General features: G+C 62.1%; 92 protein-coding genes and 3 pseudogenes. 49 read left to right on the top strand and 46 right to left on the bottom strand.

Going from position 1 to position 105,399, the window contains the following annotated elements:
• Positions 1-44: 44 nt before the first annotated feature.
• The 4 genes from scpB to ACLEJP_RS21385 form a co-directional block, all read right to left on the bottom strand.
• Positions 45-815, bottom strand: a complete 771-nt coding sequence (gene scpB, locus ACLEJP_RS21400) for an SMC-Scp complex subunit ScpB (protein ID WP_440809620.1) — start codon at positions 813-815, stop codon at positions 45-47.
• Entirely contained in the window at positions 802-1,527 is a 726-nt protein-coding gene (locus ACLEJP_RS21395) for a segregation and condensation protein A (RefSeq protein WP_440809628.1), read from the bottom strand. The genes scpB and ACLEJP_RS21395 overlap by 14 nt, the downstream gene beginning before the upstream one ends.
• 125 nt (positions 1,528-1,652) lie before the next feature.
• Positions 1,653-2,282, bottom strand: a complete 630-nt coding sequence (locus ACLEJP_RS21390) for an L-threonylcarbamoyladenylate synthase (RefSeq protein WP_440809617.1) — start codon at positions 2,280-2,282, stop codon at positions 1,653-1,655.
• A gap of 13 nt (positions 2,283-2,295) precedes the next feature.
• On the bottom strand, positions 2,296-3,156 hold the full coding sequence (locus ACLEJP_RS21385) for a PHP domain-containing protein (protein WP_440809615.1): 861 nt from the start codon (positions 3,154-3,156) through the stop codon (positions 2,296-2,298).
• A 67-nt stretch (positions 3,157-3,223) separates the two neighbouring features.
• Here ACLEJP_RS21385 and ACLEJP_RS21380 point away from each other — a divergent pair, with 67 nt between their 5' ends.
• The 5 genes from ACLEJP_RS21380 to ACLEJP_RS21360 all read left to right on the top strand — a co-directional run bounded on the left by ACLEJP_RS21380 (position 3,224) and on the right by ACLEJP_RS21360 (position 6,917).
• Entirely contained in the window at positions 3,224-3,817 is a 594-nt protein-coding gene (locus ACLEJP_RS21380; RefSeq protein WP_440809613.1) for a septation protein A, read from the top strand.
• A gap of 1 nt (position 3,818) precedes the next feature.
• Complete coding sequence (locus ACLEJP_RS21375) at positions 3,819-4,118, top strand: YciI family protein (protein WP_280044910.1); 300 nt, start codon at positions 3,819-3,821, stop codon at positions 4,116-4,118.
• 205 nt (positions 4,119-4,323) lie between these two features.
• Positions 4,324-5,001 (top strand): response regulator transcription factor, encoded by a 678-nt coding sequence (locus ACLEJP_RS21370; RefSeq protein ID WP_225778741.1) that lies wholly within the window; start codon positions 4,324-4,326, stop codon positions 4,999-5,001.
• Positions 5,002-5,102: 101 nt separating this feature from the next.
• Complete coding sequence (locus tag ACLEJP_RS21365) at positions 5,103-5,519, top strand: Spy/CpxP family protein refolding chaperone (protein ID WP_440809610.1); 417 nt, start codon at positions 5,103-5,105, stop codon at positions 5,517-5,519.
• Positions 5,520-5,576: 57 nt separating this feature from the next.
• Positions 5,577-6,917: an ATP-binding protein gene (locus tag ACLEJP_RS21360; RefSeq protein ID WP_440809608.1), complete on the top strand. Its 1,341-nt coding sequence runs from the start codon at positions 5,577-5,579 to the stop codon at positions 6,915-6,917.
• A gap of 146 nt (positions 6,918-7,063) precedes the next feature.
• Here ACLEJP_RS21360 and ACLEJP_RS21355 read toward each other — a convergent pair whose 3' ends face one another.
• Positions 7,064-7,621, bottom strand: coding sequence for an NAD(P)H nitroreductase (locus ACLEJP_RS21355; RefSeq protein WP_440809605.1), 558 nt, complete (start codon positions 7,619-7,621; stop codon positions 7,064-7,066).
• A 102-nt stretch (positions 7,622-7,723) separates the two neighbouring features.
• Between ACLEJP_RS21355 and ACLEJP_RS21350 the strand changes: the two genes are divergently transcribed.
• Entirely contained in the window at positions 7,724-9,178 is a 1,455-nt protein-coding gene (locus tag ACLEJP_RS21350) for a TrkH family potassium uptake protein (protein WP_440809602.1), read from the top strand.
• Here ACLEJP_RS21350 and ACLEJP_RS21345 read toward each other — a convergent pair.
• A complete protein-coding gene (locus tag ACLEJP_RS21345; RefSeq protein ID WP_440809600.1) occupies positions 9,135-10,196 on the bottom strand; it encodes an AraC family transcriptional regulator in 1,062 nt (353 codons plus the stop codon). The two genes, ACLEJP_RS21350 and ACLEJP_RS21345, sit on opposite strands and share 44 nt — an antisense overlap.
• A 143-nt stretch (positions 10,197-10,339) precedes the next feature.
• On the opposite strand from ACLEJP_RS21345, the gene ACLEJP_RS21340 reads away from it, so the two are divergent.
• Complete coding sequence (locus ACLEJP_RS21340; RefSeq protein WP_440809597.1) at positions 10,340-10,651, top strand: Mpo1-like protein; 312 nt, start codon at positions 10,340-10,342, stop codon at positions 10,649-10,651.
• Between the two features lie 19 nt (positions 10,652-10,670).
• Here ACLEJP_RS21340 and ACLEJP_RS21335 read toward each other — a convergent pair whose 3' ends face one another.
• Positions 10,671-11,483, bottom strand: coding sequence for a UDP-2,3-diacylglucosamine diphosphatase (locus ACLEJP_RS21335; RefSeq protein WP_440809596.1), 813 nt, complete (start codon positions 11,481-11,483; stop codon positions 10,671-10,673).
• A gap of 128 nt (positions 11,484-11,611) precedes the next feature.
• On the opposite strand from ACLEJP_RS21335, the gene ACLEJP_RS21330 reads away from it, so the two are divergent.
• Together ACLEJP_RS21330 and ACLEJP_RS21325 are read left to right on the top strand one after the other, a co-directional pair.
• Positions 11,612-12,382, top strand: coding sequence for an AraC family transcriptional regulator (locus ACLEJP_RS21330; RefSeq protein ID WP_440809595.1), 771 nt, complete (start codon positions 11,612-11,614; stop codon positions 12,380-12,382).
• A gap of 116 nt (positions 12,383-12,498) precedes the next feature.
• Complete coding sequence (locus tag ACLEJP_RS21325; protein WP_440809592.1) at positions 12,499-13,389, top strand: DMT family transporter; 891 nt, start codon at positions 12,499-12,501, stop codon at positions 13,387-13,389.
• Here the strand turns inward: ACLEJP_RS21325 and ACLEJP_RS21320 are convergent, their stop codons facing one another.
• Entirely contained in the window at positions 13,390-13,671 is a 282-nt protein-coding gene (locus ACLEJP_RS21320) for a SelT/SelW/SelH family protein (protein WP_003259082.1), read from the bottom strand.
• Positions 13,672-13,738: 67 nt separating this feature from the next.
• On the opposite strand from ACLEJP_RS21320, the gene ACLEJP_RS21315 reads away from it, so the two are divergent.
• Positions 13,739-15,925: a patatin-like phospholipase family protein gene (locus ACLEJP_RS21315; protein WP_440809588.1), complete on the top strand. Its 2,187-nt coding sequence runs from the start codon at positions 13,739-13,741 to the stop codon at positions 15,923-15,925.
• 33 nt (positions 15,926-15,958) lie between these two features.
• Here the strand turns inward: ACLEJP_RS21315 and ACLEJP_RS21310 are convergent, their stop codons facing one another.
• Positions 15,959-16,396: a MarR family transcriptional regulator gene (locus ACLEJP_RS21310; protein WP_087502739.1), complete on the bottom strand. Its 438-nt coding sequence runs from the start codon at positions 16,394-16,396 to the stop codon at positions 15,959-15,961.
• Positions 16,397-16,546: 150 nt separating this feature from the next.
• A complete protein-coding gene (gene recQ / locus ACLEJP_RS21305; protein ID WP_440809585.1) occupies positions 16,547-18,694 on the bottom strand; it encodes a DNA helicase RecQ in 2,148 nt (715 codons plus the stop codon).
• A 245-nt stretch (positions 18,695-18,939) separates the two neighbouring features.
• Between recQ and ACLEJP_RS21300 the strand changes: the two genes are divergently transcribed.
• The 3 genes from ACLEJP_RS21300 (at position 18,940) to ACLEJP_RS21290 (ending at position 21,569) form a co-directional block, all read left to right on the top strand.
• Entirely contained in the window at positions 18,940-19,527 is a 588-nt protein-coding gene (locus ACLEJP_RS21300; RefSeq protein ID WP_296232412.1) for a YecA/YgfB family protein, read from the top strand.
• A 7-nt stretch (positions 19,528-19,534) separates the two neighbouring features.
• On the top strand, positions 19,535-19,900 hold the full coding sequence (locus tag ACLEJP_RS21295; protein WP_440809582.1) for a YbaN family protein: 366 nt from the start codon (positions 19,535-19,537) through the stop codon (positions 19,898-19,900).
• 310 nt (positions 19,901-20,210) lie between these two features.
• Complete coding sequence (locus ACLEJP_RS21290) at positions 20,211-21,569, top strand: TolC family outer membrane protein (RefSeq protein ID WP_440809580.1); 1,359 nt, start codon at positions 20,211-20,213, stop codon at positions 21,567-21,569.
• 41 nt (positions 21,570-21,610) lie between these two features.
• Here ACLEJP_RS21290 and ACLEJP_RS21285 read toward each other — a convergent pair whose 3' ends face one another.
• The 3 genes from ACLEJP_RS21285 to ACLEJP_RS21275 all read right to left on the bottom strand — a co-directional run bounded on the left by ACLEJP_RS21285 (position 21,611) and on the right by ACLEJP_RS21275 (position 24,872).
• The gene (locus ACLEJP_RS21285; protein ID WP_440809578.1) at positions 21,611-22,210 is read right to left on the bottom strand and encodes a tRNA-uridine aminocarboxypropyltransferase; all 600 of its coding nucleotides are present in this window, start codon (positions 22,208-22,210) and stop codon (positions 21,611-21,613) included.
• Between the two features lie 64 nt (positions 22,211-22,274).
• Positions 22,275-23,840, bottom strand: a complete 1,566-nt coding sequence (locus ACLEJP_RS21280) for a methyl-accepting chemotaxis protein (RefSeq protein WP_440809575.1) — start codon at positions 23,838-23,840, stop codon at positions 22,275-22,277.
• 138 nt (positions 23,841-23,978) lie between these two features.
• Positions 23,979-24,872: a LysR family transcriptional regulator gene (locus ACLEJP_RS21275; protein ID WP_051099419.1), complete on the bottom strand. Its 894-nt coding sequence runs from the start codon at positions 24,870-24,872 to the stop codon at positions 23,979-23,981.
• 217 nt (positions 24,873-25,089) lie between these two features.
• Between ACLEJP_RS21275 and speB the strand changes: the two genes are divergently transcribed.
• Both speB and ACLEJP_RS21265 read left to right on the top strand, forming a co-directional pair.
• Positions 25,090-26,040 (top strand): agmatinase, encoded by a 951-nt coding sequence (speB, locus tag ACLEJP_RS21270; protein WP_170031293.1) that lies wholly within the window; start codon positions 25,090-25,092, stop codon positions 26,038-26,040.
• Positions 26,041-26,208: 168 nt separating this feature from the next.
• Positions 26,209-27,588 carry a sodium:solute symporter gene (locus ACLEJP_RS21265; protein ID WP_225778756.1) on the top strand — a complete coding sequence of 460 codons (1,380 nt, stop codon included), beginning with the start codon at positions 26,209-26,211 and terminating at the stop codon, positions 27,586-27,588.
• Positions 27,589-27,689: 101 nt separating this feature from the next.
• Here ACLEJP_RS21265 and ACLEJP_RS21260 read toward each other — a convergent pair whose 3' ends face one another.
• Complete coding sequence (locus tag ACLEJP_RS21260; RefSeq protein WP_009683677.1) at positions 27,690-27,818, bottom strand: PA1414 family protein; 129 nt, start codon at positions 27,816-27,818, stop codon at positions 27,690-27,692.
• A 124-nt stretch (positions 27,819-27,942) separates the two neighbouring features.
• Positions 27,943-28,836: a putrescine utilization regulator PtrR gene (gene ptrR, locus ACLEJP_RS21255; RefSeq protein ID WP_440809571.1), complete on the bottom strand. Its 894-nt coding sequence runs from the start codon at positions 28,834-28,836 to the stop codon at positions 27,943-27,945.
• A 105-nt stretch (positions 28,837-28,941) separates the two neighbouring features.
• On the opposite strand from ptrR, the gene ACLEJP_RS21250 reads away from it, so the two are divergent.
• Positions 28,942-30,111 (top strand): MFS transporter, encoded by a 1,170-nt coding sequence (locus ACLEJP_RS21250; protein ID WP_440809569.1) that lies wholly within the window; start codon positions 28,942-28,944, stop codon positions 30,109-30,111.
• Between the two features lie 66 nt (positions 30,112-30,177).
• On the opposite strand, the gene ACLEJP_RS21245 is transcribed toward ACLEJP_RS21250, so the two are convergent.
• The gene (locus ACLEJP_RS21245) at positions 30,178-31,104 is read right to left on the bottom strand and encodes a DMT family transporter (RefSeq protein ID WP_289131008.1); all 927 of its coding nucleotides are present in this window, start codon (positions 31,102-31,104) and stop codon (positions 30,178-30,180) included.
• 106 nt (positions 31,105-31,210) lie between these two features.
• Positions 31,211-31,606, bottom strand: coding sequence for a transcriptional regulator (locus ACLEJP_RS21240; protein WP_225778760.1), 396 nt, complete (start codon positions 31,604-31,606; stop codon positions 31,211-31,213).
• A 167-nt stretch (positions 31,607-31,773) separates the two neighbouring features.
• On the opposite strand from ACLEJP_RS21240, the gene ACLEJP_RS21235 reads away from it, so the two are divergent.
• The 3 genes from ACLEJP_RS21235 to ACLEJP_RS21225 are packed head-to-tail and all read left to right on the top strand — an operon-like array spanning position 31,774 to position 32,706.
• Entirely contained in the window at positions 31,774-32,076 is a 303-nt protein-coding gene (locus tag ACLEJP_RS21235; protein WP_440809566.1) for a type II toxin-antitoxin system RelE/ParE family toxin, read from the top strand.
• The gene (locus ACLEJP_RS21230) at positions 32,069-32,377 is read left to right on the top strand and encodes an addiction module antidote protein (protein WP_440809565.1); all 309 of its coding nucleotides are present in this window, start codon (positions 32,069-32,071) and stop codon (positions 32,375-32,377) included. The genes ACLEJP_RS21235 and ACLEJP_RS21230 overlap by 8 nt, the downstream gene beginning before the upstream one ends.
• Before the next feature lie 56 nt (positions 32,378-32,433).
• Positions 32,434-32,706 carry a hypothetical protein gene (locus ACLEJP_RS21225; protein WP_440809564.1) on the top strand — a complete coding sequence of 91 codons (273 nt, stop codon included), beginning with the start codon at positions 32,434-32,436 and terminating at the stop codon, positions 32,704-32,706.
• A 153-nt stretch (positions 32,707-32,859) separates the two neighbouring features.
• Here the strand turns inward: ACLEJP_RS21225 and ACLEJP_RS21220 are convergent, their stop codons facing one another.
• Positions 32,860-34,221, bottom strand: coding sequence for a DEAD/DEAH box helicase (locus tag ACLEJP_RS21220; protein ID WP_440809561.1), 1,362 nt, complete (start codon positions 34,219-34,221; stop codon positions 32,860-32,862).
• A 103-nt stretch (positions 34,222-34,324) separates the two neighbouring features.
• Here ACLEJP_RS21220 and ACLEJP_RS21215 point away from each other — a divergent pair, with 103 nt between their 5' ends.
• Positions 34,325-35,626, top strand: coding sequence for a mechanosensitive ion channel family protein (locus ACLEJP_RS21215; RefSeq protein WP_440809559.1), 1,302 nt, complete (start codon positions 34,325-34,327; stop codon positions 35,624-35,626).
• A 94-nt stretch (positions 35,627-35,720) separates the two neighbouring features.
• On the opposite strand, the pseudogene ACLEJP_RS21210 reads toward ACLEJP_RS21215, so the two are convergent.
• From ACLEJP_RS21210 to ACLEJP_RS21195, 4 genes and pseudogenes are all read right to left on the bottom strand, one after another.
• Positions 35,721-36,883: pseudogene (locus tag ACLEJP_RS21210) on the bottom strand (IS3 family transposase).
• Positions 36,884-37,055: 172 nt separating this feature from the next.
• Positions 37,056-38,291, bottom strand: coding sequence for an aromatic ring-hydroxylating oxygenase subunit alpha (locus ACLEJP_RS21205; RefSeq protein ID WP_440809557.1), 1,236 nt, complete (start codon positions 38,289-38,291; stop codon positions 37,056-37,058).
• A 204-nt stretch (positions 38,292-38,495) separates the two neighbouring features.
• Positions 38,496-39,479, bottom strand: a complete 984-nt coding sequence (locus ACLEJP_RS21200) for a LysR family transcriptional regulator (protein ID WP_440809554.1) — start codon at positions 39,477-39,479, stop codon at positions 38,496-38,498.
• Between the two features lie 193 nt (positions 39,480-39,672).
• The gene (locus tag ACLEJP_RS21195; RefSeq protein ID WP_440809552.1) at positions 39,673-39,906 is read right to left on the bottom strand and encodes a hypothetical protein; all 234 of its coding nucleotides are present in this window, start codon (positions 39,904-39,906) and stop codon (positions 39,673-39,675) included.
• A 635-nt stretch (positions 39,907-40,541) separates the two neighbouring features.
• On the opposite strand from ACLEJP_RS21195, the gene ACLEJP_RS21190 reads away from it, so the two are divergent.
• The 10 genes from ACLEJP_RS21190 (at position 40,542) to dddP (ending at position 53,734) form a co-directional block, all read left to right on the top strand.
• Positions 40,542-41,555 carry a GlxA family transcriptional regulator gene (locus ACLEJP_RS21190; protein ID WP_440809549.1) on the top strand — a complete coding sequence of 338 codons (1,014 nt, stop codon included), beginning with the start codon at positions 40,542-40,544 and terminating at the stop codon, positions 41,553-41,555.
• 111 nt (positions 41,556-41,666) lie between these two features.
• Positions 41,667-42,986 carry an NAD(P)/FAD-dependent oxidoreductase gene (locus ACLEJP_RS21185; RefSeq protein WP_440809546.1) on the top strand — a complete coding sequence of 440 codons (1,320 nt, stop codon included), beginning with the start codon at positions 41,667-41,669 and terminating at the stop codon, positions 42,984-42,986.
• A 141-nt stretch (positions 42,987-43,127) separates the two neighbouring features.
• Positions 43,128-44,456: an MFS transporter gene (locus ACLEJP_RS21180; RefSeq protein WP_440809544.1), complete on the top strand. Its 1,329-nt coding sequence runs from the start codon at positions 43,128-43,130 to the stop codon at positions 44,454-44,456.
• Between the two features lie 69 nt (positions 44,457-44,525).
• Complete coding sequence (locus ACLEJP_RS21175; protein ID WP_060709122.1) at positions 44,526-45,419, top strand: dihydrodipicolinate synthase family protein; 894 nt, start codon at positions 44,526-44,528, stop codon at positions 45,417-45,419.
• Between the two features lie 13 nt (positions 45,420-45,432).
• Complete coding sequence (locus tag ACLEJP_RS21170) at positions 45,433-46,923, top strand: aldehyde dehydrogenase (protein ID WP_440809541.1); 1,491 nt, start codon at positions 45,433-45,435, stop codon at positions 46,921-46,923.
• 238 nt (positions 46,924-47,161) lie between these two features.
• The gene (locus tag ACLEJP_RS21165; RefSeq protein ID WP_440809538.1) at positions 47,162-48,535 is read left to right on the top strand and encodes an MFS transporter; all 1,374 of its coding nucleotides are present in this window, start codon (positions 47,162-47,164) and stop codon (positions 48,533-48,535) included.
• A gap of 530 nt (positions 48,536-49,065) precedes the next feature.
• Positions 49,066-50,208, top strand: coding sequence for a quaternary amine ABC transporter ATP-binding protein (locus ACLEJP_RS21160; protein ID WP_440809536.1), 1,143 nt, complete (start codon positions 49,066-49,068; stop codon positions 50,206-50,208).
• 67 nt (positions 50,209-50,275) lie between these two features.
• Positions 50,276-51,229, top strand: coding sequence for a glycine betaine/L-proline ABC transporter permease ProW (proW, locus tag ACLEJP_RS21155; protein WP_440809533.1), 954 nt, complete (start codon positions 50,276-50,278; stop codon positions 51,227-51,229).
• A 35-nt stretch (positions 51,230-51,264) separates the two neighbouring features.
• On the top strand, positions 51,265-52,293 hold the full coding sequence (gene proX, locus ACLEJP_RS21150) for a glycine betaine/L-proline ABC transporter substrate-binding protein ProX (protein ID WP_440809532.1): 1,029 nt from the start codon (positions 51,265-51,267) through the stop codon (positions 52,291-52,293).
• A 97-nt stretch (positions 52,294-52,390) separates the two neighbouring features.
• Entirely contained in the window at positions 52,391-53,734 is a 1,344-nt protein-coding gene (gene dddP, locus ACLEJP_RS21145; RefSeq protein WP_440809529.1) for a dimethylsulfonioproprionate lyase DddP, read from the top strand.
• A 126-nt stretch (positions 53,735-53,860) separates the two neighbouring features.
• Here the strand turns inward: dddP and ACLEJP_RS21140 are convergent, their stop codons facing one another.
• Positions 53,861-54,781 (bottom strand): LysR substrate-binding domain-containing protein, encoded by a 921-nt coding sequence (locus ACLEJP_RS21140; RefSeq protein ID WP_440809526.1) that lies wholly within the window; start codon positions 54,779-54,781, stop codon positions 53,861-53,863.
• A gap of 884 nt (positions 54,782-55,665) precedes the next feature.
• Between ACLEJP_RS21140 and ACLEJP_RS21135 the strand changes: the two genes are divergently transcribed.
• The 3 genes and pseudogenes from ACLEJP_RS21135 to ACLEJP_RS21125 all read left to right on the top strand — a co-directional run.
• Entirely contained in the window at positions 55,666-56,613 is a 948-nt protein-coding gene (locus ACLEJP_RS21135; RefSeq protein WP_440809523.1) for a GlxA family transcriptional regulator, read from the top strand.
• Positions 56,614-56,701: 88 nt separating this feature from the next.
• Complete coding sequence (locus ACLEJP_RS21130; RefSeq protein WP_440809521.1) at positions 56,702-57,691, top strand: isopenicillin N synthase family dioxygenase; 990 nt, start codon at positions 56,702-56,704, stop codon at positions 57,689-57,691.
• Positions 57,692-58,348: 657 nt separating this feature from the next.
• Positions 58,349-58,612 (top strand): annotated as a pseudogene (locus ACLEJP_RS21125) (mechanosensitive ion channel family protein); the annotation flags it as partial.
• 45 nt (positions 58,613-58,657) lie between these two features.
• Here the strand turns inward: ACLEJP_RS21125 and ACLEJP_RS21120 are convergent.
• From ACLEJP_RS21120 to ACLEJP_RS21105, 4 genes are all read right to left on the bottom strand, one after another.
• Positions 58,658-60,034, bottom strand: coding sequence for a purine-cytosine permease family protein (locus ACLEJP_RS21120; RefSeq protein WP_440809519.1), 1,377 nt, complete (start codon positions 60,032-60,034; stop codon positions 58,658-58,660).
• 78 nt (positions 60,035-60,112) lie between these two features.
• Positions 60,113-60,988 (bottom strand): carboxylate/amino acid/amine transporter, encoded by an 876-nt coding sequence (locus tag ACLEJP_RS21115; RefSeq protein ID WP_440809516.1) that lies wholly within the window; start codon positions 60,986-60,988, stop codon positions 60,113-60,115.
• A 322-nt stretch (positions 60,989-61,310) separates the two neighbouring features.
• The gene (locus ACLEJP_RS21110; RefSeq protein ID WP_440809513.1) at positions 61,311-61,910 is read right to left on the bottom strand and encodes an FMN-dependent NADH-azoreductase; all 600 of its coding nucleotides are present in this window, start codon (positions 61,908-61,910) and stop codon (positions 61,311-61,313) included.
• A gap of 109 nt (positions 61,911-62,019) precedes the next feature.
• A complete protein-coding gene (locus ACLEJP_RS21105; protein WP_012051530.1) occupies positions 62,020-62,334 on the bottom strand; it encodes a hypothetical protein in 315 nt (104 codons plus the stop codon).
• Between the two features lie 48 nt (positions 62,335-62,382).
• Here ACLEJP_RS21105 and ACLEJP_RS21100 point away from each other — a divergent pair, with 48 nt between their 5' ends.
• The 4 genes from ACLEJP_RS21100 to ACLEJP_RS21085 all read left to right on the top strand — a co-directional run bounded on the left by ACLEJP_RS21100 (position 62,383) and on the right by ACLEJP_RS21085 (position 66,578).
• Entirely contained in the window at positions 62,383-63,306 is a 924-nt protein-coding gene (locus ACLEJP_RS21100; RefSeq protein WP_170031319.1) for a LysR family transcriptional regulator, read from the top strand.
• 13 nt (positions 63,307-63,319) lie between these two features.
• Entirely contained in the window at positions 63,320-64,132 is an 813-nt protein-coding gene (locus tag ACLEJP_RS21095; RefSeq protein WP_440809510.1) for an alpha/beta fold hydrolase, read from the top strand.
• Positions 64,126-64,683: a peptidylprolyl isomerase gene (locus ACLEJP_RS21090; RefSeq protein ID WP_440809507.1), complete on the top strand. Its 558-nt coding sequence runs from the start codon at positions 64,126-64,128 to the stop codon at positions 64,681-64,683. Before ACLEJP_RS21095 ends, ACLEJP_RS21090 begins: the two co-directional genes overlap by 7 nt.
• A 62-nt stretch (positions 64,684-64,745) precedes the next feature.
• Complete coding sequence (locus ACLEJP_RS21085; protein ID WP_440809504.1) at positions 64,746-66,578, top strand: ABC transporter ATP-binding protein; 1,833 nt, start codon at positions 64,746-64,748, stop codon at positions 66,576-66,578.
• A 125-nt stretch (positions 66,579-66,703) separates the two neighbouring features.
• Here the strand turns inward: ACLEJP_RS21085 and ACLEJP_RS21080 are convergent, their stop codons facing one another.
• Entirely contained in the window at positions 66,704-67,831 is a 1,128-nt protein-coding gene (locus tag ACLEJP_RS21080; RefSeq protein WP_440809626.1) for a GNAT family N-acetyltransferase, read from the bottom strand.
• Between the two features lie 262 nt (positions 67,832-68,093).
• Here ACLEJP_RS21080 and ACLEJP_RS21075 point away from each other — a divergent pair, with 262 nt between their 5' ends.
• Entirely contained in the window at positions 68,094-69,338 is a 1,245-nt protein-coding gene (locus tag ACLEJP_RS21075) for a putative porin (RefSeq protein ID WP_440809501.1), read from the top strand.
• Positions 69,339-69,537: 199 nt separating this feature from the next.
• Here ACLEJP_RS21075 and ACLEJP_RS21070 read toward each other — a convergent pair whose 3' ends face one another.
• Positions 69,538-70,659 carry a beta-ketoacyl-ACP synthase III gene (locus ACLEJP_RS21070; protein ID WP_440809498.1) on the bottom strand — a complete coding sequence of 374 codons (1,122 nt, stop codon included), beginning with the start codon at positions 70,657-70,659 and terminating at the stop codon, positions 69,538-69,540.
• Positions 70,660-70,846: 187 nt separating this feature from the next.
• Positions 70,847-74,752, bottom strand: coding sequence for an ATP-dependent RNA helicase HrpA (hrpA, locus tag ACLEJP_RS21065; protein WP_440809495.1), 3,906 nt, complete (start codon positions 74,750-74,752; stop codon positions 70,847-70,849).
• Between the two features lie 533 nt (positions 74,753-75,285).
• Between hrpA and ACLEJP_RS21060 the strand changes: the two genes are divergently transcribed.
• Both ACLEJP_RS21060 and ACLEJP_RS21055 read left to right on the top strand, forming a co-directional pair.
• On the top strand, positions 75,286-76,650 hold the full coding sequence (locus tag ACLEJP_RS21060; RefSeq protein ID WP_440809624.1) for a glutamine synthetase family protein: 1,365 nt from the start codon (positions 75,286-75,288) through the stop codon (positions 76,648-76,650).
• Positions 76,651-76,673: 23 nt separating this feature from the next.
• Complete coding sequence (locus tag ACLEJP_RS21055) at positions 76,674-77,981, top strand: NAD(P)/FAD-dependent oxidoreductase (RefSeq protein ID WP_440809492.1); 1,308 nt, start codon at positions 76,674-76,676, stop codon at positions 77,979-77,981.
• A 103-nt stretch (positions 77,982-78,084) separates the two neighbouring features.
• On the opposite strand, the gene fadD1 is transcribed toward ACLEJP_RS21055, so the two are convergent.
• Together fadD1 and fadD2 are read right to left on the bottom strand one after the other, a co-directional pair.
• Positions 78,085-79,782 carry a long-chain-fatty-acid--CoA ligase FadD1 gene (fadD1, locus tag ACLEJP_RS21050; RefSeq protein ID WP_289131031.1) on the bottom strand — a complete coding sequence of 566 codons (1,698 nt, stop codon included), beginning with the start codon at positions 79,780-79,782 and terminating at the stop codon, positions 78,085-78,087.
• 359 nt (positions 79,783-80,141) lie between these two features.
• Positions 80,142-81,830 carry a long-chain-fatty-acid--CoA ligase FadD2 gene (gene fadD2, locus ACLEJP_RS21045; RefSeq protein WP_225778779.1) on the bottom strand — a complete coding sequence of 563 codons (1,689 nt, stop codon included), beginning with the start codon at positions 81,828-81,830 and terminating at the stop codon, positions 80,142-80,144.
• A 219-nt stretch (positions 81,831-82,049) separates the two neighbouring features.
• Here fadD2 and ACLEJP_RS21040 point away from each other — a divergent pair, with 219 nt between their 5' ends.
• Together ACLEJP_RS21040 and ACLEJP_RS21035 are read left to right on the top strand one after the other, a co-directional pair.
• Entirely contained in the window at positions 82,050-82,994 is a 945-nt protein-coding gene (locus ACLEJP_RS21040; protein ID WP_440809488.1) for a lysophospholipase, read from the top strand.
• Between the two features lie 34 nt (positions 82,995-83,028).
• Entirely contained in the window at positions 83,029-83,499 is a 471-nt protein-coding gene (locus ACLEJP_RS21035) for a MaoC family dehydratase (protein ID WP_440809485.1), read from the top strand.
• 65 nt (positions 83,500-83,564) lie between these two features.
• On the opposite strand, the gene ACLEJP_RS21030 is transcribed toward ACLEJP_RS21035, so the two are convergent.
• From ACLEJP_RS21030 to ACLEJP_RS21000, 7 genes and pseudogenes are all read right to left on the bottom strand, one after another.
• Entirely contained in the window at positions 83,565-84,803 is a 1,239-nt protein-coding gene (locus ACLEJP_RS21030) for an RNA polymerase sigma factor (protein ID WP_440809483.1), read from the bottom strand.
• Positions 84,803-85,288 carry an SRPBCC family protein gene (locus tag ACLEJP_RS21025; RefSeq protein ID WP_440809480.1) on the bottom strand — a complete coding sequence of 162 codons (486 nt, stop codon included), beginning with the start codon at positions 85,286-85,288 and terminating at the stop codon, positions 84,803-84,805. The genes ACLEJP_RS21030 and ACLEJP_RS21025 overlap by 1 nt, the downstream gene beginning before the upstream one ends.
• A gap of 19 nt (positions 85,289-85,307) precedes the next feature.
• Positions 85,308-85,651: pseudogene (locus ACLEJP_RS21020) on the bottom strand (YciI family protein).
• 44 nt (positions 85,652-85,695) lie between these two features.
• Positions 85,696-86,121 (bottom strand): YybH family protein, encoded by a 426-nt coding sequence (locus ACLEJP_RS21015; protein ID WP_440809478.1) that lies wholly within the window; start codon positions 86,119-86,121, stop codon positions 85,696-85,698.
• A gap of 136 nt (positions 86,122-86,257) precedes the next feature.
• Positions 86,258-86,884 (bottom strand): LysE family translocator, encoded by a 627-nt coding sequence (locus tag ACLEJP_RS21010; RefSeq protein WP_225778786.1) that lies wholly within the window; start codon positions 86,882-86,884, stop codon positions 86,258-86,260.
• A 73-nt stretch (positions 86,885-86,957) separates the two neighbouring features.
• A complete protein-coding gene (locus ACLEJP_RS21005; RefSeq protein ID WP_440809475.1) occupies positions 86,958-87,290 on the bottom strand; it encodes a type II toxin-antitoxin system HicB family antitoxin in 333 nt (110 codons plus the stop codon).
• Positions 87,291-87,674: 384 nt separating this feature from the next.
• A complete protein-coding gene (locus ACLEJP_RS21000; protein ID WP_440809472.1) occupies positions 87,675-87,932 on the bottom strand; it encodes a DUF2790 domain-containing protein in 258 nt (85 codons plus the stop codon).
• A gap of 353 nt (positions 87,933-88,285) precedes the next feature.
• On the opposite strand from ACLEJP_RS21000, the gene ACLEJP_RS20995 reads away from it, so the two are divergent.
• Positions 88,286-88,654: a GNAT family N-acetyltransferase gene (locus ACLEJP_RS20995; RefSeq protein WP_440809622.1), complete on the top strand. Its 369-nt coding sequence runs from the start codon at positions 88,286-88,288 to the stop codon at positions 88,652-88,654.
• On the opposite strand, the gene def is transcribed toward ACLEJP_RS20995, so the two are convergent.
• The 3 genes from def to ACLEJP_RS20980 all read right to left on the bottom strand — a co-directional run bounded on the left by def (position 88,609) and on the right by ACLEJP_RS20980 (position 90,430).
• Positions 88,609-89,145, bottom strand: coding sequence for a peptide deformylase (def, locus tag ACLEJP_RS20990; protein WP_440809469.1), 537 nt, complete (start codon positions 89,143-89,145; stop codon positions 88,609-88,611). The two genes, ACLEJP_RS20995 and def, sit on opposite strands and share 46 nt — an antisense overlap.
• Entirely contained in the window at positions 89,142-90,101 is a 960-nt protein-coding gene (locus tag ACLEJP_RS20985) for a YihY/virulence factor BrkB family protein (protein WP_289131039.1), read from the bottom strand. Before ACLEJP_RS20985 ends, def begins: the two co-directional genes overlap by 4 nt.
• A 149-nt stretch (positions 90,102-90,250) precedes the next feature.
• Positions 90,251-90,430 carry a CsbD family protein gene (locus ACLEJP_RS20980; RefSeq protein ID WP_114168292.1) on the bottom strand — a complete coding sequence of 60 codons (180 nt, stop codon included), beginning with the start codon at positions 90,428-90,430 and terminating at the stop codon, positions 90,251-90,253.
• 198 nt (positions 90,431-90,628) lie between these two features.
• Here ACLEJP_RS20980 and ACLEJP_RS20975 point away from each other — a divergent pair, with 198 nt between their 5' ends.
• A complete protein-coding gene (locus ACLEJP_RS20975; protein ID WP_440809467.1) occupies positions 90,629-91,009 on the top strand; it encodes a hypothetical protein in 381 nt (126 codons plus the stop codon).
• Here ACLEJP_RS20975 and ACLEJP_RS20970 read toward each other — a convergent pair whose 3' ends face one another.
• The gene (locus tag ACLEJP_RS20970) at positions 91,010-91,846 is read right to left on the bottom strand and encodes a CvfB family protein (protein WP_440809464.1); all 837 of its coding nucleotides are present in this window, start codon (positions 91,844-91,846) and stop codon (positions 91,010-91,012) included.
• 131 nt (positions 91,847-91,977) lie between these two features.
• Between ACLEJP_RS20970 and ACLEJP_RS20965 the strand changes: the two genes are divergently transcribed.
• A complete protein-coding gene (locus ACLEJP_RS20965) occupies positions 91,978-92,844 on the top strand; it encodes a DUF6279 family lipoprotein (protein ID WP_440809461.1) in 867 nt (288 codons plus the stop codon).
• A 123-nt stretch (positions 92,845-92,967) separates the two neighbouring features.
• On the opposite strand, the gene aceK is transcribed toward ACLEJP_RS20965, so the two are convergent.
• Positions 92,968-94,683 (bottom strand): bifunctional isocitrate dehydrogenase kinase/phosphatase, encoded by a 1,716-nt coding sequence (aceK, locus tag ACLEJP_RS20960; RefSeq protein WP_440809458.1) that lies wholly within the window; start codon positions 94,681-94,683, stop codon positions 92,968-92,970.
• Between the two features lie 248 nt (positions 94,684-94,931).
• Between aceK and ACLEJP_RS20955 the strand changes: the two genes are divergently transcribed.
• Both ACLEJP_RS20955 and ACLEJP_RS20950 read left to right on the top strand, forming a co-directional pair.
• Complete coding sequence (locus ACLEJP_RS20955; protein ID WP_440809455.1) at positions 94,932-95,807, top strand: DMT family transporter; 876 nt, start codon at positions 94,932-94,934, stop codon at positions 95,805-95,807.
• A gap of 13 nt (positions 95,808-95,820) precedes the next feature.
• Positions 95,821-96,279 (top strand): DUF4265 domain-containing protein, encoded by a 459-nt coding sequence (locus tag ACLEJP_RS20950; RefSeq protein WP_440809453.1) that lies wholly within the window; start codon positions 95,821-95,823, stop codon positions 96,277-96,279.
• A 3-nt stretch (positions 96,280-96,282) separates the two neighbouring features.
• On the opposite strand, the gene ACLEJP_RS20945 is transcribed toward ACLEJP_RS20950, so the two are convergent.
• Positions 96,283-97,164, bottom strand: coding sequence for a DMT family transporter (locus ACLEJP_RS20945; protein ID WP_440809450.1), 882 nt, complete (start codon positions 97,162-97,164; stop codon positions 96,283-96,285).
• Between the two features lie 448 nt (positions 97,165-97,612).
• On the opposite strand from ACLEJP_RS20945, the gene pvdO reads away from it, so the two are divergent.
• Both pvdO and ACLEJP_RS20935 read left to right on the top strand, forming a co-directional pair.
• Complete coding sequence (pvdO, locus tag ACLEJP_RS20940) at positions 97,613-98,473, top strand: dihydropyoverdine dehydrogenase (protein WP_440809448.1); 861 nt, start codon at positions 97,613-97,615, stop codon at positions 98,471-98,473.
• A gap of 127 nt (positions 98,474-98,600) precedes the next feature.
• Positions 98,601-101,060 (top strand): TonB-dependent siderophore receptor, encoded by a 2,460-nt coding sequence (locus ACLEJP_RS20935; protein WP_440809445.1) that lies wholly within the window; start codon positions 98,601-98,603, stop codon positions 101,058-101,060.
• A 187-nt stretch (positions 101,061-101,247) separates the two neighbouring features.
• Here ACLEJP_RS20935 and ACLEJP_RS20930 read toward each other — a convergent pair.
• On the bottom strand, positions 101,248-105,399 hold a 4,152-nt coding region (locus ACLEJP_RS20930; protein WP_440809443.1), incomplete at its 5' end, for an amino acid adenylation domain-containing protein.

Here is a 105,399-nt window from a genome sequence, read left to right as displayed (position 1 = left end):
GGGGGTGGTGCGAAAAAAAGGGTCCGGTACAGGCAACAAAGAAATCAGGGCAGTGACTTGCCCTCTTCTTCCACCGAGGCCTCAGCCTCTTCCTCGCGCAAATCATCGAAGTCAGTCTTCAACCCTTCTTCCATGGCATCCAGCTCCACCAGCAGGCTACGGAAACTGGTCTCCTCCTTCGGCTCGGCAACTTCCTCTTCTGCGCCAAGGCTGGCATCGGCCAACGCCTGCAGGTGCGCCGGCACCGGCGCATCATCCGGGTCGAGCAGCGGCTCGGGTTGCATTTCCCGCAGCTCGGCCAGGGCCGGCAGCTCGTCCAGGCTCTTCAGGTTGAAATGATCGAGAAAGCCCTTGGTGGTGGCGAACATCGCCGGCCGCCCGGGCACCTCGCGGTAACCGACCACGCGAATCCACTCGCGCTCCATGAGGGTCTTGATGATGTTGCTGTTCACCGCCACGCCACGCACATCCTCGATCTCGCCACGGGTGATCGGCTGGCGGTAGGCGATCAAGGCCAAGGTTTCCAGCAGCGCGCGCGAATAACGCTGCGGGCGCTCTTCCCACAGGCGCCCGACCCAGGGGGCAAAATCTTCGCGAATCTGCAGGCGGTAACCGCTGGCCACTTCCTTGAGTTCGAAGGCACGGCCAGCGCACGATGCGCCCAGCAGCTCCAGGGCCTGCCTGAAGACCTTGGGCTCTGGCCGCTCGGCCTCTTCGAACAGCTCGTACAGGCGCTCCAGCGATTGCGGCTTGCCGGAAGCCAGCAGGAAGGCCTCGATCAGTGACGCCAGGTCACGGGGTTCATTCAGGTTCATCAAGTTCTTCTACAAGCGCCGGGCGAAGCCGCACGTGGATGGCGGCGAAGGGTTCATTCTGCACCAGTTCGACCAGCGATTCCTTCACCAGCTCAAGGATCGCCATGAAGGTGACCACCACGCCGAGCTTGCCCTCCTCGGCAGCAAACAGCTCGACGAACGGCACGAAGCCGCCGCCTTTCAGGCGCTCCAGCACCAGGCTCATGCGCTCCCGGGTGGACAGGGTCTCGCGGGTGATCTGGTGGCTCTCGAACAGGTCGTTGCGGCGCATCACCTCGGCCATGGACACCAGCAGCTCTTCCAGGCTGACCTGGGGCAGCAGCTTGCGTACCTTGGCCTGCGGTGCCTCCAGGCGTGGCACCACGACCTCGCGGCCAACCCGAGGCAACCCATCGATGCCTTCGGCGGCAGCCTTGAAGCGCTCGTACTCCTGCAGGCGGCGGATCAGTTCGGCGCGCGGGTCGCCCTCCTCTTCCTCGACATCGGCCGAGCGCGGCAGCAGCATGCGCGACTTGATCTCGGCGAGCATGGCGGCCATCACCAGGTATTCGGCCGCCAGCTCCAGACGCACGCTTTTCATCAGTTCCACATAGCCCATGTACTGGCGGGTGATTTCCGCCACCGGGATGTCGAGGATGTCGATGTTCTGCTTGCGGATCAGGTACAGCAACAGGTCCAGCGGGCCTTCGAAGGCTTCGAGGATGACTTCCAGCGCGTCCGGCGGGATGTACAGGTCCAGCGGCAGCTCGGTCAGGGCTTCGCCATACACCAGCGCCAGTTGCAGTTGCCGCGGCGCCTCGGCCAGTTCGGGCGGGGCCTCGGGTGTTGCTACCTGGCTCACGCGTTGACCAGGAACGGTGTGGGGTCGCCGCAGCCTTCGCGGATCAGCTCCGGCTCGTCACCGGACAGGTCGATGATGGTCGAGGCCTTGAGGTCGCCAAAACCGCCGTCGATCACCAGGTCGACATGATGCTCCAGGCGCTCACGAATCTCGTAGGGGTCGGTCATCGGCTCGTCGTCACCCGGCAGGATCAGGCTCACGCTCATCAGCGGCTCGCCCAGCTCGGCAAGCAAGGCCAGGGTGATGGCATGGTCGGGCACGCGCAGGCCGATGGTTCGGCGCTTTTCGTGCAGCAGCAGGCGCGGCACTTCGCGGGTGCCATTGAGAATGAAGGTATAAGGCCCCGGCACATGCGCCTTGAGCAGGCGGAAGGTACCGGTATCGACCTTGGCATACAGCCCCAGCTGCGACATGTCACAGCACATCAGGGTGAAATTGTGGGTCTTGTCCAGGCCGCGCAGGCGCCGCACCCGTTCGATCGCCGTCTTGTCGCCGATCTGGCAGCCCAGGGCGTAGGCCGAGTCGGTCGGATACACCACCACGCCGCCCTTGCGGATGATCTCCACCGCCTGGCGGATCAGCCGCGGCTGCGGGTTCTCCGGATGAATCTGGAAAAATTGGCTCACGTAGTCGTCCTGTTCATACCGCCAAAGGCTGTTCATGGCTGAATCGGCGCCACAGAGGTGGCAGGTCCTCGGGCAAAGGCCGGTAGGCACCGATCTCGCCCCAGGTGCCGGGGCCGTGGAAGTCACTGCCAGCGCTTGCCAGCAGGCCGAACTCACGGGTGAGGATGGACATCGTGCCCACCTGCTCGGCCGGCATCATCCCGTTGACCACCTCAAGTGCCTGCCCGCCTGCCTGAATATAGTCGGCAATCAGCCTTCTGCGCTTGCTGCGGGTCAGGTCGTAGTGCATGGGATGCGCCAGGCTCACCCAAGCGTTGGACTGGCGCAGGGTGGCAACGGTTTCATCGAGGCTCGGCCAATGCTGCTTGACATCGCCCAGCTTGCCGGCGCCCAGCCACTTGCGAAACGCCTCGCCGCGGTCCTTGACGTGCCCGGCGCGCACCAGGTATTCGGCAAAATGCGGGCGTGCCGGGGCGTTGCCACTGTCACCCAGTTCGTGCTGCACGGCGCGGGCGCCTTCGAGGGCGCCGGGCATGCCCTTGGCCGCCAGCCGTTTGTCGATTTCTTCGGCGCGCAGCCAGCGGCCACGGTGCAGCGCTTCGATCGCCGCCAGCAACGGCGGCGCGTCGAGCGGGAAATCATAGCCCAGCACATGGATGGTCGCGCCGCCCCAGGTGCACGACAGCTCTACCCCGCTGACCCAGTGCATGCCCTTGTCGTGGCAGGCCTGGCGCGCCTCGGGCAGGCCCTCGATCGTGTCATGGTCGGTCAGTGCCAGCGTTTGCACCCCGTGCTCATGGGCCCGGGCGACCAGTGCCGAGGGCGACAGGGCGCCGTCGGAGGCCGTGCTGTGACAGTGCAGATCAACATTCATGGAGGAGCGCTTTCGCTGGAATCGATGTTTGTTATTATGCCGTCACATCCCGATTCTGGCTGCCATTGTGAAACAATTCATCGATTTCATTCCGCTGTTGCTGTTCTTCATCGTCTACAAGCTCGACCCGCGCCCGATGGAAGTCGCCGGCCACAGCTTCGAATTCGGCGGGATCTACAGCGCCACGGCCATGCTCATCATCAGCTCGCTGGTGGTCTACGGCGCGCTGTTCCTGCGTCAGCGCAAGCTGGAGAAGGGCCAGTGGCTGACCTTGGTGGCGTGCCTGGTGTTCGGCGGCCTGACCTTGACCTTCCACAGCGAAACCTTCCTCAAGTGGAAGGCGCCGGTGGTGAACTGGCTGTTCGCCCTGGGCTTCGCCGGCAGCCACTTCATCGGCGACCGGGTGCTGATCAAGCGCATCATGGGCCATGCCCTGAGCCTGCCCGACCTCATCTGGACCCGCCTGAACCTGGCCTGGATCGGTTTCTTCCTGTTCTGCGGCGCGGCCAACCTGTTCGTCGCCTTCACCTTCCAGGACTTCTGGGTCGACTTCAAGGTGTTCGGCAGCCTGGGCATGACCGTGATGTTCCTGGTGGCGCAAGGCATATACCTGTCGCGCCACCTGCACGACGACCCTTCTACCTCCAAACCCAAGGATTGACATGCTCTACGCCATCATCGCCAGCGACGTCGCAAACTCCCTGGAAAAACGCCTGGCTGCCCGCCCGGCGCACATCGAGCGCCTGCAGCAACTGAAGGCCGAAGGCCGCGTGGTGCTGGCCGGCCCGCACCCGGCCATCGACAGCAATGACCCGGGCGAAGCGGGTTTCAGCGGCAGCCTGATCGTTGCCGAGTTCGACTCCCTGGCGGCGGCGCAGGCCTGGGCCGATGCCGATCCGTACATTGCGGCCGGCGTGTACGAAAAGGTCGTGGTCAAGCCGTTCAAGCAAGTACTGCCCTGATCTGAGACCGCGTCGGCTTCTTCGCGGGCTTGCCCGCTCCTACAGGTAAACCACAAGCCTCAGGCACTGTGGTGCCCCTGTGGGAGCAGGCAAGCCCGCGAAGAAGGCCACGCGGTACTGGCCGTTATACGATTGCCATCAGTCTGCGGTATCTTTGCCACTGGCGGGCCGAATAGTCGCCGTCAATGGTTGAATTGAGTGAGTCATGAGCGAGCTGTTACTGATTGATGATGACCAGGAACTGTGCGAGCTGCTCGGCAGCTGGCTGACCCAGGAAGGGTTCACCGTGCGTGCCTGCCACGATGGCAAGAGCGCCCGCCAGGCCCTGGCCACGCATGCCCCGGCGGCGGTGGTGCTGGATGTGATGCTGCCCGATGGCAGTGGCCTGGAACTGCTCAAGCAGTTGCGCAGCGAGCATGCCGAGTTGCCAGTGGTGATGCTTTCGGCCCGCGGCGAACCGCTGGACCGCATCCTCGGCCTGGAACTGGGCGCCGACGATTACCTGGCCAAACCGTGCGACCCACGTGAACTCACTGCCCGCCTGCGCGCCGTGCTGCGCCGCAGCCACCCTGCCGCCACCAGCAGCCAGGTGGAGCTGGGCGACTTGGTCTACAGCCCCGCCCGTGGCGTGGCCAGCATCGATGGCCGCGAAATGACCCTGACCCTGTCCGAGAGCCGCATTCTCGAAGCCCTGCTGCGCCAACCGGGCGAGCCGCTGGACAAGCAGGAACTGGCGCAGATCGGCCTGGGCCGCAAACTGACCCTGTACGACCGCAGCCTGGACATGCACGTCAGCAACCTGCGCAAGAAGATCGGCCCGCACGCCGATGGCCGCCCGCGCATCGTGGCCCTGCGCAGCCGCGGCTATTACTACTGCCTCTGACCCTCTTTACCGAGCCTTTACCCTCCGCTGACGGCGCTTGACGGTGCTCTCCCTAGACTGTGCTCATCCGGTAGACACCGGCCCATGAAAGGAGAGACACCATGCGCAAGACCCTTATCGCCCTGATGTTCGCCGCTGCCCTGCCGACCGTGGCCATGGCCATGCCTGAAGGCGGCCCGCGCCACGACGGCCCACATCATCGCGGTGACGCGCCGTTCCACCAGCTGGACCTGAGCCGTGACCAGCGCCAGCAGATCGGCAAGCTGATGGGCGAACAGATGAAGCAGCGCCGCGAGATCACCGAACGCTACCTGTCCAAGCTGCCGGCGGCCGACCAGAAGGCCATGCAGGACGAGCTGAAGGCCAGCCACGACAAGACCGACAGTGCGGTCCGCGCCCTGCTCAAGCCGGAGCAGCAGAAGCAGTTCGACGAACTGCAGAAGGAGCGCGCTGCCCGTAAAGCCGAGTGGCAGGAGTTCCAGGCCTGGAAAGCTGAAAAAGGCAGCAAGGCCCAGTAAGCTGACCAGCTTGTGCCCGGCCCGCCGATAGCGGGCCGGGTTTTTCCCGTTTAGGAGGTGCACTTGCGTTCACTGTTCTGGCGCGTCCTGGCCAGTTTCTGGCTGGCCATCGCCCTGGTCGCGGGCCTGTCGATCCTGCTGGGCCACATGCTCAACCAGGATGCCTGGATCCTGAGTCGCCACCCGGGCCTGAATACCTTGGCCAGCCAGTGGGCCAGGCACTACGAGCAGGAAGGCCTGGCTGCGGCACAGCAGTTCCTGGAACGGCGCAAAGAGCGCTTCAAGATCGACGTGCAAGTGCTCGATGACAGCGGCGAAGCCGTCGTGCCCGGCACCTTCCCGCGCCGCGCGGCAGCTTTCGAGGCGCGCCAGCACAACGACCAGCGGCGCCTGCCCTGGCGCCGGCTGACCGAGGAATACACCAGCCCCGACACCGGCGAGACCTACCTGCTGATCTACCGAATCCCTCACCCGGCGCTGGATGCCTGGCACCGCGAAAGCCTGCTATGGCCGCTCAGCGCCCTGGGGATCGCGCTGGTGGTGCTGACCCTGTTCAGCCTGTTGGTGACGCTGTCCATCACCCGCCCGCTCAGCCGCCTGCGCAGCGCCGTGCACGACCTGGGCCAGACCACCTACCAGCAGAACAGCCTGGCGCAACTGGCGGCACGGCGCGACGAATTCGGCGTGCTGGCCAAGGACTTCAACAAGATGGGCGCACGCCTGCAAAGCACCATCGGCAGCCAGCGCCAGTTGTTGCGTGATGTGTCCCATGAACTGCGTTCACCACTGGCAAGGCTGCGCATCGCCCTGGCCTTGGCCGAGCGCGCCGAACCTGCGCAGCGCGAAACGCTGTGGCCGCGCCTGGCTCGCGAATGCGACCGCCTGGAAGACCTGATCAGCGAAATCCTTACCCTGGCGCGGGTCGATGCCGAACAGGCCCATGCCGAGCCGGTCGACCTCAATGCCGTGCTCGGCAGCGTGCGCAAGGATGCACAGCTCAGTGCGCCGGAGCAGGACGTGCGCCTGGAGGCGCAGCCGGGGTTGACCTTGCAGGGTTGGCCAACGCTGATCGAGCGCGCGGTGGACAACCTGCTGCGCAATGCCCTGCGCTTCAACCCGGTGGGCCAGCCGATCGAAATCAGCGCCGTGCGCGAGCAGCAGCGCATCGTGGTGAGCGTGCGCGACCATGGGCCCGGGGCGGCAGCCGAGCATCTGCAACAGCTCGGTGAGCCGTTCTTCCGCGCGCCGGGGCAGGAAGCGCCGGGGCATGGGCTGGGGTTGGCGATTGCACGCAAGGCGGCGGAGCGTCATGGCGGCAGCCTGGTGCTCGACAATCATCCACAGGGAGGCTTTGTGGCCAGGCTGGAGTTGCCTGTAGCTGAAGTGACGGGTAGTTGATTGATGTAAATGCTGCAGGCCTCTTCGCGGGCTCGCCCGCTCCCACAGGTACTACACAGGCCCTGAAGGCAGTGTTGTACCTGTGGGAGCGGGCGAGCCCGCGAAAGGGCCGGATGCCTTGATACGGCAATCAGCCCAAGGCTGCGTTATTCGCCCCAGGCGCTGACGAAATCTGCGGTGTCCAGGACCGGCGCCGTACGCGGCTCGGTCAGCGGCGTACCGACATACAGGTAGCCAATCAGCTCTTCGTTCGCGGCCAGCCCCAGGCCCTGGTGCACATGGGCATCGTAGGCCATGTCACCGGTCCGCCATACCGCCCCGACCCCTTGCGCATGCGCGGCAATCAGGATGCCATGCGCCGCACAGCCCGCCGCCAGGCGCTGCTCGGAACCAGGCACCTTGAAGTGATCCTGCACGCGGGCAATCACCACGATCAGCAACGGCGCCCGCAGCGGCATGGCGCGGGCCTTGTCCAGTGCAGCCTGGCTGGCATCGCCCTTGTGCTGCAGTGCTTCGGCGAACAGCTCGCCCAGTTTCTCGCGGCCCTGGCCTTCGATGGTCAGGAACCGCCAAGGCCGCAGCTGGCCGTGGTCCGGGGCACGCAATGCAGCCTGGAACAGCGCTTCACGCTGGGCGGCATTGGGCGCCGGGTCGGTCAGGCGTGGCACGGAAACACGGTTGAGCAATGCGTCGAGAGCCTCCATCGGCTACCCTCCTGGCAGGTGAATGTGGCGCCATTCTAGCGTTTACATCACCAGACCCATAGGTAGAATGGCGCCCTTCCGTTTCGAGTCAGAGCAGATCACATGGCGTTGCCGACCTTAAGGATCATTGGTTTCATCATCGGCATCTTCCTGATTACCCTCGCTGTCAGCATGGCCGTACCCATGGCGACCCTGGTGATCTTCGAACGCACCGGCGACATGCCGTCGTTCCTCTGGTCAAGCCTGATCACCTTTCTTGCCGGCCTGGCCCTGGTGGTCCAGGGCCGCCCCGAGCATGTGCACCTGCGCCCGCGCGACATGTACCTGCTGACGGTCAGCAGCTGGCTGGTGGTGTGCGTGTTCGCCGCCCTGCCCTTCCTGCTGACCCAGCACATCAGCTACACCGACGCCTTCTTCGAAAGCATGTCGGGCATCACCGCTACCGGCGCTACCGTGCTCAGCGGGCTCGACAGCATGTCACCGGGCATCCTGATGTGGCGCTCGATGCTGCACTGGCTTGGCGGCATCGGCTTCATCGGCATGGCGGTAGCGATCCTGCCGCTGTTGCGCATCGGTGGCATGCGCCTGTTCCAGACCGAATCGTCCGACCGCTCGGAGAAGGTCATGCCACGCTCGCACATGGTCGCCAAGTCGATCGTGGGGGTGTACGTCGGTTTCTCGATCCTCGGCGCGCTGGCCTTCTGGTGGGCCGGCATGAGCCCCTTCGATGCGATCAACCACGCCATGTCGGCAATTTCCACCGGCGGTTTTTCCACCTCCGACCAGTCGCTGGCGAAATGGGACATCCCCGCCGTGCACTGGGTCGCGGTGGTAGTGATGATCCTCGGTAGCCTGCCCTTCACGCTGTATGTCGCGACCCTGCGTGGCAACCGCAAGGCGCTGCTTCGCGACCAGCAGGTACAGGGCCTGCTCGGCATGCTGCTGGTCACCTGGCTGGTACTTGGCACCTGGTACTGGGCCACCACCCAGATGCACTGGCTCGACGCCCTGCGCCACGTGGCCCTGAATGTGACCTCGGTGGTCACCACCACCGGCTTCGCCCTGGGCGACTACAGCCTGTGGGGCAACTTCTCGTTGATGCTGTTCTTCTACCTGGGCTTCGTCGGGGGCTGCTCCGGCTCGACCGCGGGCGGCATCAAGATCTTCCGCTTCCAGGTCGCCTACATCCTGCTCAAGGCCAGCCTCAACCAGCTGATCCACCCGCGCGCGGTGATCAAGCAGAAGTACAACGGCCACCGCCTCGACGAAGAGATCGTGCGTTCGATCCTGACCTTCTCGTTCTTCTTCGCCATTACCATCTGCGTGATGGCACTGCTGCTGTCGTTGCTTGGCGTGGACTGGATGACTGCCCTGACCGGTGCTGCCGGCACGGTCTCCGGTGTAGGCCCGGGCCTGGGCGAGGTGATCGGCCCGTCAGGCAACTATGCCAGCCTGCCGGACGCAGCCAAGTGGATCCTCTCCAGCGGCATGCTGCTCGGCCGCCTGGAGATCATCACCGTGCTAGTGCTGTGTATGCCAGCGTTCTGGCGTCACTGAGCCCCGTGGCCGTGGCGCCCAGGCGGGCACGGTACTCGCTGGGCGTGGTATCGAACCAGCGGCGGAACGCCCGGTAGAAGTTGCTGGGGTCGGCGAAACCCAGCAGGTAGGCGGTTTCCAGCAGGGTCATGCCCGGTTGGGCCAGGTACTGTTCGGCCAGTTCGCGACGGGTGTCGTCGAGCAATGCCTGGAAACTGGTGCCTTCTTCCTGCAAGCGCCGCTGCAAGGTGCGCTGCGACAGGTGCAGGGCCTGGGCCAGGGTTTCGCGCTTGGGCTCGCCTTGCGGCAGAATGCGGCACAGCACCTGGCGTACCCGGTGGGTTACCCGGGTTTCGGAAAAGCGCGCCAGGTACTCCCCGGCAAAACGGTCGTGCAGCACCGCCATGGCTTCATTGGCGGTGGGCAACGGCGCCTCCATGTCGGCCCGCTCGAACAGCAGCGCATCGTGCGCCGCAGCGAACACCAGCGGGGCATGAAACGCCGCCTTGTAAGGCTCGACATGCCTGGGTGGCGGGCCCTGCAGCAGCACCCGGCGCGGCTGCACCGGCCGGCCGCTGAGCCATGAGCACAATGCCAGCCCGCAGGCCAGTGACGCTTCGGCACTGTGCCGGGTCGGCGGCAGATGGTCGCCGTGCACGGTGAGGATCAGCGAGTAACCTTCGGGGTCGGCGACGAAGCTCAGGTCGCAACTTTCGGCAATGATGCGCTGGTAACGTACCAGGCGCTCGAAACCCTCGGCCAGGGTGCGGCTGGACATCAACGCATAGCCCGCCACATGGAACGATGCCGGGCGCACCACCCGCGCCATGTTCAGACCAATGGCCTCGTTGCCCGACAGCTCCTCTGCCAGTTGCCACAGGCGGGTCATGGCGTCCTGCGGGAAGCGCGCATCAGGGTCATCCAGGGCCGTGAAGTCCAGCCCCAGCTGCTTGAACATGGCCCGGCAGTCCAGCCCTTCCAGCTCGAGTGCCTTCACGATCCCGGTTGCCCAGCTGGCTGACGTGGTTCTTTCGCTCATGACAGTGCCGACCGCTCCTGCGGTGAACCCCAAGGATACTCGATTGGCGCCCATTGTCACTGGAAGGCGCCGCCTGTCACTCTAGACTCGATTCAGGCTCCACGCCGTGCATCTTGTCCAAAAGTACCTGCCGGAGCAGTGCCATGAACCGCACAGCGCAGTTTCGCAGTTTCGCCGAGTTCTATCCGTACTACCTGGGGGAGCACGGCAACCCCACTTGCCGCCGCCTGCACTTTGTCGGTACCAGCCTGGTGATTGCCCTGCTGGCCTACACCATCGGCAGTGGCAAATGGGCCCTGCTGCTGGCGCTGCCGGTGTTCGGCTACGGCTTTGCCTGGGTCGGGCACTTCTTTTTCGAAAAGAACCGGCCTGCGACCTTCACCCACCCGCTGTACAGCCTGGCCGGGGACTTCGTGATGTTCAGGGATATCCTGCTGGGCAAGATCAGCCTGTAGCTTTGCGGGGGCCTCAGCCTTACGCCGGCTCCCGCAACGCTTCAGCCTGGCGGGCTTCGCGCGCCTGCGCTTCGGCCAACCGGTACAGCTCGATCGTGCCATCCCAATGCTCGATCAGCGCCGTACACGACTCCACCCAATCCCCGCAGTTGAGGTACTCCACCTCCCCCACCCGGCGAATCTCGGCATGGTGGATATGCCCACACACCACGCCATGAAAACCACGACGGGTGCACTCGTGGGCAATGGCATCCTCGAAGTCGCTGATGAAGTTCACTGCGCCTTTCACCTTGTGCTTGAGGTACGCCGACAGTGACCAATAGCCGTAACCATAGCGGGCACGCCAATGGTTGAGCCAGCGGTTGAGCACCAGGGTGAACTCGTAGGCCCGATCGCCGAGAAACGCCAGCCAGCGGTGATAACGGGTAATCACATCGAACTGGTCGCCATGGATCACCAGCAGTCGACGGCCATCGGCGGTCAGGTGCTCGGCCTCGTCCACCAGCTGGATATTGCCCAGCATCAGCCTGGAATAACGGCGCAGGAATTCGTCATGGTTGCCGGTGACGTAGACCACTTCGGTACCGCGCTTGCTCATGGTCAGCAGGCAGCGCAGCACATTGGTGTGGGCCTGCGGCCAGTAGATCCCGCTGCGCAGTTTCCAGCCATCGATGATATCGCCCACCAGGTAGATGCGGTCGGCCTGGTAGCCCTTGAGGAATTGCGCCAGGTGTTCGGCCTGGCAATCACGGGTACCCAGGTGCACATCGGAAATCCACAGGGTACGCACGCGCTGCTTGCGCGAGGGACGGGACAGTTCGGCATGGGTCATGGGCAGGCTCCGGCGCAGTTTGCTGGAGCCTGGCAGGCATGGATGACAGTGCCATGGCGAAACCGTGACGAGTGATGGGCTGCCGGGAATCGGGCACAATGCGGGTCTGCCCCGCCAGGACGTTTCCCATGACCGGCCCGATCCTCTCGTTGCGCCATTACCGCCACAGCCTGATCGCCCACAGCCACGAACACCCGCAGTTGGTGTTCGGCCTGCGCGGCCGCCTGGAGTTCGAAGTCCAGGGGCGTGGCGCCGGGATCGATCGCCAGGGGCTGGTCGTGGTACCGGCAGGCGCTCATCACATCTGCGCCAGCGATCACGGCAGCGATTGCCTGGTGCTGGATGTGCCCGGGGAGCGCTGGTTGCGCGAGCAACTGGGTGAGCATGCCGATGCCAGCCGCCGGCTGCTGGAGCGTCCCGCCGCCCTGGGCCTGAACGAGCGCCAGCAACAGCTGGTGGACTGGCTGGCGGCCAGCCCGGTGCACGATCCGCTGGTTGCCCGGCAAGGCGCCGCGCTGCTACTGGCCAGCCTCAACCCCACGGCGGCTGCCAGCAGCGGTGCTTGCCAGCGGCTGCCGTATGCGGCGTTCGATGCACATATCGAGGAGCATGCCGCTTACCCGTTGCAGGTCGCCGACCTGGCGCGCATCGCCGGGTTGTCCAGTGCTCGCCTGCACGCACGCTTTACTGCCGAATGCGGCATGACGCCAATGGACTACATCCGCCAGCGCCGCTTGCTCAAGGCGCGGCGGCTGATAGTGCAGACCTTGCTGCCGATGGGGGAGATCGCGGCGCAGGTGGGGTACAGCTCGCAGAGCGCGTTTTCGGCGGCGATGTTGCGGGCATTCGGCTGCTCGCCTTTGGCGTTGCGGCGAGAGGCTGGCGACAACGCACACTAGTCTTGCGACAGAACGTGTTGGCCTGAACCTTTACACTTTGCCTGTGCCGGCCTCTTCCGGGTAAGCCCCGCGAAGAGGCCGTTACTGCCAGCAGAGATCTTCAGCAAGGACCCCTCATGAACCACCGCACCGCCCTCGGCGCCCTGCACATTGGCGCGCTGTTCTTCGGCCTGACCGGCGTCTTCGGCAAGCTGGCCGCCAGCGCCAGCCCGGCGATCATCGTGTTCGGCCGCGCCGCCTTCGCCGTGCTCGCCCTGGCCCTGTTCGCCAGCCTGAGCGGCCCGGGCTGGCAACGCCTGAGCGGCCAGGATGTCCGCCGCCTGCTGCTTGGCGGCGTGCTGCTGGCGGGCCACTGGGTCAGCTTTTTCATCGCCGTGAAAGTCGGTGGCGTGGCCATTGCCACCCTCGGTTTTGCCAGCTTCCCGGCTTTTACCGTGATTCTCGAGGGCCTGCTGTTCCGCGAACGGATCCGCCGCAACGAAGCCATGCTGGTGCTGCTGGTAAGCATCGGCCTGATGCTGGTCACCCCGGCATTCGACCTGGCCAGCCAGGCCACCGCTGGCCTGCTCTGGGCGCTGCTGTCGGGGCTGCTGTTCGCCTTGCTGTCGCTCACCAACCGCGCCGGCTCCGGCCGCCTGCCGGCGGTGCAGGCGGCGTTGTGGCAGAACCTGGTGGTGGGCCTGTGCCTGCTGCCGTTCGCCGCACCAGGCCTGGCCGAGGTAGCCAGCCGGGACTGGCTGTGGATCGCCCTGCTCGGCATCTTCTGCACCGGCGTGGCGCACAGCCTGTTCGTCGCCAGCCTGGCGGTGATCAAGGCGCGCACCGCCGCCGTGGTGTTCGGCATGGAGCCGGTCTACGGCATTGCGGTGGCCTGGGTGGTGTTCGCCGAAACCCCGACCCTGCGCATGCTGCTGGGCGGCGCGCTGATCATTCTCGCCATCGTGCTGTCCAGCCGCCTGGCTGCCGAGCAGGCCCCGCGGCAACAGCCTGCCGCCGAGGGCAGCTGATCAGCGGTCGTTGTGCCCCAGGTCACGCTGCGGGTCGATCTGGTCACGCACCCGTTGCTTCAGTACCTTGGCCTCGGGGAAGCCGCCATCGGCCTTGCGCTCCCAGATCTGCACGCCATTGCAGGTGATGCGGAAGATGCCCCCGGTGCCCGGCTCCAACGCCACCCGCCCGAGGTCATCGGCAAAGGTGCTGAGCAGTTCCTGGGCCAGCCAGGCGGCACGCAGCAGCCACTGGCACTGGGTGCAATAGGTGATCACGATTTCAGGTTTGCTGTCGGCCATGGTGAAACGTCTCCAGGTGAGTGGCCGCTTATACTAGCGGTCTTTAGCCCACGGTTTGAGACTCACGATGCGCCGCCTGCTGTTCTGTTTCCTGCTCGCCCTCACCTCGCTCACGGCCTTTGCCAGCGAACCGGCCAGGCCCAAGGTCGGCCTGGTGCTGTCGGGCGGCGCAGCCCGCGGCCTGGCCCACATCGGTGTGCTCAAGGCGCTTGAACAGCAAGGCGTGCGCATCGACGCCATCGCCGGCACCAGCATGGGCGCGGTGATCGGCGGCCTGTACGCCTCGGGCTACAGTGTCGAAGAGCTGGAAAAGCTCGCCACCACCCTCGACTGGCAACAGGCGCTGTCCGATGCCCCGCCACGCAAGGACGTGCCGTTCCGGCGCAAGCAGGACGACCGCGACTTCCTGGTGAAGCAGAAACTCAGCTTTCGCGACGATGGCAGCCTGGGCCTGCCACTGGGCGTGATCCAGGGCCAGAACCTGTCCTTGCTGCTGGAAAGCAAGCTGGCGCACACCGCCGACACCCGTGACTTCGACAAGCTGCCGATTCCTTTCCGGGCAGTGGCAACCGACATCGCCAGTGGCGAGAAAGTGGTGTTCAGCCATGGCCACCTGCCCCAGGTGATCCGCGCCAGCATGTCGATCCCGGCGGTGTTCGCCCCGGTCGAGCTAGATGGCCGGCTGCTGGTGGACGGCGGCATGGTCGACAACATTCCCGTGGACGTGGCCCGCGAAATGGGCGTTGACCTGGCCATCGTGGTCGACATCGGCACCCCGCTGCGTGACCGCAAGCAACTGGCCACGGTGGTCGACGTGCTCAACCAGTCGATCACCCTGATGACCCGGCGCAACTCGGACGAGCAGCTGGCCAGCCTGCACCGCGACGACATTCTCATCCAGCCGCCGCTGGCCGCCTTCGGTGTCACCGACTTCGGCCGCGCCCGGGAGATGATCGACGCCGGCTACCGTGCAACCCGCCTGCTCGATGCTCGCCTCGCCGCCCTGCGCCAGCCCGAGGCCGACAGCAGCCTGGCGGTAGCCCGCTCGCCACGCCAGCGCACCCCGGTGATTACCGCAATCCGGATCGAGAACGACTCCAAGGTCAGCGACGACGTCATCCGTTCGTACATCCGCCAGCCAATCGATGCGCCGCTGGAGCTGGACCGCCTGCAGACCGACATGGGCACGCTGTATGGCCTGGACTACTTCGACCGGGTGCAATATCGCGTGGTACACAAGGGCGACGACAACACCCTGGTGATCAACGCCCGCGGCCGACGCGGTGGCACCGACTACCTGCGCCTGGGCCTCAACCTGTCGGACGACCTGCGCGGCGACAGCGCCTTCAACCTGGGTGCCAGCTACCGGGTCAACGGCATCAACAGCCTCGGCGCCGAATGGCTGACCCGTGGCCAGATCGGCGACCAGCAGGAACTCTATAGCGAGTTCTATCAGCCGCTGGACGTGGGTTCGCGCTATTTCATCGCGCCGTACCTGGACTTCAACTCGCAGAACATCGAAGCGACCCTGGACAACGACCCCGTCGCCGAGTACCGCCTGGAGCGTTACGGCTTTGGCCTGAACGTAGGGCGGCAGATCGGTACCAACGGTGAAGTGCGCCTGGGCGTGGGCAAGGCCTGGGGCGAGGCCGAGGTGCGCATCGGCGACCAGGACCTGCCCAAGGTCAGTTTCAACGAAGGCTTCTACGAGCTGAAATACTCGTTCGACACCCTCGACAACGTGTACTTCCCGCACCGCGGCGAGGACATTGGCCTGACCTTGCGCAAGTACGACAAGTCGCTGGACTCCGACCAGGATTACCGACAGTGGATGTTCAACCTGGACAAAGCCATCAGCAGCGGGCCGAACACCTTCGTGCTGGGCGGGCGCTACGGGCGCACGCTGGATGCCACCGAAGTGGTCACGTCAAGCTTCGTACTGGGAGGGGCAAGGGAGCTGTCAGGGTTCCGCCAGGACTCGGTGTCAGGGCAGAACATGAGCCTGCTGCGCGTGGTCTATTATCGCCGCCTGACACCACGGGCCTACCTGCCGCTGGACTTCCCTTTGTACCTCGGCGGGTCGCTGGAACGTGGGCGGGCGTGGAACAACGACAACGCCTTCGACAGTGGCTACATCAACGCGGCAAGCATCTTCCTGGGGCTGGAGACGCCGTTGGGGCCATTGAATTTCACCTATGGCGCCAACAGCGCGCATGAGCAGGCGGTGTACCTGAACCTGGGGCATACGTTCTGAATTGCCGGGGCCGCAAAGCGGCCCCAAGGCCCCTCAGGATTTCTCCAGGTTGGCCAGGATCCGCGCATGCACCCGCATGCACACCTGCAGGTCGGCCTCGTCCACCCCGGTGAACAACTCCACCCGCAGCTGGTTGGCAATGGTCTCGATCTGGTCGATCAGCGGCTTGGCCGGCGGGCACAGCACGATCTTCTTCGCCCGCCGGTCTTCCAGCACCGCCTGCCGGCGCACCAGCCCCTGTGCTTCCAGGCTGTCGAGCAGGCGCGCCAGGGTCGGGCCTTCGACACCCACGCTCTGGGCCAGCTCGCGCTGGGTCGGGGCGTCTTCGAAACGGGCCAGGTGCAGCAACACCAGCCAGCGCGCCTGGGACAGGTTGAGCCCGGCCAGGCGGCGGTCCAGCTCGGCACGCCAGCCCCGGGACATCTGGGCCAGCTGCATGCCGAAGCGGTGTTGGTTGTCGGTCAGTGGCATAGGCAACTCATTGAACAGATCTAATTATTAGGCAGCTAACCATGGCCCGCCCCACGAGGCAAGGCTCGGGCCCTGGTGAAAGTCCGATTATCGTCAAAAAACATGACCAAGGTCAGCAGATGGCAGCGTTGCCGTCGAGCCGGGTGCCGGTCACAGCTCGAACTCGGCTGCCAGCGCCGCCCGTACGCAATACAGCACGCCTTCTGGCACACGGCCGCCGAACAACGGCGCGATGGCCGATACCGGGGGCAGCTCGCCCTCGCCATCGAGGAAGGCATCCTGCACTTCCATCAACAGGTCTTCCGGCAGGTCCAGCGCCTGCTCCAGGCTCAATTCCTGACGGCCCAGCGCCTCGGCCAGCAGGCTGTAGACGTTCTTCTCGCTGCAATTGAGCTGCCCGGCGATCTGCGCCGGGGTCATGCCGGCACGGGCCAGGCTGACCAGCTCGTGGCGCAGGTCGAGCACCACTTTCGGCGCCTCGGCGGTGCCGCCGCTGTTGTTCAGCACTTCGAGGAAGGCCTGCCCATAGCGCTCCAGCTTGCGCGCCCCCACGCCGCTGACCTGGGCCATGTCGCTGAGGCTGACCGGCTGGCTGCGCAGCATCTCCAGCAAGGTCGAATCGGGGAAGATGACGTAGGGCGGCACGCTGTGCTCTTCGGCCAGCTTGCGCCGCAAGGTGCGCAGCGCCTCCCACAGTTCGCGCTCTTCGGCACGCACCAGCTGGCTGGCCGGGCTGCCGCCGCCGGACGACGAGGCCCTGGCGCTGGTCTGCGGCTTGAGGTCGCGGCGCAGCTGCAAGGTCACCTCGCCACGCAGCAGCGGCCGGCAGCTGTCGGACAGGCGCAGGCCGCCATAGCCTTCCAGGTCGATATCGACCAGGCCACGCGCCACCAACTGACGGAACAGCGAACGCCACTCGACCTCGGCCAGGCCCTTGCCGACGCCAAACACCGAGAGTTTCTCGTGGCCGAAACTGCGTACCTTCTCGGTGTCCTTGCCCAGCAGCACGTCCACCAGGTGGCCGACGCCGTAGCGCTGGCCGGTGCGGAACACCGCCGACAGCGCCTGGCGGGCCGGCTCGGTGGCGTCCCAGGTCTGCACCTGGTCGACACAGTTGTCGCAGTGCCCGCAGGGCTGTTCAAGGACCTCGTCGAAATAGGCCAGCAGCGCCTGGCGCCGGCAGCGGGTTTCTTCGCACAGCGCCAGCATGGCGTCGAGCTTGTGCTGCTCGATGCGCTTGTGGCGTTCGTCACCCTCGGAGTTCTGCAGCATCTGCTTGAGCATCACCATGTCCTGCAGGCCGTAGGCCATCCAGGCATCGGACGGCAGGCCGTCACGCCCGGCCCGGCCAGTCTCCTGGTAGTACGCCTCCAGCGACTTGGGCAGGTCGAGGTGGGCGACGAAGCGCACGTTGGGCTTGTCGATGCCCATGCCGAAGGCAATGGTGGCGACCATGATCAGCCCTTCCTCGTTGAGGAACCGGTGCTGGTTGGCCGCGCGCGTCTCGGCAGGCAGGCCAGCGTGATAGGGCAACGCCGGGAAGCCCTGGTCGCAGAGGAAGGCGGCGGTTTCGTCGACCTTCTTGCGCGACAGGCAATAGACGATGCCGGCGTTGCCCCGACGCTCGCCGAGGAACGCCATCAACTGCTTGCGCGGCGCCTCCTTGGGCACGATGCGGTAGAAGATGTTGGGCCGGTCGAAGCTCGACAGGAAGCGCTCGGCCCCTTGCAGGTGCAGGCGCTGGACGATCTCTTCGCGGGTGCGCATGTCGGCGGTGGCGGTCAGGGCGATGCGCGGCACATGCGGGAACAGCTCGGCCAACTGGCCCAGTTGCAGGTACTCGGGGCGGAAGTCGTGCCCCCATTGCGACACGCAGTGGGCTTCGTCGATGGCGAACAGGGCGATGTCCAGGTCGCGCAGGAAATCGAGCATGCGTGGCTGCACCAGGCGCTCCGGCGCCAGGTACAGCATTTTCACTTCGCCACGACGCAGGCGCCCGGCCAGCTCACGCTGCTGCTCGGGCGTCAGCGTGGAGTTCAGGGCGGCGGCCGGCACGCCCAGTTCATCGAGCGTGGCAACCTGGTCGTCCATCAGCGCGATCAGCGGCGAGACCACCACCGTCAAGCCCGGACGCAGCAACCCCGGTACCTGGAAACACAAGGACTTGCCGCCGCCGGTGGGCATCAGCACCAGGGCATCGCCGCCATTGGCCACGCAGTCGATGATCGCTGCCTGGCGCCCGCGGAAACTGTCGTAGCCGAAGACGTCCTTGAGAACGCGCTGAGCCTGTTCGAGCATGTGCAACTCCACAAATCGCCGTACCATCCTGGACACAGGCTGGACGAAAAACCCGCCCCGCACACGCCAAATGCGTAAGCGGTTTTTGCCAGGCCGCCGGCAAAACCGGCGCCTGGGTGAAAAATCGCGGAGTATACCGCAGCACTGCCCGGCGCAGGGCACACGGTGATAGACGTTGCCTTTCCCCCACCACCGTCGCAAGGTGCTAGAATTCGTTATCGTTTATTCCCCAAGGTAGCCCTGTAATGTCCTTCGCCGAGCAACTGACCCGCCTGCAAGCCTTCCTCGACGCCGACGAGCTGCACGAAGAAGCGCTGGACTATGTCGCCGCCCACGGCTACCTCACCGCCCTGTCGATCAACGCCGAGGAAGTGCCGGAACGCGAGTGGATCGACGCCCTGTTCGCCGAAGAGCCGCATTACGCCAGCGACGCCCAGCGCACCGAAATCGAAGCCACCCTGGTTGCGCTGAAGGCCCATATCGCCCGCCAGCTGGCCAGCGATGACGAATTCGAATTGCCGTGCGAGCTCGACCTGACCGACGAGCCGGACGATTCCGACCTGCGCGGCTGGTGCATCGGCTTCATGGAAGGCGTGTTCCTGCGTGAAGAGGCCTGGTTCGAGAACGCCGAGGAAGAAGTCAGCGAGATGCTGCTGCCGATCATGGTCGGCTCGGGCCTGTTCGACGAGCAACCGGAGTTCGCCGACATCGCCAGCAACGCCAACCTGCAGGACGACATGATCGTACAGATCCCCGAAGCGCTGACCGCGCTGTTCCTGCTGCTGCACGCTCCTGACGAGAAACCGGCGCTGCTCAAGCCTCGCCACCACTGAGTCGCCTGTGCGCTACGTGCTGCTGGCCACTGGCTGGCTCAGCGTTGCGCTGGGGGTGCTGGGGATTTTCCTGCCGGTCTTGCCCACCACCCCGTTCCTGCTGCTGGCGGCGGCCTGCTTTGCCCGCAGCTCGCCGCGCTTTCACCACTGGCTGGTCCACCACCCCAAACTCGGGCCGTGGATTCGCGACTACCTCAGTGGTGAAGGCATTCCCCTCAAGGGCAAGCTCTACGCCATCGGCCTGATGTGGGCCAGCATCGGCCTGTCATGCTACCTGGTCCCCCTGTTCTGGGCCCGCGCTTTCATGCTGGCCAGCGCTGTACTGGTGAGCCTGTATATTCTTGGTCAGAAAACCCTGCACAAGCCAAAGTGACATTTTTTTGTCGCCAAATATCGATTTCGCCTAGCAACCCGCGCGCTTATCCAGAATCGTTCTGGAACCCGCACAAACCCCACTATCCATTGGCTTTTCAGGTCTTCCGGCGCGCTATCAACCTTCGCGACAGGTCCAGTTTTTAGACTTTTCAGCGCTTACATGGCAACTTAATATGAATAAATCTTCTTATCTATCGCGTTGAATGTACTTAGCTGTGTCGTTAAAAACCTGCAACACTATATGCGATAACTTTTTCGTCATTTTTTTGGCGACAGCAGGATCAATTCCAGGATCAGGGAGATGTACCATGCGCGTTTTGAACCCCATCACCAGTGCATTGCTGTTGGCCCTGGCGAGTGCCAACGTACAGGCGATGTCGATCACCGAAGCCGTCCAAAGCGCCGTGGACTACCATCCGCAAATCAGCTCCAACCGCAACAGCAAGCTGTCGGCCGATGAAGACGTGAAATTTGCGCGTGGTGGCTACTACCCTTCCGTGGACCTGGTCGCTGGCTATGGCCGCCAGCGTTCGGACAACACCAGCACGCGTGCCGAGGGTAACCACAACAAGGAAACCCTCAACTACACCCAGTCCGAGCTGCGCCTGCGGCAGATGATCTTCGACGGTTTCAACACCTCGAACGAAGTGGGCCGCACCGAAGCGGTCTCGACCTCTCGCGCCTACTACACCCAGGCCATTGCCCAGGATGTTGCCCTGCGTGCGGTCGAGGTGTACCTGGAGGTGCTCAAGCGCCGTGAACTGGTAACGCTGGCCAAGAACAACCTGCAAGCCCACCTGCGGGTCAACGACCAGATCGGCCTGCGCAACGAGCGCGGCGTCGGCAGCACCGCCGACCTTGACCAGTCCCGCGCACGTCGCGCCCTGGCGGAAAACAACCTGGACACCGCCGAAGTCGACCTGGCCGACGCCGAGGCCAACTTCTTCAGCGTGGTCGGGCGCATGCCGGACGAGCTGGAGGCACCGCAGTCGATCAAGGTGGTAATGCCCGCCAACCTCGAAGAAGCACGCGAGGGCATGCGCCAGAACAACCCGTACATCAAGTCGGCCCAGGCTGATGTCAACGCTGCCGAGAAGCAGTACGAAGTGGCCAAGTCGACTTTCTACCCGCGCTTCGACGCCATCCTGGCCACCGGTGCCAACAACAACACCGGCGGCGAGAAAGGCCATAACAACAACGACTGGCAGGCCGGCGTGGAGATGAACTACAACCTGTTCCGCGGCGGCAGCGACAAGGCTCGCCTGCAGTCCGACGCGCACAAGATCAACCAGGCCCTGGACATCCGCAACAACGCCCTGCGCGAGCTGACCGAGAACCTGAGCCTGGCGTGGAACGCCATGAACAACGCCAGCAAGCAGCTGCCGACCGCACGTGAATACGCCGAAACGACCAAGCGCGTGCGTGCCGCCTACCAGGACCAGTTCGGCCTGGGCCAGCGTACCCTGCTGGACGTACTGGACAGTGAAAACGAGCTGTACAACGCCGACCGCCGCTACACCGAGGTGCGTTACACCGAGGAGTTCTCCCGTTACCGCGTGCTGGCGACCATGGGTGAGCTGCTGAGCAAGCAGCGCATTTCGCTGCCGCCGGAGGCGCTGGCGGCTACTGAAGTGAGCACCGAGGCGCGTTTGCCCGAGATGCGTTGATCGGTTTGCGATTGCCGGGGCCGCTCTGCGGCCCCCAGCCGTCACTCGCCGCCGTGATTACGCTGGAAGGTCTCGACCCCCATCGCCCTGATCTGCCCCTCGATCAATGCCTCGAACGGCGCCAGCAGCGCATCGAAGCTGGCCGGCTGTTCCAGTGCATTCAATGCCCCCACCACCGCCTCGATGGTCGACAACGCCCCCACCTCCGGCGCCTTGCGCAACCGATAGCGCGACGGCGCAACAGCCCCCAGCGTGACCCTCGGCAACGCCTCCAGCAGCGGGTTCAGGTACAACAGCTTGCGCGCCTTGCGCCAGGTACCGTCAGGCACGATCAACAGCAAGGGTTCGTCGTGCGCCTGCTGGTAAGGCGCCAGCACCCGGGCCTGGTCGCCCGGGAACAACAGGGCCGGCCGATAGCCGGGCGTCGCCAGCAATGCGTCCAGGCCCTCGAACACTTCGCCGACCCGCAACTCGGCATTTTTCAGGCCCAGGGCCGCCAGGCGGGCGGTGTTGAGCGCATGGCTGGTTTCACTGCGGTGCTGCAGCAGGATGACGCGGGTGCGGCTGTCGAGTGCCGGAATCAGTGGGCAGAGGCAATGGTCGAGCGGGCGCTGGCAGCGCTCGCAGCGGGGTCTGGGCATGGGGTTCTCCTTGGCGGGAGCAGTTTGCCACAAACCCGGGGCCGACAACGCGGCCCCAGCCAGCTCAGCGGTTGAAGCGTTCCGCCAGGCTGTGCAGGTACTCGGCCATGCGCTCCAGGTCCTGGCTGATTTCCGCGCCCTGCCTGGCCTGCCCGGCGCTCTCGTCGCACAGGTGGGCAATCCGCACGATCTGCTGGTTGATATCCTCGGCCACATGGCTTTGCTGCTCCGACGCAGTCGCCATCTGCTGGCTCATGCCAGTGATCCGGCTGACCGCCTGGGCAATCCCGCTCAGCGCTGCCTGCACCGCCTCGACACTGTGCACGCTGTCACGGGAAATCTGTTCGCCACGGCTGGCAGTGCTCACCGCCCGCTCGGCCCCGGCGCGCAACGAGGCGATGATCTGGTGGATCTCCTCGGTCGAGGCGCGGGTGCGCTGGGCCAGCGAACGCACTTCATCGGCCACCACGGCAAAGCCGCGCCCCTGCTCGCCGGCGCGGGCCGCCTCGATGGCCGCGTTCAGCGCCAGCAGGTTGGTCTGCTCGGCAATCGAGGTAATCACATCGACCACGCTGCCGATCGACTGGGTCTGCTCGGCCAGGGCATTGACCGCCTGGCCGATGTCATTCACCGCATCGCTCATGCTGCCCATGGCCCTCAGGCTCTGCAGCGCCAGCTCGCTGCCCTGCTGCGCCAGCTGGTCGGCATCGCCAGCGGCGTGCGCCGTGCTCTGCACATTGTGGGTGACCTGCTGGATGGTCGCCGCCATCTGCGCGATGGCGGTGGCGGACTGGTCGGTTTCGTTGCGCTGACGGTCGAGCATCTGCGCCTGGGCATCGGACAGGCCAGCCGACTGCGCGGCCCGCGACTTCACCCCGACGCCGGCATCGACCAGGCGGGTCAGGGCTGTTTGCAGGCGCGCCTCTTCACTGATGATGGCCAGGTCAAGCTGGCCTTGCAGGCCTGGGTTGTCGCTGTAGGTCAGCGCCACCAGCGGGCTGGTGAAGGCCTTGGGGTGTTCAGCCAAGGTGCGGCGAATGGCCTGGTTCTGGCGCAGCTCGACCAGGTACCAGGCCAGCAGCAGGCTGGCCATCAGCACGCCCAGCGCCGCATAGGGCGGCAGCCACAGGTAGCCTGCCGCCGACAGCAGGCCAGCCCCGATCAATGGCCAGCCGTGGCCCAGGCCATGCCCCAGGCGGGCCGCCCACGGCACCGGCGCACGGCCGGCACGCAAGCGTGCATACAACGCTTCGGCGCGGCGGATCTGCTCGCGCGTGGGCACCGAGCGCACCGACTCGTAGCCACTGATGCGGCCCTGTTCGTAGATGGCCGTGACATAAGCGCTGACCCAGTAGAAGTCGCCGTTCTTCGCCCGGTTCTTGACCACGCCCATCCACGGCTTGCCCTGCTTGATGGTGTCCCACATATGGCCGAACACGGCCGGCGGCATGTCCGGGTGACGCACCAGGTTATGCGGTTGCCCGACCAGCTCGTCATAGGTGAAACCGCTGATCGCCACGAAAGCGTCGTTGCAATAGGTGATGCGGCTGTTGAGGTCGGTGGTGGAGATCAGGCGTTGGTCGCTGGAGAAGGTTCTTTCGTGCTCAGTGACGGGCAAGTTCATGCGCATCTTGGGCGATCCTTGCAGGATAATTTAGGGAAAAAATCATCAGCGCAAGTTGATATGTAGCAGAGCGCTATCAGTTTAGCGGCCCGCATTTGCAGGAATTTAAGGCGTCCCGACGGAATGTTGTGAACGCCTTGTTCATCAGCCAACGTTGAGCTGGCTTTTCAACAGGTCGCGGAAGGTCTGGATCAGCGGCTCACGGCTGCGTCCGCGGCGGATGATCAACGAAAACGGCGCCTGGTAACCGAAGGTGGAAGGCGACAGCACGCGCAGGTCGCCCTTGTCGACCCAGGCCTGGGCATAGTGCTCGGGCAGGTAGCCGATGTAGGCGCCGGAAAGAATCAGGATCAGTTGCGCTTCCATGCTTTCCACCGTTGCCGCACTGTGCTTGAAGCCGTGCCGGGCCAGCTCGGCCTGGCTCCAGTAGCCGCGCCCGACCATGCGTTGCTGGGTCACCACCTGCTCGGGGATACGCCGCTCGCCATACAGCGGGTGGCGGCTGCTGCAGTACAACCAGTGCTGTTCGCGGTACAGCGGCTGATACAGCAGCCCGCTCATGCGCGAGGAGAACGCCCCGATGGCCAGGTCCAGGCGATTGTCCTGCACGCCCAGCTGCAGTTCGTAAGGGCTGGACACCGACAGGTGCAGGTGCACCGCCGGGTGCTCCTGGCTATAGGCGCCGATCGCTTCGGCCAGCGGCAAGGCGCGGTCACCGACCGTGGAGTCGATCACGCCAAGGTTGAGCGTGCCGCGCAATTCGCCCTTGAGGGCAGCGGCGTACTGTTCGAAACCGTCCAGCTCGGCCAGCAGGCGCAGGGTCTCCTGGTGGAACAGCTCACCCTTGCTGGTGAGGCTGAAGCCGCCACGGCCGCGATGGCACAGGACGATGCCCAGGGCGCCTTCCAGCTGGCTCATGTAGGTGCTGATGGCCGAGGTCGACAGGTTCAGCTCGCGCTGGGCGTTGGCGAAACCCTGGTGGCGCACCACGCTGACGAAGATGCGCAGCAGTTTCAGGTCGGGCAAGGTCGAGGCCATGGGGCAGCAGTTCCACAACAGTGTTTTCGCGCAGTCTAACCGCTGCGCCCGCGTTTAGTTCAGAAATTCCTGAACTAAGTATTTGCCGGCAGCGATTTGTCCCCGGCAGCACCTTCAGCAGACTTGGCCGAAATGTCCCTGCCCGCCGTCAACCAACAGGCGTGCGGCGGCACAGGTTCGAACAAACAGAACAATCGACCGACTGATGAGGCCCACCGTGGACAAGATTCTCCACCAACCACTGGGCGGCAACGAAATGCCGCGTTTCGGCGGCATCGCCACCATGCTTCGCCTTCCCCACCTGCAAACTGCCCAAGGCCTGGACGCTGCGTTCATCGGCGTGCCCCTGGACATCGGCACCTCGCTGCGCTCCGGTACCCGCTTCGGGCCACGGCAGATCCGCGCCGAATCGGTCATGATCCGCCCGTATAACATGGCTACCGGGGCGGCCCCGTTCGACTCGCTGTCGGTGGCCGACATCGGTGACGTGGCGATCAACACCTTCAACCTGCTGGACGCCGTGCGCATCATCGAAGAGGCGTATGACGAGATCCTCGAGCACAATATCATCCCGCTGACCCTGGGTGGCGACCACACCATCACCCTGCCGATCCTGCGCGCACTGCACAAGAAGCACGGCAAGATCGGCCTGGTGCACATCGATGCCCACGCCGACGTCAACGACCACATGTTCGGCGAGAAGATCGCCCACGGCACCACCTTCCGCCGCGCCGTGGAAGAAGGTTTGCTCGATTGCGAACGCGTGGTGCAGATCGGCCTGCGCGCCCAGGGCTACACCGCCGATGACTTCAACTGGAGCCGCCGCCAGGGCTTCCGCGTGGTCCAGGCCGAAGAGTGCTGGCACCAGTCGCTGGTACCGCTGATGGCCGAAGTGCGGGAAAAGGTCGGCGGCGGCCCGGTGTACCTGTCGTTCGACATCGATGGCATCGACCCGGCCTGGGCGCCAGGCACCGGCACCCCGGAAATCGGCGGCTTGACCACCATCCAGGCGATGGAGATCATTCGCGGCTGCCACGGCCTGGACCTGATCGGCTGTGACCTGGTCGAAGTCTCCCCGCCTTACGACACCACCGGCAACACCTCGCTGCTCGGTGCCAACCTGCTGTTCGAGATGCTCTGCGTGCTTCCAGGCGTAGTGCGCCGCTGACCGGATACACGGCGCCTTTGCAGAGGCGGCCGCAGTACTTGCTACACCCCGGCAGGAGCCATGAGGGAGGGCCACTGAGGCCCGCCAACACACGACAGGACCGCCGGGCGCCGTGATCCCGCCCGGGTGGTCGATCTCGCCATAATAAAGATAATCGGGAGACCCCCAATGGCCTTGGACATCATTGTTGTAATGATCTACACCGCCGGCATGCTCGGGCTTGGCTGGTATGGCATGCGCCGCGCGAAAACCCACGAAGACTACCTGGTCGCCGGGCGCAACCTCGGCCCGGTACTGTACATGGGCACCATGGCCACCACCGTGCTCGGTGGCGCTTCCACCGTCGGCACCGTGCGCCTGGGCTATGTGCACGGCATCTCCGGCTTCTGGCTGTGTGCCGCCCTCGGCCTGGGCATCATCGCGCTGAACCTGTTCCTGGCCAAACCCCTGCTGCGCCTGCGCATCTTCACCGTGACCCAGGTCTTGGAGCAGCGCTACAACCCCACCGCACGCCAGGCCAGCGCGGTGATCATGCTGGCTTATGCGCTGATGATCGGGGTGACCTCGACCTTGGCCATGGCCACCGTGTTGCAGGTACTGCTGGACCTGCCGTTCTGGGCTTCACTGCTGCTCGGCGGTGGTGTGGTGGTGCTGTACTCCACCATCGGCGGCATGTGGTCGCTGACCCTCACCGACATCGTGCAGTTCGTGATCAAGACCGTCGGCCTGATGTTCATCCTGCTGCCTGTGTGCCTGTACAAGGCCGGTGGCTGGGACACCCTGGTGGCCAAGCTGCCGGCGGCCAGCTTCCAGCTGACCACCATTGGCTGGGACACCATCATCACCTACTTCCTGATCTACTTCTTCGGCATCCTCATCGGCCAGGACATCTGGCAGCGGGTATTCACTGCCCGTGACGAGAAGGTCTGCCAGCGAGCCGGCACCACCGCGGGTGTGTACTGCGTGCTGTACGGCCTGGCCTGCGCCACCATCGGCATGGCCGCGCATGTGCTGATGCCCGACCTGGCCAACCCGAACAACGCCTTCGCCGAAATGATCAAGACCACCCTGCCCGATGGCATCCGTGGCTTGCTGATGGCGGCAGCGCTGGCTGCCATGATGTCCACCGCCAGCGCCGGCCTGCTGGCCGCGTCGACCACCCTGACCGAAGACCTGTTGCCCAAGCTGCGTGGCGGCAAGCCATCGAGCCTGGCCGTCAGCCGCCTGTTCACCCTGCTCACCGGCCTGGTGGTGCTGGGCATCGCGCTGGTGGTGAACGACGTAATCAGCGCCCTGACCCTGGCCTACAACTTGCTGGTCGGCGGCATGCTGATTCCGCTGATCGGGGCGATCTTCTGGAAGCGCGCCACCACCGCCGGGGCCATCGCCAGCATGTCGCTGGGCTTTGCCACTGCACTGCTGTTCATGTTCCTGGACGGCCTGGAGGCCAACACACCGATCTACTACAGCCTGGTGGTTGGCCTGGTGAGCTTTGTGCTGGTAAGCCTGATGTCGCGCAAACCGATGGCGGCGGTGAAGCTGGCCTGATCGACCGCCTGTACCGGCCCTGGCGTCGGTACAGGCGATAACCAGGGCCCAGATACACCAAGGCCGCTGCACCCGCACAGGTGCAGCGGCCTTTGTCTGTATCAGCGACGACGCGGTTGGCGCTTGCGCTGCTCTTCATCAGTCGGAATCGGTACCGGCTGCAAGGGTGGTGGAATCAGCCCCAAGGCGACAGCCAGGTCATGGAGCCAGTTGGACAGTGGTTTATTCATAATGCCCCCTTGACGGGTCCGCCTCACGGCAATTCAGTCCTGCGATGTTTCATACAGATCATAGTCCCATGTTCTGTATAACGCATGCCTCTCTTCCTACAGATACGGGCCATTTTGACGCGGATCAAGCCGTAACGGCGCATTCCGACGACTGGTTAATCGTTTCGCTTTGTTGCAGGTCGATCCATGCCTGCAAATTCGCCCCACGCATGCCCTGGCGCCACATCAACCAGGTGACCGCCTGATCGAACGGCGCCTGCAAGCGGTGCACTCGCACCCGGTCACGCCCGGGCAGGCTATCGAGCATCGACTGCGCCATCAGCGCCACCCCCGCCCCGGCGATCACGCAGGCCAGCATGCTTTGGTACGACTCGATCTCCATCACCCGGCCCATCGGCGTATGGGCATGGGCATACCAGGCCTCCAGGCGCATGCGGTACGAACAGCCCTGGCGGAAGGTGAACACCGCCTTGCCCGCCACGTCCCGGGCCGTGTGCACCGGCGGGTGCTCGGGGCTGGTGATCAGTACCAGTTGCTCGTCGCACAGCGGCACCCCATCCAGCCCGGCCAGGCTTGGCGGGCCATCCACCAGCGCGGCGTCCAGGCTGTGGTTGAGCAGGCCCTCCAGCAGCTCGCCGCTGGGCGCCGCGCGCACCTGCAGGTTCACCGCCGGATACGCCTGGTGATAACGCGCCAGCAACCCCGGCAGGTGCGTCGCCGCCGTGCTGTACATGGTCCCCAGCACAAAATCCCCGGCTGGCTGGCCGCCGCGCACCGCAGCCTGGGCTTCGTCGCGCAGGGCGGACAGGCGCTGGGCATAGTCCAGCAGCACCTTGCCCGCTGGCGACAGCTGCAAGCGCTGGCGTTCACGCAGGAACAGCTCGACGCCCAGGTGTTCTTCAAGCTGGCGCAAGCGCGTCGACAGGTTCGACGGCACGCGGTGCAGGCGCTCTGCGGCACGGGTGAGCGAGCCCTCCTCGGCCACGGCCTGGAAGATACGCAGCTGGCTGAATTCCACGGCATTCTCCAAAACAGAACAACTTGATCATCATTATTCAATTTTATTGAAAAGAAAACCGCCCTAACCTGCCGGTCATCGCTTACACCGTGCAGGAGACCTGTGATGTCGCCACTCATTCAACTGCTGGCCAGCGCCGTGGCGCTGATGATGGCCATGGGCATTGGCCGTTTCGCCCTGACCCCGCAGCTGCCGCAGCTGATCGCCGAGGGTCAGTTCGACCTGACGGCGGCCGGGCTGGTGGCCGCGGCCAACTACCTGGGCTACTTCCTCGGCGCACTCGATGCGATGTTCGCCCGCTCGCCTGCCCAGGTGCGCCTGCGCCTGCAGGGCGGGCTGTGGCTGTGCGTGGTACTGACCCTGGCCTCCTGGGCTGCCGACGGCTTCTGGGGCCACTTGCTGCTGCGCTTCGGTACTGGCCTGGCCAGCGCCTGGGTGCTGGTGATGATCACCAGCCTCAGCCAGCAACTGGCCAATGCCCATAACCGCCAGCGCCTGGGTGCGCTGGTATTCGCCGGGCCCGGCCTGGGCATCGCGCTGACCGGCTTGCTGGCACTGCTGGCACATCGGCTGGGGTTGGGCTCGGCAGCGCTGTGGCTGATCTATGCCGTGGCGGCGCTGCTGATGCTGCTGGCGATCAGGCCCTGGCTACCCCAGGCACTGCAGGCAGCGCCCGCACCATCTGCGCACCGGGGCCCGTCGCGCCATGCCGGTATCTGCCGCCTGGGGCTGGTGTATGCGCTGTATGGCGTGGGTTACATCCTGCCGGCCACTTTCCTGTCGCAGATGGCCAGTCAGCAGTTTCACGGGCAGTGGCTGGCCGACCTGTTCTGGCCGGCGTTCGGCCTGGCGGCGGCACTCGGTGTGCTGCTGGTGAGCCTGCGCCGCAGCGGGCGCACCTCGACCTGGCTGACCGCCACCCTGTGGTTGCAGGGGTTGGGTGTGCTGGCCTGCCTGATCGGCGGGGGGGGCGGGCTGGCCTTGGGCGTGGTGCTGTGTGGCGCGCCGTTCCTGGCTTGCATGCAGCTGGTGATGCAGCGTTCGCGAGAGCTGGCGCCGCACGCGACGCAGCGCAATGCCGGGTTGCTGACGGCGTGCTTCGCCCTGGGTCAGTTGAGCGGGCCGCTGCTGGCGGCGCTGAGCAGCCATTACAGCGGTGGGCTGCAACCCGCGCTGATGCTGGCGGCGGGAGGGCTGGTGGTGGCCGGTGGGCTGGTGCAACTGGCGGGTAACGCACAGCAGGACAATGCCTGCCAGGCCAGGATCACCTCCTGAATAACGTGTTACCGGTACTGGCCTGTTCGCGGCTTCACCCGCGAACAGGCCGGCAACGGCGACCAATCACCCGACAAGCCGCCGCAGTTGCTGTTTCACCCACGGCTCGGCACTCACCAGCACCACGCCCAGCAGCACCATCAACGCGCCGATCACGAAGTTCATGCTCAACGGCTCGTCCAGCAGCAACACGCCAAAGGTCACCCCAAACAGCGGGGTAATGAACGAAAATACCGCCAGGTTCGACGCCAGGTATTTGCGCAGCAACCAGAACCACGTCAGGTAACTGATGAACGACACCACGATGCCCTGGAACAGCACGCTACCGATTGCCAGCGGGGTCAACACCACCGCACCGATCTGCCCGCTGAGCAAGGCAATCAACAGCAGCCCGGCAAAGCCCACCGCCAGTTGGTAGAACAGGGTCAGGGTGGCGGGCGCTTCCGACAGCCGCGAGCAGCGCACCACCACGGTGGTCGCCCCCCAGGCCAGGCCGGCAATCACGCCAAAGGCATCCCCCAGCAGGGTACGGCCATCCATCTGCTCGAACGACATGCCGCCGGCGAATGCCGTGGCGATGCCGCCGAAGGCCAGCAGAATACCCAGCCATTGCAGCAGCCGCAGGCGCTCGCTGGGCAGGCGGAAATGCAGGCCCAGCGCGGTGAACACTGGCGCGGTATAGAGAAACACCGACATGTGCGCCGCCGAGGTCAGCTTCAACCCCTCGGCAATGAACAGAAACTCCAGGCCGAACAAGCCCCCTGCCAACGCCCCGGCCCGCCAGGTGCTGCCGAGTTGGCCCCAGCCACCACGCCAGCACAGCATCAGCCCTACCAGCACGGCGGCAATGCCGTTGCGCAGCGCCGCCTGCATCACCGGTGCGATATCGACAGCGGCGGTCTTGATCAGCACCTGCTGGCAGCCCCAGATCAGGCACAGCCCCAGCATCACCTGCAAGGCAAAGGCGTCGGGGTTCTTGCGGACCGCGCTCATCGGCGGGCCTTCGGGGTAATCATGGGCATGGGCAAGGGCTCGGCAGTGTTCGGAAGCTACCGATTATCGGGTTTCCAGGGCTGCCCTTGCCAGCCTCAAAACGACCTCAGGCAATCTGCGCCTTCGCCGACACCTGTTCGAAGGTGGTTTCGTCCAGCGCATCCTCCTGCTCGTCGAGCACCTGGCGCGGGTGCTCGAAGCCGGGGATGCTGCTGTCGATCAGGCTCATCAGCCGCGAACCGCGTTCGGTCAGCACGAAATTCTCACCGTTGCCGCCGTCCTCTTCGGGGCGGCTTTCGATGTAGCCACGTTCGAACAGCAGCTTTTCGTATTCGCAGGCACGGGTTTTCAGGTGGTCCAGGTCGCCCACCGGCTCACCCTTGGCGGCCAGTGCCGCAGCGTGCTGCTCGGCATAAGGGCGTGGCGTGAAGCTGTGACCGGCGCCGTTCTGCACTTCGTGCAGCAAGCGTTCGATCAGGTCCCAGTCGTAGGCGATGCTCATGGCTATGGGCTCCTGCTGTGGACGGAAGGGGTACACAGGGTGGGACCTGTCGGCGAGCCGTGGTGTTCCGAAGATCTTGGCGCGGTGAGGTGCCTGCCTTGAAGCGGGAAACAGGCAGAAACCATTTGCTGTTAAGCCATCTGTAGTTTATAAACTACAGTCACTCGATGAAAAAAATCGAATCCAGCAGTTTCAGACATTGGGTGACGGGTCTCCGAGACGTTAATGCCAGGGCCCGAATCATTTCTCGGATCAACCGGCTGATGGAGGGCCTGCCTGGCGACGTATCACCGGTTGGCCACGGCGTCATTGAGCTCAGGGTTCACTATGGGCCTGGTTACCGGGTGTACTTCCATCAGGCTGGCAGCACGTTTGTCATTCTGCTTTGCGGCGGCGACAAAGGCAGCCAACAGCGAGACATCAAGGCAGCCCACCAGATTCTGCGTTCGTGGAGGATGCAAAATGACTGAAACCTTCTCTGAATTCGACCCCGCCCAGTACCTCACTACCCCTGAAGCTATTGCGCAGTTCATGACCGACGCACTCGAGACCGGCGATGCCGGCTATGTCGCAAAGGCTGTAGGCGTGGTGGCACGTGCAAAAGGCATGAGCGAGCTGGCGAAAGAAACCGGCCTGTCGCGCGAGCAGCTCTATCGGTCTTTCAGCGAGCATGGCAACCCGACTCTGAAATCGTTCCTGACTGTGATGAAGGCGCTGGGCATAGACATGACGGCGCAGCCTCACCTCGCGGCCGTCGGTCAAGGCCGTTGAACTAACGGCCAGGCACACACCTCCACCGGGCATCAACACCGCCGGAGGTATAAAGGATGAAACCGCTGCTGCCCATTGCCTGTGCCACGGCCCTGGTCTGCGCCCTGCCCGTCTGGGCCTGCACGCCGGAAGAAGCGACGCAGAAACGTGAAGAGCTGGCCGGGTTGGTTACCCAGCTGACCGAGCAAAACCCGCAGAAGGCCAAGGAGATCAATGACGAGCTGCAAGGGATGGAGCTGGGGACGGCGAGCAAGGACTTGCCCGACAAGTGTCAGCTGATCGACAAGCGGATCAAGGAGCTGAAAGCGGCAGAAAAGAAAGCTGACTGACCGCGTGCGCCCTGTAGTAGCTGCGTCGCGAAAGGGCCGCAAAGCGGCCCTCGGATGGATGCGTCAGTGTGGGAATCTCGGGGCTGCTGCGCAGCCCTTTCGCGACGCAAGGCCGCTCCTGCAAAGAACGCATCAGCCTGTGAGGGACGCCGATTACTCCGCCGCCGCCTTGCGCTTCTTCAGCGGTGCCAGGCCATCGGAGCTGGCCAGCGGTGCATTGGCCTTCGGCTTGGCGCTTGGCTTGCGCTTGGCCGCGGCCTTCTTGTCACCCGACTTCTTCTCGACCTTTTTCTTCTTGCTACCGGCCGCCTTGCCCGAGGCCTTGACCTTCTTCGGCCCGGTGTAGGTACCCTTCACTTCCTTGATCACCCGGCGCTCGAACTGCTGCTTGAGGTAGCGTTCGATGCTCGACATCAGGTTCCAGTCGTTGTGGGTGATCAGCGAGATCGCCAGGCCTTCACCCCCGGCACGGCCAGTACGGCCTACGCGGTGCACATACTCGTCACCGCTGCGCGGCATGTCGAAGTTGATCACCAGGTCCAGCCCGTCGATGTCCAGGCCACGGGCGGCCACGTCGGTGGCCACCAGCACCTTGGAGCTACCCTGCTTGAAGCGGTCCAGGGCCAGCTTGCGGTCTTTCTGGTCTTTCTCGCCGTGCAGCACGAAGGCCTTCACGTCCTTGGCCACCAGGTGACCATAGATGCGATCGGCCAGGGCGCGGGTGTTGGTGAAGATGATCGCCTTGTCGAACGTCTCGTTGGCCAGCAGCCACTGCACGATCTGCTCTTTGTGCTGGTCGTGGTCGGCGGTGATGATCTGCTGGCGGGTGCCTTCGGCCAGCTGCGAGACGCTGTTGAGCATCAGGTGTTCCGGGTCTTTCAGCACCTTGCCGATGATGTCGCGCAGCGCCGCACCGCCGGTGGTGGCCGAGAACAGCAGGGTTTGCTGGCGGTTCTCGCACTCCTTGCACAGGCGCTCCATGTCTTCGGCGAAGCCCATGTCGAGCATGCGGTCGGCTTCGTCGAGGATCAGCACCTGCACATGGGACAGGTCGAGGTTGCCGGCATTCAGCTGCTCGAGCAGGCGGCCGGGGGTGCCGATCAGCACGTCCGGCACCTTGCGCAGCATGGCGGCCTGTTCCTTGAAGTCCTCACCACCGGTGACCAGGCCGGCCTTGATGTAGGTGAACTGCGCGAACAGCTGCACCTGCTTGAGGGTTTGCTGGGCCAGTTCACGGGTCGGCAGCAGGATCAGCGCGCGGATCTCCACACGGCGCTCGCGCAGGTCGACCAGGCGGTTGAGCAGTGGCAGCACGAAGGCGGCGGTCTTGCCGCTGCCGGTCTGTGCGGTCACGCGCAGGTCACGCCCTTGCAGGGCCAGGGGGATGGCCGCGGCCTGCACCGGGGTTGGCTCGACAAAGTTAAGCTCGGCCACGGCTTTAAGCAGGCGTTCGTGCAGGGCGAATTGGGAGAACACGGAGGTAACCTCAGGCAAGTGCGGGAAATTCAGTTGCATAGGGTAACGTTTTCTGCCGCCTTAGCCGAATTTCTTTTGGCAACTTCATCGCCATCCGCGCTCTAATGGCGCTTCGTTTGGCAACAAGACTGTACGCAAGCCCATGGATATCCAACGAATCTGGCGTGACTCCCTCGACCTGTGGGGCACCCTCGACCGCCATCCGATGCTGCACGCGGCCATTGGCCTGGCGGTGCTGCTGCTGATCTCCCTGGTCATCGGCCGCCTGGCGCGCTTTCTGGTGCTGCATGGCGCCCGCCTGCTGGCCCGCCAGCCGGCGCTGAGGTGGCTGGACGACTTGCGCAACAACAAGGTTTTGCACCGCCTGGCCCAGACCACGCCGTCGCTGGTGCTGCAGTTCGGCCTGAAACTGGTGCCGGAGCTGTCCGATACCGCCCAGCACTTCCTCGGCAATGTCGCCCTGGCCTTCACCCTGCTGTTCATGACCCTGGCGCTGTCGTGCCTGCTGGATGCCCTGCTCGACATCTATGCCCGCACCGAACACGCCCGCACCCGCTCGATCAAGGGCTACGTGCAACTGGCCAAGATGATGCTGTGGATCTTCGCCGCCATCGTCATCGTCGCCACCCTGATCGACCGCTCGCCGCTGTTGCTGCTGTCGGGCCTGGGTGCGATGTCGGCGGTGCTGCTGTTGGTGTACAAGGACACCCTGCTGTCGTTCGTCGCCAGCGTGCAGCTGACCAGCAACGACATGCTGCACGTGGGTGACTGGATCGAAATGCCGCAGGTGGGTGCCGATGGCGACGTGGTCGACATTACCCTGCACACGGTGAAGGTGCAGAACTTCGACAAGACCATCGTCTCCATCCCCACCTGGCGCCTGATGAGCGAGTCGTTCCGTAACTACCGCGGCATGCAGCAGTCCGGTGGCCGGCGCATCAAGCGCAGCCTGTTCATCGATGCCGCCGGGGTGCGCTTCCTCACCCGCGAAGAAGAACAGCGCCTGAGCCAAGTGCACCTGCTGGCCGACTACCTGGCCGCCAAGCGCCAGGAGCTGCAGCGCTGGAACGAGGCCATGGGACCCGTAGCCGACTTGTCGGCCAACCGCCGCAAGCTCACCAACATCGGCACCTTCCGCGCCTTTGCTTTGGCCTACCTGAAGAACCACCCCAACGTGCACCCGAACATGACCTGCATGGTGCGGCAGATGCAGACCACCGCCGAGGGCGTGCCGCTGGAAATCTACTGCTTTACCACGACCACGGTGTGGGCGGATTACGAGCGGATCCAGGGGGATATCTTCGATTACTTGCTGGCGGTGTTGCCGGAGTTCGGGCTGAGCTTGTACCAGCAGCCGAGTGGCAATGACATGCGGGTGGGGCTGGCGGGGCGTGCGACGCCAGAGCCAATGCCGCGCCGCCTTGAAGAAATGAACAAGGTTTGAGAGTGCCGGGGCTGCTTTGCAGCCCCTTCCCTTCTTGAGGCCGCTGAGAGTGGCGCGGCTGGACTGCGGTTTTCAGCGCTCTTCATTGTAGTGGTCAACTAATCCCGGACACCGGATTAAGTTTTTCCTCGGCAATCGCCGGCGGTAATCCACCGTTGAACTGATGCGGTCGCTCCCAGTTGTAGCGCTGCATCAGAAACCTGCCGATGTCCGGCTGTGCCTGCGCAGCACTCATGTAGCCCACACTCGGCACCCACTCCGTTTTCAGGCTGGGGAACAAACGCTCCATTGGCGCATTGTCCAGGCAATTACCTCTGCGGCTCATGCTCTGCCTGAAGCGGTAACGCCACAACCGCTGACGAAAAGCTCGGCTGCCATACTGGCTGCCCTGATCACTGTGAAACAGTACATTCTGCGGCCGCCCGCGGTGCTCGTACGCCATGTCCAGCGCCTTGATGACCAATTCGCTGTCCGGTTTGGGTGAAAATGCCCAGCCCACCATGCGACGTGCAAACAGGTCGATAACTGCCCCCACATAGTGCCACTGGCCTTGAGCCCACACATACGTGATGTCGCCGCACCATACTTGATTCAGTGCCGTAACATCGAATGCGCGCTCCAGCACGTTCGGGATGTCAGGGCGCTCTACTGTGGCCTTCTTGTAGGCATGGGAACCCGGTTGCCTGCTGATCAGCTTCATTTCGCGCATCAACTTGCGCACCTTGAAGCGGCCGATCTGAATGCCTTCTTCGCGCATCATGCACATGATGGTTCGACTACCTGCGGCACTACGGCTCTGTGTAAATAGCTCGTTAACCCGAACGCGCAGTGCCAGTCGCGCAACGTCCGGAGATCGCCGTTTATGGCAATGCGCGTAGTAACACGAGCGAGTGACTTCAAATACCGAGCAAAGTAATTCGACAGGCTCCTCGCGGCGGAGCTGATCAATCAACGCGAGCGCTCGTGTTCCTCGGCCATCAAGAGCGCGGTAGCCTTTTTTAAAATCGATTTCTCCCGTTCCAGCCAGTTGATCCGAGCTTCCAACTCTTGGATCTTCTGCTGCTCGGGGGTCAGCGCCTTGCTCGTTGGCGTAGCACCGCCACGTTCTGACTGGAGTTGATTCACCTAGCGGCGCAGCGCCGATTCAACCAAGTCGAGCGACCGAGCGGCTTCAGTAAGGCTATAGCCCTGGTCGAGCATCAGGCTGGCTGCCTCGCGCTTGAATTCGGGGGTGAGAGTACGTCGTTGTCTGCTCATCGAACACCTCTGTGTGGCGACCATTTTTCGCCTAAAAAGGTGTTCGGGGTTAGTAGACCACTACAAACTGACTTCTCACTCGTGCTATAAGCGGGCTGCGCTAACACGCGACGCGCCATGCCCGGCGCACCAACAAAAACGGCGCCCGAAGGCGCCGTCGCGGATAGATAGATCAGCCTACCGATTTCAATTGGGGACGCCCTTCCAGGCGCTCCAGCATGGTCGAGCAATACCAGTCGTCAAACTGGCAGACACCGTTCTCAGCGTTTTCGGAGAAAGGCCCTGGTTCGTAAGCCGGCGAAGAAACACCCGCAAAGGTGCCTTCAACTAGGCGACGATCCTGATCGTTGGTCGCCAACCAGACCTTGGTGAGGCGATCCAGGTCATAGTCGACACCTTCTACAGCAGACTCAGGCACCAGCCATTTGGTGGTCACCAGGGTTTCGCCAGGGCCGATCGGCAGAACACGGAAGCTCAATGCGTGGTCGCCGAGGAAGTGGTTCCAAGTCGACGGGTAGTTGAAGTAGAGCAGCGCACCGATGTCCGGCTCACCGCTCTTGTCCAGCCGGCCCGCCACGGCAGGCTTGCCATCCATCGTGTAGCTGACCGCGCCGGCGGAAAGCGGGATGCGAGTCATACGGAAGCGACCCATCGGATCCATGTTCAGGCGGCTTGGCATACCAGCCGCTTCGCAGCGATCCCAGTGGGCGACGAGCTCCGGATCGTCATCACCGCCAACCCCTGCTACCGACAGGTTCTCAACAAACGAGTTGAGCAACTCTGGGTGCGTACCGTCGCAGTGGTAGCACTCACGATTGTTTTCGAATACCAGCTTCCAGTTGCCCTTTTCGATCAGGTTCGATTCGAAGGCGACCTTGCAGTTTTCCAAGAAGTGCGGCGCGATAAACGGGGTCACGGCAGCACGGAAGCTAGAGAAGTCGGGCGCGACTTCAGCGACGCACACATAGATGTAGGTGTGAACTACCTCAACATGAACGGTCTTCAGGCCGTAGCTCGACCGATCGAAGTCATTGCCCATGTTGCCTGCATAGATCAGATTGCCGTCGAGCTCGAACGTCCATTTATGGTATGGGCAGACCAGCTTTGCCACCTTGCCGCTCGCATGTTCGCAGACCTTGGCGCCACGGTGGCGGCAGGCGTTGTGGAAGGCTCGAACTTCTCCATCCTTGCCACGTACCACGGCTACGGGGTAATCGCCGATCTGGAGGGTGAAATACTGGCCCGTTTTGGGGATTTCAAAGGTGTGCCCAGCAAATACCCAATCTTTATGCCAGATGTGCTCAAGATCCTGACGATAAACCTCGGGATCGAAATAAAGCTCACGTGGTAACACATGGCGAGGCTTACGTTGCTTGATCAGGCCAATGACGGATTCGTTGCTGTTCATTATTATCCTCCATGCACCATGCCATTCCCGGCAGGCACAAACGACTGAAACATTGTTCTTGTAAATAGTCTTACGCGGAGCCCAAGCAAAGACATAGCGCCCCGTTGATAAACGGATTATTGGTAGCCAAGCTTTCGCATAGAGTAAATCCCTGCTCAACAACTGCTCAAGCTACATTTTCTGACTGGAATCGATAATGTCAGGTTATGCATTTCGCGCCTGAACCTTCCACCATGAAAACTTAGTCATTATCCAATCCCTGACTCTCGCACATGCATCTTTAGCAATAGTATCTTCACGACACGCCAGGTAGTGGAGACTGTTGCGCAGAGTCACCTGTTCTTTGACAGGCTTCACCAACCGACCAGACTCTACCATGTGCGCCACCAAGTGATTCCAACCCAACGAAACACCCTGATTTGAAAGCACCATATTAATAATCAGATTGTAATCATTTGCATGGAAAATCGGCGGACTCTCGGAACTTCTTTCGTCGATATCAATATTCTGAAACGCCAGCCATACACTCCAGTCGACATGTTCAGCCACCCCCGACCTGCCGTAAGGACTTAAATCCAGAAGCTCAGCACTGCGCAAACCTTCCATTGTGGTTATTTCAGGATGGCACTTGAGATACTCAGGAGAACACACCGGATAAATCACGTCATGACAGAGCGGATAGACTTTATACCCATCGCCTACATTTACGAATTTCGATATGACGATATCAGGCTCGACACCAGGTTCTCGAGCATGAAAATTCTGAGTAGTAATCAAGTTAAGCTCAATATCCGGATTCTTTGAACGAAAATCCTGGATATGATTCGAAAGCCAAAGTGCGGAGAATGCAGGGGAACAGGATATTGTCAGGACGTGCTTATCAATAGGCGCATTCCTGATACGCTCTGCAGCCTGAGCGATATTGACGAACGAAATTTGCGAAGCGTCGAAAAACACAGCCCCCGCCGGCGTGAGCTCAACGGCACGCCCTACCCGAACGAACAAGGGTGCGTTGAGGTACTCCTCAAGCTCGCGGATCTGACGACTAATAGCGGCCTGTGATACGCACAAAGCTTCCGCTGCGCGGGTAAAGCTTTCGTATTTTGCTGCTGCCACAAAGGCTTTCACCGCTCTGAGGGAAGGCATTTTGAGGAGCAGCGTATCTGGATCCACATGCTTGTGCGACATTCTTCGTACCGCTCCTCAAACTACGATAAATTGACATTTGACCATCCTACGCGCGGGCCGTGCAACGTTCAGCGGTAAAAAAATTACCAGCGACATAACTTCAGGTTATACGAGAAACCCTCAAAAACTTACTAGACATTTCTCAATCCTCAATCGTATTTTAGAAAACAGCCATCAAGAGCACTCCGCGCATTCAAACACCCCTAACAGAAAGCGATTTCATTGCCATGAACAAATTCATCGTCAGCCAGACATCACGCAACAGCATGCAATTTAAAATCGCGCTAGTTACACTTTGAGGTTTTGACATCGCATCATTGAGTGCAACCCTAGAATCCATTATAGCCGCTAAAAAAAGATTTGGAGCACACCTCATTTCCCACATGACAGTGGGCCTAAGTTCGTCCTGCTCAAGCAGTACGAGCATTTCGATCACACCTGATTTGATCCTATGCGATACGCAACTGAAGGGATATGAGGTCATTATCCTGATGGGTGGCTCGGAGGCCCGATTAAACTTAGACCCGAGACTCATGGGGCAGCTCTGTGAGACGGCCAAGGCGAATCGCCTGTTAGGTGGAGTATGGAATGGTGCATATCATCTGGCAGCAGCTGGGTTAACCGATGAATGCATAGTCAGCGGAGATGGCAGGTTCACTATTGAGCCACCTCTCTACGAACGCAAGTCAACTGCATCCTGGCGGTTTGACGGACGGCGAATGACAAGCCGTGATGCTTCCAGTGCAGTTTTCATGATGGACGCGCTATGGGAACATTTAGAGAAGAGACTTAGTCGAAACTTAGCCAGAGCGTAATCGGCGAGTCCAGCCTTGCGTTTACTACACAGCGTGATTAAGCCTTTGAGCTGAGCGCATTGACCATCCTCCATTGAAAACAGGACTGATAACGACACGTTATCCAAAAAAGCCTAGAAAAGTAGTTGGACGTGGTCATAGTGCAGTCATAAGCTAGCACTCAATCTGATGAATTAGTTTCATCGACTGTAGAGCACGTCAATACAATAGTAAATCAAGCATTTGGCTTGGGCTGCTAGGTGCCCCAATGAAAACAATTACAAGAGAATTTAGCCGTACATTTGCCGAGCGCAACTTGGGTTTCATCACTCAAGAGCGAGGCAATCGTGCCCCCTCCCGAGTGGGCTTCCTTTTGCTCGAAAACTTCTCCTTGCCATGCTTTACCCAGGCGTTAGATGTACTGGTCACAGCAAATCTTATTTCTCAGGGCGCGGTACGCATACACACGTTCAGCCACAACCACGCTGAAGTCATGAGCGACTTGGGTATCCCCATCCGTCCCGATACCCCCCTCACAGACCTTCGTCTATCCGACCTCGACCTTATTATTATATGCGGCGGCCTTCGGGTTGCCCGCTCGTTGCCTGGTTGGCTATCGTCACTACTTAAAAAGATCTCCAAGCTTCCTATCGCTCTCGGCGGCCTATGGAATGGCGCGTGGTACCTTGGCGCTGCCGGGCTGCTTGATGGCTATCGCTGCGCTATACATGCGGAGCAACGCACTGCCTTGGCTGAACGGGCGCCCTACGCCCATGTATCTCAAGAACCATTGGAACTCGACCGAAACCGTATGACGTCGGCTACTCCAAGTGGCGCGTTTGACATGATGATTCGCTGGCTGGGTTATGGCGTACGTGCCGAATTGGCTAATGCCGTCTTGGATACCCTTGACTCTGATCAAAGCAAACATCGGTCTTTTCAAAAACCTCAGCATCCCAAGGTAAGCAAGCCCTTGCGTGAGATTATCACGCTGATGGAGTCGAATCTTGAGGAACCGCTTAGTCAAGTGCAGCTTGCCCAGCTCGTAGGCCTTTCTGTCCGGCAAATACAACGACTATTCAAATATCAACTGAGCACTACCGCTCAGAAGTATTACTTTCAACTCAGAATCACGGAAGCTCGCCGGCTCATACAAAATTCCAACACCTCGATCTTTGATGTGTCGATTGCATGCGGTTTTGTCTCATGCACGCATTTCAGCAGGTCATACAGAGCTTTTTTTGGGCACCCACCTTCTAAAGAGATCCGCTATGAGATGTAGCGAGCAGACCTGCGTCGTCAAGGGAGTGGCATGCCGCACGGCCATCTGGTCGAGATCGCGCTATCAATATCGTCAGTGTTTTGCTCAAGCCTACATCTCAGGATCACCACAATGACAAAAATCACTTCTTTACCAGCCGATGACAACACCTGCGGATGGTACCACTTGAGCAAAGGGCGTCTTGTCCAGCCCCCACACCAGGGCACCTCCAGCGTGCGGTGGGCCATCGTTGGCGCGGGCTTTACCGGTCTTGCCGTTGCGCGACAACTCGCGCTGCACTTCCCCGACGATCAGATCGCACTTATCGAGGCTCAAGAGGTTGGGCTGGGCTCTTCGGGTCGAAATGCAGGCTTTGCCATTGATCTGCCGCATGACATCGGGGCGGATGACTACATCGGGGATATCGATGTGGCGAAGACGACCATGACGATCAACCAGTTCGGTCAGAATGCTCTGAAGGAACTGGTTAGCCAGTTCAACATCGACTGTCAGATGACGCACTGCGGCAAATATCAAGCCGCCGTGGAGTCCCGAGGTATTGCTGTATTGAACGCATACCGCAGCGGCCTGGATAAGCTCGGACAGCCCTACGAGATGATTGAAGCAGACGAGTTGCCCGAGCACATCGGTACCCGCTTCTACCGCAAGGCACTCTTCACCCCGGGCACCTCCCTTATTCAGCCTTCAGCGCTCGTGAAAGGCTTGGCAGACTCACTCCCTGCCAATGTCGTGCTGTATGAAAACACTCCCATTACAGATGTCGAATACGGGGAAAAAGTCGTCCTTCGCCATCAGAACGGCTCCATCACAGCTAACAAACTGATCCTCAGCAACAACGCGTTTGGCATGCATTTCGGCTTCTTGAAAGGCCGCATGCTACCGGTATTCACATACGGCAGCCTCACCCGTCCGTTGTCCGATGAAGAGCAGGCGGCGCTAGGAGGCAAACCGTTTTGGGGAGTGATCCCAGCGGATCCGTTCGGTACGACTGTCAGGCGGACACCCGACAATCGCATCCTGATTCGCAATAGTTTCAGCTTCAACGCCGATGGCAGGAGCAACAGTAAGTACGCTGCGCGGTTCGTCAAAAGGCATCGCGAGTCGTTCGCGCGCCGGTTCCCGATGCTTCCTAACGTCAACCTCGAATATACCTGGGGCGGCGCCCTCGCATTGTCTCGGAACCATGAGGGGTACTTTGGACAGTTGGCCCCGAACGTTTATGGGGTTCTGTGCTGCAACGGCCTAGGCGTAACGCGTGGAACCGCTACGGGAAAACTGATGGCTGACTGGCTTGCTGGTGAAAGTAACGAACTAATCGAGTTTTTGCTGAGATCCCCCGGCCCATGCGCAAACCCACCCGAGCCATTGGTCTCGATGGGCGTGAACCTGAACCTAATGTGGGGGCAATACAAAGCGGGCGTTGAAGCATAAGCGGAGATTCAAAGTACAGGCCTAGCTCCATAACAAGAATAATTAAACCATCGCTCACTGAATTTTTGAGATGGTTCCCGACCCCTTTTTTCGCGGAGTCGCGCTGCCAACATTCAAAATGTCTTTTATCAGGAGAGAACAATGACAAGTCCTAGTACCTCAATCGAGGATTTACCGCTTAACCGGTTCCACAAGTTACTGACGCTCCGTTCTGGTGGCGGCTCGTTTGTGGACGGTTACGTTCTGAGTATCATCGGTGTGGCTTTGGCTCACATTACGATATCGCTTTCTCTGGACAGCTTCTGGGAAGGCCTCATCGCCGCATCTGCATTGATTGGCATCTTTTTCGGCGGGTTCCTTGGCGGCTGGTTGACTGATCGGCTAGGCCGCAAGCGGTTGTTTTTTGTAGGGCCCACCCTTTTTATTCTCGCCTCCATCGCTCAGTTCTGGGCCAATTCAGCTGAAGCGATTTTTATTCTGCGCCTCGTCATCGGCATCGCTGTAGGCATTGAGTACCCCGTCGCAACATCGCTGCTGGTGGAATTCATGCCAAAAAAGTATCGCGGCCCACGCCTCGCGATGCTGACGATCCTTTGGTTTGCAGGCGCTGCGGCTGCCTACATCGTAGGTGAGCTGTTATTGCGCACAGGTGGTGAGGAAGCCTGGCGTTGGGTGTTGGCCAGTTCAGCGATCATCGGCCTAGCCCTGTTCATCGTCCGCGTAGGCACACCTGAGTCGCCACGGTGGCTGCTGAGCAAGGGACGCGATCATGAAGCCGAACAGGTCGTAAAAAGTGTTTACGGCCACGATTTCTGCTTGAAGAACCTTCCAGAAGAAAGCCCAAACTACAAGATCAATGTATGGAGCCTGATCTATTCGGGCTATTCCAAGCGGATGCTATTCATCATCGTCTTCTGGACGTGCTGCATTGTGCCCCTCTTTGCCGTCTATGCCTTTGCTCCCAAAGTGCTTGCAGCGATGCAAGTCAAAGGCGATAGCGCTTCAATTGGGTCGATTTTGATCACCCTCTTCTTCGTTGTAGGGTGCGTGGTTTCAACCAAGCTGATCAACGTGGTGGGGCGCCGCAATTTGCTGCTCTGCAGTTTCGCGGTATCGGGCCTCGCCTTGCTGGGCCTGGGAGCGTCCGATGACAACGCCGGAGCCTGGATCCTGGCGTTCTTCGCCATCTATGCGCTGTTCATCGGGGGTGCACAGGTTCTCACGCTTGTGTATCCGAACGAGATTTTCCCGACCGAGATTCGCGCCTTCGCGGTCGGCGCAGGCACCTCGATCTCTCGCATTGGCGCAGCAGTGGGAACCTACCTGGTACCCATGTCCCTGGCTTCGCTTGGCATCGCACAGACCATGTACGTGGCCGCAGGCATCACCTTTTTCGGCCTGCTCCTGTCTTGGATGCTGGCCCCAGAAACACGCTCGCTGAACCTCCAACAGGCAGCATCGCTTGGCTAAATGAAATCAGTGCCTGGCGGGGAAGTCGGGCATTGAGTGTTATGTGGTGATAATAATCGGAGCAGCATCATGAAATTCGAAGGTATCTACACACCTGCAGTGACCCCACTCGCCGCGGACGGCTCGATCGACAAGGCGGCTTTCGCTGAGGTACTCGAATACCTGGTCGATTCAAGGGTTCACGGCATCATTATTGGCGGTTCGACCGGCGAGTATTATGCCCACACCACCCAAGAGCGTATCGATCTGGCCGCCCAGGCCAAGGACGTGCTCAATGGCCGCCTGCCGCTGATCGTCGGCACCGGCGGCATCCGCACCGAAGACGCCGTGGCTTTCGCTCAACACGCCAAGGAAATCAAGGCCGACGCACTGCTGGTAGGCACTCCGCCGTACGCACTGCCCACTCAGCAGGAGATTGCCCTGCACGTCAAAGCGGTCGACGCCGCCGCAGGCCTGCCGATCATGCTCTACAACTATCCAGGGCGCATGAGCGTGAGCATGGGCGAGGAGTTCTTCGACGCCGTTGCCGACGTGAAGAACATCGTCGCCATCAAGGAAAGCTCCGGTGACATGGCCCAGCTGCACCGCCTGGCCATCAAGCGCCCGAACATCCAGCTGTCCTGCGGTTGGGACGATCAGGCCTTGGAATTCTTCGCCTGGGGCGCCAAGAGCTGGGTCTGCGCCGGTTCCAACTTCATCCCGCGTGAGCACGTCGCCCTGTACGAAGCCTGTGTGATCGAGAAGGACTTCGTTAAAGGTCGCAAAATCATGGCCGCGATGATGCCGCTGATGGACTTCCTCGAAGGCGGCAAGTTTGTCCAGTCGATCAAGTACGGAGTCGCCCTCAACGGCCTGAGCACGGGTGGCGTGCGCAAGCCGCTCTACGACCTGGACGCTGCAGAGAAAGCAGAGTTGCAGCGCGTGGTCAGCGAACTGAAAGCCACCATCGCCCAGATCAAATAAGGAGGCTGGAAAAATGGCTGAATTGCTGAGCAAGGCACAATATGCGGCCATCGCCGCCGACCTGCAGCTGCGCACCCAGGCGTTCATCGACGGTGAGTTCCGCGATGCCATTTCCGGTCGCACCTTCGTCACTACCAACCCGGCCACCGGCAAGCAGCTGGCCGAGATCGCCGCCTGCGACGTCAACGACGTCAACGTGGCGGTGGCTGCGGCCAAGCGCGTGTTCGAAGAAGGCACTTGGTCGAAGATGCAACCGAACGACCGCAAGCACGTGCTGCAAAAGTTCGCCCAGCTGCTCGAAGACAACGCCCACGAGCTGGCGGTGCTTGAAGCCCTGGACAGCGGCAAGCCAGTCAGCGAGTGCCAGACGGTGGACGTGCCGGAAACCATCCACACCATTCGCTGGCACGCCGAGCTCATCGACAAGATCTACGACGCCACTGCCCCGACCGGCAATGCTGCCGTGACCATGGTGGTGCGTGAAGCCATCGGTGTGGTCGGCCTGGTGCTGCCATGGAACTTCCCACTGCTGATGCTGGCCTGGAAAATCGCCCCATCGCTGGCGGCCGGTTGCTCGATCGTGGTCAAGCCGGCCAAGGAAACCACCCTCAGCGCCCTGCGCGTGGCCGAACTGGCGCATGAGGCGGGCATTCCTGCGGGCGTGTTCAACCTGGTGCCAGGCGGTGGCCGTGAAGTCGGCGAAGCCATCGGTCGCCACATGGACATCCCGATGGTCAGCTTCACCGGTTCCACCGACACCGGCCGGCTGTTCCTGAAATACGCCGCAGAGTCCAACCTCAAGCGCATCGTCCTGGAGCTGGGTGGCAAGAACCCCGCAGTAGTGATGAATGACTGCGAAGACCTGGATGAAGTGGCCCAGTTCGTTACCGCCGGTGCGTTCTGGAATATGGGCGAGAACTGCTCGGCCTCCTCCCGCCTGATCGTCCACAAGGACGTCAAGGACGAGCTGCTGAGCCTGATCGCCAAGCACCTGAAGGACTGGAAGCTGGGCGACCCGCTCGACCCGGACAACCGCTTGGGCGCCATGGTCAGCAAGTCGCACTTTGAGAAGGTCAAATCGTATCTGGAATACGCTGCCGAGCAGAACCTCAGCATTGTTCAAGGCGGCGAAACCGAGGAAGGCGTGTTCGTGCAGCCGACCATCGTCGACAATGTTGGCCGCGACAACAAGCTGTTCGTCGAGGAAATCTTTGGCCCGGTGCTGAGCGTGACCAGCTTCGAGACCATCGACGAGGCGATCGAGCTGGCCAACGATACCGTTTACGGGCTGGCCGCTTCGGCCTACACCGGCAGCTTGCGCAATGCGCTGCGCCTGTCGCGAGAAATCCGCGCCGGCGTTGTCACCGTGAACTGCTTCGGCGAGGGCGATGTCACCACACCGTTCGGTGGCTACAAGGAGTCTGGCTTTGGTGGACGCGACAAGTCCATCTGGGCCCACGACCAGTACACGGAGCTGAAGACCATCTGGATCAACGCTTCGTAAAAGAGCAGTACCGGTGCTGTTCTGACGGAGTTCGGCACCCCAAGGGCCACTGCCTCATGTGGGCAGTGGCCCTTCCCTTACTGTTCGTTTAGTTACCTGCGACCGCTTAGGTGAACAAGGCATTCAAATTCGACCGCTGAGTCGAATGCCCACCAGCGCTTGAGAAAACTGCTAAACGCCGGCTGAAGCAGCCCGCGCTCAAATCATCCAACGATAAAAACAATGCGGAGATGTATTTGTGTCCAACCACGTAACACAGCCTGCGAAGGCCATGTCCGATAAACAGCGTAAGTTCATCATCAAACTGACCACCCTGATTTCGGGCGGCATGCTGATTGATGGTTTCATTCTCGGCGCCATCGGCATCGTCATGCCGGCGATCACAAACGACTTGGAGCTCTCGCTTGCCTGGCAAGGCTTGATCGGGGCATCCGCGCTCATTGGCATCTTCCTGGGAGGCCCCCTGGGCGGTTACCTGGCTGACAAGATTGGCCGCAAGCCCATGTTCACGATTGACCTGACGATCTTTCTGGTAGGGTCGATCTTACAATTTTTTGTCACTGAGGCTTGGCAGCTCTTCGCCGTCCGCCTGCTGATGGGGGTTGCCATCGGCGCTGATTACGCCATCGGCTGGCCACTGCTGGCAGAGTTCGCACCCGCGCGTCTGCGTGGCAAGCTCCTTTGCGTTCAAGAGGTCGGCTGGTATGTGGGCTATCTCGCTTCGTATGCCATTGGCTGGGCCCTTACGATCTCCGACACTGCGAACTGGAACGTTATCCTGGGACTAAGCACCATCCCGACCGTAATCGTTCTGCTCGCTCGTCTGGGCACGCCAGAGTCTCCGCGTTGGCTAATGAGCAAAGGGCGAACAGAAGAGGCCCTCGCGCTTGCCGATGAGTACATGTCGCCTGATGAGCGAGCTGACTTGGGTAAGAAGTACGAAGGCAAGAAGCTCGGGTTCGCCAGCCTGTTCTCTCCTGACTACGCCAAGGCAACGATATTCGTCTCGGTATTCTGGATCTGCCTCGTGACCCCCTACTTTGCCATCGGTACTTTCGTACCTACCGTGCTGGAGCACCTGGGGCTTGAAGACGGTCTTACCGGAGGCCTGGCTATCAATGCGATCGCGGTGGGTGGCACCCTGATTGCGGTGGCGCTGATCGAAAAAGTGGGACGCCGCAAATTGGCGATCCCGCCTTTCGCCATCGCCACAGTCGCCTTGTTCATCGTCGCACTCTTCTGGAACGTGTCGCCGGTGGTCACAGTTGTCTGTTTCCTTACCTTCTCGTTGGCAAACGCTGTTTCGACGACCCTCACCGGCGTCTACCCGGGTGAAGTATTCCCAACAGAGATTCGCGGTGTAGGGGTTGGTTTCGCTACGGCTGCTTCACGCGTTGGCGCAGCGGCAGGCACCTTCCTGCTACCGATCAGCATGGAAACCTACGGAGTCACGACCACGGTGCTGATCGCCGGCGGCGTCAGTCTCTTCGGTTTGATCGTTACTTACTTCCTCGCACCCGAGACCAAGGGCAAGCTGCTCAGCGAAACTTCCGCTCCATGTGCAAAGCGTCCACCTGTCAAGGCAGGCCAGCTCCAGCCCAAAAATTTGTAAGTCATTCTTCGCAAAAGTCGCCCAGGCTGGACACGGTCAAAACGTCTTCAGAATGGACACTAAGGCCGGTGAAGCAGTAATACGGCCTTAACGAGTTAGCTAGGCCTGAGCGGACAAAGATCCTTGAGATCATCCGTCTATGTCTACTGAAAGAGCAGCAACGGTGGGGCTCTGACGGAGCACCACCATACCCGCCCCGCCCCACGCAGGCGGTGGCGGGCCCTCCAAACCAGGGCCATGTAAGCCACCCAGTGATTCGGCGTTAAAGGCTGACGCACACGTCTAGAGTTATGCTTCTCAAAGCCCGCCTGAGTGATAACCCCACGTTATGCGTTTCGGTCGATAAATGTTGATGGTCGTTGAGGCCGGATGCGCATAAATTCTAGGAAAGCCCATCTGGGGCCACAAGAATAAAAAACCCAGGAAGCCGCCATGTCTAAGCCACCCCTTTGGTACTGCCTCCCCGAATCTATACGCCCTTCGAATCCCGAAGCCACCGTATCCCCTAAAACGAAATTAGGAGGGAAGTCATGACCAATACCGACGAAATTCTTTCGATCAAAAATATCTATAAAGTTTTTGGATCGCATCCGGCTGAAGCTATGCAGTTGGTCGAGGCAGGGTTTGGCAAGAAAGAAGTCTTCGAAAAAACGGGCCAAGTTATCGGAGTATTTGACGCTACCTTTTCAGTGAAGCGTGGCGAAATCTTTGTAATCATGGGTCTGTCAGGGTCTGGCAAATCCACGATGGTTAGACTATTCAATCGTCTGATTGAACCTACCTCCGGAAAAATTTATCTGAACGGTCGAGAAATTACAGGCCTTACTGATAAAGAGCTCTTGGATGTACGCCGTAAAGAAATGGGCATGGTCTTCCAGTCTTTCGCATTGATGCCTCACATGAGTGTTCTCGAAAACACCGCCTTTGGTTTAGAAATCGCTGGTGTAAACGAGTCGGAGCGCCAGAGACGTGCCAAGGAGGCACTCCAACAGGTTGGACTTTCCGGACAAGAACACAGTTACCCTCACCAGCTTTCCGGCGGCATGCAACAGCGTGTTGGCTTAGCAAGGGCGCTGGCTAACGATCCAACCATTCTCTTGATGGACGAAGCCTTTTCAGCGCTTGATCCGCTCATCCGTAGTGAGATGCAGGGTGAACTGATTAAATTGCAGGCTGAGCAGAAGCGAACGATCATCTTCATTTCTCATGATATCGAAGAGGCGATTCGCATCGGGCATCGTATCGCAATCATGGAAGGTGGGCGTGTTATCCAGATCGGCACGCCTCAAGAACTTATCAGCCAGCCAGCCAACGACTACGTGAGAACATTTTTCAAAGGATTTGATAGTTCCAAGATCCTCAAAGCGGGTGATTTGGCCCGCCTTGACCCTGATTCTACTTGCCACGTAGAAGCGCCCAAGTCATTTAAACCGGGCATCGGCTTTGGGTACCTTTTGAATGATCAAGGCCAGTTGGTTAGCGTTGTAGACGATAGTTCAACAACTCACTATTCCCAGCATGAGCAGCAGCCCGTGTACTTGGATACCCCCCTGCATGAGGTACTAAGTATCGCGGCCACGTTACCATACCCTGTGCCAGTTCTGGATCGAAATGGATCCTTGAAGGGAACGCTTTCAAAAAATCAGCTCCTGCAGACTTTGGGCAGCCACTGAATTAATCGATCAAAAATGTAAGCTCGCAATTGCTACAACTGCGAAGTGCGTTATGAGGATTGTCGAAATGTCTGACTTTAGTTTTCTGGATCCCTTCCAGGCCACCGTTATCCCTCTCGGCGATTGGGTAACGAGCACCCTGAATTTCCTTGTGCACAACTTTAGGGATTTTTTCAGGGCAATTCGATGGCCAATCGATCATGTGCTGAACGGCATTGAATGGTGTCTACAGAGCATACCTCCTACCATCGGTATTCTCCTGTCTAGCCTGCTAGGTTGGCAGCTGGCAGGACAGCGGATGGCTTTGCTTTGCTTTGTAACCCTGACGTTACTCGGACTCATCGGTGTCTGGTCGGAGTCGATGACGACCCTCGCCCTGGTTCTAACTTCAGTATTTTTCTGTGCCGTTATTGGCATTCCGCTTGGGATATTGTGTGCCCGAAGCGACCGACTTGAGCGTGTAGTCAGGCCAGTGCTTGACGCCATGCAAACCTTGCCAGCTTTCGTTTATCTTGTCCCTGTGGTCATGTTGTTTGGCATCGGTAACGTTCCTGGCGTTCTAGTAACTATCGTATTTGCACTACCTCCGCTGGTGCGCCTGACGAACCTAGGTATTCGCCAAGTACCCGACGACAAAATCGAAGCAGCCCGCGCGTTCGGCTGCACGCCCCGGCAAATGCTGGTTCGCGTACAGTTGCCTTTGGCCACCTCCACCATCATGGCCGGGCTCAATCAGACATTGATGCTTTCCCTTTCGATGGTAGTAATCGCATCCATGATTTCTGTGGGTGGTTTAGGGCAAATGGTACTTAGAGGGATTGGTCGCCTCGACATGGGCCTCGCCACGGTGGGAGGCGTTGGCCTGGTGTTGCTAGCCATTTTCCTGGATCGTCTTACCCAAGCTATGGGGGCCCGTACCAATTCAGATCCTAGCCTGAAATGGTATCAAACCGGCCCAATCGGCGTTGTACTTAGATTTTTTGGCAAACGGAAATCGACTGCGCATCATAAAACTGCCTAAGCGTTGAAACGTACGGTCTCGGTTAAGGAGTCATAATGTTTACAATTACTGTTCCCCACCGCGTTCTGCAATTTGCAACTGCGCTTTTCTTCGGAGCTGCTGCAATCGGCGCCAGTGCCGCCTCAGTCTCCCCCGGCGATGGCGTGAAAGTCACTCCTATTTTCCCATCGATTGCCGAGGAACGCTTTCGAGGCGAGATCGCCGTGCAAGGCTTACGCGAACTCGGGTACAAAGTTCAAGAGCCCAAAGAAACAGATTACGGCGTAATGATGATGGCACTCGCCAACGGTGACGCTGATTTCACTGTGCATCTTTGGGACAAGCTGCACGATAAATTTTACACGCAAGCCGGTGGCGACGATGTGATGGTCAAGACTGGCCAAATCATGCCTGGTGTTCTTCAAGGCTATCTAATCGACAAAAAGACGGCACAAGCGCACAACATCAAATACATCACCGATCTGAAGAAACCCGAGATTGCAAAGCTGTTCGACGCTGACGGCGATGGAAAAGCAGACCTGACCGGCTGTAATCCAGGGTGGGGTTGTGAACTGATCATTGACCACCAAATGAAGGCATACGGGCTTGAGAAAACTGTCCATGTAAACCAAGGTTCCTATTTCGCACTGATGGCAGACACCATTACTCGGTACAAAGAAGGGAAGCCGATCCTCTACTTCACATGGGTACCGCAATGGATCGCGAATGTTCTTGTGGAGGATAAAGATGTTGTATGGCTGGAGGTTCCGAAAACTGACCTTCCTGGCGGGAACAATGACGTTGACACTACCTACAATGGGAAAAACCTCGGGTTTGCTGTAGACACCGTGCGCGCGGTACTGAACAAAGACTTTGCTGAAAAAAATCCAGCTGCACTGAAGTTCTTGTCTGTCATGACCATCAGCACCGCAGATGAAAGTGCCCAGAACATGAAAATGCAACAAGGCGAGAAAAGTCCTGAAGCCATCCGTGGTCATGCCACCCAGTGGATAGCTGCACATCGGCAACAGTTTGACGAATGGCTCCAAGCTGCCCGTGCCGCCGCTACACAAGCCAACAAGTGATACACATCTGGAGGCAGCCTGGCTGCCTTCAGTTTCCGCTATGCCCAGAACCCTTGATCGTTTATGTGCGAACCACGCGCATTGCTTGGAGACGGTGATGTCGGCACCCTTTTCGATTTCCCCTGATAAAAGACGCATTGACCCTGCTCGGCAGCGGGCCGCAGCCCTGAAGGCAGACGGCTCTGTCGACGATAACGACCGGACTGAGATCGGCCCCACGCCTCTGGCTTTTGCCGAATGGCGTGCGCTGGGCCTGGAAGCGCCAAATCTGCCAAGGATGCGTGAGTACCGACTACAGCGCATTCGTGAACAACTTGTCGCGCGTGACCTGGGCGGGATATTGCTGTTTGATCCACTCAATATCCGTTATGCCACCGACACTACAAACATGCAGCTGTGGACGACCCATAACCCGGCGCGTGCCTGTTTCATTGCAGCAAGTGGCCATGTCGTGCTCTGGGATTTCCATGGCTGTGATCACCTCAGCGCTCATCTGCCGCTGGTGAGCGAACTTCGCAGCGGGGCTTCTTTCTTCTACTTTGAAACAGGCGATCGCACGGATGAACATGCCCGACGATTTGCAATGCAGCTCGACGACATCCTGCGTCAGCATGCAGGATCGAACCGCCGCCTCGCAGTAGACCGGATTGAATTGGCTGGTGTCCGGGCATTGGACGCGTTGGGGATTCAGCTGTTCAGCGGCCAGGAAGCCACTGAGTTAGCTCGGGTGATCAAAGGCCCCGATGAAATCAAAGCCATGCGCTGCGCAGTGGCCGCTTGCGAAGCCGCCGTGGCGGAAATGCATCAGGCAATGCGCGCGGGGATGACAGAGAACGATGTCTGGGCGGTGCTACATGCAGGCAATATACGTCGCGGAGGTGAATGGATCGAAACTCGGATTCTAAGCTCTGGGCCGCGCACCAACCCATGGTTCCAAGAGTCGGGGCCGCGAGTATTGAGCGATGGTGACTTGCTGTCTTTCGACACAGACCTGATCGGCGTGTATGGCATGTGTGTCGACATGTCACGTAGCTGGATCTGCGGAGGTTTGCCACCTACCGCTGAGCAGAAACGGTTGTATCGGATCGCCCACGATCACATCACTCAAAACATCGAGATGATTAAGCCGGGTGTCAAATTCACCGAGCTCACTGCCAACGGCCATCGACTTCCTGAGTCTTGCCGAGAGCAACGTTACGGCGTCATGTTCCATGGCGTCGGGCTTTGTGACGAATATCCGTGCATTCGGTATCCCGAAGACCTGGAGTCGTATGGCTACGAAGGCGTGCTGGAACCGGGCATGGCCCTTTGCGTGGAGGCCTATATTGGCGAGGTGGGTGGACGCGATGGTATCAAGTTGGAGAACCAGTTATTGGTGACAGAGACCGGCTACGAACTCTTGACGCGTTACCCTTTCGACAACAGCTTCCTGCGCGACTAGCCCTGCCGCTCTGCGATCGCTATATGACATGCTATCGCAGAGCCCTTGCCCGACACCGGGATCAAGATCATCACGTTTTACAGACAGCAGCGTGCTGCTCTCAGCTACAAACGAAGCAGCTGGCTACTAGCTGCGTAACCACTCCGCAAGACCCAGGATCGTTTTCGTAGTATCGCGCCCCTGGGGCACTACCAGGTAATAAGCTTCCTGGGGCTTTATCACGAAATCCGTCAATCGCACCAACTCGCCCGATGCCAATAGATGGTCGAGCATCCGCCCCCAGCCCAAGGCAACCCCATGCCCGTGAAGTGCTGCTTGGATCGTATCTGTGTACAGCTGGCAGTGCAGCCGATAGTGAAGCTTGGGTGGAGTTACACCCAACGCGCGGAACCATGTTGGCCACGTCATCCACCCCTCAGTAGTGGCCTCCGCATCGAGCAGATCAGCACTGTAGAGCTCCTCCACTTTCGATGGCACTGAATTTCGAGCTAGCCAGGCAGGAGAGCACACTGGAAAAACCTCTTCATCAAACAGATGCAGAGCGCTGCCGTCTGCCCATTTACCGTTGCCATAACGCACCATCAAGTCAACGTCATGGCTTCGCAGATCACCGGTAAACATCTGTGTGGCGAGGCGCAAACGTATATGTGGCATGGCAGCTTGGAGGCTGTTCAAACGTGGCATAACGCGCAGATGCGAGAAAGTCGCAGTGGTACTGAGCACTAATTGCTGCTCATCATTACCCCCTGAGAGACGATCGAACACCGCCGCAACCTTCTGCAGTGATTCAGACATCACAGCAAACAATGTCTGGCCCTCACTGGTCAGTCGAACGCCTCGGTGGAGACGTTGCAAGAGTTGAACGCCGATGCTGTCCTCAAGGATTCGAATCTGTTTGCTCACAGCTGCTTGAGTCACCCCTAACTCCCGAGCGGCCAAGGTAATGCTGCCGTTACGGGCAACCGCTTCGAATTCTAGGAGCGCGGTCATAGACGGAATGATCCGCCGGTAGCCGCGGTGAGCGCTGCCATCCTCTTTTTGTGTCATGCAACGTCCCGACATGATTCGACGCTCAAATCAGCGCCGCAGCGAACATTGGCAGAAAACTTCGCTGGATGACAGAGCTGCTTTTGCTTGGCTCCGCTGCAGCCCCCCCTCAACTTGAGGGGCACGCATCAGATTCAGCGAGGAAGCTTCCAAGGCACAGGGTTATGCAATGTTGATCGCCCAGAACGATCTGACCAGCAGCGGAGAGACCGGCGAACCGTATAGCGATGAACACCCTGTCCGCCAAGGAGCGTTCCCATGCCGCCTTATCCAAGCGGCGTGGCCACCCTCCTCCCCTTCCAAAAGTAAAATATTTAACATTTCTTTAATGTCAGTTTGTCCAGCGATCATAGGGCGGAAGTTTCCCGCTCGACAAGAGGAGTCAATGCATCACGCAGCGCACCTAACTTATCATCATGCAGGCGCGCAAGCGGACGACGTGGACTACCTGCGCCGTAGCCCGATAAGAGCACCAGATACAGTAACATTTTCTCACGGCAAAGCATTCGGTTTTGTTATGAAAAGATGAGTTGCGTGCCTGGAAGTTTCTGCTATGGGAGCGCCTGACGCTACCGAAAGCATGCAATTAAATTGCTTTCGCTGCAGCGTTGGAGTGCCCCGGAATCAGGCGCGAGTCGTCTGCCTTATCCCTGAGGCTGATGCAGCCGAAGAACCGGTGATTAAGCTTCTGGTATGACACCATTTTGAATCCTAATGACACCCGTACAGCAAACGCATTGCTAGAATACGATATTTACAGTACTGTCAATCAAGCTTCTAGCCGGCTATAACGGCTATGGGAGTATCCTTCGCTTGATTAAAACATTGCGCCAGAGATCTCTATCCCCATGCATAAGCCGCCAGCCCAACGCCAAGCAAGGCGAGTGGGTTTTATTCTGCTCCCAGGTTTCGCGCTGACCTCCTTCTCTCTTGCGGTCGAGGCGCTCAGCGTTTCCAACCATCTACTGGGGTACACCGCTTATGACTATAACGTCTATAGTGGCGGCCTAGACCCGAACGCGAACGAAGTGCTTACTTCAAATTACATCCCCATCAAAGTTTCAAGCGACCTGGGGGATATCGAGGGGTGCAATCTATTATTCGTATGTGCATACAAGCAAGCTGCATATCATGACAACCCTGCATTACTTGCCAAGCTGCGCACACTAAAAAAGACTGGCTGCAGGCTTGCGTCTCTTTCCAGCGGCAGTTTTATTCTGGCCAAAGCTGGGCTATTGCGGGGTAGGGTTTGTACATTGTTTAGTGAACAAATGTCTGCCTTCAAGGAACTCTATCCATCCACTATCGTTTCAGAAAGTATCTTCACTGTAAATGATGGAATCTTCACTTGCCAGGGCGGCACCACGGCTCTGGATATGTTGCTGTACATAATCAGTCAGGATCACGGTGCCGATTTTGCGCTTAGTGTGTCTCGCCAATTCTGCCAAGACAGGATCAGAAGCCACGATGAAGTGCAGGCAGCACGTCGCTATCTCGAACTGAGAATGAAGTCACCGAGCCTTGGCTCGGCCATAGAAATGATGGAGGCCAATGTTGAAACGCCTTTTACCATTGAGGTTCTAGCACACAAGATCGGTACCACCGTGAGGACGTTGGAACAAACATTTCGTACCCACGAGAACACCACGCCGATCAATTACTATCTGCAGATGCGTCTGCGACATGCCAAAACGATGATCGAAGACACTTCCCTGGCGATAGCCAACATTGCCCAAGCAACCGGATTTTCCTCGCAGAGCTACTTCACCAAGCGCTTTCGTGAGGTGTATGGAGTCTCCCCGGGTCGCTTACGCAGCGAGAAAAAATTATAATTTTCTTCGCCTTTGTTATAGCTCGTCGGTACGCTTAAGCAGAAGCTAACGGTCAAACCCACCCCAATTAGATGAGGTTAATACCGTGATGCAAACCATCGAAAGCTGCTTGGCTAGCAAATCTACTTCATTTCATGAGATTCCTATTGTTGACATAGCTCCTTTGCTAGACGGTAGCGACGTTAGCTCGGTCGCGAGAAAAATCGGTGACATATGTCAAAAGGTCGGTTTTTTGTACATCAAGAACCATGGCGTCCCCTCATCCCTAGTCGAGGACGTATACCGACTTTCAAAAGATTTCTTCAGCCAGCCTTTCGACGTCAAAAACCAGCTGAACATTGTGAAATCCGGGCCGACATTGCGTGGCTACATCCCGATGTATGGGGAGAATGTCGATCCTAAAAATACTAAAGACTTTAAAGAGTGCTTCGATTTTGCCAAGTCAGAGGAAATGGTTTCGCCATTTTTTGGGCCGAACCTTATGCCCGACTCGCCCCAAGCGTTCACGCAAATTATGGAGCGTTATCATTCAGAGATGCTGAAACTGGCGCGTAAGCTCATCAGCGCTATTGCCCTGAGCCTTGACCTTCCAGCGGACTATTTCGAGAAGCTGCAGCAAAAACCCATTACTATTCAGCGTCTGCTTCATTACCCTCCGCAATTCGGAAAGATCACCTTAAAAGAAATAGGTATTGGTGCGCATACCGATTACGGTTTTCTGACCATTTTGTCACAGGACGAGAACGGCGGACTGCAAGTTCAGAACCGAGAGGGCGAGTGGGTCAGCGCCCCACCCGTGCCAGACACTTTCATTGTAAATATTGGTGACCTGGTTCAAACCTTAACCAATGATCGCTACATTTCCACAATGCACCGGGTCATCAATACCAGCGGCGTGGATCGTTACTCGTTGCCATTCTTCATTGATCTGGACTTCGATGCAGTGGTCGACGTGGTGCCAACCTGTGTCAGTGACACAGCTCCTAAAAAATACGCTCCCTATACCAGTGGCGCGCATAAGTACAAACGATTCGTCGATAGCTACACCCACCTGCAGGCGACAGTTGCTGGCGTGTAACGAGACCTCAAACAGAACGCCATGATTAACACACTAAGCCAGGGCTATCCCTGGCTTTCAATTTCAGTTCACTCAGGAGCCAGGACTAATAATTGTAATTTCCAAGCAAAATGGAAATGCTGACCCAGCCGATTTGGGCTGCCTTATACACTTGGCTAAATACGACGACAGCAAGCATTACACAGACATTCAGGTAATGTCGGAAGGCGAGCGCCAAAGTTTCGCACGCAATTACGAAATTTCGCTTCCCCAGGTTGCAAGCTGTGAAGAAAAACCTCTACTCCTAGTGGGTGAGCTTTGCGAGTACGCTGCGCCTAGCATCCCAAGCGGCCACACTGCACTAGGTTCAGACAGTCGCATTTTCCGCGAAGCGGCTCAGCAAGCGCAGCGCGCAGGCGTGAGGATGGAAGCCCGCAGGGCCAAGACCAGGTTCTGTGGGCTTGGTTCACGACAGCCGTGCCACAGGCCACGCCCTATACCTACCGATTACAGAGTGCTTGAGCTACGACCCCGCTGCAAGTTTTTGGGTGAACTTCCAATCTGCCTGGATGGCCGTGAATGCTCTTGTCACTCGGCTCAGCAGCTGTCCATATTTGCCTAAAAAATTCCAGACAGCACCTTTTTCTCCTCTTGCCCGGTTTTACTGGCTGAGATGCTCCGAACATGACCTGCATGGTGCGGCAGATGCAGACCACCGCCGAGGGTGTGTCGCTGGAAATCTACTGCTTTACCACGACCACAGTATGGACGGATTACGAGCGGATCCAGGGGGATATCTTCGATTACTTGCTGGCGGTGTTGCCGGAGTTTGGGCTGAGCTTGTACCAGCAGCCAAGTGGCAATGACATGCGGGTGGGGTTGGCGGGGCGTGCGACGCCAGAGCCAATGCCGCGCCGCCTTGAAGAAATGAACGAGGTTTGAGAGTGCCGGGGCTGCTTTGCAGCCCCTGCCCTTTTCAAGGCCGCATCAGGGAAGCACATTCCTTGTTGCCAACAGTGGCTTGTTCTCACGGCCATGGACCATGCAATACAACGCCCCAGCCAGGATCAACCCCATCGCCCAGCTAATGTCCGCCCCCAGCCACTCAGCCACGAAGCCCGTATAGAACGACAGCTTCATGAACGGGATGGTACCGATGATCGACACCGCATACACCGCCAGGCTCCGCCGATTGAAGCAGCCGTAACGCCCCTTGGCGTCATACAGCGCCCCAACATCATAGTCGCCACGGCACACCCAGTAGTAATCCACCAGGTTGATCGCGCTCCATGGGATCAGCAGGTACAGCTGGCCGATCAGGATGTCGGCAAAGAACGTATCGAAATTGTACTGGGTGGCGATGGCGATCACCGTTGCCGCTGCGGTCAGGCCGGCCATTACCAGGGCCTTGGCCGTCGCAGTCACGCGGCGGATGGTCTTGAACGCGCCAAAGATCGTGACCGACGACATGTAGGCGCTGTACAGGCACAGGACGTTGTACTGGATCACCCCCAGCGCGATCACTGCCAGCGCCAACGGCGCCCACGGGCCAAACAGGGCGGCGATGGCTGTGGCCGGGTCATGGCCCAGTGCCGAGGGCAGTTCCACCGCCACCAGCGCGCCCAGTGCCATCATGGCGAAGGAGCCCAGCGCACAACCGCAGTAGGTGGCCCAGAACGTCGCGCGCGGGTTGACGTTGGCCGGGAGGTAACGCGAGTAGTCGGCCACATAGGGGCCATAGCCCAGCGTCCACGAGGCCGACTGGGCCACGATCAGGTTGAATGCGGTGAACGAAAAGCCGGTACTCACCGCCGTCGTGGTCGCCATGTCGCCAGGGTGCAGCAGGATCAGCACCAGGGCGCCGACGAACACCAGCGTGGACAACAGGCTCATCCAGGCCCCCAGGCGGTGGATGAGTTCGTAGCCGACAAAGCCGATGACAAAGGTCAGTACCCCGACCACCACGATGGCCTGGTCATCGCTCATCGGCACCAGGGCCTGCAGGGCATTGCGCATCAGCACGCCGCTGGCGGCGAGGAACAGGACGGCGGCGGTGACCATCACCAACAGCGGAAGCGCCGCACCGTGGACGCCGAACTGGGCCCGGCTCTGGATCATCTGTGGCACGCCCAGGTGCGGGCCCTGGGCAGAGTGCGCGGCCATGAACACGGTGCCGATCAGGTTGCCGACCAACAGGCCGAGCAAGGTCCAGCCCAGGCTCAGCCCCGAGGCGACGCCCAAGGTGCCGACCATCAGGGCGGTGATCTGGAAGTTGGAGCTGAACCAGATGGTGAACAACCGTTTGGGCGTACCATAACGCTCAGCGTGTGGGACAAATTCGATACTTCGCGTTTCTAGCTTCACGCCGGTCTCCGGTTTTTATTTTTTTGATTATCGGGTAGCCACCGACGGCTTTCGCGTTCAGTAACGAACGCGTCATAGCTAGCTGCGCCATGCCTTGCCCGATAGCGGCAGGCTACCCAGGCGGCTCATCCACACCGACGCCAGGATCACCGCCCCGCCGAGCAACAGCCGGCCCAATGGCTCGTGCTGGTTCCAGATCAGCAGGTTCAGCAGCAACCCAACCGGCACATGCAGGTTGTTCATCACCGCCAGCGTCGCGCCGGAAACCAGGCAGGCGCCCTTGTTCCACCAGTACAGGCCTAGTGCCGTCGGGCACAGGCCGAGGAACAGCAACACCAGCCACTGCACGTCGGTGCTCGGCAGGTGCTGGGCGTTGCCGAACAGCAGGAACGCTGGCAACACCACGATCAGCGCGCCCAGGTAGAAGTAGCCAAAGCGCTTGTAGTGCGGCAGGTCACTGGGGTGGCGTGCGACCAGGTGGCGGTACAGCACCTGGCCGGCGGCGTAGGTGAAGTTGGCCAGTTGCAGCAGCAGGAAGCCGATGAAGAACTCGCCGCTGATGGTATCGAAGCGGATCACCGCAGCACCGGCCACCGCCACCAGCGCTGCCGCCAGGGCCCAGGGGTTGAAGCGGCGGTTCATGGCATCTTCGATCAGGGTCACGTGCAATGGCGTGAGGATGGTGAACAGCAGCACCTCCGGGACGGTAAGCACGCGGAAGCTGAGGTACAGGCAGACGTAGGTGATGCCGTACTGCAGCGCGCCGATCAGCAGCATCGAGCGCATGAAGCGCGGTTCGACCTGGCGCCAGCGGGTCAGTGGCAGGAACACCAGGCCAGCCAGCACCACGCGCGCGAGCACGGCGAAGTAGCTGTCGACGTGCCCGGCCAGGTACTCGCCGATCAGGCTGAAGGAAAACGCCTGGATCAGCGCGACGATTATCAGGTAGCCCATGGGTGCCTCTCGGGGATCAAGGGCGCGACCTTAGCGGGTTGCGGGGGATGAGTTCAACCATGAGCAATGTAAGGACGGCAGCGCACGCGGTCTTTGTAGGAGCGGCCTTGTGTCGCGAAAGGGGTGCGAAGCAGCCCCAGGATCTCAGCACAGCAGCACAAATCGCCGGGGCTGCTTCGCAGCCCTTTCGCGACACAAGGCCGCTCCTACACAGAGCCACAGCAGAGCGCATGTGCACAGACATAAAAAAGCCCGGCCAATGGCCGGGCAGGTACACCCAAAGGAGCAAAACCAGGTGTCAGGGTTGGGAATTCGTTGCGCCTCAGGCCACCGCTGCCAGCCGGGCCTTGGCCTGGTTCACGCCTTTCTCGTGGAACTCGCCGCTCATGTTCAGGCCTTCGGCGTGGATGAAGTCGACCTCGTGAATACCGATGAAGGCCATGACCTGGCGCAGGTACGGTTCCTGGTGGTCGCTGCTGGCGCCGGCGTGGATGCCGCCACGGGCCGTCAGGACAATGGCACGCTTGCCAGTCAGCAAGCCCTGTGGGCCGGTGGGGGTGTACTTGAAGGTGATGCCGGCACGCAGCACGTGGTCCAGCCAGGCCTTCAGCGTGCTGGGGATGGTGAAGTTGTACATCGGCGCAGCCATCACCAGCACGTCGGCGGCGAGCAGTTCTTCGGTCAGCTCGTTGGAGCGGGCCAGGGCCTCCAGCTCGGCGGCACTGCGCTGCTCTTCGGGTTTCATCCAGCCACCCAGCAGGTTGGCGTCCAGGTGCGGCACCGGGTTCACCGCCAGGTCACGCACGCTGATCTGGTCGGCCGGGTGGGCGGCCTGCCATTGCTGGATGAAATCACCGGTCAGCTGGCGGGAAACGGAATCCTGCTGGCGGGCGCTGCTTTCGATGATCAGTACGCGGGACATGGGGTGCCTCCATCGGCAAAAAGGGTTGCGATTCGATGGAGGGGAGATTAAGGCTTGACCTATCGATAAAAAAGCGTAAAAAGTGGGTTCAATCAATCGATTTATCAGTTTATTCCGCGCTGCAGTTCAAGGCGATCCGCAGCTTGATGATCTGCCGGTTGAACTTGGCGGTGACATCGACGCTTTTACCGGCCGGTACGTTTACCCGCCGCACCCGTGGTGCCTCCGGGCCATTGCGGAAGGTGACCTTGCAGGCTGCCGGCACTTGCCCATAGTTGTTCAGGGTGATGGCGCCAATGTCGTAAGCCGTGTCGTAGGCGGTGTAGTCGAGCTTGACCCCGGTCAGTTCCTTCTCCACATCGATGGGATAAGCCATGGCCCCGAGGGGCAGGCACATCAGTATTGCCGCACAACATTTCTTCATGGGCCGCTCTCCTTGAAAGAGCGCAGCTTAGGACAACAGGAGCGAAACATGAAAGCGCCGCGCGTAACCCTTGACCAGTGGCGAACCCTGCAGGCAGTGGTCGATCACGGCGGGTTTGCCCAGGCCGCCGAGGCACTGCACCGCTCACAGTCGTCGGTCAGCTACACCGTGGCGCGCATGCAGGAGCAACTGGGCGTGCCGCTGCTGCGTATCGATGGCCGCAAGGCCGTGCTCACCGAGGCCGGCAATGTGCTGCTGCGCCGCTCGCGCCACCTGGTCAAGCAGGCCAGCCAGCTCGAAGACCTCGCCCACCACATGGAACAGGGCTGGGAGGCCGAGGTGCGCCTGGTGGTCGACGCCGCCTACCCCAGCGCCCGCCTGGTGCGCGCCCTGGCTGCGTTCATGCCGCAGAGCCGTGGCTGCCGGGTGCGCCTGCGTGAAGAAGTACTGTCCGGGGTCGAGGAAGTAATGCACGAAGGCATCGCCGACCTGGCCATCAGCAGCTACAGCATCGGCGGCTACCTGGGTGCCGAACTGAGCGCGGTGGAGTTCGTCGCCGTCGCCCACCCGGAACACAGCCTGCACCGCCTGGGCCGCGAGCTCACCTTCCAGGACCTGGAAAGCCAGTTGCAGGTGGTGATCCGCGACTCCGGCCGCGCCCAGCCGCGCGACGTCGGCTGGCTCGGTGCCGAACAGCGCTGGACGGTCGGCAGCCTGGGCACCGCCGCCACCTTCGTCAGCAGTGGCCTGGGCTTTGCCTGGCTGCCCCGGCACATGATCGAGCGCGAGCTGCGCGAAGGCGTGCTCAAGCCATTGCCGCTGGACCAGGGTGGCAGCCGCCACCCACTGTTCTACCTTTATTCCAGCAAAGAGAAGACCCTGGGCCCGGCGACGCAGATCCTCATCGACCTGCTGCGCAATTTCGACACCGCGCCACTGGACGTGCCCTTCGCAGCCCCCGCACAAGCCTGAGAGGACCGCGCCCATGGCCTATTTCGAACACGAAGGATGCGCACTGCATTACCAGGTTCATGGCCACGGCCAACCGCTGGTGCTGTTGCATGGCCTGGGCTCCAGCTGCCAGGACTGGGAGATGCAGGTGCCGGCACTCAGCCGCCACTACCAGGTCATCCTGATGGACATTCGCGGCCATGGCCGTTCCGACAAGCCCCGCGACGGCTACCAGATCGCCACCTTCAGTGCCGACCTGCTGGCCCTGCTCGAACACCTGCATACCGGCCCGGTGCACTTCGTCGGCCTGTCCATGGGCGGCATGGTCGGCTTCCAGTTCGCCGTCGACCATCCGCAATGGCTGCGCAGCCTGTGCATAGTCAACAGCGCCCCCGAGGTCAAGCGCCGCACCCGCAGTGACTGGGCCTGGTGGTTGAAGCGCTGGGGCCTGGCGCGCCTGCTCAGTGTCGAGACCGTCGGCAAGGGCCTGGCCGAACGGCTGTTCCCCAAGCCCGAGCAGGCCGAACTGCGTCAGGAAATGGCCAGGCGCTGGGCACGCAACGACAAACGCGCCTACCTCAAGAGCTTCGACGCCATCGTCGACTGGGGCGTGCAGGAACGCATCGGGCAGATTCACTGTCCTACCCTGGTGATCGCCGCCGACCACGATTACACGCCGATACAACTGAAACAACGCTACGTCGCCCTGATGCCCCACGCCAGGCTGGTGGTCATCGACGATTCCCGGCACGCTACGCCCCTCGACCAACCCGAGGTCTTCAACCAGACCCTGCTGCAATTCCTTGCAGCCGCTTCCACCTCTCAAGGATCTTTGAGCCCATGCTGAAAAAACTTCTGCTCACCGCCTGCTCGGTCGCCTTCGCCACAAGCATCATGGCCTCCGACAAGACCCCGCACGTCGTGCTGGACACCAGCTTCGGCTTGGTTGAAATCGAGCTGAATGCCGAGAAGGCGCCGATCAGTACCAAGAACTTCCTCAGCTATGTCGACAGCGGCTTCTACAACAACACCATCTTCCACCGCGTGATCCCGGGCTTCATGGTCCAGGGCGGCGGCTTCACCGAGCAGATGGTGCAGAAACCCACCAAGGACCCGATCAGGAACGAAGCCAGCAACGGCCTGCAGAACACCCGCGGCACCCTGTCGATGGCGCGCACCTCGGACCCGAACTCGGCCACCAGCCAGTTCTTCATCAACGTTGCCGACAACGACTTCCTCAACCCGGGCCGTGACGCCGGTTATGCCGTGTTCGGCAAGGTGACCAAGGGTATGGAAGTGGTCGACAAGATCGTCAAATCGCCGACCACCATCAAGAAAGGCATGGGCGATGTACCGGCCGACCCGGTGTACATCAAGTCGGCCAAGCGCATCGACTGACCACAGGCTGCACAGGGATGTGAAACCGCCTGGGGTCGGATGGAACAGGAGTGTCGTCACCCATGCTGTACCGCCGTTTCGAACAACTGATCGACATTTTTCGCGACGCGCCGAGCGAAGCGCCCCCCAGCCGGGTATGGCCGTTCTACCTGTATTACCTGCGCCAGGTCTGGCCGAGCTTCCTGGCCCTGCTGGTGGTCGGCCTGTTCGCCTCGCTGATCGAGGTGGCGATGTTCAGCTACCTCAGCCGCATCATCGACCTGGCCCAGGGCACGCCCAACGCCAACTTCTTCAGTGAGCACAGTGGCGAGCTGGTCTGGATGCTGGTGGTGATCCTGCTGCTGCGGCCGTTGTTCTTCGGCCTGCACGACCTGCTGGTGCACCAGACCATCACCCCCGGCATGACCAGCCTGATCCGCTGGCAGAACCACACCTACGTGCTCAAGCAGAGCCTGAACTTCTTCCAGAGCGACTTCGCCGGGCGTATCGCCCAGCGCATCATGCAGACCGGCAACTCGCTGCGCGACTCCGCCGTGCAGGCGGTGGATGCGCTATGGCATGTGCTGATCTACGCCATCACTTCGCTGGTGCTGTTCGCCGAAGCCGACTGGCGCCTGATGCTGCCCCTGCTGCTGTGGATCGTCGGCTATATCGCCGCGCTGTTCTACTTCGTGCCCAGGGTGAAGGAACGTTCGGTCGTTTCCTCCGACGCGCGCTCCAAGCTGATGGGCCGTATCGTCGATGGCTACACCAACATCGCCACCCTCAAGCTGTTCGCCCACACCGACCACGAACAGCAATACGCCCGTGAAGCAATCCGCGAACAGACCGAGAAAACCCAGCTGGCGGCGCGCGTGGTCACCAGCATGGACGTGGTCATCACCACCCTCAACGGCCTGCTGGTGGTCACCACCACAGGCCTGGCCCTGTGGCTGTGGAGCCAGTCGCTGATCACGGTCGGCGCCATCGCCCTCGCCACCGGCCTGGTGATCCGCATCGTCAACATGTCGGGCTGGATCATGTGGGTGGTCAACGGCATCTTCGAGAACATCGGCATGGTCCAGGACGGCCTGCAGACCATCGCCCAGCCGGTTACCGTCACCGACCCGCCCGACGCACCGGCGCTGCGGGTCAGCCGCGGCGCGGTACGCTTCGATGACGTGGATTTCCACTATGGCCAGGCGGCCAACGTGATCGAAGGGCTGAACCTGGACATTCGCCCGGGCGAGAAGATCGGCCTGATCGGGCCGTCCGGGGCGGGCAAGTCGACCCTGGTCAACCTGCTGCTGCGGCTGTACGACGTGCAGGGCGGGCGCATCCTCATCGACGGCCAGGACATCGCCCAGGTCAGCCAGGCCAGCCTGCGCGCGCAGATTGGCATGATCACCCAGGACACCTCGCTGCTGCACCGCTCGATTCGCGACAACCTGCTGTACGGCCGCCCGGGTGCCAGCGAGGCCGAATTGCTCGAAGCGGTGCGCCGGGCGCGGGCTGACGAGTTCATCCCGCAGCTGTCGGATGCACTGGGCCGCACCGGCTTCGATGCCCACGTGGGCGAGCGTGGGGTCAAGCTGTCGGGCGGGCAGCGCCAGCGCATCGCCATTGCCCGGGTGCTGTTGAAGAATGCACCGATCCTGATCATGGACGAGGCGACCTCGGCGCTGGACTCGGAAGTCGAGGCCGCCATCCAGGAAAGCCTGGAGACGCTGATGCAGGGCAAGACGGTGATCGCCATTGCCCACCGGCTGTCGACCATCGCGCGGATGGACCGGCTGGTGGTGCTGGACCAGGGGCGGATCGTCGAGAGTGGCAGCCACAGTGAACTGCTCGCGCAGCAAGGCCTGTATGCCCGCTTGTGGCATCACCAGACCGGGGGCTTTGTCGGGGTCGACTGACTCCTGCACCGGCCTCTTCGCGGGTAAACTCGCTCCCACAGGGACCGCACAAATTTCATGGTCTGTGCAGTACCTGTGGGAGCGGGTTCATCCGCGAAATGGCCGGCACAGGCAATATGAATGGATCAGTCCCGGCGATAGGGCAGCAGCCCCCGGGCCTCCTCGGCATACGCCCGCACCCCTTCCCGCTCCTGCGCCAGGAAATCTTCCACCGCCCGGCGCAGCCCTGGGTGCAGCAGGTAGTGCCACGACCGCGTCAGCACCGGTTCGAACCCGCGTATCAGCTTGTGCTCGCCCTGTGCTCCGGCATCGAAACGCTGCAGGCCCTCGGCGATGGCAAAGTCCATGCCCTGGTAGAAACAGGTCTCGAAATGCAGCCGGTCGAACTCATCCAGGCAGCCCCAGTAACGCCCGAACAAGCTGTCGCCGCCGACCAGGCTCAAGGCCATCGCCACGTCCCGCCCGGCTTGCCGCGCCATCACCACGCGCAGTGCCTCGGGCATGCGCTCGGCCAGCAAGCTGAAGAACTCGCGCGTCAGGTAAGGCGCACGCCGGCGCACTGCGTAGGTGTTGGCGTAGCAGCGGTAGACGAAGTCCCACTGCGCCTGGTCCAGCTCCGCGCCGTGGTACCAGCGAAAATCGATGCCCTGCCCGGCTACCTGCTCACGCTCCTTGCGCATTTGCTTGCGCTTGCGTGAGCTGAGGCTGTCGAGGAAGTCCTGGAAGTCACGGTAGCCATGATTGCGCCAGTGGAATTGGCAACCCAGCCGCTCCATCCAGCCCGGCATCCCGGCCATCTGCGCATCCAGCTGCGGATCGGTGAAGTTGATGTGCGCCCCGGACAACCCGCCCTTGCCCAGGTACTCCGGCAACGCCTGCAGCATCAGCAGGCCGTCGGCAGGGTCGCCGGCCAGCAGGCGCGGCCCGCTGACCGGGCTGAACGGCACGGCACCGAGCAGCTTGGGGTAATAGGCGATGCCGGCCCGCTCACAGGCATCGGCCCAACCATGGTCGAACACGTACTCGCCAAACGAATGCCACTTGCGGTACGCCGGCAGCAGCGCCCGCACCTGCCCGTCACGCTCCAGCACCAGGTGCTCGGCGGCCCAGCCGGTGTTGCGCGCGACGCTGCCGCTGTCCTCCATGGCACTGAGAAAGGCATGGCGCAGGAACGGATGGCCGGGCGGCACCAGGGCATCCCAGGTAGCCGCCGGCAGGTCACGCAGATGAGCAAGGCTGTACAGGCTGGTCACGGTTTCGACTCGCTGTTTCAAGGTACCCAGTATCCCCAAGGAAGGCTCGCCACTCAATTCACCCAGGCCGTGGCGATCCTTTTATTCTCAATTACTTAACCGCAGTGCCACTAATTCGACATTAATCTGTCATTCGCCCCCGCAATACTTGCGCCTGTTTTCCGGAACCCCAGAACCTGTCTATTCAGGCCCTTTCCGAAGACATGCCAATACAGGGGGCGGGCGCCTGAGCTCCCCCATCTTATTCAACAGGGAGAACCTTATGCGTCTTGTTTCTACACTTACCGGAGTGAGCCTCACCGGCATGATGCTGGCTCTGAGTACTCCGGCCAGTGCAGCTGTCGACGCCAAGCTGCTCGAAATGCTCCGCGCCAACGGCTCGATCAACCAGGCGCAGTACAACGAACTGCAGGCAGACCTGGCTCAGGAAACCAAGGAAAAGGCCGCTCAGAAAGCTCAGTCCGACCGGATGAGCTCCTTTGAACAGAAAGTGGCATGGGCCGCCAAGACCCAGGTCAAGGGTGACTTGCGCCTGCGTTACGAAGACGTCAACGTCGACAACCCGAACAGCAGCAGCGGCAACCAGGACCGCCAGCGCGTGCGGGCCCGTGTCGGCTTCTACAGCGAAATCAACCCGCAGGTGGACGCGGGCATCCGTATCGCCACCGGCAGCAGCGCCGACCGCCGCTCGACCAACCAGAGCTTCGACAACTACTTCGACAAGAAGTCGCTGTGGGTCGACCAGGCCTACCTCGACTGGCACCCGACCGCCGTCCCCAACCTGCACCTGATTGGCGGCAAGATGGCACAGCCGTGGGTAAGCATGGGCGACATCATCTGGGATAGCGACATCAACCCGGAAGGCGTGGCCGCTACCTACAAGACCGACCTGGGTGGCGCCGAAGTGTTCGCCAGCGCCGGCCAGTACACGCTCAAGGACAACGTCGATGGCGACGGTGTGCAGTACAAGCATGATGCACAGGTCTATCACGGCCAACTGGGCGCCAGGTTCGCCCCGGCAGACGCGCTCAAGCTGACCGTGGGTGCCAGTATCTATGGCTACGACAACGACAAGGAAGCCACCATCCTGCAGTCGTTCGGCAACACCACCAACGAGTTCAACCTGGTGGAAGGCTTCGGCCAGCTGGACTTCACCGGCTTTGCCATCCCGCTGTCGGCTTACGGCCAGTATGTGAAGAACACCGAAAGCACCGACGGCGAAGACCAGGCCTGGTTGGCGGGCCTGAAAACCAAGGTTGGCGCCTGGAGCCTGGACTACAACTACCGCGACGTGCAGCGTAACGCCGTGGTCAGCCTGTTCACCGACTCGGACTTTGGCAACGGCTTTACCGGTTCGCGCGGGCACAAGTTCAAGGTCGGCTATGAAATCGACAAGAACTTCTCGCTGGGCGCTGCCTACCTGATGGCCAAGACCGACCTGTCGCAATTGCCCAACAGCGATGCCGATGTCGATACCCTGCAGGTCGACCTGGAAGCCAAGTTCTAAGCAACACCGATTGCGCTTCACCTGAAGCGGGAAATGCCGACCCCATCCGGCATTTCCCGCTTTTTTTTGCCTGGCAGAAATGCGCCGGCCTCTTCGCGGGTAAACCCGCTCCCACAGGTACCGTGCAGTGCTCAAAAGCTGTGCCGAACCTGTGGGAGCGGGTTTACCCGCGAAGAGGCCGGAACGGGCGCCCGATGAATCAGCGCTTGCGCAGGATCACGCTACCGATCGAATACCCCGCACCAAACGAGCTCAACACGCCAAGCGAACCCTTGGCTAGGTCATCCTGGTACAGGTGGAAGGCAATCACCGAGCCCGCCGAGCTGGTGTTGGCATAACGGTCGAGAATCACCGGTGCGTCTTCCTCGGCTACCTCACGCCCCAGCAGTTTCTTGACGATCAGCTGGTTCATGCTGAGGTTGGCCTGGTGCAGCCAGAAGCGCTTCACATCGCTCGGCTGCAGCCCGTTTTCCTGCAGGTGTTCACCGATCAGTTCGGCCACCTTCGGGCACACTTCGCGGAACACCTTGCGGCCTTCCTGGATGAACAGTTTGTCCGCTGCACCCTCTCCCTCTTCCGCCGCGCGGTTGAGGAAGCCGAAGTTGTTGCGGATGTTGTTGGAGAACTCGGTCCACAGCTTGCTGCTGACAACCTCGAACTGGTGCGCCGAGGTCGCCTGGTCGGCACGCTCGAGCAGCACTGCTGTAGCGGCATCGCCAAAAATGAAGTGGCTGTCGCGGTCACGGAAGTTCAGGTGCCCGGTGCACACCTCCGGGTTGACCATCAGCACCGCACGGGCCTGGCCCAGGGCCACGCTGTTGGCAGCGGTCTGGATGCCGAAGGTGGCCGATGAGCAGGCCACGTTCATGTCGAAGGCAAACCCCTGGATGCCCAATGCCTGTTGCACTTCGATGGCGATGGCCGGGTACGGACGCTGCAGGTTGGAACAGGCGACGATCACCCCGTCGACATCGGCGGCGCTGCGGCCGGCGCGCTCCAGGGCCTGGCGAGCGGCGGCCACGGCCATTTCGCACAGTACCGATGGCTCGTCATTGGAGCGCTCCGGCAAGCGTGGCTTCATGCGCTGTGGGTCGAGGATGCCGGCCTTGTCCATGACGAAGCGGCTCTTGATGCCTGAGGCCTTTTCGATGAAGGCGGCGTCGGACAACGGCGCCGCTTCGATCTCACCACGCTCGATGGCCGCGGCGTTGTCCTGGTTGAACTGCTGCGCCCAGCTGTTGAAGGAGGCTACCAGTTCTTCGTTGGAGATGCTCTGGGCCGGGGTGTACAGGCCGGTGCCGCTGATCACGACGTTATGCACGGTCGTTCCTCTGGTAAAAGGCCAGCGCCACGGGGCGCGGGCTGGAATATGGCAAGTTAATGGCACTTTAGTGCCAATTCAAAGGCAAAGCTGCTCCCTGGTGTACTGCGCCTGTGGCAGCGGGTTCGCCCGCGGGGGGTCGCAACGCGACCCCAAATTGCCCTAATAGTGCCACAAACAGGGAAGTTTAGCCCTCCACCTGGCTCCACTGTTTGCTCAAACGTTTGTCGGAAATCGGCACCTTGGTGCCCAACTGCTGGGCGAACAGCGATACCCGATATTCTTCCAGCCACCAGCGGTAGACGGTCAGCTGCTCGTCGCGCTTGCCCTCCTGGGCATGCTTGTCGGCACGCGCCTTGTACTGCGCCCACAGGTTGCCCAGCTCGCCGCTCCACACCCGGTCCTTCTGCACCTGCGCGCCCAGCTTCTCCAGGCGCAGCTCCACCGCCTTGAGGTAGCGCGGCAATTCCTTGAACCAGGCTGCGGGGGTTTCGCGCACGAAGCCGGGGTACACCAGGTTGCCCAGCTGTTGCTTGATGTCGTTCAGCGCCACCGCCTGGCTCAGGTCGATCTTGCCCTTGAAACGCTTCTGCAAGCCATGCCACAGCTTCAGCACTTCCAGGGTCTGGCGGGCCAGACGCTCGGCATGTTCGGCCCAGCTGCCGCGCTTGCGTTCCGCCAGCCCGGCCAATGCAGCACCGTCGCGCGGCAGCGGCTGTTCGCCGTCGAGGATGCAGCTGTCCAGGCTGGCCAGCAGAATATCTTCGACCAATGCCTCGACGCGGCCCAGTTCGCGATACAACAGGCCCAGTTCGGTCAGCCCCGGCAGCTTGCCACGCAGGAACTTGGCCGGCTCGGCCAACTGCTGCAGCAGCAGGCGTTGCAAAGCGCGGCGGTGCTGGAACTCGGCTTCGGCCTGGGTCGAGAAACGCCCTTCGCGGACGCTGCCGTTATCTTCCACCAACGCCGGGTACACGGTCATCGACAGGCCAGCAATGTTCTGCTGGGCAGTCTGCTTGACCTCGCTGAAGGCCTTGGCCTGCACCGGCTGTTCGCTGCTGGCGTCGCGCGGCACGGCCAGCGCAGCCTGGCTGGCAGCGGCAAAGCGCGCGGTCAGCTCGGCCAGGTCGCGGCCTTCACCCAGGAACTTGCCCTGCCCATCGACCACTTCGATGTTCATGCGCAGGTGGCCTTCGACCAGGTTGACCGACTCGTCCCAGGCCTCGTCGGGCACCCGCGCACCGGTCATGCGCAGCAGCTCCTGGCCCAGGGCCTGCGGCAGCGCTCCCTGGCCGAAGGTCATGCGCGCCAACGAGGCCTTGACGAAGTCCGGCACCGGCACGAAGTTCTTGCGCAGGGCCTTGGGCAGGTTGCGTACCAACGCCACGCACTTGGCTTCCAGCAGGCCCGGCACCAGCCACTCCAGGCGCTCGCCCGGCAGGCTCGGCAGCAGCGGTGCCGGCACCCGCACGGTCACACCATCACGAGGATGGCCGGGCTCGAAGTGGTAGCTCAGCGGCAGGCGCAGGTCACCCAGCTGCAGGCTGTCGGGGTACTGCGCGGCGGTCACTTCGCTGGCTTCGCGGGCCAGCACGTCCTCCTCGCGCATGATCAGCAGGTTGGCGTCCTTCTGGCTGCCCATGCGGTACCAGCTGTCGAAGGTCGCGGTCTGGTGGATTTCCGCCGGCAGGCGCGCTTCGTAGAAGGCATACAGGGTTTCTTCGTCGGCGAGGATGTCGCGACGGCGCGCCTTGGCCTCCAGTTCGTCGAGCTGTTCGAGCAGGCGCTTGTTGGCCGCCAGGCACTTGGCCCGCGACTGGATTTCGCCGCCGACCAGGCCTTCGCGGATGAACAGCTCGCGCGAGGTGACCGGGTCGATCGGGCCGAAATGCACCGGCCGGCGGCCGACCAGGATCAGGCCGTACAGGGTGATCTGCTCATAGGCCACCACCTGCCCGCGCTTTTTCTCCCAGTGCGGTTCGAAGTGGTTCTTCTTGACCAGGTGGCCGGCCAGCGGCTCGATCCAGTCCGGCTCGATCTTGGCCACCATGCGCGCATACAGCTTGGTGGTCTCGACCAGTTCGGCAGCCATTACCCACTGCGGGCGCTTGCGCCCCAGGCCCGAGGACGGGTGGACCCAGAAGCGTCGCTGGCGCGCCCCCTGGTAGTCGCCCTCCTCGGTCTTCTGGCCGATCTGGCTGAGCAGCCCGCTGAGAATGGCCTTGTGCATTTTCGGGTAGTCGGACGGCTCCTTGTTCACCGTCAACTGCAGGTCGCGGCAGATCAGCGCCAGCTGGCGATGGGCATCGCGCCATTCGCGCAGACGCAGGTAATTGAGGAAGTTCTTGCGGCACCAGTTGCGCAGCGGGTTGGCGGTCAGCGCCTGGCGTTGCTCTTCGAAGCCTCGCCAGAGGTTGACCAGCGCAGCGAAATCGGAGTCCACGTCCTTCCATTGCGCGTGCGCCTGGTCGGCGGCCTGCTGGCGCTCCGGCGGCCGTTCGCGCGGGTCCTGCACCGACAGCGCGCTGGTCACGATCAGCACTTCCTGCAGGCTGCCCAGGCGCGCGCCTTCGAGCAGCATGCGGCCCAGCCGCGGGTCGATCGGCAGGCGCGCCAACTGGCGGCCGATCGGGGTCAGCTGGTTCTCGCGGTTGACCGCCGACAGCTCCTGCAGCAGGTTGAAACCGTCGCTGATGGCCTTGCCATCCGGCGGCTCGATGAACGGGAAGGCATCGATCGCCCCCAGGCGCAGGTGGAGCATCTGCAGGATCACCGCCGCCAGGTTGGTGCGCAGGATCTCCGGGTCGGTGAACGCCGGCCGGCTGTTGAAATCCTCTTCGCTGTACAGACGCACGCAGATGCCCGGTTCGACCCGGCCACAGCGGCCTTTACGCTGGTTGGCACTGGCCTGCGACACGGCCTCGATCGGCAGGCGCTGGACCTTGGCGCGGTAGCTGTAGCGGCTGATGCGGGCGGTGCCGGTGTCGATCACGTAACGGATGCCCGGCACGGTCAGCGAGGTTTCCGCGACGTTGGTGGCCAGTACTACGCGACGCCCGCTGTGCGGCTGGAAGATGCGCTGCTGCTCGGCCGGCGACAGGCGTGCGTACAGCGGCAGGATCTCGGTATGGCGCAGTTGCGCCTTGCGCAGGATCTCGGCGGCATCGCGGATTTCCCGCTCGCCCGGCAGGAAGATCAGCACGTCGCCCGGCCCCTTGCCGAGGCTGCGCTCGTGCTGCGCCAGCTCGTCCAGGGTAGCGAGGATGGCCTGGTCGACGGTGAGGTCGTCCTCGATCTGGTTGCCTTCTTCGTCCTGCTCGCTGGTCAGCGGGCGGTACCAGGTTTCCACCGGGAAGGTGCGCCCGGACACCTCGATGATCGGCGCACCGTCGAAGTGCCTGGAGAACCGCTCCAGGTCGATGGTCGCCGAGGTGATGATCAGCTTCAGGTCGGGGCGGCGGTGCAGCAGGGTCTTCAGGTAGCCGAGCAGGAAGTCGATGTTCAGGCTGCGTTCGTGGGCTTCGTCGACGATGATCGTGTCGTAGCGTTCGAGAAAGCGGTCGTGCTGGGTTTCGGCCAGCAGGATACCGTCGGTCATCAGCTTGACCAGGGTGTTGGCGTCGCTCTGGTCCTCGAAGCGCACCTGGTAGCCGACCAACCCGCCCAGCGGCGTGCCCAGCTCTTCGGCGACCCGCGCCGCCACACTGCGCGCGGCGATCCGGCGTGGCTGGGTGTGGGCGATCATGCCATGGCTGCCACGGCCCAGTTCCAGGCAGATCTTCGGCAACTGGGTGGTCTTGCCGGAACCGGTTTCGCCGGCAATCACCAGCACCTGGTGTTCGGCCAGGGCCTTCTTGATTTCGTCACGCTTGGCGGCGATCGGCAGGCTGTCGTCGTAGCGCACGGTAGGCACGCTCTGCTGGCGCGCGGTGACCTGGGCGCAGGAGGCCTGGACCTTCTCCACCCATTGCGCCAGCTTCGCCTCGTCGGGGCGCTTGCGCAGTTCGTGCAATTGCCGGCGCAGGCGATGGCGGTCGGCGAGCATGGCGTGGTCGAGGTTTTGCAGCAGTTTGTCGATGGCGTGGTCAGTCATGGGGCTTTTGAGTGATGCAGGTGAGCCTGCTTTTTCATGATCGGCATTCGAAGGATGCGCGATTGTCGCAGATTTGCCGGTTTTCTGCTGCCTGTGCCGGCCTATTCGCGGGCTTGCCCGCTCCCACAGGATTGCATCAAGGCTGAATGTTGCGCGGTCCCTGTGGGAGCGGGCGAGCCCGCGAATAGGCCGGCACAGGCAGCCAAATGTTTAACCTAGTGCGATGTAAAGGTTGCCATTCACTGCTTTAATCAACCTTAGCCCGCATGTGAGTATCCAAGGCATGACTCCCGTCCAGCCCATCGCCCCACCCTCGCCCCGCCCTTCGCTGCCGAAGGCCAGGCGCCGTGCCGGTGAGAATCCGCTGGTCCACATCATCCTCGCCTTCTGGGCCCTGTGGCACTGCCGTCACGCCCGCCCACCGGATGGCTCGCGCACGCCTTCATGACCGAACCCGGACTTGGTCCGGCCGTTTGACTCGACTGGGCCGCCTGCCTGTGCGGTGGCCCCGTGCGCCCATGAGCGAATCCATCATGCACTTTGCACCTGTAGAGCAGGCCAGGCGTTTCCTGGCCGACAACCCCGATATCGAGCTGTTCGAACTGTTCATCCTCGACGCCAACGGCGTCCCGCGCGGCAAGCTGCTGCACCGCGACGAGCTGCTGGCCGTGTACCAGAGCGGCCGGCCGCTGCCCAGCACCATCCTTGGCCTGACCCTGAACGGCGACGATGTGGAAAACTCTGGCCTGGTGTGGGACGTGGGCGATATCGACTGCCGCGCCTACCCATTGGAAGGCAGCCTGGTGCGCCTGCCCTGGCGGCGGGTGCCGACTGCCGCGGTACAGGTGAGCATGCACCCGAGCGAAGGCCTGCCCGCCAGTATCGCCGACCCACGCCATGTGCTGCTGCGCACCATCGACGCGCTGAAGGCCGACGGCTACCACCCGGTGATGGCCTGCGAACTGGAGTTCTACCTGCTCGACCAGCAGCGTGACGCCCTGGGCCGTCCGCAACCGGCGCTGGACAACGATGGCGGCCGCCCACGCAGCACCCAGGTCTATGGCCTGCGCGAACTGGAGCAGATCGAGCCGTTCCTCGCCGACCTCTACGCCGCCTGCAAGGCCCAGGGCATCCCGGCCCGCACGGCGATCTCGGAATATGCCCCCGGCCAGGTGGAAATCACCCTCGAGCACGGCGACGCGCTGCAGGCGATGGACCAGGCCGTGCGCTACAAACGCCTGGTAAAAGGTGTGGCCCATGCCCACGGCATGCAGGCCTGCTTCATGGCCAAGCCGTTCGCGCACCTGGCCGGCACCGGCATGCACATGCACCTGAGCCTGGCCGACGACGCCGGCACCAACCTGTTCGCCAGCGACGACAAGGCCGGCACCCCGCTGCTGCGCCAGGCCGTGGCCGGCATGTTGCACCACCTGCGCGACTCGCTGTTGCTGTTCTGCCCCAATGCCAACTCGTTCCGCCGCTTCCAGGCCAACAGCTACGCGCCACTGGCGCCCACCTGGGGCGTGGACAACCGCACCGTGAGCCTGCGCGTACCGGGTGGCCCGGCCAACAGCCGGCATGTGGAGCACCGCATCTGCGGCGCCGACGCCAACCCCTACCTGGCAGCAGCGGCGATCCTCGCCGCCAGCCACCGCGGCATCCGCGAACAACTTGACCCTGGCGCGCCGGTGGAAGGCAACGGCTATGCCCAGGCCAGCGAACACCTGCCCACCGACTGGCTGACCGCGCTCGATGCCCTGCAGCATTCCGGCTGGGCCCGCGAGGCCTTTGGCGAGGCATTCCTGGGCGTATACCTGAAGGTCAAGCGCGCCGAGTACCGCCAGTTCATGGCCGAAGTCAGCGAACAGGACTGGCGCTGGTACCTGCACCAGGCCTGAGCCCCGAACAACAAGGAACACCCATGAATGCAGCATTGAACCAAGGCCCGGCGCAGCGCGCGCCGTCCTACTACAGCGCCACCCTCAACGACCACACCGAGTATCCGCAGCTCAAAGGCACGGTGCAGGTGGACGTGGCGATCATCGGCGGCGGCTTCACCGGCGTGGCCACGGCGGTGGAACTGGCCGAGCGTGGCCTGAAGGTGGCCATCGTCGAAACCAACCGCATTGGCTGGGGCGCCAGCGGGCGCAATGGCGGCCAGGTCACGGGCAGCCTGTCGGGCGACGAAGCCATGCGCACGCAGATGCGCAACCGCCTGGGGGCCGAAGTCGACGATTTCATCTGGCATCTGCGCTGGCGCGGGCACCAGCTGATCGAACAGCGCGTGGCGCGCTATGGCATCGACTGCGACCTCAAGCGCGGCCACCTGCATGCGGCGATGAAACCCGCGCACATGGATGAGCTGCGCGCATTCGAGGCCGAGGCCCGGCGCCGCGGCATGGGCGAGCAGGTGCAGTTGCTGGACCGCAACGGCGTCGCTGAACACCTGCAGAGCCCGCTGTACCTGGGCGCGTTGAAGAACCTGCGCAACCTGCACCTGCACCCGCTCAACCTGTGCCTGGGCGAAGCCCGCGCCGCCCATGGCCTGGGGGCGCTGATCTTCGAGAACTCCGAGGTGCTGGACATCGTCCACGGCCCGCGCCCGGCCGTGGTCACTGCCCACGGTCGGGTCGAGGCGCGCCAGGTGATGCTGGCCGGCGACGTGTATCACAAGCTGGAGAAACGCCAGCTCAAGGGCAAGATCTTCCCGGCCATGGGCGGCATCGTCACCACCGCACCGCTGGGGCAGCTGGCCGAGCAGATCAACCCGCAGGACCTGGCGGTCTACGACTGCCGCTTCGTCCTCGACTACTACCGCCTGACCGCAGACAAGCGCCTGCTGTTTGGCGGTGGCGCGAACTATTCCGGCCGTGACTCACGCGACATCGAGGGCGAACTGCGCCCGTGCATCGAACGCACCTTCCCGGCGTTGAAGGGCGTGCCGATCGAGTTCCAGTGGAGTTGCGCGATGGGCATCGTGGTCAACCGTATCCCGCAGCTGGGCAAGCTGTCGGACAACGTGTGGTATTGCCAGGGCTATTCGGGGCACGGCATTGCCACCAGCCACATCATGGGCGAGATCATGGCCGAGGCGTTGACCGGGACGCTGGAGAAGTTCGACACCTTTGCCCAGTGCCGGCATGTGCGGGTGCCGATGGGCGATTTGCTGGGGAATCCGCTGTTGGCGGCCGGGATGTGGTACTACCAGATGCTGGAAAAACTGCGCTGAAGCATTCGCGGGCACGCCCGCTCCCACAGGTACCACGCAGCCCTCTGACTCGGCGCAATACCTGTGGGAGCGGGCGTGCCCGCGAATGCTTCAGCAAGGTCGATCAGGCGATCTTCTTCAAGCCCTGCTTCTTCAGCTCTTCGTCACGCAACTCACGGCGCAGGATCTTGCCCACGTTGGTCGTCGGCAGCGCGTCGCGGAACTCGATCTGGCGCGGTACCTTGTAGCCGGTAACGTTGGCGCGCATGTGCTCCATTACCTGCTCCTTGGTCACGGTCATGCCCGGCTTGACCACGACGAACACCTTGATCACCTCGCCCGACTTCTCGTCCGGCACACCGATGGCCGCGCACTGCAATACGCCCGGCAGAGCCGCCAGCACATCTTCCAGTTCGTTGGGGTACACATTGAAACCCGAAACCAGGATCATGTCCTTCTTGCGGTCAACGATGCGCATGTAGCCGTCCGGCTGGATCACTGCGATATCGCCGGTCTTCAGCCAGCCCTCACTGTCGAGGATCTCGGCCGTGGCGTCCTCGCGCTGCCAGTAGCCCTTCATCACCTGCGGGCCCTTGATGCACAGCTCGCCCACCTCGCCCAACGGCAGTTCGTGGCCCGCGTCATCGATCACCTTGCACAGGGTCGAGGGTACCGGGATACCGATAGTGCCGACCTGGTTGGCTTCCGACGGGTTCACTGCGGCCACCGGGCTGGTCTCGGTCATGCCGTAACCTTCGCAGATGGCGCAGCCGGTCACGGTTTTCCAGCGTTCGGCCACGCTCAGTTGCAGGGCCATGCCGCCGGACAGGGTGATCTTCAGCGCGGAGAAGTCCAAGGCACGGAAGGCCTCGTTGTTGCACAGGGCAACGAACAGCGTGTTGAGGCCGACGAAACCGCTGAACTTCCACTTGCCCAGCTCCTTGACCATTGCCGGCAGGTCACGCGGGTTGCTGATCAGCACGTTGTGGTTACCGATCAGCATCATTGCCATGCAATGGAAGGTAAAGGCGTAGATGTGGTACAGCGGCAACGGCGTGATGAGGATTTCGCAACCTTCGTGCAGGTTCGCGCCCATCAGCGCCCGGCACTGCAGCATGTTGGCCACCAGGTTGCGGTGGGTCAGCATCGCGCCCTTGGCCACGCCGGTGGTGCCACCGGTGTACTGCAGCACCGCCACGTCGTTGGCCTGCGGGTTGGCCTCGGTCACCGGCTGGCCCTTGCCCAGCGCCAGTGCGTCGTTGAAGCGTACGGCACGCGGCAGGTGGTAGGCCGGCACCATCTTCTTCACGTACTTGATCACGCTGTTGATCAGCAGGCGCTTGAGTGGCGGCAGCAGGTCGGCCACTTCGGTGACGATGACATGCCTGACCTGGGTCTTGGGCACCACCTTCTCAGCCAGGTGGGCCATGTTGGCCAGGCACACCAGGGCCTTGGCCCCGGAGTCGTTGAACTGGTGTTCCATCTCCCGCGCGGTGTACAGCGGGTTGGTGTTGACCACGACCAGCCCGGCGCGCATGGCGCCGAACACCGCTACCGGGTATTGCAGGACATTGGGCAGCTGCACGGCAATGCGGTCACCCGGCTTGAGGTCGGTATGCTGTTGCAGCCAGGCGGCAAACGCCCCGGACAGCGCATAGAGCTCGCCATAGGTGATAGTCTTGCCCAGGTTGCTAAAGGCCGGTTTGTCGGCAAAGCGTTGGCAGGATTGCTTGAGTACCGCCTGGATATTGGGGAATTCGTCAGGATTGATTTCCGCCGTAATCCCGGCTGGGTACTTATCCTTCCAAAAATGTTCGATCATGGAAGCCCACTCCTTCAGCAACAGCGAAGTTCGATTCACGCGTCGATGCGCTTATTATTGATATGGGATGACGGCTCGTTGCAAACCGGATCATCTGAAAGCGGGCCGAGAGTAACAGCTTTACCTGGGGTCGCCTAGGGGCCAAAGCGGGCCTTACGGTCACAAAAATGACTCAATGAACAATACAAGTCATTTTTAGAGTATTTAGCCAAGATGTCGCAGATCGGGCTATAAATAGCCTGTTAGAGCGCTTTCACGGCATTCGCGGGCTTGCCCGCTCCCACAGGGGCCTCACAGTCCTTGGAATGCTGTGCAGTACCTGCGGGAGCGGGCGAGCCCGCGAACAAGCCAACCTGGTATCAAGCTATATCACGCAACTCCCGCCGCAGAATCTTGCCCACCGGCGTCATCGGCAACGAGTCGCGCAACACGATGTGCTTGGGCACCTTGTAGCCAGTGAAGTTGGCCTTGCAGTACGCCTTCAGTTCATCCACGCTCAGCCCGCCCTCGCGCGGCACCACGAACAGCTTCACCGCCTCGCCGGAATGCTCGTCCGGCACGCCGATGGCTGCGCAGTTGGCTACCTTGGGGTGGCCCATGACCACGTCCTCGATCTCGTTGGGGTACACGTTGAACCCGGAGACGATGATCATGTCCTTCTTGCGGTCGACGATGCGGGTGAAGCCGTCCGGGTCGATCACCGCAATATCGCCGGTCCTGAACCAGCCGTCTGCGTCCAGGGCCTGCGCCGTGGCCTCGGGCTGCTGCCAATAGCCCTTCATCACCTGCGGGCCCTTGATGCAAAGCTCGCCGCGCTCGCCCAGCGGCAGCTCGTTGCCGTCATCGTCGATCACCTTGAAGGCGGTGCCCACCACCGGGATGCCCACCGTGCCCAGGCGCGCCAGCTGGCCATAGGGGTTGGTGCTGGCCACCGGCGAGGTTTCGGTCAGGCCGTAGCCTTCGACGATGCGGCAGCCGGTCAGGCTTTCCCAGCGCTCGGCAGTGGCCTTGACCAGCGCGGTGCCGCCCGAGTTGGTGACCTTCAGCGCCGAGAAGTCGAGCTGGCGGAAGCCCGGGTGGTTCATCAGCGCGACGAACAGGGTATTCAGGCCCAGCAGGGCCGTGAACCGCCACTTGCCCAGCTCCTTGATGAAGCCGGGAATATCCCGCGGGTTGGTGATCAGCACGTTGTGGTTGCCGGTCACCATCATGCACATGCAGTTCGCGGTAAAGGCATAGATGTGGTACAGCGGCAGCGGTGCGATCATCACTTCCTGGCCTTCCTTGATCAGCTTCTGCCCGTCCGGCCCGTGCTGCGAGAAACAGGCCAGCACCTGCAGCATGTTGGCCACCAGGTTGCCGTGAGTGAGCATGGCGCCCTTGGCCAGCCCCGTGGTGCCGCCGGTGTATTGCAGCACGGCAATGTCGCCCAGGCTCAGCGGCACCGGCTTGGCGGACAATTCGCGGCCCTGGCGCAACACCTGTTTGAACGACACCGCCTGCGGCAGCCGGTAGGCCGGGACCATTTTCTTCAGCTTGTCGACCACGGTGTTGACCAACCAGCCCTTGGCAGCGGGCAGCAGGTCACCCATCTTCGCCTCGATCAGGTACTCGATGCCGGTATCGGGCAGCACTTCCTGCACGCGCCTGCCGAACATGTTCAGGTACACCAGCGCACGCGCGCCGCTGTCCTTGAACTGGTGGCGCATCTCGCGTTCGGTGTACAGCGGGTTGGTGTTGACCACGATCAGGCCCGCACGCAGGGCGCCGAACACCGCGATGGGGTACTGCAGCACGTTGGGCAACTGCACCGCGATGCGGTCACCCGGCTTGAGGTCGGTATGCTGCTGCAACCAGGCGGCGAAGGCCGCCGAATGGCGCTCCAGGTCCGCGTAGCTGAGGGTCACGCCCAGGTTGCTGAAGGCCGGGCGGTCGGCAAAGCGCTTGCAGGAGCGCTCGAACACCTCGATGACCGAGGCGTAGGCATTGATGTCAATGGTGGAAGGCACGCCCGCCGGGCGCTTGTCGTTCCAGAATTCGGCTTGCATTTATTATTGTTCCTCTGCCGGGACCCACTGTGTGTCCTGTCATCCTTTTACCTGCCCGCCCGAAAGCGAAAAGGCGTTGAACCGACGTTAGCAGGTAAGCCCAAGGTGGCATATACGCCAAGTGCCGCCATTAACATTGTGAATCTTATTTGTGCCCTTCCTGCAATCCGGCCGGTTGTGCATACACTGTTCGGGTAACCGTGCGCACAAGGACCCGCCATGCCTCACGACGCCTTCTGGCTGCCTGCCAGCGAGCACTGCAGCCTGTACGTACACCAATGGCTGCCGGCCTCGCCGGTCAAGGCCGTGGTGCTGCTGGCCCACGGCATGGCCGAGCATGCCGGGCGCTACCAGCCGCTGGGCCAGGCTTTGAGCGAGGCGGGCTTTGCCCTGTTCGGCGCCGACCAGCGCGGCCATGGGCGCACCGCCGAACTGGGCAGCCTCGGCCTGTTCGCCCGCCAGCATGGCTGGAATGCCGTGGTCAACGACCTTGGCCTGCTGGCCCAGCACATCGGCCAGCAGTACCCGTGCACACCGCTGTTCCTGTTCGGCCACAGCATGGGCAGCTACATCGCCCAGGCCTACCTGCTGCACCACAGCGGCAGCCTGCATGGGGCGATCCTCAGTGGCTCCAACTACCAACCGGCGATGCTGTACCGTGTGGCGCGGCTGATTGCCCGGCTGGAAGCCTGGCGCCAGGGGCCGCTGGGCAAGAGCGCGCTGATCGAATGGTTGTCGTTCGGCTCGTTCAACAAGGCCTTCAAGCCCAACCGCACGGCATTCGACTGGCTCAGCCGCGACCCGGCGCAGGTCGACCTGTACGTCAACGACCCGTTGTGCGGCTTCCGCTGCAGCAACCAATTGTGGCTCGACTTGCTGCAAGGCTTGGCGCAGATCAGCCAGCCGGGTAACCTCGCGCAGATCGATCCGAACCTGCCGCTGCTGGTGATCGGCGGTGAATGTGATCCGGTCAGTGCCGGCAAGCGTCTCACCCACCTGGCCGACGCCCTGCGCGCGACCGGCAATCGACATGTACAGCTGCGCGTCTACCCCGAGGCGCGGCATGAAGTGCTCAACGAACTCAATCGAGACGAGGTCACTGGCGATATTCTCGCCTGGCTCGAACAGGCGCTGGCCCTTGGCCGGCCTGCCCGCAGCGAATGATAGGCGCCCTCGCCCGCCCTTTAAGGAAGCCCCGATGACCCAGGTCACCAACACGCCCTACGAAGCCCTCGAAGTCGGCCAGAAGGCCGAATACAAGAAGTCCGTTGCAGAACGTGATATCCAGCTGTTCGCCGCGATGTCCGGTGACCACAACCCGGTGCACCTGGATGCCGAATTCGCCGCCAAAAGCATGTTCCGCGAGCGCATCGCCCACGGCATGTTCAGCGGCGCGCTGATCAGCGCCGCCGTGGCCTGCACCTTGCCTGGCCCTGGCACCATCTACCTGGGCCAGAAAATGAGCTTCCAGAAGCCGGTGAAGATTGGTGACAGCCTGACCGTGCGCCTGGAAATTCTCGAGAAACTGCCCAAGTTCAAGGTGCGTATCGCCACCAATGTGTACAACCAGAACGATGAGCTGGTGGTCGAGGGTGAAGCCGAGATCCTGGCGCCGCGCAAACAGCAGACCGTGGAACTGGTGTCGCCGCCGAACTTCGTGGCGAGCTGAAGCCTGCTGTAGCCAGCACCTGCCTGTTCGCGACCGCGCCCGCGAGCAGGCAGCTGCAGCAAACATCATTCGCTAGCCTGTAACCGCCGTTCGATGTGCCTGCGCTCCGGCGCCTGCCGGGTCAGCGCCAGCGCTTGCCGCCAGGCCGCACGCGCTTGCGCCACGTGCCCCAGCTGGTAATGCAGCTCGGCCCGCGCCGCATGTGCCAGGTGGTAATCCAGCAGTTCCCCGCGCGCCAGAATCCCTTCGATTTCCCGCAGGCCGACCTCCGGCCCGTCCCGCTTCGCCAGCGCCACCGCCCGGTTCAGCGCCACCACAGGCGACGGCCAGTGCCGCTGCAGCACGTCATACAGCCCGACAATCTCGGCCCAGTCGGTGGCCTCGGCGGTGTCCGCTTCGGCATGCACCGCCGCAATCGCCGCCTGTACGGTATAGGCACCGAACCCCCGGCTTTGCAGGGCCTGGCGCACCAGTTCGCAGCCTTCGGCAATGCGTTGCCGGTCCCACAGGCTGCGGTCCTGCTGTTCCAGCACCACCAGGTTGCCCTGGCCATCGGTACGTGCTCGCTGCCGGGACGCCTGCAGCAACATCAGGGCCAACAGGCCGACCGCCTCCGGGTCGGGCAACAACTGCACCAGCAGCCGCGCCAGGCGTATGGCCTCGTCAGTCAGGTCCTGCTGCAACAGCGCCTCGCCCGACGACGCCGAATAACCTTCGTTGAACACCAGGTAAATCACCCGCAGCACGCTGCCCAGGCGCTCGGGCAGCTCGTTCAGCTCCGGCACCTGGTAAGGGATGCCGGCATCGCGGATCTTGGCCTTGGCACGCACGATGCGCTGGGCAATGGTCGCCGGGCTTTGCAGAAAGGCGCGGGCGATCTGCTCGGTGGTCAGGTCGCAGACTTCGCGCAACGTCAGCGGCACCTGGGCATCAGCCGACAACGCCGGGTGACAGCAGGTAAAGATCAGCCGCAGGCGGTCGTCCGCCAGCAGTTCTTCTTCGCTGGGGTCCTGCGCCTGGCCTGCGAGCAACAGGCTCAGGTCTGCCTGGGAACGGTCGAACCGGGCACGCCGGCGCAGCGCATCGATGGCCTTGAAGCGCCCGGTGGAGACCAGCCACGCCCGCGGGTTGGCCGGTATGCCGTCGCGCTGCCAGCGCTCGACCGCGATGAAGAAGGCATCGTGCATGGCCTCCTCGGCCAGGTCGAAATCGCCCAGCAGGCGGATCAGCGTCGCCAAGATGCGGCGCGACTCATGCCGGTAGACCGCCTCGACCTCGGCGCGCACCTGCGCCAGGGCCTGCATCAGTCAGGCATCCGCTGGGTCACCACCTCCACCAGCCGGTCCAGGCTTTCTCCCCAGCCCTGGTGGAAGCCCATCTCCTCATGGGTTCGGCAGTCGGCGGCGCTCCAGTGCCAGGCACGGGCGGTGTAGCGGGTCTTGCCCTGCTCTTCGTCAAAACTGATCACGGCGGTCATGAAGGCTCTGTTCGAGGGCACCCAGCCCAGGCCGAAGGCATCGGTGAACACCAACCGGCGCGGCGCGGCAATTTCCAGGAACACACCCTGGTTCGGGTATTCGCTGCCATCCGGTGCACGCATCAGGGTGCGGAACAGGCCGCCGGGCCACAACTGCATTTCGCACTCCGGGGTGGTCATGCCGTGCGGGCCCCACCACTGCATCAGCCACTCGGGTTCGGTCCAGGCGCGGAACACCTTGGCCGGTGGCGCGTCGATCAGGCGGCTGATGGACAACTCGTGTTGTGCTTGCGCAGGCAGTGCAAGGCTCATGCTGGGTTCTCCGTTGTTGTCAGGGTTGCAGTTCACGCACTGGCCGCACCTCGACACTGCCGACCCGGGCGGCGGGAATACCCTTGGCGATGTTCAGGGCCTCGTTCAGGTCGCGGGCTTCCACCAGGTAGAAGCCGGCCAGTTGCTCCTTGGTCTCGGCAAACGGGCCATCGGTCAGGCTCATCTGGCCGTTGCGCATGCGTACCGTGGTGGCAGTCTGCACCGACTTCAGCGCCTCGGCCGCCAGCATTCGCCCGGAGCCCTGGATGGATTCGGCGTACGCCAGGCATTCGGCGTCTTCCGGGCTGTCGGGCAGGCTGTGCAGCAGCCCCTCGTCACAATAGACCAGCACAGGTATTTCATGGTCGCCTCCAGGGCATTGGCAACGTACGTTTGGCGATAACGGCTCAGGGTTTGAGATCGAACAGCGCTTTCTGGGTCTGCATGTCGAACGGTGCCGACCAGTGTTCGTGGATGACCTGCCACTGGCCGCCTTGACGACGATAGCCTACGGTGGCGCGCATGAAGCCGCACTGGCTGTCGTTGTCCGCCGGGCCACAGCGGTTCAGCCAGTGGGCCAGGGCCAGGTCGCCAGCGGCCTGCACGGTGAGTTCGGCGAGTTCGAAGACCATCGGGCCGGGACACAAGCCCATGCACATTTCCCAATGTGCCTGGTAGGTGGCCTTGCCTTTGAATTGCAGCGCCTGGATGGCATCGAAGGCAACGATGTCCTCGGCATAGGGGGCGATGATGTTGGGGATGTCACGGTCGCGCACGGCCTGCATCCAGCGCTCGATCAGTTGGCGAATCTCGGTTTCGGCTGCGGTGCTCATCGGGAATTCCTCCGACAGGTCAGGGATGGTGGCCACGCCAGCGGCGCGCCTTCACCCATGGTCGAACGGGGCGCGGAGGAATCGACAAGGCCGCGCAGTATTTCCGACATCAAGGCTGGCAGTGATCCGAACCTGCCTAAACGAACTCCCGATACCCCGACACAATCACGTACACCGCGAAATAGCAGAAGATCGCCGCCGACAGCAGGTATGACCAGGTCAACAGGCGGTCACCCAGCAAGCGCCCGCCATGGCTGGCAATGCCACACAAGCCGATGCACCACACCAGCCCGGCGGCGAAGAAGCCGCCGAGAAACAGCCCGGCATCCAGCAGGCTGCCGCCGCCGGAACGGGAGATCAGCACGCCCCCCACCGCGGCGAACCACAGGATGGCGCTGGGCGACGACATGGCCAGGAAGATACCGCGCAGGAATTCGCGCCACCCCGACTCCACCACCACCTCGGCCCGCGTTTCCATGCGCCCGCCGCGCCATGCGGCCAGCAGCATCTTCAGCGCGAACCACACCAGCAGCACCGAGCCACCCAGCCACAGCGCCCAGCGCACGCTTTCGAACTGCAGCAGCACGGTCATTCCGGCCAATGCGGCAATGGCATACAGCAGGTCGCCGACGCAGGTGCCGAGGCCCAGCCAGAAACCCTGGAGGAAACCGCGCTGCATGGCCAGGGTAATCATGGCGATATTGGCGATGCCGATATCCAGGCACAGGGAAAGACTGAGGAGAAAACCATTGGAGAAAGGCATGCAAGGCTCGGCTACGGCTCAGGAAGGCGGCCTGAGGGTGCCATGAGTGCACAGCGGATGGGAAGTGGCGGGTTCAGGCCATGGCGGCTTGCTCGAAGACTTCGTCCGCCCACTGGTTCAAGCTTTTGCCGGCAGCGCGTGCAGCGATACTCGCCGCGGCATGCACTTCGGGGCGGATGCGCAACATGATTTTGCCAGAGGCAGGTTTTTCCGGCGTTATGCCCTGCTCTGCACAATCGGCCAGGTAGTCCTCCAACGCATCGTGGAAAGCCTCATGCAGCTCCGGCACCGACCTCGCGTGAAAACTGATGATGTCACGCATACCAAGCACACGGCCGACGAAGATGTCGTCACGCTCGTCATACTCGATACGGGCAGCGTAGCCTTTATAGCGCATGCAACTCATATCCTGACTCCTGCCCGCAAGAGGAATTCGCGAGCCTCTTCAATTTGATACCGCTTGGCTTCTTTACCAGGATGAGGCCGGTGGCATCGCCAGCATTGGCCACCCAGCACAAGCTTGACCCTGGATCCTTGCCGCTCCAGTACCTGGCCACCCAAGTGGAGCGTCAACGCCTCGATTTCGGAAAAAGCCAACGACGCCGTAGTCGGCGTGCGGAAAATGGCATCTAGAATCTTGCGGTATCGAGTGTTCATCGAAAAATGCTATCAAAACAAGATAGCACTTTTTCCTGGATATTCATTCAGGATTTTTCTATTGCTCGAAAAGCATGCGCGGCTGGCCCCGGGGCAGATCGCCGCAGGGGCCACCCATCAGGCAACGACCTGATCAACCCTGCTGGCAACCTTCACCCATGGCGCGGTACTGGATGGTATGCACCTGCCCCTGGTGATCCTCGTAGGTCATGGTCGCCGGGACCACTTCGCACACGTTGGGGATGGTCGACAGATTGATCACCCGCTTGATATCCAGATTCATGGAGTAGTCGTACTGTTGGGCCACGGGCTCGCTGTTGACGGGTTTGGCCTCATCGGCGAAGGCGAACGAGGACATACCGACCAGTGCAAGAATCAGTAATGGTTTCATGTGAGTCTGCCTTTCAAGCGTTCAAGCTGATCGATTGACTTCTATTGCCGTAACGGCGCGGAGAAGTTGCCATCTACGTTGGTGATGGCACGAAGTACCGATCCCGCTTCGTACTGCCAGGTGGGATGGGTGAAAGTCTACTCCCGGCCTTGAATAGTTGAACCCCACAGTCGGATATTCACCCTTGCCGGATTTGCAACAATCTGCGACAAAAGGGACCGCAAACCCTCAGGCCAGCGCTTTGGCCAACTTTCAGGGCAGGACTCGCCATTTCACAGGATCTTCGGTTTTCGCAACTGGCGGCCACCGAGCGCCGGCTGTTGGACCATTTCTATCGCCAGCACGGCTCGCGCATGCGTGCGGCGGGCGAAGGGCAACTGTGGGTGGCGCGGGCACCGGGCATCATCGCCGGCTTGAGCCTGAGCGCGGTGGGCGACGGTTGCTGGCTGACCGGGTTGTTCGTCGACCCGCAGCGGCGCAGCCAGGGGGTAGCCGGGCGCCTGGTCGAGGCAGCACTGGCGCAAGCTGACGGGCCGACCTGGCTGTTCTGCCACCCGGACCTTGCCGCCTTCTATCAACGGCTGGGGTTCGATACGGCCGGGTACTTGCCGGAGGCCCTGGCTGGCCGCCTGCAGCGCTACCAGCGCAGCAAACGCCTGATAGCGCTGCAGCGGGGTCAGTCGTCGCTGGCGTCCAGCCCGGGGAACAGCACTTCGGTGTAGCCGAACCGGGAGAAGTCCTGGATGCGTGACGGGTACAGCCGGCCGATCAGGTGATCACACTCGTGTTGCACCACCCGGGCATGGAAGCCTTCGGCGAAGCGCTCGATCGGCTTGCCCTGGGGGTCGAGGCCGGTGTAGCAGATATGCTTGAAGCGCGGCACCACGCCGCGCAGGCCAGGTACCGACAGGCACCCTTCCCAACCGTCCTCCAGCTCGGTGGAGGTTGGCGTGATCACCGGGTTGAGCAGGATGGTCTGCGGCACCGGTTCGGCATCCGGGTAACGCTCGCTGCGCTCGAAGCCAAAGATCACCAGTTGCAGGTCGATGCCGACCTGCGGCGCCGCCAGGCCCACGCCGCCCACGTGATGCATGGTTTCGAACATGTCATCGATCAACTGTTGCAGCTCGGCGCTGCCGAACAGGTGTTGCGGTACTGGCGGGGCGATGCGCAGCAGGCGTTCGTCGCCCATCTTGAGAATGTCGCGGATCATCGGGGGTTCGGCTCGGAAGGTTGCTGGTCGCTCGGTATCGGGTGTTGATGGCCGAGCACGCTGATGGTGGCGTGGGGTTTGTGCTCGGCAGCTTCCTTTTCGCCGGGGTTCTTGCCCTCGCTGGACATATGCTCGATCACGGCGTTCATTTCCGCGCCCAGCAGCAACACGGCAGCGGAAATGTAGAAATACAACAACAGCACGATGATTGCACCAATGCTGCCATACATGGCGTTGTAGTCGGCAAAGGTCTTCACGTAATAGGCAAAGCCCAGCGACGCCACGATCCATACCACCACGGCCAATACCGAGCCCGGCGTGATGAAACGAAATTCCTGTTTCACATCCGGCATCACGTAGTAGATCACCGCCACTGCGACCATCAGCAGAATGACGATCACCGGCCAGCGCAGCACGGTCCACAAGGTGACGATGAACTCCTGCATGCCAACCTGCGCGGCGATCCATTCCATGACCTGCGGGCCCAGCACCATCAGCGCCGCAGCTACCAGCAGCATGCCGGCCAAGCCTACCGTGTAGAAAACCGACAGCGGTATGCGCTTCCACGCCGGGCGCCCCTCCGGCACGTCGTAGGCGGCGTTCATCGCGCTCATCATCAGCCGCACACCGGCCGAGGCGGTCCACAGGGCAATCACGATACCTACCGACAACAACCCGCCCTTGGACTGTTGCAACTGGTCGATTACCGGGTTGACCTGCTCGAGTGCCTGGGGTGGCAGCACCAGTTCCGACTGCAGGCGCAGCCAGGAGAAGAAGTCCGGCAGGTGCAGGAAGCCGATCAGCGCTATCAGGAACAGCAGGAAGGGGAACAGCGAAAACAGCGCCTGGTAAGCCAGTGCCGAAGCGTAGGTGGACATCTCGTCGTCAAGGAATTCCTTGACGGTACGTACCAGCACGCGGTGCAAGGGCAGACCGCGCAGGTCGGGGAAAATCATAGCGTCTCCTTTCGCCGCTTGATCGGTTCAATGAACAAGTCTAATAGACCCTGTCGGCGCTGTGCTGCTCCGGGCGATACTGCAAGAATTTTCCTACACCAGTCAGCCTCTTCGCGGGCCTGCGCGAAGAGGCTGCTTCGCGGTTCACATCAAGGCTTTTTCACTGCATCCTTCACATTGCCCTTGATCTGTTGCCCCTCGCCTTTCAGTTCCTGCGCCTCGCCCTCGGCCCGCAGCCGGTCATTGTCGGTGGCTTTGCCAACCCCCTGCTTGACGTTACCGATGGCTTCGTTGGCCAACCCCTTTGCTTTGTCTTTGGTTCCGCTCATGGCAAAAACTCCTGTAACGGGAGACACGTGGACCGTGTCGACAGTCGGTGGACCCGGGCCCTTCGCCAAGAGTTTCACCGGATCACCCGGCTATGAGCCAAGCGGCATCATTGCAGGCTGGCAGACGGCAAACCTTGCCGCGCCCGGTGCCACCCCTCACAATGCAGGCCTTCATAGCGTCAACCCGCAGGAACCTGCATGAAACTCGATAAACCCGCCGCCATCGCCAGGCGCAACCAGGCGCTGGCCCGGCCGGTGCTGACCAGCGCCAATACCCTGTTCGCCATTCTCGACCGCAAGCGCAACCTGTGGTGGTTCGAGGTGCCGGTGGCGCTGCTGCGCAAGGGCCAGCCCGACTGGGTCAACCTGCTGCTGCACACGCCCGACAGCGACGAGCTGCAGCACCTGAAGGTGCCGACCAACTTCCTGCGCGCCCACCAGGAGCAGATGGAAGTGCGCAACCCCGGCAAGCGCCGCTCGACCATCAGCCTGGCGCTCAGCGCCGACCGCGATTCGCTGCTGCGCGACACCCGCCCGGGTGGCGAGCAGCTGGACTTCCGTACCTTCGTGCAGGCCTGATCAGGCCTTCTCGATCCGATCGTCATGGATGACGATACGGCCCTGCTTGAACAGGCCGCCAATGGCCTTCTTGAAGTTGCCCTTGCTGACATTGAACAGCTTGCTGATCAGCGCCGGGTCGCTCTTGTCGCACACCCCCAGCACCCCGCCTTCGGCCTCCAGGCGGGCCATGATCTGCTCCTGCAGGCTGTCGGCCAGGGCCGCGCCCACCGGTTGCAGGCTGAGGGCAATCTTGCCATCGTGGCGCACTTCCTTGATGAAGCCCTTTTCGTGCATGCCGGAACGCAGGAACTTGAACACCTCGTTCTTGTGGATCAGGCCCCAGTGGCGGTTATTGATGATGGCCTTGAAGCCCATCGGCGTTTCGCCGGCCACCAGCAGCTCGACCGGCTGGCCGACCTGGTAGTCCGCCGGGGTGCGGTCGAGGTAGCGGTCCAGGCGCGAGGTGGCGGTGATGCGGCGGGTGCGCTTGTCGAGGTACACGTGCACCACGCAGTAATCGCCGATCTTCAACGGCCGCGCTTCTTCCGAGTACGGCATCAGCAGGTCCTTGGACAGGCCCCAGTCGAGGAAGATGCCGGCGCCGTTGATGTCCTTGACCTTGAGGCTGGCGAATTCGCCGACCTGCACCTTGGGCTTTTCGGTGGTGGCGATCAGCTGGTCTTCGCTGTCCAGGTAGATGAACACGTTCAGCCAGTCATCGACTTCGGTTTCGGCGTTTTTCGGGATGTAGCGCGCGGGCAGCAGGATCTCGCCGTCGGCACCGCCATCCAGGTACAGGCCGAAGTCCACGTGTTTCACGATTTGCAAACTGTTGTAACGCCCAAGCAGAGCCATTTCCGATGATCCTCAAGACAAGGCGGCTATTCTACACCTGAAGCCAGCGTGCCGCCCGACCGCTGATGCAGTGGAACCGTCAGCCGCCCCCTTGCGTCTACCGTCTGGCCAGCCTCAGCAAGGAACAGCCCATGCCGCTACGCCTGTCCAGAGCCCTGCTCATCGCCATCGGCCTGGTCATGACCATGGCCGCCTGCAGCCGCATCGACCTGGCCTACCGCAACCTCGACCGCCTGGTGCCCTGGTCGCTGGGTGATTACCTGGACATGAACCGAGAGCAGAAGGCCATGCTCGACGACCGCCTGCGCGAGCACCTGGCCTGGCATTGCCAGACGCAGTTGCCCGGCTACCTCGACTGGCTGGACCGCATACGCGACATGGTGGCTGACGACCAGGTGACGGACCAGGCCCTGCAGCAACGCACCCGCGAAGCGCGCGAGGCGATAGGCCGGGTGGCCGAGGAAATCACCCCGTCGGCCACTGAACTGCTGCGCGGCATGAGTGATGCGCAGGTGGCGGAAATGCGCGAGGCCTTCCGCGACGACATCGCCGAACGGCAGAAACAGTATGTCGATACGCCGCTGTCGAAACAGATTGCGCACCGTGCCGAACGCATGGAAAAACGCCTCACGCCCTGGTTTGGCGAGCTGACCCCGGTGCAAAGGCAACGCGTGCAGGCCTGGTCCGAGGCGCTGGGCGACCAGAACCGCGCATGGATCGCCAACCGCGCCCACTGGCAGCAGCAACTGCTGCTGGCCATGAACCAGCGTAACGACGCCAGCTTCGAACCGCGCCTGGCGACCTTGCTGCAACGCAAGGAAAGCTTGTGGACGCCGGAGTATCGCGCAGCATTCCAGAATACCGAGCGCCAGGCGCGTAGCCTGCTGGTCGACCTGGTGCAACAGAGCACCCCGCAGCAGCGGCGATTGCTGCTGGAACGGCTGGGCCAGGTGCGCACGAAATTCAGTGAATTGAAGTGCTTGAAGGGGGGGCGGTGAAAAGCAGGCCCGGCCTCTTCGCGGGTAAACCCGCTCCCACAGATACGGCACAGTATGCGAAACCAGTGGGGTGCCTGTGGGAGCGGGTTTACCCGCGAAGAGGCCGGGCCTGCTAAAGCACAGTCACCGCCCCTTGCGCCGATACGGGAACACATCGATCACCTTGCCGTCGCGTATCGCCGCCTGCAGCCGCTGCCAGTAATCCGCGTCGTACAGCTCTCCATGCAGGCGGCTGAACAGCCGGCGCTGGCCGATATCGGCAAACAAAAACGGCGGAAACTCTTCGGGGAACACATCATGCGGCCCGATCGAGTACCACGGCTCGCCCGACAGCTCGTCTTCCGGGTAACGCGGCGGCGGGATGTGGCGGAAGTTCACCTCGGTCAGAAAGCTGATTTCGTCATAGTCGTAGAACACCACCCGGCCATGCCGGGTAACGCCGAAATTCTTCAGCAGCATGTCGCCAGGGAAGATGTTCGCCGCCGCCAACTGCTTGATGGCCAGGCCATAATCCTCCAGCGCCTCCAGCACCTGGGCCTCGCTGGCCTGCTCCAGGTACAGGTTCAATGGCGTCATGCGCCGCTCGGTCCAGCAGTGGCGAATCAGCACCGTGTCGCCTTCCAGCGCCACGGTCGAGGGTGCCACCTCCAGCAGCTCGGCCAGGCACTCCGGCTCGAACTTGCTGCGCGGGAAGCGAAAATCGGCAAATTCCTGGGTATCGGCCATACGCCCCACCCGATCGACGCTCTTCACCAGCCGGTACTTGTCGATCACCGTGGCGCGGTCGACCGTCTTCGACGGCGAAAAACGGTCCTTGATGATCTTGAACACGGTGTTGAAGCCCGGCAGGGTGAACACGCTCATGACCATGCCACGTACCCCGGGGGCCATGACGAAACGGTCGTCGCTGCTGGCCAGGTGGTTGATCAGCGCGCGGTAGAACTCCGACTTGCCGTGCTTGTAGAACCCGATCGAGGTGTACAGCTCGGCAATGTGCTTGCCCGGCAGAATGCGCTTGAGGAAGTTGACGAACTCCGCCGGCACCGGCACATCGACCATGAAGTACGAGCGGGTGAAGGAAAAGATGATCGACACCTCGGCCTCGTCGGTGATCAGCGCATCGGCCTCGATGCCGTGCCCTTCGCGGTGCAGCAGCGGAATCACCAGCGGCCACTGCTCGTCGCTGTTGTATAGCCGGCCGACCAGGTATGCCCCCTTGTTGCGGTACAGCACCGGCACGAACAGCTCCAGGGCCAGGGCCGGGTCCTTGCAGACCCAGTCCGGCAGGCAGTCGCGCAACTGCTCCTCCAGGCGTGCCAGGTCGCCTTCCAGGTCGCCATACGGCACATCGAACGGGTAATCGGCAAAGACCGCCCGCAGCAAGCCTTGCAAACCCTCGTCAGGCCGATAGGTGCGGGTTTGCGCGGCACGTTCGCGACCGCGCATCGACGGCCGGGTGGTGTGGATGAACATGCAGCCGTCGCTGATCAGGTCGTGGCTGAACAGGCTGCAGAACAGCGAGTTGTACCAGGTCTCGGCCAGCTCGTCGTCCAGCCGCGGGTCGATCAGGTGGATGTAGGCGTCCTTCACCAGCGGCCATTGCGCCACGTCCAGCAGCACATCCTCGGCAAACCCTTCCCTGAGCCAGCCGTTGACTTCGGCGACCTTGTCTTCGTAGAGGTTGATGCGGGCAGCAGCGGCACGCTGGATTTCCTGCCAGCGCGCCTGCTCGAAGCGCTTGCGGGCACCCAGGGTGATACGCCGGAAGTGGTCGCGGTAGTCGTCGAAACCGGCGAGGATCATCCGGGCGATGTCGACGGCGGGCCAGGGTTGGGGCATGCGAAGACCTCGGTGCGGTGTTGAGTTACAGAGCTTAGTCGCCTCTTGGTTTTTGCGGAGCCTGTGCCGGCCTCTTCGCGGGCTCGCCCGCTCCCACAGGATTACCACAGGGCCGAGCATTGCAGAGAACCTGTGGGAGCGGGCATGCCCGCGAAGAGGCCAGCATAGGTTTACACCGCAAGAAAGCACAAGAATCCCCCCGCCCCGTGGCGTACACTCGCGCCCCTGCCCTGCCCCCGGAGACCGTCGTGAGCCCCATCGCCCTAGCCCGCCTGCTGACCCTTGCCGCCGTCTGGGGGGCGAGTTTCCTGTTCATGCGCATCATCGCCCCGGAACTTGGCACAGTACCGACCGCGTTTTTCCGCGTGTCCATCGCCTGCCTGGGCCTGGTCGCGCTGCTTGCCGCCGCCCGGGTGCGCTGGGATTTCCAGGGCAAGCTCGGCGCCTGCCTGGTGCTGGGCATGATCAACTCCGGCATTCCGGCCACCTTCTATTCCGTTGCCGCCCAGGTGTTGCCGGCCGGCTATTCGGCCATCTTCAACGCCACCACGCCGCTGATGGGCGTGCTTGTCGGCGCGCTGTTCTTCCGCGAGCCGATGACCCTGGCCAAGCTGTGCGGCATCTTCCTCGGCCTGTTCGGCGTCGGCATCCTCAGCGGCGCCGGCCCGGTCGCCCTTGACCTGGCCCTGCTGCAGGGCGCCCTGGCCTGCCTGGCAGCCACCACCTGCTACGGCTTTGCCGGTTTCCTCGCCCGCCGCTGGGTCAGCGGCCTGGACAGCCGCCTGTCAGCCCTGGGCAGCATGCTCGGCGCGACCCTGATGCTCAGCCCGCTGTTCGCCTGGAGCGCACTGAGCCAGCCCCCGGCCAGCTGGGGCGGCTGGCAGGTATGGCTGTCGCTGCTGGGCCTGGGCTTGCTGTGTACGGCATTCGCCTACATCCTGTACTTCCGCCTGCTGGAAGAGATCGGCCCGGTCAAGGCCAGCACCGTGACCTTCCTGATTCCGGTGTTCGGCGTAGTGTGGGGGGCGTGGCTGCTGGATGAACCGCTGTCGATGGCGCACCTGTACGGCGGCCTGCTGATCGCTGCGGCGTTGTGGCTGGTACTGCGCCCGGCGCGCAGGTGAAGCGGAGCAGACCGTGAACAGCGCATACAGGAAGGTCTTGTTCCGCCTGGAACAGGACGCCAACGGCTATCCACCGGCCTCGGTCGAGGGGCTGTGGGCCAAGGCCGTGGAGGGTGGCTATGCCGTCGACAACATTCCCTTCCATGTCTACGGCATTGCCCCGGGCGACGTGATCGCCACCCGTGAAGAAGCCGGCGAAACCTGGTTTGCCGAACTGCGCCGCAGCAGCGGCAGTTCGGTGTTCCGGGTTATCGTCAGGCCCCCGGAAACCTTGGACCAGGTACGCGCGGCGCTACAAGACTTCGGCTGCAACTGCGAGACCGAACAGGCGGTGAAGATGCTGGCGCTCGAGGTTCCGCCGCAGCGTTCGCTCGATACCCTGCTCTACTACCTGCTCACCCAGCGCGACGCCGGCCTGCTGGACTTCGAGGAAGGCGTGCTGCGCCACGCCATCCCCGAAGAATTCCGCTAACGCCTACGCCTCGGCCAGGCGCGCGGCAGGCTTGCGAAACACGAACAGCAGGCCCACCACGATCAGCGCCATGCCCAGCAGGCCGAGCGGTGCCAGGCGGTTACCGAAGATCAGCAAGTCCATCACCGCAGTCACCGCAGGTACCAGGTAGAACAGGCTGGTGACATTCACCAGGTTGCCCTTGGCGATCAGCCGATACAGCAACAAGGTCGCCAGCAGCGAGACCACCAGGCCCATCCACAGCAACGCACCGACGAAGCCGCCGCTCCACTGCACATGCAGTGGCTGCAGCGGCGCGAACAGTGCGCACATGGCAAAGCCGGCCAGGTACTGCAGCGGCAGGGTGCCCATCGGGTTCTCGGTGATACGCTTCTGCAGGATCGAGCCAAAGGTCATGCAGGCCAGTGCCAGCAGGGCGAACAGCATCCCGGCCAGCGACACCCCACCCAGGTTGATGCCCTGGTAGACCACCATTATCAAGCCAGCCAATCCCAGCACCAGGCCGAACATTCGGCTCCACGAGCGCTGGCGCTCCATCAGCACCACCGTCAGGATCGGCTGTACCCCCATCACCGTGGCCATGATGCCGGGGGTGACCTGGGTGTCGAGCGCCAGCAGGTAAAAGATCTGGTAGGCGCCGAGCAGCACGCAGCCGGTGCCCAGGGCCCGCAGCACGGCCCCGCGACTGCGCGGCCAGCGCAGCCCCAGCAGTGGCCCGACCAGCAGCATGCCGGCCAGGGCCAGCGCCGAGCGCAGCAGCAGGAAGGCGAACGGGCTGGCCTGCGTCAGGCCCAGCTTGGAAACGATCGCCCCGCTGCTCCACAGCAGGACGAACAGGCAGGTAGTGGCCGCCGAGGCCACCGAGGTTTTGCTAAAGACAGACATGAATTGCCACCTGATATAAGGCAGATAAGCCAGACGGACGACGTGCGCTTCAGCGTGGGAAGCCGCCGACCGTGTTCAGTAGGTTGCGTGTGCGAAGGGCAGCGGCCAGAAGCCGATCAGCCCAGCACGACCACGCAGCGAGGCGGAGCTAAGCCGCCCACGACGCCACTGACAGGTGGTGGTGGATAGTGACTGATCATGACCGGCTGCTGGCTGCCACGCACGACCATGCCCGCGACTGGCGCGATGGCAAAGCAAGTGGTGGAAGGGCTGGCTGGCATGAGCAGGTCTTCGGGAAGAGGACAATGGGCTGGACTATAGCCCGGGGTTTGTCGGCTGGCAACCACCCCCGCCGCCCACGTTCCTACAACGACTGGTTAATTTTTCACCGCTCCGGCTCGTCTGAATGCGAAACGCAGCCCGCATTCACCCGTTCCGAGGACCGCTGATGAACCTATCCACCTGGCTCTGCCGGCCAGCCGAGATCACCTGCCTGCTGCTGCTCAGCGCCCATGCCCACGCCGCCAAACCCGGCGACGTGTTCAAGGACTGCAAGGACTGCCCGGAAATGGTCGTGCTGCCCGCCGGCAGCTACCAGATGGGCGCCCCCGACGACGAAGTCGGTCGCCAGCCCGACGAGGGCCCGCTGCACACCGTGACCTTCGCCCAACCCTTCGCCATGAGCCGCTACCAGGTCACTGCCGGCGAACTGGACGCCTACATCAAGGCCACCGGCACCGTGATCAAGAGCGGCGACGACCGCCCCGGCCGCTGGTGCGAAGCAGGCAAACCCAGCTACCCGCAAGGCCCCCGCCAACCGGCGGTGTGCGTGGACTACGCCGAAGTGCAGGGCTACGCCCGCTGGCTGGCGAAAACCACCGGCAAGCCCTACCGCATGGTCAGCGAGGCCGAACGCGAATACGCCGCCCGCGCCGGCTCTACCGGCCCGTTCCCCTTCCCCTTCGACGAACCGGGCAAGTACGAGATCAGCAAGCACGCCAACACCTACGGCCCCAAGGATGGTTACGCCTTCACCGCCCCGGTGGGCAGTTACCCGGCCAATGCCTTCGGCCTGTACGACATGCACGGTAACGTCTACGAATGGGTCGCCGACTGCTACCACGACAGCTACGTTGGCGCCCCTGCCGACGGCAGCGCCTGGGTTCAGGACCCCCAGTGCATCCGCGCGCACATGCGTGGCAACGACTGGGGCGAGCCGCCGATCTTCTCCCGCTCGGCCAACCGCAATGACCGCCTCAAGACCACCCGCGGCGACTTCCTCGGTTTTCGCGTAGCACGTGACTTGTGAAGTTGTGACGCGGTTGGCGCAGCAGCCCCTGAAAAAATCGTCAATAAGAATCGTTCCGGTTTTTCCCAGGTGCTGCGTCCTATTGCTGACATAGATAAAACCCCCTCTGCCAACGAGACCGCAATAGATGTCCAAGTCCTTGCCCGGCCCGCTCGACCCGCTTGCCAAAGCGTTACTGATCCGTCACTCGTTTCGTCCCCGGGAGGCGTTGACACGCGTCGGCCTGGGCCTGGCGATGTCCACCGCCATGGCCGCCCAGGTGCAGGCGCAGGAATGGACCCTGGACATTCCTGCGCAGTCGATGACCTCGGCATTGCAGGCCCTGGCCAGACAGACCGATACCCAGTTGCTGTACAGCCCGGAGGACATCGGCGGTTTGCGCTCCAGTACCCTCGAGGGCCGGCACGACCTCGCTTCGTCACTGGGCATCCTGCTGGGTGGCAGCGGGCTGCGTTACCAGATCGACGGCAACACGGTGACCGTCACCGCAGGCTCGAGCGCAAAGGACGGCCAGGTCGAACTTTCGGCGACCAACGTCAGTAGCACGGGCCTGGGGGCCACTACCGAAGGTACAGGGTCGTACACCACCGGGCTGACCAACACCGCCACCAAGATGAACCTGTCGATCCGCGAAACGCCGCAGACCATCAGCGTGATCACCCGCCAGCGCATGGACGACCAACACCTGGCGACAATGACCGAAGTGCTCAACCAGACGCCCGGCATCACCATGTCCCAGGACGGCGGAGAGCGTTTCAACATCTACTCCCGGGGCAGTGCGATCAACACCTACCAGATCGATGGCGTGACCACCACCCAGGAAAACCAGACCCGCAACATGCCCAGCACCCTGCTGGACATGGCGCTCTACGATCATGTCGAGATCATCCGTGGTGCTACCGGCCTGATGACCGGGGCGGGTGACCCGAGCGGCGTGGTGAACCTGATTCGCAAGCGGCCAACCCGCGAGTTCAAGTCGCACATCCAGGCCGGGGTTGGCTCGTGGGACTACTACCGCGCCGAAGCGGACATCTCCGGGCCGCTGACGGACAACGGCAACGTTCGCGGCCGTTTCGTCGCAGCCAAGCAAGACAACGACACCTTCATGGACTGGTACAGCCAGAAACGCGACCTGGTCTATGGGGTAGTCGAAGCAGACCTGACCGACACCACCGTCGGCCGTTTCAGCATCGACCACCAGAAGTACCGGGCCGATGGTGCCCCCGGCGTCCCGGTGCTGTTCAGCAATGGCCAACCCACCGATTTCTCCCGCTCGAAAAGCGCCGGCGCGCGCTGGATGTACGACGAAATCGAAACCACCAACTACACCTTCGGCCTGGAACAGGCTCTGGCCAATGACTGGCAGTTCAAGATCGCCGCCAACTACATGGACGTCGACCGCGATACCGATTCTGCCTACCTGCGTACCACCACCAACGTGGCCTATATCAACCAGGCCACCGGTGCGATACCGATCATCCCGGCCAAGGCCAAGGCAACCCAGACGCAGAAAGGCATCGATGTGACGCTGCAGGGCCCGTTTGAACTGCTCGGGCAAAGCCATGAGCTGATCGTCGGCTACAACTTCCAGGAGTACGAGAACCAGCACGACGAAGCCGATGCGCCGTCGACCACGATCGACTATTACAACTGGGACAACCAGATGGCCCGGCCAGCGGACGACAGCTACGTCCCGTTCCTCGATTACAACGTCGCTATCCGGCAGAGCGGTTACTACCTGGCTGGCCGCTTCAACGTCACTGACGAGCTGCACTTCATCCTCGGCGCCCGGGTCTCGAAATACAGCTACGACTACAACCTCAGCATCCTGCCCGCCCGCGCCCCGACCACCAAGATGCGCGAGAACGGCGTGGTCACGCCCTATGCCGGGATCGTCTATGACCTGACACCGGAACAGTCGGTCTACGTCAGCTATACCGACATCTTCAAGCCGCAGTCTGCCCAGGATGTGTCCGGCAAGACCCTGGAACCTGTGGTGGGCAAGAACTACGAGCTGGGTTGGAAAGGTGAATTCTATGATGGCCGGTTGAATGCCAACGCTGCGCTCTACCTGATCCAGCGCGACAACCTTGCCGAAGAGGATGGCGATAACCTGACACCTGGTCGTACCCAGGCTTACCGCGCTGTCGATGGTGCCGAAACCAAAGGTATCGACCTGGAACTGTCCGGTGAGGTGCTGCCCGGCTGGAACCTGCAGACCGGCTATAGCCATTCGCGTACCGAGGACGCCGATGGCAACCGCCTGACCACGCAATTGCCCATGGACACCTTCCGCCTCTGGACCACCTACCGTCTTCAGGGTGACTGGAACAAGCTGACCATTGGCGGCGGTGCAAGCTGGAACTCCAGTTCGTCGCTCACCTACGCCCGCCTGGGTGCACGAGTCACGCAAGACGACTATACCGTCGCCAGCCTGATGGCTCGCTACCAGATCAACGACAACCTGTCGGCCACCGTCAACGTCAACAACCTGTTCGATGAGAAATACTACGCAGGCATGGCCGGCAGCTACGCCCACTACGGCGCCCCGCGCAACACCATGCTGAACCTGCGCTACGACTTCTGACCTGACAGCAATCCCGCCACACTTGCCGCAAGCCGGCTGACAGGACGGCGCTTCCCACCCGGGAGCGCCGTTTTTCATTGCCCGGCCATGCCCGGGCGAGCCGTAGTCATGAAAAAGCCCGTTGCCACCCCAGGGGTACGCAACGGGCCCTTATGCAGGCAGCCGCCCCACAACGGGGCGGCCAGCTTCAGCCGCCGACCAGGTCCCGCCGTTGCAGCAAGGCGGCCAGACCTTCGAGTACCTCGGGATGCCTGAGGATGTCGTAATGCCCGGCATCCACAGCGGCATGCCGGGCAGGGCCGGCAATCCGCTCGTCGAAGTTGCCGGCACCTGCCCACCAGCACGCAGCCTCTGCAACCGTAACCGGCAACGCGGCCATCTGCTGCGACAGTGCCTTGAGCTTCATCGCGACGACAAAAGTGTGGGCCAGCTCCGCGCTGCCGATCTCGGCATAAGCTGACTGCCCGGCCTGGGTCGCGCGCACCGCGTCAATGATCTGCGCCAACCCGTTGCTGTCGCAATCGGCCGCTATTGCAGGCACAACCAGACGTTCTCTGTCTGCGCCAAGCATCACCCCCAGGAAGCCGTGCAGGTCGTCACGCCAATCAGTGTCAGGTGCCACCTGGCCCGGCTGAGGAATGAAGCTGTCCACCAGGCTCAGCAGCGCAACCTGCTGCCCTTGGCTTTCCAGCTCATGGGCCACCAGCACCGCAAGCGCGCCACCGAGCGACCACCCGAGCAACTGGTAAGGCCCCTGCGGCTGTTTCTGGCGGATGTACTGGGCATAGTCGATCGCCATTGCCTGCAGGGAATCATCCTCCCAGGCATGCTCCAGCAGCATGCGACACTGGACGCCGTAGACTGCACAACGGCCATCCAGGCGGCGCGCCAACGGCTCGTAGTCGAACACCGTACCGAAGCCGGCGTGCAGGCAGAACAACGGTGGCGCGCCGGCCACCCGGCTGTTGAGCAGCAGCAGCGGATCCAGGCCGGCCTGGTTGTCGGCGTAACCAGACAGCTCGGCAATGGTCGGCCTGGCAATCACATCCCGCAGCTTCAGTTCGATGGGCAACGCCTCGCAGGCGCGGACCTCGGACAGCATCTTGAGCACGCGCAGCGAATCGCCGCCCAGCTCGAAGAAGTTGTCTTCGACCCCCACGCTGGGCACATCCAGCACTTGCTGCCAGATGTCCGCCAACGCCCGCTCGATCGCGTTGCGCGGTGCAACCTGCACCCGCTGGCCGACGAATTCGGGCGCCGGCAGCGCATTGCGGTCGACCTTGCCGTTTGGCGTGAGCGGCAATGCCGGCATCAGCACCAGTTGCGCAGGCACCATGTAATCCGGCAATTCGGCAGCCAGGGCCTCACGCAATGCCTGGGCGCAGCCGTGCTGGTCGCGGGTCACCACGTAGCCGATCAGCTGTTTGCCTGCGGCTGTGTCGCGCGCGACCACCACGGCATCCCGCACTTCGTCCAGATCACGCAGGCGCGCTTCGATTTCGCCGGGCTCGATGCGGAAACCACGCACCTTCAACTGGTTGTCCATGCGCCCGATGAAGTCGATCACGCCGTCGCTACGGCGCCGCACCCGGTCACCGGTGCGATACAGGCGCAAGCCCTGGCCAGCTGGGTCGGCGACGAAACGCTCGGCAGTCAGGGACGGCCGCTGGTGATACCCACGCGCCACCCCTTCGCCGCCAATGTACAGTTCGCCGGCGACACCATCAGGCAGCGGATTGAGATGCGGGTCGAGTACGTACAGGGTGCGCTCACCGACACGCGTGCCGATCGGTGCGAACACCGCCTCGCATGCCTGCTCGCGGGAGACCTTCCACAACAGCGGGGTAACCACCGTCTCGGTCGGGCCATAGCCGTTGGTCAGCCACTGCGGCTGCAAGCTGCGCTTGACCTGCTCGAACAGCGCATTCGGCACCGCGTCCCCACCAAAGCAGTACACCCGCACCGGGGGCGCGGCCTGGTCCTGGCTTTCGGCAAATTCTGCCAGTTGCTGAAGGTAGGCCGGTGGGAAGCAAGCAATGTCGATGCGTTGCTCATGCAGCACCTGCCAAGTTTCTTCTGCCGTCCACAGACGGTTTTCACGCACCACCAGACAGCCACCGGATGACAAGGTCGACAGCCAGCGTTCCTGGGCACCATCGAAGGCAAATGACATGAACAGCAGTTCGCGGGTGGTTCGATCCATGTCATACAGCGAGGCAATGGCCTGGCAGTGCATGCGGATCTGCTCGTGGCTGACCGCTACCCCTTTGGGCTTGCCGGTAGAGCCAGAGGTATAGATGAGGTAGGCCAGGTTGTCCCGCTGCAGGTTCACTTGCGGCGGTGTCAGCGGCAAGGTGTCGAGTACCTGGGTGTCCAGCTCGACACAACACTGCACCTGGGCGAAACGCGGCCTGAGCTCGCGGGTGGTGATCAGCACGTGCATGCCGGCGTCAGCGACGATCCATTGCAGGCGCTCCTGGGGGTAATCGATGTCCAGCGGGACATAGGCCGCACCGGTCTTCATCACGGCAAGGAACGCCACGATGACATCGACCGAACGCTCCAGGGCGATGCCGACGGTGGCCTCTGGCCGCGCGCCCAGGGCGATGAGCCGATGCGCCAGGCGATTGGCCCTTTCCTCCAGCTCGCGATAGGTCAATTGCTGCCCTGCGCAGACCACCGCGACGGCATCGGGGCAAGCCGTGGCGTGCACGGCAATCTGCTCGGCCAGCAGCGGCTCGCGCTGCGGGCTGCCGGCCAGGCGGTTGCGCGTGGCGGCCTGTTGCAACTGCGCCGGGGTCAACATATCCAGGCTACCGAGCGTAGCCTGCGGGTCATCCAGCATCGCATTCAACAACCGCTCGAAGCTGCCACGCAATGCCTCGGTGGCGGCCGCGCTGAAGCAGCTGCGCAGGTACATGAACTCCACCACCAGGGTGTTGCCCAGCTCCACGCACAAGTCCATGGCGTAGTTGGTGACGCCGCGCGCACTGACCTCACCGAACTGCAGGGAGTCGCTAGTGTTTTCCGCCAGGCGCTCATCGACCGGGAAATTCTCGAACACGACGATACTGTCGAACAACGCCTGGCCCGGGCGCCCGGCCCAGCGCTGGACATGGGCAAGGGCCGCGTGCTCATGGTCGCGCATCTCGACGTTGTACGCCTGCAGCTGCTGCAACCATGTCTCGACCCGTTGCCCGGGCTCGGGCGTCTGCACCACCGGCAAGGTATTGATGAACAACCCCAGCATTTCATCGGCCCCCGCAAGGCTCGGCGGACGCCCGGCCACCGTCGCGCCGAAGCACACCGTGGACTGCCCGGTGTAGCGTTGCAACACCAGCAACCAGGCCGCCTGTATCAGGGTGTTCGGGGTCACCCGCAGCCTTTGCGCCTGCTCACGCAGGCGTCGGGTCCTGGGCCTGTCCCAGCGCAGGTACAGCGCTGCATGACCGTCCAGCTCAGGCGCAGGGCGAGGCAGCACGCTGCCCGTCAGCAAGGTCGGGGTTTCCAGGCCGCCGAGTGTGGCGCTCCAGAACCGTTCGAGTTGTTCCTGGGGTTGCGCGCCAAGCCAGCGGATGTAGTTGCCGAACTGCACCACCGGGCGTTGCGGCGCTTGCCCGTGATAGGTCTGCAGTACCTCGCCCAGCAGGCGCGAATCGCTCCAGCCGTCCATCAGGATGTGATGCCGCGTCCAGATCAGGTGCACGCCGCCATCTTCCAGGCGCACCAGCGTCAGGCGCATGAGCGGCGCACTCGCCAACTGGAAGCCTCGGGCAGCGTCTTCTGCCGCCAATGCCTTGAGTGCCTGCGGCGCGCAGTCTCGCTGCCGCCAATCGAGCACCTGCAACGGCAAGGCCACGTCGTGCAGCACCAGTTGCATCGGCTCGTGCAGTTGCGGGTCGGACCAGAAGGCCGTGCGCAGAATGTCGTGCCGGGCAACCACCTGCCGCCAGGCATCGGCGAAGCGGTCAATGTCCAGCCCGGCAACCGAGACCGCGGTCTGGTTGATGTAAAGGCCGGCTTCGGGCCCTTGCAGGGTATAGAACAGCATCCCCTGCTGCATCGGCGAAAGCGGATAGAGGTCAGCGATCTGCTCCATCGGAACCGGCAGTCGCTGCCGTTGTGCCTGGGTCAGCGCCGCCAACGCATCCGCTGCCGAGGCTGCAGGCGGGTCGCCATCCTGCGCGGTACGCTGTTGCCGTGCGACCAGGGCCAGGCGCTGCACGGTCTGATGCTCGAATAGCTCCCGGGGGGTAAACTCGAGCCCGGCCTGGCGTGCTCGGCTGACCAGTTGCAAGGATACGATCGAATCACCGCCCAGCTCGAAGAAGTTATCGGT

Origin of the sequence: Pseudomonas sp. SMV7, from assembly GCF_052041995.1 — a bacterium.
Taxonomy (GTDB): Bacteria; Pseudomonadota; Gammaproteobacteria; order Pseudomonadales; family Pseudomonadaceae; genus Aquipseudomonas.
The sequence above is the reverse complement of the archived record's forward strand: the minus strand, read 5'-3'. Positions and strand labels throughout refer to the sequence as shown.

Bases quoted from the DNA above. Each gene is read 5' to 3' on its own strand.
- aceK (WP_440809458.1), bottom strand. From the start codon at position 94,683: ATGCCCCAACCCTGGCCCGCCGTCGACATCGCCCGGATGATCCTCGCC.
- ACLEJP_RS21015 (WP_440809478.1), bottom strand. From the start codon at position 86,121: ATGAGCACCGCAGCCGAAACCGAGATTCGCCAACTGATCGAGCGCTGG.
- ACLEJP_RS21280 (WP_440809575.1), bottom strand. From the start codon at position 23,840: ATGCGCATGAACTTGCCCGTCACTGAGCACGAAAGAACCTTCTCCAGC.
- ACLEJP_RS21175 (WP_060709122.1), top strand. From the start codon at position 44,526: ATGAAATTCGAAGGTATCTACACACCTGCAGTGACCCCACTCGCCGCG.
- ACLEJP_RS21025 (WP_440809480.1), bottom strand. From the start codon at position 85,288: ATGAGCCTTGCACTGCCTGCGCAAGCACAACACGAGTTGTCCATCAGC.
- dddP (WP_440809529.1), top strand. From the start codon at position 52,391: ATGTCGGCACCCTTTTCGATTTCCCCTGATAAAAGACGCATTGACCCT.
- ACLEJP_RS20965 (WP_440809461.1), top strand. From the start codon at position 91,978: ATGCCGCTACGCCTGTCCAGAGCCCTGCTCATCGCCATCGGCCTGGTC.
- ACLEJP_RS21260 (WP_009683677.1), bottom strand. From the start codon at position 27,818: ATGAATAAACCACTGTCCAACTGGCTCCATGACCTGGCTGTCGCCTTG.
- ACLEJP_RS21035 (WP_440809485.1), top strand. From the start codon at position 83,029: ATGACCCAGGTCACCAACACGCCCTACGAAGCCCTCGAAGTCGGCCAG.
- ACLEJP_RS21055 (WP_440809492.1), top strand. From the start codon at position 76,674: ATGAATGCAGCATTGAACCAAGGCCCGGCGCAGCGCGCGCCGTCCTAC.
- ACLEJP_RS21215 (WP_440809559.1), top strand. From the start codon at position 34,325: ATGGATATCCAACGAATCTGGCGTGACTCCCTCGACCTGTGGGGCACC.
- ACLEJP_RS21205 (WP_440809557.1), bottom strand. From the start codon at position 38,291: ATGAACAGCAACGAATCCGTCATTGGCCTGATCAAGCAACGTAAGCCT.
- ACLEJP_RS21110 (WP_440809513.1), bottom strand. From the start codon at position 61,910: ATGTCCCGCGTACTGATCATCGAAAGCAGCGCCCGCCAGCAGGATTCC.
- ACLEJP_RS21385 (WP_440809615.1), bottom strand. From the start codon at position 3,156: ATGAATGTTGATCTGCACTGTCACAGCACGGCCTCCGACGGCGCCCTG.
- ACLEJP_RS21325 (WP_440809592.1), top strand. From the start codon at position 12,499: ATGAACCACCGCACCGCCCTCGGCGCCCTGCACATTGGCGCGCTGTTC.
- ACLEJP_RS21350 (WP_440809602.1), top strand. From the start codon at position 7,724: ATGGCGTTGCCGACCTTAAGGATCATTGGTTTCATCATCGGCATCTTC.
- ACLEJP_RS21250 (WP_440809569.1), top strand. From the start codon at position 28,942: ATGTCGCCACTCATTCAACTGCTGGCCAGCGCCGTGGCGCTGATGATG.
- def (WP_440809469.1), bottom strand. From the start codon at position 89,145: ATGATCCGCGACATTCTCAAGATGGGCGACGAACGCCTGCTGCGCATC.
- ACLEJP_RS21095 (WP_440809510.1), top strand. From the start codon at position 63,320: ATGGCCTATTTCGAACACGAAGGATGCGCACTGCATTACCAGGTTCAT.
- ACLEJP_RS21335 (WP_440809596.1), bottom strand. From the start codon at position 11,483: ATGACCCATGCCGAACTGTCCCGTCCCTCGCGCAAGCAGCGCGTGCGT.
- ACLEJP_RS21160 (WP_440809536.1), top strand. From the start codon at position 49,066: ATGACCAATACCGACGAAATTCTTTCGATCAAAAATATCTATAAAGTT.
- ACLEJP_RS20935 (WP_440809445.1), top strand. From the start codon at position 98,601: ATGTCCAAGTCCTTGCCCGGCCCGCTCGACCCGCTTGCCAAAGCGTTA.
- ACLEJP_RS20980 (WP_114168292.1), bottom strand. From the start codon at position 90,430: ATGAGCGGAACCAAAGACAAAGCAAAGGGGTTGGCCAACGAAGCCATC.
- recQ (WP_440809585.1), bottom strand. From the start codon at position 18,694: ATGCTCGAACAGGCTCAGCGCGTTCTCAAGGACGTCTTCGGCTACGAC.
- ACLEJP_RS21075 (WP_440809501.1), top strand. From the start codon at position 68,094: ATGCGTCTTGTTTCTACACTTACCGGAGTGAGCCTCACCGGCATGATG.
- fadD1 (WP_289131031.1), bottom strand. From the start codon at position 79,782: ATGATCGAACATTTTTGGAAGGATAAGTACCCAGCCGGGATTACGGCG.
- scpB (WP_440809620.1), bottom strand. From the start codon at position 815: ATGAACCTGAATGAACCCCGTGACCTGGCGTCACTGATCGAGGCCTTC.
- ACLEJP_RS20970 (WP_440809464.1), bottom strand. From the start codon at position 91,846: ATGGCTCTGCTTGGGCGTTACAACAGTTTGCAAATCGTGAAACACGTG.
- ACLEJP_RS21000 (WP_440809472.1), bottom strand. From the start codon at position 87,932: ATGAAACCATTACTGATTCTTGCACTGGTCGGTATGTCCTCGTTCGCC.
- proW (WP_440809533.1), top strand. From the start codon at position 50,276: ATGTCTGACTTTAGTTTTCTGGATCCCTTCCAGGCCACCGTTATCCCT.
- ACLEJP_RS21030 (WP_440809483.1), bottom strand. From the start codon at position 84,803: ATGCAGGCCCTGGCGCAGGTGCGCGCCGAGGTCGAGGCGGTCTACCGG.
- ACLEJP_RS21240 (WP_225778760.1), bottom strand. From the start codon at position 31,606: ATGAGCATCGCCTACGACTGGGACCTGATCGAACGCTTGCTGCACGAA.
- ACLEJP_RS21140 (WP_440809526.1), bottom strand. From the start codon at position 54,781: ATGACACAAAAAGAGGATGGCAGCGCTCACCGCGGCTACCGGCGGATC.
- ACLEJP_RS20975 (WP_440809467.1), top strand. From the start codon at position 90,629: ATGAAACTCGATAAACCCGCCGCCATCGCCAGGCGCAACCAGGCGCTG.
- ACLEJP_RS21285 (WP_440809578.1), bottom strand. From the start codon at position 22,210: ATGCCCAGACCCCGCTGCGAGCGCTGCCAGCGCCCGCTCGACCATTGC.
- ACLEJP_RS21130 (WP_440809521.1), top strand. From the start codon at position 56,702: ATGCAAACCATCGAAAGCTGCTTGGCTAGCAAATCTACTTCATTTCAT.
- ACLEJP_RS21040 (WP_440809488.1), top strand. From the start codon at position 82,050: ATGCCTCACGACGCCTTCTGGCTGCCTGCCAGCGAGCACTGCAGCCTG.
- ACLEJP_RS21100 (WP_170031319.1), top strand. From the start codon at position 62,383: ATGAAAGCGCCGCGCGTAACCCTTGACCAGTGGCGAACCCTGCAGGCA.
- ACLEJP_RS21275 (WP_051099419.1), bottom strand. From the start codon at position 24,872: ATGGCCTCGACCTTGCCCGACCTGAAACTGCTGCGCATCTTCGTCAGC.
- fadD2 (WP_225778779.1), bottom strand. From the start codon at position 81,830: ATGCAAGCCGAATTCTGGAACGACAAGCGCCCGGCGGGCGTGCCTTCC.
- ACLEJP_RS21290 (WP_440809580.1), top strand. From the start codon at position 20,211: ATGCGCGTTTTGAACCCCATCACCAGTGCATTGCTGTTGGCCCTGGCG.
- ACLEJP_RS21005 (WP_440809475.1), bottom strand. From the start codon at position 87,290: ATGAGTTGCATGCGCTATAAAGGCTACGCTGCCCGTATCGAGTATGAC.
- ACLEJP_RS21090 (WP_440809507.1), top strand. From the start codon at position 64,126: ATGCTGAAAAAACTTCTGCTCACCGCCTGCTCGGTCGCCTTCGCCACA.
- ACLEJP_RS21225 (WP_440809564.1), top strand. From the start codon at position 32,434: ATGAAACCGCTGCTGCCCATTGCCTGTGCCACGGCCCTGGTCTGCGCC.
- ACLEJP_RS21180 (WP_440809544.1), top strand. From the start codon at position 43,128: ATGACAAGTCCTAGTACCTCAATCGAGGATTTACCGCTTAACCGGTTC.
- hrpA (WP_440809495.1), bottom strand. From the start codon at position 74,752: ATGACTGACCACGCCATCGACAAACTGCTGCAAAACCTCGACCACGCC.
- ACLEJP_RS21115 (WP_440809516.1), bottom strand. From the start codon at position 60,988: ATGGGCTACCTGATAATCGTCGCGCTGATCCAGGCGTTTTCCTTCAGC.
- ACLEJP_RS21370 (WP_225778741.1), top strand. From the start codon at position 4,324: ATGAGCGAGCTGTTACTGATTGATGATGACCAGGAACTGTGCGAGCTG.
- ACLEJP_RS21320 (WP_003259082.1), bottom strand. From the start codon at position 13,671: ATGGCCGACAGCAAACCTGAAATCGTGATCACCTATTGCACCCAGTGC.
- ACLEJP_RS21355 (WP_440809605.1), bottom strand. From the start codon at position 7,621: ATGGAGGCTCTCGACGCATTGCTCAACCGTGTTTCCGTGCCACGCCTG.
- ACLEJP_RS21310 (WP_087502739.1), bottom strand. From the start codon at position 16,396: ATGCCACTGACCGACAACCAACACCGCTTCGGCATGCAGCTGGCCCAG.
- ACLEJP_RS21345 (WP_440809600.1), bottom strand. From the start codon at position 10,196: ATGAGCGAAAGAACCACGTCAGCCAGCTGGGCAACCGGGATCGTGAAG.
- ACLEJP_RS21200 (WP_440809554.1), bottom strand. From the start codon at position 39,479: ATGTCGCACAAGCATGTGGATCCAGATACGCTGCTCCTCAAAATGCCT.
- ACLEJP_RS21375 (WP_280044910.1), top strand. From the start codon at position 3,819: ATGCTCTACGCCATCATCGCCAGCGACGTCGCAAACTCCCTGGAAAAA.
- ACLEJP_RS21190 (WP_440809549.1), top strand. From the start codon at position 40,542: ATGAAAACAATTACAAGAGAATTTAGCCGTACATTTGCCGAGCGCAAC.
- ACLEJP_RS21300 (WP_296232412.1), top strand. From the start codon at position 18,940: ATGTCCTTCGCCGAGCAACTGACCCGCCTGCAAGCCTTCCTCGACGCC.
- ACLEJP_RS21340 (WP_440809597.1), top strand. From the start codon at position 10,340: ATGAACCGCACAGCGCAGTTTCGCAGTTTCGCCGAGTTCTATCCGTAC.
- ACLEJP_RS20945 (WP_440809450.1), bottom strand. From the start codon at position 97,164: ATGTCTGTCTTTAGCAAAACCTCGGTGGCCTCGGCGGCCACTACCTGC.
- ACLEJP_RS21265 (WP_225778756.1), top strand. From the start codon at position 26,209: ATGGCCTTGGACATCATTGTTGTAATGATCTACACCGCCGGCATGCTC.
- ACLEJP_RS21220 (WP_440809561.1), bottom strand. From the start codon at position 34,221: ATGCAACTGAATTTCCCGCACTTGCCTGAGGTTACCTCCGTGTTCTCC.
- ACLEJP_RS21195 (WP_440809552.1), bottom strand. From the start codon at position 39,906: ATGCTCGTACTGCTTGAGCAGGACGAACTTAGGCCCACTGTCATGTGG.
- ACLEJP_RS21060 (WP_440809624.1), top strand. From the start codon at position 75,286: ATGCACTTTGCACCTGTAGAGCAGGCCAGGCGTTTCCTGGCCGACAAC.
- ACLEJP_RS21230 (WP_440809565.1), top strand. From the start codon at position 32,069: ATGACTGAAACCTTCTCTGAATTCGACCCCGCCCAGTACCTCACTACC.
- ACLEJP_RS21365 (WP_440809610.1), top strand. From the start codon at position 5,103: ATGCGCAAGACCCTTATCGCCCTGATGTTCGCCGCTGCCCTGCCGACC.
- ACLEJP_RS21245 (WP_289131008.1), bottom strand. From the start codon at position 31,104: ATGAGCGCGGTCCGCAAGAACCCCGACGCCTTTGCCTTGCAGGTGATG.
- proX (WP_440809532.1), top strand. From the start codon at position 51,265: ATGTTTACAATTACTGTTCCCCACCGCGTTCTGCAATTTGCAACTGCG.
- ACLEJP_RS21235 (WP_440809566.1), top strand. From the start codon at position 31,774: ATGAAAAAAATCGAATCCAGCAGTTTCAGACATTGGGTGACGGGTCTC.
- ACLEJP_RS21085 (WP_440809504.1), top strand. From the start codon at position 64,746: ATGCTGTACCGCCGTTTCGAACAACTGATCGACATTTTTCGCGACGCG.
- pvdO (WP_440809448.1), top strand. From the start codon at position 97,613: ATGAACCTATCCACCTGGCTCTGCCGGCCAGCCGAGATCACCTGCCTG.
- ACLEJP_RS21185 (WP_440809546.1), top strand. From the start codon at position 41,667: ATGACAAAAATCACTTCTTTACCAGCCGATGACAACACCTGCGGATGG.
- ACLEJP_RS21010 (WP_225778786.1), bottom strand. From the start codon at position 86,884: ATGCCTTTCTCCAATGGTTTTCTCCTCAGTCTTTCCCTGTGCCTGGAT.
- ACLEJP_RS21330 (WP_440809595.1), top strand. From the start codon at position 11,612: ATGACCGGCCCGATCCTCTCGTTGCGCCATTACCGCCACAGCCTGATC.
- ACLEJP_RS21170 (WP_440809541.1), top strand. From the start codon at position 45,433: ATGGCTGAATTGCTGAGCAAGGCACAATATGCGGCCATCGCCGCCGAC.
- ACLEJP_RS21315 (WP_440809588.1), top strand. From the start codon at position 13,739: ATGCGCCGCCTGCTGTTCTGTTTCCTGCTCGCCCTCACCTCGCTCACG.
- ACLEJP_RS20985 (WP_289131039.1), bottom strand. From the start codon at position 90,101: ATGATTTTCCCCGACCTGCGCGGTCTGCCCTTGCACCGCGTGCTGGTA.
- ACLEJP_RS20995 (WP_440809622.1), top strand. From the start codon at position 88,286: ATGCGTGCGGCGGGCGAAGGGCAACTGTGGGTGGCGCGGGCACCGGGC.
- ACLEJP_RS21105 (WP_012051530.1), bottom strand. From the start codon at position 62,334: ATGAAGAAATGTTGTGCGGCAATACTGATGTGCCTGCCCCTCGGGGCC.